Origin of the sequence: Serratia sp. X10, assembly GCF_017811775.1 — a bacterium.
Taxonomy (GTDB): Bacteria; Pseudomonadota; Gammaproteobacteria; order Enterobacterales; family Enterobacteriaceae; genus Serratia; species Serratia ureilytica.
The window spans coordinates 114,352-228,513 of the sequence record NZ_JAEIOH010000009.1 but is presented as its reverse complement, the minus strand read 5'-3'; the positions used below and the strand labels follow the sequence as shown (position 1 = coordinate 228,513).

The 114,162-nt window shown below is 60.2% G+C and carries 94 protein-coding genes, 3 tRNA genes and 1 rRNA gene (1 of these 98 only partly in view); 32 read left to right on the top strand and 66 right to left on the bottom strand.

Annotation, left to right across the window (positions count from 1 at the left end):
* Both J9788_RS22960 and gmhB read right to left on the bottom strand, forming a co-directional pair.
* A 16S ribosomal RNA gene (locus J9788_RS22960) occupies positions 1-598 on the bottom strand; the annotation flags it as partial.
* A gap of 391 nt (positions 599-989) precedes the next feature.
* Complete coding sequence (gene gmhB / locus J9788_RS22955) at positions 990-1,553, bottom strand: D-glycero-beta-D-manno-heptose 1,7-bisphosphate 7-phosphatase (protein ID WP_046899076.1); 564 nt, start codon at positions 1,551-1,553, stop codon at positions 990-992.
* A 195-nt stretch (positions 1,554-1,748) separates the two neighbouring features.
* On the opposite strand from gmhB, the gene metN reads away from it, so the two are divergent.
* The 6 genes from metN (at position 1,749) to proS (ending at position 7,335) form a co-directional block, all read left to right on the top strand.
* On the top strand, positions 1,749-2,780 hold the full coding sequence (metN, locus tag J9788_RS22950) for a methionine ABC transporter ATP-binding protein MetN (protein ID WP_004932012.1): 1,032 nt from the start codon (positions 1,749-1,751) through the stop codon (positions 2,778-2,780).
* Positions 2,773-3,426 carry a methionine ABC transporter permease MetI gene (locus J9788_RS22945; RefSeq protein ID WP_004932010.1) on the top strand — a complete coding sequence of 218 codons (654 nt, stop codon included), beginning with the start codon at positions 2,773-2,775 and terminating at the stop codon, positions 3,424-3,426. The genes metN and J9788_RS22945 overlap by 8 nt, the downstream gene beginning before the upstream one ends.
* Before the next feature lie 39 nt (positions 3,427-3,465).
* A complete protein-coding gene (locus tag J9788_RS22940) occupies positions 3,466-4,281 on the top strand; it encodes a MetQ/NlpA family lipoprotein (protein WP_033644900.1) in 816 nt (271 codons plus the stop codon).
* Between the two features lie 114 nt (positions 4,282-4,395).
* Positions 4,396-4,800 (top strand): Rcs stress response system protein RcsF, encoded by a 405-nt coding sequence (gene rcsF, locus J9788_RS22935; RefSeq protein WP_025304011.1) that lies wholly within the window; start codon positions 4,396-4,398, stop codon positions 4,798-4,800.
* A complete protein-coding gene (tsaA, locus tag J9788_RS22930) occupies positions 4,797-5,504 on the top strand; it encodes a tRNA (N6-threonylcarbamoyladenosine(37)-N6)-methyltransferase TrmO (RefSeq protein WP_046899075.1) in 708 nt (235 codons plus the stop codon). The genes rcsF and tsaA overlap by 4 nt, the downstream gene beginning before the upstream one ends.
* A gap of 112 nt (positions 5,505-5,616) precedes the next feature.
* The gene (proS, locus tag J9788_RS22925; RefSeq protein ID WP_033644896.1) at positions 5,617-7,335 is read left to right on the top strand and encodes a proline--tRNA ligase; all 1,719 of its coding nucleotides are present in this window, start codon (positions 5,617-5,619) and stop codon (positions 7,333-7,335) included.
* A gap of 68 nt (positions 7,336-7,403) precedes the next feature.
* On the opposite strand, the gene nlpE is transcribed toward proS, so the two are convergent.
* The 3 genes from nlpE to J9788_RS22910 are packed head-to-tail and all read right to left on the bottom strand — an operon-like array spanning position 7,404 to position 9,082.
* Positions 7,404-8,087: an envelope stress response activation lipoprotein NlpE gene (gene nlpE / locus J9788_RS22920; protein WP_060660320.1), complete on the bottom strand. Its 684-nt coding sequence runs from the start codon at positions 8,085-8,087 to the stop codon at positions 7,404-7,406.
* Positions 8,088-8,116: 29 nt separating this feature from the next.
* On the bottom strand, positions 8,117-8,530 hold the full coding sequence (gene arfB, locus J9788_RS22915; protein ID WP_060660319.1) for an alternative ribosome rescue aminoacyl-tRNA hydrolase ArfB: 414 nt from the start codon (positions 8,528-8,530) through the stop codon (positions 8,117-8,119).
* A 3-nt stretch (positions 8,531-8,533) separates the two neighbouring features.
* Positions 8,534-9,082 (bottom strand): YaeQ family protein, encoded by a 549-nt coding sequence (locus tag J9788_RS22910; protein ID WP_182265789.1) that lies wholly within the window; start codon positions 9,080-9,082, stop codon positions 8,534-8,536.
* Between the two features lie 213 nt (positions 9,083-9,295).
* On the opposite strand from J9788_RS22910, the gene J9788_RS22905 reads away from it, so the two are divergent.
* Positions 9,296-9,496, top strand: coding sequence for a YaeP family protein (locus J9788_RS22905; protein ID WP_033652508.1), 201 nt, complete (start codon positions 9,296-9,298; stop codon positions 9,494-9,496).
* Positions 9,483-9,746: a Rho-binding antiterminator gene (gene rof, locus J9788_RS22900; RefSeq protein WP_004931991.1), complete on the top strand. Its 264-nt coding sequence runs from the start codon at positions 9,483-9,485 to the stop codon at positions 9,744-9,746. Before J9788_RS22905 ends, rof begins: the two co-directional genes overlap by 14 nt.
* A 52-nt stretch (positions 9,747-9,798) precedes the next feature.
* Here rof and J9788_RS22895 read toward each other — a convergent pair whose 3' ends face one another.
* The 8 genes from J9788_RS22895 to J9788_RS22860 form a co-directional block, all read right to left on the bottom strand.
* Positions 9,799-10,113, bottom strand: coding sequence for a c-type cytochrome (locus tag J9788_RS22895; protein ID WP_025304017.1), 315 nt, complete (start codon positions 10,111-10,113; stop codon positions 9,799-9,801).
* Positions 10,113-11,444, bottom strand: coding sequence for a tRNA lysidine(34) synthetase TilS (tilS, locus tag J9788_RS22890; protein ID WP_046899072.1), 1,332 nt, complete (start codon positions 11,442-11,444; stop codon positions 10,113-10,115). Before tilS ends, J9788_RS22895 begins: the two co-directional genes overlap by 1 nt.
* Positions 11,445-11,500: 56 nt before the next feature.
* Entirely contained in the window at positions 11,501-12,946 is a 1,446-nt protein-coding gene (gene dtpD / locus J9788_RS22885; protein ID WP_060660317.1) for a dipeptide permease DtpD, read from the bottom strand.
* 68 nt (positions 12,947-13,014) lie between these two features.
* Positions 13,015-15,153, bottom strand: a complete 2,139-nt coding sequence (gene cadA, locus J9788_RS22880; RefSeq protein ID WP_033635725.1) for a lysine decarboxylase CadA — start codon at positions 15,151-15,153, stop codon at positions 13,015-13,017.
* Positions 15,154-15,248: 95 nt separating this feature from the next.
* Positions 15,249-16,592 (bottom strand): cadaverine/lysine antiporter, encoded by a 1,344-nt coding sequence (cadB, locus tag J9788_RS22875; RefSeq protein ID WP_033644886.1) that lies wholly within the window; start codon positions 16,590-16,592, stop codon positions 15,249-15,251.
* A gap of 369 nt (positions 16,593-16,961) precedes the next feature.
* Positions 16,962-18,518 (bottom strand): lysine decarboxylation/transport transcriptional activator CadC, encoded by a 1,557-nt coding sequence (gene cadC, locus J9788_RS22870; RefSeq protein WP_046899069.1) that lies wholly within the window; start codon positions 18,516-18,518, stop codon positions 16,962-16,964.
* 89 nt (positions 18,519-18,607) lie between these two features.
* Positions 18,608-18,997 (bottom strand): VOC family protein, encoded by a 390-nt coding sequence (locus J9788_RS22865; protein WP_046899068.1) that lies wholly within the window; start codon positions 18,995-18,997, stop codon positions 18,608-18,610.
* 107 nt (positions 18,998-19,104) lie between these two features.
* Positions 19,105-21,249, bottom strand: coding sequence for a lysine decarboxylase LdcC (locus J9788_RS22860; RefSeq protein ID WP_042785262.1), 2,145 nt, complete (start codon positions 21,247-21,249; stop codon positions 19,105-19,107).
* 138 nt (positions 21,250-21,387) lie between these two features.
* Between J9788_RS22860 and J9788_RS22855 the strand changes: the two genes are divergently transcribed.
* Positions 21,388-21,873, top strand: a complete 486-nt coding sequence (locus J9788_RS22855; RefSeq protein WP_046899067.1) for a hypothetical protein — start codon at positions 21,388-21,390, stop codon at positions 21,871-21,873.
* An 81-nt stretch (positions 21,874-21,954) separates the two neighbouring features.
* Here J9788_RS22855 and accA read toward each other — a convergent pair whose 3' ends face one another.
* The 17 genes from accA to rpsB form a co-directional block, all read right to left on the bottom strand.
* A complete protein-coding gene (gene accA, locus J9788_RS22850; protein WP_004931972.1) occupies positions 21,955-22,914 on the bottom strand; it encodes an acetyl-CoA carboxylase carboxyl transferase subunit alpha in 960 nt (319 codons plus the stop codon).
* A gap of 12 nt (positions 22,915-22,926) precedes the next feature.
* The gene (gene dnaE / locus J9788_RS22845) at positions 22,927-26,415 is read right to left on the bottom strand and encodes a DNA polymerase III subunit alpha (RefSeq protein ID WP_033652500.1); all 3,489 of its coding nucleotides are present in this window, start codon (positions 26,413-26,415) and stop codon (positions 22,927-22,929) included.
* 76 nt (positions 26,416-26,491) lie between these two features.
* Positions 26,492-27,085 carry a ribonuclease HII gene (rnhB, locus tag J9788_RS22840; protein WP_046899066.1) on the bottom strand — a complete coding sequence of 198 codons (594 nt, stop codon included), beginning with the start codon at positions 27,083-27,085 and terminating at the stop codon, positions 26,492-26,494.
* Positions 27,082-28,230 carry a lipid-A-disaccharide synthase gene (gene lpxB / locus J9788_RS22835; protein WP_004931967.1) on the bottom strand — a complete coding sequence of 383 codons (1,149 nt, stop codon included), beginning with the start codon at positions 28,228-28,230 and terminating at the stop codon, positions 27,082-27,084. The genes rnhB and lpxB overlap by 4 nt, the downstream gene beginning before the upstream one ends.
* A gap of 3 nt (positions 28,231-28,233) precedes the next feature.
* Complete coding sequence (gene lpxA, locus J9788_RS22830) at positions 28,234-29,022, bottom strand: acyl-ACP--UDP-N-acetylglucosamine O-acyltransferase (protein WP_046899065.1); 789 nt, start codon at positions 29,020-29,022, stop codon at positions 28,234-28,236.
* 3 nt (positions 29,023-29,025) lie between these two features.
* Positions 29,026-29,481, bottom strand: coding sequence for a 3-hydroxyacyl-ACP dehydratase FabZ (gene fabZ, locus J9788_RS22825; RefSeq protein ID WP_004931962.1), 456 nt, complete (start codon positions 29,479-29,481; stop codon positions 29,026-29,028).
* A 160-nt stretch (positions 29,482-29,641) separates the two neighbouring features.
* Entirely contained in the window at positions 29,642-30,664 is a 1,023-nt protein-coding gene (gene lpxD / locus J9788_RS22820) for a UDP-3-O-(3-hydroxymyristoyl)glucosamine N-acyltransferase (protein WP_182265790.1), read from the bottom strand.
* A gap of 3 nt (positions 30,665-30,667) precedes the next feature.
* A complete protein-coding gene (skp, locus tag J9788_RS22815; RefSeq protein ID WP_004931958.1) occupies positions 30,668-31,165 on the bottom strand; it encodes a molecular chaperone Skp in 498 nt (165 codons plus the stop codon).
* Between the two features lie 156 nt (positions 31,166-31,321).
* The gene (gene bamA, locus J9788_RS22810; protein ID WP_033652498.1) at positions 31,322-33,748 is read right to left on the bottom strand and encodes an outer membrane protein assembly factor BamA; all 2,427 of its coding nucleotides are present in this window, start codon (positions 33,746-33,748) and stop codon (positions 31,322-31,324) included.
* A gap of 35 nt (positions 33,749-33,783) precedes the next feature.
* On the bottom strand, positions 33,784-35,139 hold the full coding sequence (gene rseP / locus J9788_RS22805) for a sigma E protease regulator RseP (RefSeq protein WP_025304033.1): 1,356 nt from the start codon (positions 35,137-35,139) through the stop codon (positions 33,784-33,786).
* Between the two features lie 27 nt (positions 35,140-35,166).
* Positions 35,167-36,009, bottom strand: coding sequence for a phosphatidate cytidylyltransferase (gene cdsA / locus J9788_RS22800; RefSeq protein ID WP_046899064.1), 843 nt, complete (start codon positions 36,007-36,009; stop codon positions 35,167-35,169).
* A gap of 9 nt (positions 36,010-36,018) precedes the next feature.
* Positions 36,019-36,777 carry a (2E,6E)-farnesyl-diphosphate-specific ditrans,polycis-undecaprenyl-diphosphate synthase gene (gene ispU, locus J9788_RS22795; protein ID WP_033644874.1) on the bottom strand — a complete coding sequence of 253 codons (759 nt, stop codon included), beginning with the start codon at positions 36,775-36,777 and terminating at the stop codon, positions 36,019-36,021.
* Between the two features lie 268 nt (positions 36,778-37,045).
* A complete protein-coding gene (gene ispC, locus J9788_RS22790; RefSeq protein ID WP_046687715.1) occupies positions 37,046-38,251 on the bottom strand; it encodes a 1-deoxy-D-xylulose-5-phosphate reductoisomerase in 1,206 nt (401 codons plus the stop codon).
* A gap of 157 nt (positions 38,252-38,408) precedes the next feature.
* Positions 38,409-38,966 carry a ribosome recycling factor gene (frr, locus tag J9788_RS22785; protein ID WP_025160240.1) on the bottom strand — a complete coding sequence of 186 codons (558 nt, stop codon included), beginning with the start codon at positions 38,964-38,966 and terminating at the stop codon, positions 38,409-38,411.
* A gap of 119 nt (positions 38,967-39,085) precedes the next feature.
* Complete coding sequence (gene pyrH / locus J9788_RS22780) at positions 39,086-39,811, bottom strand: UMP kinase (protein ID WP_004931940.1); 726 nt, start codon at positions 39,809-39,811, stop codon at positions 39,086-39,088.
* Between the two features lie 148 nt (positions 39,812-39,959).
* Complete coding sequence (gene tsf, locus J9788_RS22775) at positions 39,960-40,811, bottom strand: translation elongation factor Ts (RefSeq protein ID WP_016929890.1); 852 nt, start codon at positions 40,809-40,811, stop codon at positions 39,960-39,962.
* Between the two features lie 129 nt (positions 40,812-40,940).
* On the bottom strand, positions 40,941-41,666 hold the full coding sequence (gene rpsB / locus J9788_RS22770; RefSeq protein ID WP_016929891.1) for a 30S ribosomal protein S2: 726 nt from the start codon (positions 41,664-41,666) through the stop codon (positions 40,941-40,943).
* A gap of 345 nt (positions 41,667-42,011) precedes the next feature.
* On the opposite strand from rpsB, the gene map reads away from it, so the two are divergent.
* The 4 genes from map to J9788_RS22750 all read left to right on the top strand — a co-directional run bounded on the left by map (position 42,012) and on the right by J9788_RS22750 (position 46,929).
* Complete coding sequence (gene map, locus J9788_RS22765; RefSeq protein ID WP_028127527.1) at positions 42,012-42,806, top strand: type I methionyl aminopeptidase; 795 nt, start codon at positions 42,012-42,014, stop codon at positions 42,804-42,806.
* Positions 42,807-42,879: 73 nt separating this feature from the next.
* Positions 42,880-45,543, top strand: a complete 2,664-nt coding sequence (gene glnD, locus J9788_RS22760) for a bifunctional uridylyltransferase/uridylyl-removing protein GlnD (RefSeq protein ID WP_033652507.1) — start codon at positions 42,880-42,882, stop codon at positions 45,541-45,543.
* A 42-nt stretch (positions 45,544-45,585) separates the two neighbouring features.
* Positions 45,586-46,410, top strand: coding sequence for a 2,3,4,5-tetrahydropyridine-2,6-dicarboxylate N-succinyltransferase (gene dapD / locus J9788_RS22755; protein ID WP_004931932.1), 825 nt, complete (start codon positions 45,586-45,588; stop codon positions 46,408-46,410).
* A 129-nt stretch (positions 46,411-46,539) separates the two neighbouring features.
* On the top strand, positions 46,540-46,929 hold the full coding sequence (locus tag J9788_RS22750) for a DUF3461 family protein (protein ID WP_004931929.1): 390 nt from the start codon (positions 46,540-46,542) through the stop codon (positions 46,927-46,929).
* Between the two features lie 57 nt (positions 46,930-46,986).
* Here J9788_RS22750 and J9788_RS22745 read toward each other — a convergent pair whose 3' ends face one another.
* The 5 genes from J9788_RS22745 to J9788_RS22725 form a co-directional block, all read right to left on the bottom strand.
* On the bottom strand, positions 46,987-47,439 hold the full coding sequence (locus J9788_RS22745; RefSeq protein WP_046899062.1) for a flavodoxin: 453 nt from the start codon (positions 47,437-47,439) through the stop codon (positions 46,987-46,989).
* 33 nt (positions 47,440-47,472) lie between these two features.
* Positions 47,473-48,243: a tRNA pseudouridine(65) synthase TruC gene (gene truC / locus J9788_RS22740; protein WP_182265791.1), complete on the bottom strand. Its 771-nt coding sequence runs from the start codon at positions 48,241-48,243 to the stop codon at positions 47,473-47,475.
* 60 nt (positions 48,244-48,303) lie between these two features.
* Positions 48,304-50,652, bottom strand: coding sequence for a penicillin-binding protein 1C (gene pbpC, locus J9788_RS22735; protein ID WP_182265792.1), 2,349 nt, complete (start codon positions 50,650-50,652; stop codon positions 48,304-48,306).
* Positions 50,653-50,701: 49 nt separating this feature from the next.
* Complete coding sequence (locus J9788_RS22730) at positions 50,702-56,677, bottom strand: alpha-2-macroglobulin (RefSeq protein WP_182265793.1); 5,976 nt, start codon at positions 56,675-56,677, stop codon at positions 50,702-50,704.
* A gap of 147 nt (positions 56,678-56,824) precedes the next feature.
* The gene (locus J9788_RS22725; protein WP_182265794.1) at positions 56,825-57,151 is read right to left on the bottom strand and encodes a YqcC family protein; all 327 of its coding nucleotides are present in this window, start codon (positions 57,149-57,151) and stop codon (positions 56,825-56,827) included.
* A gap of 178 nt (positions 57,152-57,329) precedes the next feature.
* Between J9788_RS22725 and J9788_RS22720 the strand changes: the two genes are divergently transcribed.
* The gene (locus J9788_RS22720; protein WP_182265795.1) at positions 57,330-58,568 is read left to right on the top strand and encodes an MFS transporter; all 1,239 of its coding nucleotides are present in this window, start codon (positions 57,330-57,332) and stop codon (positions 58,566-58,568) included.
* A 609-nt stretch (positions 58,569-59,177) separates the two neighbouring features.
* Here J9788_RS22720 and syd read toward each other — a convergent pair.
* Positions 59,178-59,726 carry a SecY-interacting protein gene (gene syd, locus J9788_RS22715; protein ID WP_182265796.1) on the bottom strand — a complete coding sequence of 183 codons (549 nt, stop codon included), beginning with the start codon at positions 59,724-59,726 and terminating at the stop codon, positions 59,178-59,180.
* A gap of 63 nt (positions 59,727-59,789) precedes the next feature.
* On the opposite strand from syd, the gene queF reads away from it, so the two are divergent.
* The 3 genes from queF to xni all read left to right on the top strand — a co-directional run bounded on the left by queF (position 59,790) and on the right by xni (position 63,005).
* Positions 59,790-60,635, top strand: coding sequence for an NADPH-dependent 7-cyano-7-deazaguanine reductase QueF (queF, locus tag J9788_RS22710; protein WP_182265797.1), 846 nt, complete (start codon positions 59,790-59,792; stop codon positions 60,633-60,635).
* A 192-nt stretch (positions 60,636-60,827) separates the two neighbouring features.
* Positions 60,828-62,192, top strand: a complete 1,365-nt coding sequence (ppnN, locus tag J9788_RS22705; protein WP_019455737.1) for a nucleotide 5'-monophosphate nucleosidase PpnN — start codon at positions 60,828-60,830, stop codon at positions 62,190-62,192.
* Positions 62,193-62,246: 54 nt separating this feature from the next.
* A complete protein-coding gene (gene xni / locus J9788_RS22700; protein WP_046899057.1) occupies positions 62,247-63,005 on the top strand; it encodes a flap endonuclease Xni in 759 nt (252 codons plus the stop codon).
* Between the two features lie 39 nt (positions 63,006-63,044).
* Here xni and rlmM read toward each other — a convergent pair whose 3' ends face one another.
* The 4 genes from rlmM to J9788_RS22680 form a co-directional block, all read right to left on the bottom strand.
* A complete protein-coding gene (rlmM, locus tag J9788_RS22695; protein ID WP_015378905.1) occupies positions 63,045-64,148 on the bottom strand; it encodes a 23S rRNA (cytidine(2498)-2'-O)-methyltransferase RlmM in 1,104 nt (367 codons plus the stop codon).
* A complete protein-coding gene (locus J9788_RS22690; protein WP_004931896.1) occupies positions 64,141-64,536 on the bottom strand; it encodes a DUF423 domain-containing protein in 396 nt (131 codons plus the stop codon). The genes rlmM and J9788_RS22690 overlap by 8 nt, the downstream gene beginning before the upstream one ends.
* A 51-nt stretch (positions 64,537-64,587) precedes the next feature.
* Complete coding sequence (locus J9788_RS22685) at positions 64,588-65,505, bottom strand: transcriptional regulator GcvA (RefSeq protein ID WP_004931894.1); 918 nt, start codon at positions 65,503-65,505, stop codon at positions 64,588-64,590.
* 386 nt (positions 65,506-65,891) lie between these two features.
* Positions 65,892-66,116: a YgdI/YgdR family lipoprotein gene (locus tag J9788_RS22680; RefSeq protein WP_025304050.1), complete on the bottom strand. Its 225-nt coding sequence runs from the start codon at positions 66,114-66,116 to the stop codon at positions 65,892-65,894.
* A gap of 196 nt (positions 66,117-66,312) precedes the next feature.
* Between J9788_RS22680 and csdA the strand changes: the two genes are divergently transcribed.
* The gene (gene csdA / locus J9788_RS22675; RefSeq protein WP_046899055.1) at positions 66,313-67,518 is read left to right on the top strand and encodes a cysteine desulfurase CsdA; all 1,206 of its coding nucleotides are present in this window, start codon (positions 66,313-66,315) and stop codon (positions 67,516-67,518) included.
* 19 nt (positions 67,519-67,537) lie between these two features.
* Positions 67,538-67,972 carry a cysteine desulfurase sulfur acceptor subunit CsdE gene (csdE, locus tag J9788_RS22670; protein WP_033652490.1) on the top strand — a complete coding sequence of 145 codons (435 nt, stop codon included), beginning with the start codon at positions 67,538-67,540 and terminating at the stop codon, positions 67,970-67,972.
* Here csdE and tcdA read toward each other — a convergent pair.
* Entirely contained in the window at positions 67,963-68,769 is an 807-nt protein-coding gene (gene tcdA / locus J9788_RS22665; protein WP_046899054.1) for a tRNA cyclic N6-threonylcarbamoyladenosine(37) synthase TcdA, read from the bottom strand. The genes csdE and tcdA overlap by 10 nt on opposite strands.
* 84 nt (positions 68,770-68,853) lie before the next feature.
* Complete coding sequence (gene mltA / locus J9788_RS22660; RefSeq protein ID WP_033644860.1) at positions 68,854-69,990, bottom strand: murein transglycosylase A; 1,137 nt, start codon at positions 69,988-69,990, stop codon at positions 68,854-68,856.
* Positions 69,991-70,206: 216 nt separating this feature from the next.
* On the opposite strand from mltA, the gene J9788_RS22655 reads away from it, so the two are divergent.
* From J9788_RS22655 to J9788_RS22645, 3 genes are all read left to right on the top strand, one after another.
* A tRNA-Met gene (locus J9788_RS22655) sits at positions 70,207-70,283 on the top strand.
* Positions 70,284-70,341: 58 nt separating this feature from the next.
* Positions 70,342-70,418, top strand: a tRNA-Met gene (locus tag J9788_RS22650).
* Between the two features lie 65 nt (positions 70,419-70,483).
* Positions 70,484-70,560, top strand: a tRNA-Met gene (locus tag J9788_RS22645).
* A 90-nt stretch (positions 70,561-70,650) separates the two neighbouring features.
* Here the strand turns inward: J9788_RS22645 and amiC are convergent.
* Entirely contained in the window at positions 70,651-71,904 is a 1,254-nt protein-coding gene (amiC, locus tag J9788_RS22640; protein ID WP_046899053.1) for an N-acetylmuramoyl-L-alanine amidase AmiC, read from the bottom strand.
* A gap of 239 nt (positions 71,905-72,143) precedes the next feature.
* On the opposite strand from amiC, the gene argA reads away from it, so the two are divergent.
* The gene (gene argA, locus J9788_RS22635; protein ID WP_015378910.1) at positions 72,144-73,469 is read left to right on the top strand and encodes an amino-acid N-acetyltransferase; all 1,326 of its coding nucleotides are present in this window, start codon (positions 72,144-72,146) and stop codon (positions 73,467-73,469) included.
* A 38-nt stretch (positions 73,470-73,507) separates the two neighbouring features.
* Here the strand turns inward: argA and recD are convergent, their stop codons facing one another.
* The 12 genes from recD to rppH form a co-directional block, all read right to left on the bottom strand.
* On the bottom strand, positions 73,508-75,358 hold the full coding sequence (recD, locus tag J9788_RS22630; RefSeq protein WP_182265313.1) for an exodeoxyribonuclease V subunit alpha: 1,851 nt from the start codon (positions 75,356-75,358) through the stop codon (positions 73,508-73,510).
* Positions 75,355-78,906, bottom strand: coding sequence for an exodeoxyribonuclease V subunit beta (gene recB, locus J9788_RS22625; protein ID WP_182265314.1), 3,552 nt, complete (start codon positions 78,904-78,906; stop codon positions 75,355-75,357). The genes recD and recB overlap by 4 nt, the downstream gene beginning before the upstream one ends.
* Positions 78,903-81,791 carry a pitrilysin gene (gene ptrA / locus J9788_RS22620; RefSeq protein WP_182265315.1) on the bottom strand — a complete coding sequence of 963 codons (2,889 nt, stop codon included), beginning with the start codon at positions 81,789-81,791 and terminating at the stop codon, positions 78,903-78,905. The genes recB and ptrA overlap by 4 nt, the downstream gene beginning before the upstream one ends.
* A gap of 231 nt (positions 81,792-82,022) precedes the next feature.
* Positions 82,023-85,394 (bottom strand): exodeoxyribonuclease V subunit gamma, encoded by a 3,372-nt coding sequence (gene recC / locus J9788_RS22615; RefSeq protein WP_182265316.1) that lies wholly within the window; start codon positions 85,392-85,394, stop codon positions 82,023-82,025.
* A gap of 32 nt (positions 85,395-85,426) precedes the next feature.
* The gene (locus J9788_RS22610) at positions 85,427-85,783 is read right to left on the bottom strand and encodes a prepilin-type N-terminal cleavage/methylation domain-containing protein (protein WP_046899048.1); all 357 of its coding nucleotides are present in this window, start codon (positions 85,781-85,783) and stop codon (positions 85,427-85,429) included.
* On the bottom strand, positions 85,773-86,219 hold the full coding sequence (locus J9788_RS22605) for a YgdB family protein (protein WP_182265317.1): 447 nt from the start codon (positions 86,217-86,219) through the stop codon (positions 85,773-85,775). Before J9788_RS22605 ends, J9788_RS22610 begins: the two co-directional genes overlap by 11 nt.
* Complete coding sequence (locus tag J9788_RS22600; protein WP_182265318.1) at positions 86,216-86,794, bottom strand: prepilin peptidase-dependent protein; 579 nt, start codon at positions 86,792-86,794, stop codon at positions 86,216-86,218. Before J9788_RS22600 ends, J9788_RS22605 begins: the two co-directional genes overlap by 4 nt.
* On the bottom strand, positions 86,788-87,291 hold the full coding sequence (locus tag J9788_RS22595) for a prepilin peptidase-dependent protein (RefSeq protein WP_182265319.1): 504 nt from the start codon (positions 87,289-87,291) through the stop codon (positions 86,788-86,790). The genes J9788_RS22600 and J9788_RS22595 overlap by 7 nt, the downstream gene beginning before the upstream one ends.
* 174 nt (positions 87,292-87,465) lie before the next feature.
* Positions 87,466-88,260: a thymidylate synthase gene (gene thyA / locus J9788_RS22590; protein ID WP_046899044.1), complete on the bottom strand. Its 795-nt coding sequence runs from the start codon at positions 88,258-88,260 to the stop codon at positions 87,466-87,468.
* 7 nt (positions 88,261-88,267) lie between these two features.
* The gene (lgt, locus tag J9788_RS22585) at positions 88,268-89,140 is read right to left on the bottom strand and encodes a prolipoprotein diacylglyceryl transferase (protein ID WP_015378920.1); all 873 of its coding nucleotides are present in this window, start codon (positions 89,138-89,140) and stop codon (positions 88,268-88,270) included.
* Positions 89,141-89,362: 222 nt separating this feature from the next.
* Positions 89,363-91,609: a phosphoenolpyruvate--protein phosphotransferase gene (ptsP, locus tag J9788_RS22580; protein WP_182265320.1), complete on the bottom strand. Its 2,247-nt coding sequence runs from the start codon at positions 91,607-91,609 to the stop codon at positions 89,363-89,365.
* 12 nt (positions 91,610-91,621) lie between these two features.
* Entirely contained in the window at positions 91,622-92,149 is a 528-nt protein-coding gene (gene rppH / locus J9788_RS22575) for an RNA pyrophosphohydrolase (RefSeq protein WP_004931849.1), read from the bottom strand.
* Between the two features lie 696 nt (positions 92,150-92,845).
* On the opposite strand from rppH, the gene mutH reads away from it, so the two are divergent.
* The 4 genes from mutH (at position 92,846) to J9788_RS22555 (ending at position 95,970) form a co-directional block, all read left to right on the top strand.
* Complete coding sequence (gene mutH, locus J9788_RS22570; RefSeq protein WP_033644848.1) at positions 92,846-93,532, top strand: DNA mismatch repair endonuclease MutH; 687 nt, start codon at positions 92,846-92,848, stop codon at positions 93,530-93,532.
* A gap of 100 nt (positions 93,533-93,632) precedes the next feature.
* Complete coding sequence (locus J9788_RS22565; protein ID WP_046899042.1) at positions 93,633-94,349, top strand: TerC family protein; 717 nt, start codon at positions 93,633-93,635, stop codon at positions 94,347-94,349.
* Positions 94,350-94,504: 155 nt separating this feature from the next.
* Positions 94,505-94,723, top strand: a complete 219-nt coding sequence (locus J9788_RS22560; RefSeq protein ID WP_016929923.1) for a YgdI/YgdR family lipoprotein — start codon at positions 94,505-94,507, stop codon at positions 94,721-94,723.
* A 206-nt stretch (positions 94,724-94,929) separates the two neighbouring features.
* On the top strand, positions 94,930-95,970 hold the full coding sequence (locus tag J9788_RS22555) for an NADP(H)-dependent aldo-keto reductase (RefSeq protein WP_033644844.1): 1,041 nt from the start codon (positions 94,930-94,932) through the stop codon (positions 95,968-95,970).
* 33 nt (positions 95,971-96,003) lie between these two features.
* Here the strand turns inward: J9788_RS22555 and lplT are convergent, their stop codons facing one another.
* The 3 genes from lplT to J9788_RS22540 form a co-directional block, all read right to left on the bottom strand.
* Positions 96,004-97,188, bottom strand: coding sequence for a lysophospholipid transporter LplT (gene lplT, locus J9788_RS22550; protein ID WP_046899041.1), 1,185 nt, complete (start codon positions 97,186-97,188; stop codon positions 96,004-96,006).
* Complete coding sequence (gene aas, locus J9788_RS22545; protein WP_182265321.1) at positions 97,188-99,341, bottom strand: bifunctional acyl-ACP--phospholipid O-acyltransferase/long-chain-fatty-acid--ACP ligase; 2,154 nt, start codon at positions 99,339-99,341, stop codon at positions 97,188-97,190. The genes lplT and aas overlap by 1 nt, the downstream gene beginning before the upstream one ends.
* A 343-nt stretch (positions 99,342-99,684) precedes the next feature.
* Positions 99,685-101,943, bottom strand: coding sequence for a molybdopterin guanine dinucleotide-containing S/N-oxide reductase (locus J9788_RS22540; RefSeq protein ID WP_182265322.1), 2,259 nt, complete (start codon positions 101,941-101,943; stop codon positions 99,685-99,687).
* Positions 101,944-102,163: 220 nt separating this feature from the next.
* Between J9788_RS22540 and galR the strand changes: the two genes are divergently transcribed.
* On the top strand, positions 102,164-103,183 hold the full coding sequence (gene galR / locus J9788_RS22535; protein WP_033652132.1) for an HTH-type transcriptional regulator GalR: 1,020 nt from the start codon (positions 102,164-102,166) through the stop codon (positions 103,181-103,183).
* Between the two features lie 51 nt (positions 103,184-103,234).
* Here the strand turns inward: galR and lysA are convergent, their stop codons facing one another.
* Positions 103,235-104,497: a diaminopimelate decarboxylase gene (gene lysA / locus J9788_RS22530; RefSeq protein ID WP_046899038.1), complete on the bottom strand. Its 1,263-nt coding sequence runs from the start codon at positions 104,495-104,497 to the stop codon at positions 103,235-103,237.
* Positions 104,498-104,630: 133 nt separating this feature from the next.
* On the opposite strand from lysA, the gene J9788_RS22525 reads away from it, so the two are divergent.
* A complete protein-coding gene (locus J9788_RS22525; protein ID WP_046899037.1) occupies positions 104,631-105,554 on the top strand; it encodes a LysR family transcriptional regulator in 924 nt (307 codons plus the stop codon).
* A gap of 27 nt (positions 105,555-105,581) precedes the next feature.
* Here J9788_RS22525 and J9788_RS22520 read toward each other — a convergent pair whose 3' ends face one another.
* Positions 105,582-106,490: a LysR family transcriptional regulator gene (locus tag J9788_RS22520; protein WP_033644836.1), complete on the bottom strand. Its 909-nt coding sequence runs from the start codon at positions 106,488-106,490 to the stop codon at positions 105,582-105,584.
* Between the two features lie 108 nt (positions 106,491-106,598).
* On the opposite strand from J9788_RS22520, the gene J9788_RS22515 reads away from it, so the two are divergent.
* Together J9788_RS22515 and J9788_RS22510 are read left to right on the top strand one after the other, a co-directional pair.
* Complete coding sequence (locus J9788_RS22515) at positions 106,599-107,483, top strand: MBL fold metallo-hydrolase (protein ID WP_046899036.1); 885 nt, start codon at positions 106,599-106,601, stop codon at positions 107,481-107,483.
* Positions 107,484-107,551: 68 nt separating this feature from the next.
* Entirely contained in the window at positions 107,552-108,199 is a 648-nt protein-coding gene (locus J9788_RS22510; RefSeq protein WP_046899035.1) for a DsbA family protein, read from the top strand.
* 28 nt (positions 108,200-108,227) lie between these two features.
* Here the strand turns inward: J9788_RS22510 and J9788_RS22505 are convergent, their stop codons facing one another.
* Positions 108,228-108,935, bottom strand: a complete 708-nt coding sequence (locus J9788_RS22505) for a tetratricopeptide repeat protein (protein ID WP_182265323.1) — start codon at positions 108,933-108,935, stop codon at positions 108,228-108,230.
* Between the two features lie 206 nt (positions 108,936-109,141).
* On the opposite strand from J9788_RS22505, the gene J9788_RS22500 reads away from it, so the two are divergent.
* Positions 109,142-110,869 (top strand): ABC transporter ATP-binding protein/permease, encoded by a 1,728-nt coding sequence (locus J9788_RS22500; RefSeq protein ID WP_033652139.1) that lies wholly within the window; start codon positions 109,142-109,144, stop codon positions 110,867-110,869.
* A gap of 36 nt (positions 110,870-110,905) precedes the next feature.
* Here the strand turns inward: J9788_RS22500 and agaF are convergent, their stop codons facing one another.
* The 5 genes in view from agaF to J9788_RS22475 are tightly spaced (at most 15 nt apart) and all read right to left on the bottom strand, a layout consistent with a single transcriptional unit that may run on beyond the window.
* On the bottom strand, positions 110,906-111,340 hold the full coding sequence (gene agaF / locus J9788_RS22495) for a PTS galactosamine/N-acetylgalactosamine transporter subunit IIA (protein ID WP_046899032.1): 435 nt from the start codon (positions 111,338-111,340) through the stop codon (positions 110,906-110,908).
* A 10-nt stretch (positions 111,341-111,350) separates the two neighbouring features.
* Positions 111,351-112,244, bottom strand: a complete 894-nt coding sequence (locus J9788_RS22490; protein ID WP_033644827.1) for a PTS system mannose/fructose/sorbose family transporter subunit IID — start codon at positions 112,242-112,244, stop codon at positions 111,351-111,353.
* The gene (gene agaW / locus J9788_RS22485) at positions 112,234-113,013 is read right to left on the bottom strand and encodes a PTS N-acetylgalactosamine transporter subunit IIC (protein ID WP_033644826.1); all 780 of its coding nucleotides are present in this window, start codon (positions 113,011-113,013) and stop codon (positions 112,234-112,236) included. Before agaW ends, J9788_RS22490 begins: the two co-directional genes overlap by 11 nt.
* A 15-nt stretch (positions 113,014-113,028) precedes the next feature.
* Positions 113,029-113,505, bottom strand: a complete 477-nt coding sequence (agaV, locus tag J9788_RS22480; RefSeq protein ID WP_004931808.1) for a PTS N-acetylgalactosamine transporter subunit IIB — start codon at positions 113,503-113,505, stop codon at positions 113,029-113,031.
* A gap of 1 nt (position 113,506) precedes the next feature.
* Positions 113,507-114,162: the 3' portion of a D-tagatose-bisphosphate aldolase, class II, non-catalytic subunit gene (locus J9788_RS22475; RefSeq protein ID WP_046899031.1), read on the bottom strand. It continues 628 nt past the right edge of the window; only the last 656 of its 1,284 coding nucleotides appear in the window; its start codon lies beyond the right edge, outside the window — the gene reads right to left on this strand; it ends in the stop codon at positions 113,507-113,509.

The following is a 114,162-nucleotide window of genomic DNA, read 5'->3' as shown; positions in this document are numbered from 1 at the left end:
ACTTAACAAACCGCCTGCGTGCGCTTTACGCCCAGTAATTCCGATTAACGCTTGCACCCTCCGTATTACCGCGGCTGCTGGCACGGAGTTAGCCGGTGCTTCTTCTGCGAGTAACGTCAATTGATGAACGTATTAAGTTCACCACCTTCCTCCTCGCTGAAAGTGCTTTACAACCCGAAGGCCTTCTTCACACACGCGGCATGGCTGCATCAGGCTTGCGCCCATTGTGCAATATTCCCCACTGCTGCCTCCCGTAGGAGTCTGGACCGTGTCTCAGTTCCAGTGTGGCTGGTCATCCTCTCAGACCAGCTAGGGATCGTCGCCTAGGTGAGCCATTACCCCACCTACTAGCTAATCCCATCTGGGCACATCTGATGGCAAGAGGCCCGAAGGTCCCCCTCTTTGGTCTTGCGACGTTATGCGGTATTAGCTACCGTTTCCAGTAGTTATCCCCCTCCATCAGGCAGTTTCCCAGACATTACTCACCCGTCCGCCGCTCGTCACCCGGGGAGCAAGCTCCCCTGTGCTACCGCTCGACTTGCATGTGTTAAGCCTGCCGCCAGCGTTCAATCTGAGCCATGATCAAACTCTTCAATTAAAAGCTTGATTTGCTTCCACTCGAGAAGCGATGCTCAAAGATTTACTGCATGAATTTTACTTCAGTTAGTCACTCTTCAAGACTTGATATTTTTTGCATCCGAAGATGCTGGATATCGTCTTGTGGAGTGCCCACACAGATTGTCTGATAAATTGTTAAAGAGCAGTGAGTTAGGCGCTTTCGCTTGCTAACTCGAGGTGGCGTATATTACGCTTTCCTCTTTCAGAGTCAACCCTAATTTTCAGGATTTTTTCTCTTTCTTCCCGGCCGCTGTGTGAAGTGAATCACTTGCGCCGTGTCGATGGAGGCGCATTATAGGGAGCCGGTTCAGAATGACAAGCGTTAATATGCATTTTTTATCTGACCGCTCACTATTCATTCGTAACGCCTATTAAACCCGCTTTTTGATGGCTGCCGGCAGGTCCGCCAGGCTGTTTAGCACCCAATCGGCCAGCTTTTCGCCCTGCTCCGTCACCGGCTTGCCGGTACGCACCAGCACCTTGGTGCCGACGCCGGCCGCGATCGCCGCCTGCATGTCTTCCGGTTTATCGCCCACCATATAAGAAGCGGCCATATCGATGTTCAATTCCTGCTGCGCTTGCAGCAACATGCCCGGCTGCGGCTTACGGCAGTCGCACACCTGGCGATACTCTTCTACTGCCGCCTCCGGATGATGCGGGCAGAAATAGATGCCGTCGAAGTCGACGTCGCGATCCGCCAGCGACCAGTCCATCCACTCGGTCAGGTACATAAACTGCTCTTCGCTGAACTTGCCGCGCGCAATGCCGGACTGGTTGGTCACCATCACCAGCGCGAAGCCCATCTTTTTGAGTTCGCGACAGGCGTCAATCACGCCGTCGATAAAGTGGAAGTTGTCGATTTCATGGACATAGCCATGGTCAACATTAATCGTGCCGTCACGATCGAGAAAAATTGCTGGAACGCTTTGTGTCACCGCTTTGCTCCTGAGGGCCTGTATACGCTGACAGTATCGCATGTTTTACCCCACGCTGAGAACGCCGGAGAACGTCGTTGGTCGTTGGTCGTTGACTTAGACGTCTAGACGCCTTAACATCTGAGCCATACCTTGGTTCCACGCCGAGGTTTACTTTTATCTAGCCACGGGCAACCACGCTAAAATAAGAAGAATATGATTAAACTTTCTAACATCACTAAAGTGTTCCAGCAGGGTTCTCGCACTATTACCGCGCTCTCTGACGTGACCCTTCACGTTCCTGCCGGGCAAATCTATGGCGTCATCGGTTCCTCCGGCGCCGGTAAAAGCACGCTGATCCGCTGCGCCAACATGCTTGAGCGCCCCACCTCCGGCCAGGTGCTGGTCGATGGCCAGGATCTGACGTCTCTGTCGGAAAGCGAACTGACGCGCGCCCGTCGCCAAATCGGCATGATCTTCCAGCACTTCAACCTGCTCTCTTCCCGCACGGTGTTCGGCAACGTGGCGCTGCCGCTGGAGCTGGACAATACGCCGCGCGCAGAGATCAAAAAACGCGTGACTGAACTGCTGGAGCTGGTCGGCCTGGCGGACAAGCACGACGCCTACCCGGCCAACCTGTCCGGCGGCCAGAAACAGCGTGTGGCGATCGCGCGCGCGCTGGCCAGCAACCCTAAAGTGCTGCTGTGCGACGAGGCCACCAGCGCGCTGGATCCGGCCACCACCCGTTCCATCCTGGAACTGCTGAAAGACATCAACCGCCGTCTGGGCCTGACCATTCTGCTGATCACCCATGAAATGGACGTGGTGAAACGCATCTGCGACCAGGTCGCGGTCATCAGCCAGGGGCAGCTGATCGAAAAAGACAGCGTCAGCGAAGTGTTCTCGCACCCGAAAACGCCGCTGGCCCAACAGTTCATTCAGTCCACGCTGCATCTGGATATCCCGGACGACTACGCCGCGCGCCTGTCGCCGGAGCGTCAGGGCGACCGTCAGCCGCTGCTGCGCCTGGAGTTCACCGGCCAGTCGGTCGATGCGCCGCTGCTGTCTGAAGCCGCTCGCCGCTTCAACGTGAACAACAACATTATCAGCGCCCAGATGGATTATGCCGGCGGCGTGAAATTCGGCGTGATGCTGGCGGAGCTGCACGGCAGCGACGAAGACGCGCTGGCGACGATTAAGTTCCTGCAAGAAAATCAGGTAAAAGTAGAGGTTCTGGGTTATGTCTGAGGCAATGATGTGGTTGATGGCGCGTGGCGTGTGGGAAACCGTCATGATGACCTTTGTCTCCGGCTTTTTCGGTTTCGTGCTCGGCCTGCCGGTAGGCGTGCTGCTGTATGTCACCCGCCCGGGGCAGATCATCGCCAACAATTCGCTGTATAAGATCCTGTCCGGGCTGGTGAACATCTTCCGTTCCATCCCGTTCATTATCCTGCTGGTTTGGATGATTCCGTTTACCCGCATGATCGTCGGCACCTCGATCGGCCTGCAAGCGGCGATCGTGCCGCTGACCGTCGGCGCCGCGCCGTTCATCGCGCGCATGGTGGAAAACGCCCTGCTGGAGATCCCGTCCGGTCTGGTGGAAGCGGCGCGCGCCATGGGCGCCACGCCGATGCAGATCATCAAGAAAGTGCTGCTGCCGGAGGCCCTGCCGGGCCTGGTCAACGCCGCGACCATCACCCTGATCACCCTGGTGGGCTACTCCGCCATGGGCGGCGCGGTCGGCGCCGGCGGCCTGGGCCAAATCGGTTACCAATACGGTTATATCGGTTATAACGCCACAGTTATGAATACCGTATTAGTATTACTGGTAGTTTTGGTTTATCTGATCCAATTCTGCGGCGATCGCATCGTCAAAGCCGTTACCCATAAATAGTTTCACAGCATATTAATGCGAGTCTAATGAGGAAGGGATATGTCGTTAACATTTAAATCCATCGCGACAATTGGCGCACTGATCGGCACTCTGGCTCTGGCGGGCTGCGGCCAGGATGAAAAGAATCCAAACCACATCAAGGTCGGCGTGATCGTCGGTGCAGAGCAGCAAGTCGCCGAAGTGGCGCAGAAAGTGGCGAAAGAGAAATACGGTCTGGACGTTGAGCTGGTCACCTTCAACGACTACGTGCTGCCTAACGAAGCGCTGAGCAAAGGCGATATCGATCTGAACGCCTTCCAGCACAAACCTTATCTGGATCAGCAGATCAAAGATCGCGGCTACAAGCTGGTGCCGGTCGGCAACACCTTTGTTTACCCGATCGCCGGTTACTCCAAGAAAATCAAATCGCTGGACGAACTGAAAGAAGGTTCGCAGATCGCGCTGCCTAACGATCCGACCAACCTGGGCCGTTCGCTGCTGCTGCTGCAGAAAGTCGGTCTGATCAAACTGAAAGACGGCGTTGGCCTGCTGCCGACCGTGCTGGACGTGACCGAGAACCCAAAAAACCTGAAATTGGTTGAGCTGGAAGCCCCTCAGCTGCCGCGGTCTCTGGACGATCAGCAGATCGCGCTGGCGGTGATCAACACCACCTACGCCAGCCAGATCGGCCTGACGCCGGCGAAAGACGGTCTGTTTGTGGAAGATAAAGACTCGCCTTACGTCAACCTGCTGGTTGCGCGCGAAGATAACAAAGACGCGGAAAACGTGAAGAAATTCGTTCAGGCCTACCAGTCTGACGAAGTTGACGCCGCCGCCAACAAAATCTTCAACGGCGGTGCCGTGAAAGGCTGGTAAGCGCTTATTCACCAATTTTATTCCTATAATTGCAAGACGGGCCAAGGCCCGTCTTGTTATTTCCGCCATAGATTGCTTCAATAGCGCCACTTTCATTAAGGCAGAGGAATCTCAATGCGTGTTTTACCTCTCTGTTTGTTAGCGCTCGCGCTGGCCGGATGTTCATCGCAACGTATCGCGCCATCCTCAACAAACAGCACCAGCAAGCCGACCACGACCGCCCCGGCCAAGACCACGCCGGCCGCCCGCCCCGCTCCGGTAAAACTGTATAAAAGTGCAGAAGAACTCGTGGGTAAACCGTTCCGCGATCTGGGTGAAGTGTCCGGCGAATCGTGCCAAACCACCGTACAAGACTCCCCACCGAATCTGGCTACCGCCCGTAAACGCATGCAAATCCGTGCGTCTTACATGAAGGCCAACGCCGTGCTGCTGCACGACTGCCAGATTGTCAGCGGCGTCGCCGGTTGTTACCAGCAGGCCGTTTGCCAGGGCTCGGCGCTTAACGTCTCGTCTAAATGACCGAATTCGTTTTCGAGCAGATCGGCGTGATCCGCTCGCCGTATAAAGAGAAATTCGCCGTGCCCCGCCAACCGGGGCTGGTCGAAGACGGTGGCGGCGAACTGCTGCTGCTGCCGCCCTATAACCAGGCGGAAGCGGTTCGCGGTCTCAGCGATTTCAGCCATCTGTGGGTGATGTTCATTTTCCATCAAACCATGGAAGGCGGCTGGCGCCCGACGGTACGCCCACCGCGTTTAGGCGGCAATGCCCGCATGGGCGTGTTCGCCACCCGCTCCACCTTCCGCCCGAACCCGCTCGGCATGTCGCTCATTGAGCTCAAAGGCGTACGGGTGAAAAACGGGGAAGTGGCGCTGGAACTGGGCAGCCTCGATCTGGTCGACGGCACCCCGGTGGTGGACATCAAGCCTTATCTGCCGTTCGCCGAGAGCCAACCGCAGGCCCGCGCCGGCTTTGCCCAGGCCGCGCCCGCCGGCGATATGCCGGTGCGTTTCGCGCCGCAGGCGGAACAACAGCTGCAGCAACATCAGGCGCGCTACCCGCAATTAAGGCGTTTTATCAGCCAGGTGCTGGCACAGGACCCCCGTCCCGCCTATCGTAAAGGAGAGGACGTCGAACGGGATTACGCCGTCTGGCTGCTGGATTTCAACGTGCGCTGGCACGTCGTCGCCGGCCACACCGAAGTGCTGTCGCTCGACCCGCGTTAAAATTCCGCCGCCTCTCTTTTGGCGACCCGCTCGCGCTGGTAAACTAAATCACTTTTTGGCCGCCACTCTGGCAGCCCGATGCAATTTGCAGTTCTAACGGAACCAAAACACCATGCGTACTAGCCAATATCTGCTCTCCACTCTGAAGGAGACACCTGCCGACGCCGAAGTGATCAGCCACCAGCTGATGCTGCGCGCCGGGATGATCCGCAAGCTGGCCTCCGGTCTTTACACCTGGCTGCCGACCGGCCTGCGCGTTCTGAAAAAGGTTGAAAACATCGTTCGCGAAGAAATGAACAATGCTAACGCGATCGAAGTGTCCATGCCGGTGGTTCAACCTGCCGACCTGTGGCAGGAAAGCGGCCGTTGGGAGCAATACGGCCCCGAGCTGCTGCGCTTCGTCGACCGCGGCGACCGTCCTTTCGTGCTGGGCCCGACGCATGAAGAAGTGATCACCGATCTGATCCGCAACGAGATCAGCTCGTACAAGCAGCTGCCGCTGAACTTCTTCCAGATCCAGACCAAGTTCCGTGATGAAGTGCGCCCACGTTTCGGCGTGATGCGTTCCCGTGAGTTCCTGATGAAGGATGCCTACTCCTTCCATACCTCACAGGAGTCTCTGCAGGAGACTTACGACGCGATGTACGAAGCGTACAGCAAAATCTTCAGCCGCATGGGCCTGGATTTCCGCCCGGTGCAGGCCGATACCGGCTCGATCGGCGGCAGCGCGTCGCACGAATTCCAGGTGCTGGCAGACAGCGGTGAAGACGATATCGTGTTCTCCACCGGTTCCGACTTCGCCGCCAACATCGAGCTGGCGGAAGCGGTCGCTCCGGCAGCGCCGCGCGCGGCGGCCAGCGAAGAGCTGCGCCTGGTGGATACGCCAAACGCCAAAACCATCGCCGAACTGGTCGAGCAATTCCAGCTGCCGGTGGAAAAAACCGTGAAGACGCTGATGGTGCGCGCCACCGAAGAGAGCGGCCATAAACTGGTCGCCCTGCTGGTGCGCGGCGATCACGAGCTGAACGAAATCAAGGCCGAAAAGCTGGCGCAGGTTGCCGCGCCGCTGACCTTCGCCACCGAAGAAGAGATCCGCGCTATCGTCGGCGCCGGCCCGGGTTCCCTCGGCCCGGTCAAGCTGCAGATGCCGGTGGTTGCCGACCGCAGCGTGGCGGCGATGAGCGACTTTGGCGCCGGCGCCAACGTCGACGGCAAACACTACTTCGGCATCAACTGGGAGCGCGATCTGCCGCTGCCGCAGGTGGCCGACATCCGTAACGTGGTGGAAGGTGACGCCAGCCCGGACGGTCAGGGCACGCTGCTGATCAAACGCGGCATCGAAGTGGGCCATATCTTCCAGCTCGGCACCAAGTACTCGGAAGCGATGAAAGCGACCGTGCAGGGTGAAGACGGCCGCAACCAGGTGCTGACCATGGGTTGCTACGGCATCGGGGTGACGCGCGTCGTGGCCGCCGCCATCGAGCAGAACCATGACGAACGCGGCATCATCTGGCCGGACGCCATCGCGCCGTTCCAGGTCGCTATTCTGCCGATGAACATGCACAAGTCATTCCGCGTGCAGGCGCTGGCGGAAGAGCTGTACAACACCCTGCGCTCCCACGGTATCGATGTGATCCTCGATGACCGCAAAGAGCGTCCGGGCGTGATGTTCGCGGATATGGAACTGATCGGCGTGCCGCACTCTATCGTTATCGGCGACCGTAACCTCGATAACGAAGAGATCGAGTACAAAAACCGCCGCGTCGGCGAGAAGCAAATGATCAAAACCGGCGAAATCGTTGATTTCCTGCTGGGCCAGATCAAACGCTAAACACCGAGCGTCAGCGAATAAAAAACCCGCCTAGGCGGGTTTTTTTATGTCCATGGGGACAGGGGAAGTTAGTTGTTGCTGCAGCTTTTACTGCGGTCGAACGCGATTTTGCCGTCCGGCACCACCGCCTTCTCTATCTGCCCCTCTTCCATCGACGGCTGCACGCTGAAGTGCGCGTTGAAAGTCAGAAACACCGGCTCACCGGCATTCTTATTGGCTTTGGCGTAACCTTGCTCCAGCGCGATGTTGTTATCCACCGGGAACGTAATGCCGGTGGCGCAATCTTTGAACACCGCCGCGTCGGCCATATAGGTGTAGCTGCCTTTCATCACCATCGGCGTTTTAGGCAATGGCTTCTCGACCGGCTCCAGACGATAATTCAGCTTGGAGGCGATCGGCGCGCCGCTGCGATCCAGCATCTCAAGGCTCTTGCCCACCGGGCGGAAGTAGCGTTTTTCTCCGGTGCTGTCAGTCAGCACCAGCTTATCCGCGGTGCGTGCCCATTTGCCGTAGTCGGCGAAGGTCTGATCGCCGTCTTTGGTGCCGCGATAGGTTTCCTGCAGCACAAAGGTGCCGTCCTCATCCAGGAATAGCGCCGTATCCAGCCCGCCGCAATCGGCGCAAGGCAACACCCCTTGATAACTCTGCGGCATCGCCTGCAGCGGTTGTTCCTTCGGTTGATAATGATTGTTGCATCCCAACAACGAGAGTGCGCCTGCCGCCAAGAACAGGGCTACCGTAATTTTCTTCACAGTTATTCTCCTACTGTGTTCATGTATTCCTAAGTGCGAACCTTGCCACGCAGCGCCTTAGTGGCGCCCTTACGCGCCTTGCCTTCCAAACGGCGCAATTTTGCCCCTTTGGTCGGCTTGGTCGCCTTGCGCGTTTTTTCCACCACCATCGCCTGCTGAATCAGCGCGACCAATCTGGCCAACGCCGCTTCGCGATTCAATTCCTGACTGCGATACTCTTGCGCCTTGATAATCACTACGCCATCAGCGGTAATGAGATGATGATTCAGCGCCAGCAGCCTTTCCTTATAATACTCTGGCAGGCTGGATGCCCGGATGTCAAAGCGCAAATGGATCGCCGTTGAGGTTTTGTTCACGTGCTGGCCACCCGCGCCCTGCGCGCGGATCGCCGTCAATTCCAGCTCATTATCCGGTATGGCGACGTTTCTTGACAGTTCCAGCACCGGTCACACCTGTGCCTGCTGCCACTCGGCAAACTGGATTTCCAGACTATTCTGAGCATCAGACAGCCAAATAGTTCCCTCCTGCAGCGTTGCCTGCAGCGTCATGGTGCGGCTGACCAGCGCCGTCAGGCGCGCCAGCTGTTCGTCATCGAGGAAGCGCACGCTCAGGTTCTTGTAGCCGGCCACTTTTCCCTGCATCGCCTGCCACCAAACGTGCGCGGCGCGCTCGCCGTAAGCGTACAAGACCACGCGCGGCGACTGGTTGCAGGCCTTGCGGATGCGTTTCTCGTCGGGCAATCCCATCTCGATCCACATTTCCAGCCCGTTGTGGTCGTTGCGCTGCCAGATCTCCGGCTCGTCGTCAGCGCTCAGCCCTTTGGTGAACACCAGCCGCTCGTCGGCATGACAGATCCAGGCCAACAGGCGCAGCATCATGCGCTGCTCATTTTCGGACGGGTGCTGCGCCAGCGTCAGCGTGGCGTCGTGGTAGAAGTGACGATCCATATCAGCAATATTGACCGCGGCTTTATAAATGGTTGCTTTCAGCGCCATGGGTGACCTCGTTATTATCCGGCGACAGTGTACTTGATCAGGGCCAAACCCCGCCAGCGCGGCCAGGCTGCGGCAGTGCGAAAGGCATGCCGGGGTGCTGATAACTCCATAACAGCTGTGCTATAGTCGTCTAGGATAGGATAAAACTCCGAGAGCCTGCGCCTCATCGCGATAGTAGTCTTGATGATGCAGAGGTTCTTAAGGGAGGAAACTGTGCAACAATACTGTGAGTTAGTACGCCGTACTTACGCCGAGATTGGCAGTGGAGATCTTGGCTACGTGCCTGATGCGCTGGCTTGTGCGTTAAAGGCATTGGACGATGTCGCAGCGAACCACGCGCTACCGTCCTCCGTTAGGGAACAGGCGGCCTTTGCCGCCGCTAACTTATTGGTGAGCGACTATGTTGATGAATGATGAGTACCAACCCATCAATTGCGATGACTACGACAACCTGGAACTCGCCTGTCAGCATAAACTTATTCTGAAGCTGGAGTTACGCGACGGAGAAGTGATCGAGGCCAAGGCGATCGACCTGCTGCAAAAGAAACGCGTTGAGTATCTGACCATCGAACAGAACGGCCAGCAGCGCGACCTGCGTCTGGACCATATCAGCAGTTTCAGTCATCCGGAAATCGGTACCGTGGTCGTCAGCCTGTCGGACTGAACGCAGCGGTAACCCCATCCCAACAGGGCAGCCCAACGGCTGCCCTCGTCATTTAGGGCTTCAGGCTGGCGTAATAAGCCGCCAGATCGGCGATATCGTCATCCGACAATCCCGACACATAGGCTTTCATCACCTCGGCCTGGCCGCCGTTGCGTTCCCCTTTCTTGTACGCCTGCAACGCGTGCTGCAGGTACATGGCGTTCTGCCCGGCCAGATTCGGGTACATCGGCACCGTCACCTTGCCCTGCGCGCCGTGGCAGGCCGCGCACGCGGCGGCTTTGGCCTGACCGGCGGCCGCATCCCCCGCCGCCAACGCCGGCAGGCTGAACAGGCCGGCGGCCAACAGCGCGATTTCCACAAACTTCATCATTGCTCCTCACGATTATGATTTTTTTCCCAGCGCAGCCGCCACGGGCGTTCGCCTTCCGGCACCTGCCCCGCCTCACAGACGAATACGCCCAGCGCGGCGATCAGCTGCTCATCATAATAAATCAACGGGATGCGTTCACGCTGCCAGGGAGGAATACCCAGCTCCTGCCACAGTTTTTTTATCGGCCGCGAATGGGCGCGCCCCACGATGCGCACCGCGCCCTGTACACCGCCGAAACGAATGCTAATCTGCTGCGATGGCAGCGGCGCGCGCAGCGCCAGATCGCCCTCACCGGCAACCAACTGCCCCAGCCCGTCCGGCAACGTCAGTGGCTGGTCAGGCTGCCAGGGCAGATGCACATCGCGCAGCGCCGCCAGCGGCGGCAACAGGTGCAATCGGCCTCGGAAACGGCGGATCTGATAGGCGCCGAGCTGCAGCTGCGGTTCGGCATCTTCCCGGCTGAGCGCCACCTCATCCCACAGACGCTGCAACTGCTCACGCGCCGGCATGGTGACGTTGAACAATGCGATCCAGCGCCGCAACAGAGCGAAGCGCCGCACCGGCGAACAGGCCGTCAAACCGTCGATCGCCAATGAGCGATCCGCCGCCAACAGGCTTTGCAGCGGTTCCGCCAGCAGCTCGTCCAACAATTGTTCCTGTTCGGCGCACAGGCTGGCGCTGCGCGCCACCGCCGAGGCGAAGTGCGGCCAACGTTGATTGAGCTGTGGCAACACCTGCAACCGCAGGAAATTGCGATCGAAGCGCGTGTCCTGATTGCTGTCGTCGTCTATCCAGGCCAAGCCGTGGCGCTGCGCGTAATTTTCCAGCGTTTGACGCGAGCAGCCCAGCAACGGCCGCAACAGCAGGTGCTCGCCCAGCGTGGCGCGCGCCGCCATCGCCGACAACCCCGCCGGCCCGCTGCCGCGCTTGAGCGCCAACAGGAATGTTTCACTTTGATCGTCGAGGTGTTGGGCGGTGAGCAGCGCTTCCCCCTCCGTCAGCGCGGCGCTGAAGGCGGCATAGCGCGCCGCACGCGCCGCCGCTTCGATGCCGCCCTGACGGGCATCCACCTGCACGTGCGTCACCGTCAGCGGGATCCGCCACTCGGCGCACCGGCTGCGGCAATGCTCAACCCAACGGTCGGCAAAGGCGCTCAGGCCATGATGCACGTGCAACGCGCGCAGCTGCAGCGCCGGACGTTGGCGGCGCAACGCCGCCAGCAGATGCAGCAGCACGCTGGAATCCAGGCCGCCGCTGAACGCCACCAGCAGCCGCTGCTGCGAGCCCAGCTGGTCCGCCACCTGCGTCGTTAATTGATCAGTATCCATCGGTAGGCTTTGTTACTTCTACGTAGCTGCACGTTAACCCCGCCTACCGCCATCAATCAAGCATTAACCGTCCGGGCCTGGCGTCGCGTCAGCAGCCACCAGCCGCCCAGCACCGCGATCACCGCCAGCGCACATCCGGCCGCTCCCCAGCCGATCTGGGCGAAAATGCGGCCATACGCCTGCATCGCCGCCCCTTCGATGTGGTCCTCGGCGGTCTGATTGGCGATAATGCCCGCCAGATAGTTGGCGATCGAACCGGTCGCCAACATATAGATGCCGGTCAACACGCCGGTGGCGCCGGGGATATTCAGCCGGGTGATCTGCGCCATCGCCACCGGATCGATAAACAGTTCGGCAAAGCCCATCACCGCCAAACCGGCGATCATCAGCCCCATCGATCCCGGCCCGTGCAGCCGCGTATTGAGCGCCATCAGCGTAAAGCCGACACCGATCAACAGCAGACCGAAGGCGAACTTGCACCAGATGCGCAGCGTGCGATCGCCATCGCCGCTCGCCAGCCAGGCCAGCGCCACGCCGCCCAGCATCACCGCGCAGGCGTTAACCGACTGGAACAGCGCGGTCGGCACCGTCCAGCCGAACCAGCGCCGGTCAACGAAATGATCGATAAACAGGCTGATGGAACTGCCGCCCTGCTGGGCAAAAGCCCAGAACAGCGTGCCCAGCAGCATCAGTACGATGATCTGCCACAGCCCCCGCCGCTGGCCGGCGTCCGCGCGCAGCATAATGCGCGCCACCAGCGCCACCGCCGCCACGCACACCAACCCGAGCAAATAGCCGGCCCAGCCGCGTTCAAACAGCAGCGTGAAGAACAGCGGCGACGCCAGCAGCGCCGCCAGCAGCCATCCCCAGTGCGGCAGGCCCAGGCTCCTGGCGCGCATCAGCGGTGCATTCACGCCGCGCGTGTGGCGAAAATGGCGTCCGCCAAGCAAAAAAATCACCAGACCGGCGAACATGCCGATCCCGGCCAACGCAAAGCCGACGTGCCAGCCATAGCGCTCGGCCGCCAACCCGCAGGCGATCGGCGCCAGAATAGATCCGACGTTGCCGGCGGCGTACAGCAGCGAGAAGCCCCCTTCACGGCGCGAGTCCTGCGCCGGATACAGCTCGCCCAGCAGGCAGCTGATATTGGATTTGAACAGGCCGTAGCCGCAAATGATGATCGCCAGCGCCAGATAGAGCGACTGGGCGGAGACCGCGCTCAGGCCAAGCACGATATGTCCCAGGGTCATCAGCGCCGCGCCGGCGATCACCGCGACGCGGTTGCCCAGCAGGCGGTCGGCGAGCCAGCCGCCAAGAATAGGAGTGACGTAAACTAACGAAGCGTAAGCGCTGTAGAGATCGATGGCGTGGCTGTCGGTATAGCCGAGTTGGTGGGTCAGATAGAGGATCAATAACGCACGCATGCCGTAAAAGCTGAAATATTCCCAAATTTGTATCGCTACGACATAGTAGATTGCGCGCGGCTGTGAGGGTGTTTTCATGGTGGTCTCCCATCAGTCGGTGAACGACAAAGGGGAAGCGCGAGCGCCTCCCCTCTTATTGGCTGCGGTTATTTCGCCTTCAGCACTTTCACCCGATAACGTCCGTCCGCCTGGCGATAGGCGCCGTGAATGTCGGTTTCAAAGCCTGGATAATGCGCGCCGATTTCGCACAGCATCTGCAGGAACTCCAGCACCGGCCGGCTCTCTTCGGTCAGCATCTCGCCCGGCATCACCAGCGGCACGCCCGGCGGGTATGGGAGGATCATGTTGGCGTTGACCTTACCGACCATCTCTTCCAGATAGACCTCTTCCACTTCGCCGTGCAGCTCTTTCTGGAACGCCTGGTACGGATTCATCACCATGGTTGGCAGCACTTCGAACGCGCGGTACATCAGGTCCGGCAGGTTGTGTTGCTCCACCAGGCGGTGAATGTTCTGCGCCAGATCCTGAATGCGCATGTTTTCATAGAAATCAGGCGCTTCCTGATACAGCGAAGGCAGCATGTTTTTCACCCGCAGGTTCAGATCGAACGAGCGTTTGAAGTCGGTCATCGCGCGCAGCAGGCTGAGCGCCTTGGTTTTATCGATGCCGATGCTGAACAAGAACAGCAGATTGTACGGCCCGGTTTTCTCGACGATGATACCGCGTTCGTCGAGGTATTTCGCCACGATGCTGGCCGGGATGCCGAACGGCTGCATCTCGCCTTCCTTGCTCATCCCCGGGGTCAGAATGGTGACCTTGATCGGGTCCAGATACATGTGTTCGTTATCGATGTTCTTGAAGCCGTGCCAGGCGCTGTCGGAGCGCAGCGGCCAGCATTCCGGCTCATCGATATGCTCCGGCTGCCAGACGTCGAAGAACCAGCCGTCGGACTCGACTTTCAGGCGTTTGATCTCTTTGCGGAACTTGATCGCGCGCTCGATAGAGCCGTTGATCAGGCGCTTGCCGGCGTTGCCTTTCATCATCGCCGCGGCGGTTTCGGTCGACGCCACGATGCCATAGTGCGGTGAAGTGGTGGTGTGCATCATGTAGGCTTCGTTGAAGGTCTCTTCGTTGATATCGCCCTTCACATGAATCATCGACGCCTGCGAGAAGGCCGCCAGCAGTTTGTGGGTGGACTGGGTTTCGTAGATCACCTTGCCCTCCACGCGGCCGCCGCTCATGCCGCACTTGCCTTTATAGATCGGATGGAAGTTGGTGTAAGGCACCCAGGCGGAGTCGAAATGGATCGACTTCACGTCCAGAGTGTTCTTGATAAAGTCGGTGTTGTACAGCAGGCCGTCATAGGTGGAGTTGGTGATCACCGCGTGCACCGGCCAGGTGGCGTTCGGGGTTTCCTTCACGCGTTTGGCTATGGTGGCGCGCTGGAACTCGCTCTGCGGAATGCCGCCGAGGATGCCGTAGGCATTGCGGGTCGGGCGGAAGTAGATCGGCGTGATGTCGCTCATCATCATCAGGTGAGTCAGCGACTTGTGGCAGTTACGGTCAATCAGCACCGTGCTGCCCGCCGGCGCCGAATACATACCGACGATCTTGTTGGCGGTGGAGGTGCCGTTGGTGACCATGTAGCTGCGTTCGGCGTTGAACACGCGGGAAATGTACTCTTCCGCCTCTTTGTGCGGGCCGGAGTGATCCAGCAGCGACCCCAGTTCGGACACCGAAATCGAGATATCCGACTTCATGGTGTTCGGGCCAAAGAAATCGTAGAACAGGCTGCCCACCGGGCTCTTCTGGAACGCGGTGCCGCCCATGTGGCCCGGCGTACAGAAGGTGTATTTGCCTTCGCGCACGTATTTGAACAGCGCCTTGGTCAACGGCGGCAGGATGGTGTCGATATACTCGTCGGTATTCTGTTTGATCTTGGCGGCGATGTCGGTTGCCGCGCCGAGCGCATATTCGAAGAAGCGCACCTGCATGCGCAGATCGTTCAGGCTGACGTCCAACGTGGAATAGGTGTTGGCGAATGCGTACAGCGGCATGTATTCGTTCAGCTGGCTGATCTCTTCGCACAGCTCCAGATTGTATTTGTCCCAGTCGAAGATCACCCCGCACAGACGGGCGTTGTTCTCGATCAGTTTCAGCAGGTCTTCGCGATCGTTAGGGTAAACGATGCGGAAATCCAGACTTTCCAGCGCCTGATGCAGTTCACGGATAGGCTCTTCTTTGAAGTAGACACCCATGTGATTCATGATAGCGATAACGTTCATATGCATTTCTCCTGGCAAAGCAAGCCCCTTCCCGTCGCGGCTGACAGGTCGGAAAGAAAGGGGCTGGGTAAATTCAGTCGGTCAGCGGACGCGAATCAGTGCGCTTTGGCCGTGGTGTTTTCATCGACCGCCGCTGCATTGGCAGCCTGGCGGGTATTCATTTTCCGGGCGTAGAACATCAGGATAATCAGGCTGATGATAAAGGTGCCGGACAGTTCGAAAGAGTTGGCGCCCATCAGCGCGATGAAGCAGAAGCCGCAGCCGCACACCGAAGCGATCAGGCTCAGCAGGTTGCGCACGTTGACCCCTTCGAAGCGGATCAGGTCTACGCAGGAGTAGAAGTAAGGCAGCATGGTCAGCAGCACCGCGATGCCGGTCAGCTCGCCGAACAGATCGGAAGCCTTGCCGCCGGCGGAGCTCATCAGGGTGATCAGCACCATCAGCGCGGTCATTTTGCAGCTCGCGAGCAGCAGGCCTTTTTTCGGAATGCCGTTTTTATCCAGCTCGCCGTACACTTTCGGGAAGTTGCCGTCGTTGGCGGCGCGCACCCCGGCCTGGCCGACCAGCATCATCCATGACCCGAGCGAGGTCAGGCAGGCAAAGGCGGTGAACGCGGAAACCATCGGTGCCGCCCAGTTGCCCATAATCGCCGAGGCGCTGATGGCGAACGGCGCGCCGCTGGCGGCCATTTCAGACGCCGGGAACATGCCGCTGATCACCTGGGTGGCGGCGATGTAGATGATGCCCGCCAAACCGGTGCCAAGCATGGTCGCCAGCGGCACGGTGCGTTTCGGGTTTTTCACCATGCCGGTGCTGACCGCCGCGGATTCCACGCCGATGAATGCCCACAGGCACAGCAGGATGCTTTTGATGACCGCATGGCTGTCGGTGGTGCCGGAGGTATTCCAGTTAGCCTGGTAGGTGGCGGCGTCAAACCAGTGCCAGCCGAGGGTGGCGGTTACGATCACCGGGATCAGCACCAGCACCAGGCCCAGGGTGGTCAAGCGGCTGACCCAGGTCCCGCCCAGCATGTTGACGAAGGTGAAGATCCACACGATGGCGATACAGGCGATGCCGGCAGGCACCGGGTTGTTCAACGCCGGGAAGAAGGTGGAGAGATAAGAAACGGCGGTAATGCCGATGGCCAGGTTGCCGATCCAGTTGGCATGGTAATACAGCACGCCGGTCTGGAAGCCGAACGCCGGGGAAATTTCACCGGCGTAGGCGATAGGGCCGCCCTGCTGCGGGTTTTTGGTGGCGAGGCGGGCGTACACGTAGGCCAGCGACATCGCCCCAATAATCGAGATCACCCATCCCCAAATGGCGATGGATCCGAGACTCGCCAGGTTGGCGGGCAATAAGGCAATCCCGCTCCCCATCATATTACCGGCGACGACGCCGGTGCAGGCAATAAGCCCTATTTTCTTGGGTGAAGCCATGGTCAGTTTCTCCTGATTTACGTTTCTTATAAGCCACACCCATAAATAAAATATTTTAATGAGCCGGCTTGATAGTCAGGATGCTAACCATCGGCAGAAATAAAGTCCTAAAGATAAAGTGAGATTACGCTCATGATCATACAAATGATAATCTGAGGTTTTTGATTAACACATCAAGATAAAAAGGTAAGCTAAAGAAAAGATAAACATCTTTTAAAAACAAGACAATAACCAGGTTAATCACAAATAACAAACGGCAGAAAAGGAACGATATTGCGCAGCAAAATAACACAATTGCGCAACATGTCTTCACCAATAAATAACGCCGCCGGAATTCCCTGAGAATAATGGCGGCGTGGTTCTGGTGAATTATTGGCGCCGATAGTTATTTAAATAAGGCACCACGTTGGTCAATGACGTCTGGAATACGCCATTGGTGATCCAATGCAAGGTATCTTCACCGGGGCGCAGGTTGAACGCGGTAATATAAGAATCCGCCGCCAAATGATTCTGCCCCTGCATTTCATACACTTTGCCCAGCAGCACATAATTCAGCCACGACATTTGCAACTCAATCCCCAGCTCGATCGCCCGGTGCGCATCGTCAATGCGTCCCTGCGCCAGCGCATCAACCGCCAGAACTTGCTGCACGATCGGCGTATTTTTCAATTCGGGGATCGTCGCCAGATGGCTGATATCGGCGCGCAATTGCGCCAGCCCCTGGCTGTCGAACGGTTGATAAGAGTTGCGCAGCACATCCACCAGCGCTTTTTCCGCCAGCAGGTAGTGGAAATTCGGCGCGCTTTTAATCAGCTCGCTCAGCTGCGCGCTGGCGCGGGTCAACGAATCGGCGTCGCCGTGGATCAACAATTGATGCGCCTGGTAGAAGCGCTGCAGCAGCGGCCCGTTGTCCGGCAGCAGCTGCGCCAGACGCTGTTCCAGCTGCGGCGGCCAGGGCTGTTTCAGCGCGGCGGACAGGCTGGAGAGGAAGTCGCTTTGGATCTTCAGTTGGTTATCGGCGGTGATGAAGTAACGCTTGTCCAGCATGACTGAGCTGTCGGCATTATCCACCAGCCGCACGGACAGGAAACACTGCTGGGCGCGGTAGTGGCGCTGATTGACGAACTCGATATACAGCGACTTGCCCGAATTGCTGGGGCCGGAATAGTTGTAATTGGTTTGGTCGTGCACCAGGAAGGTCGAGTAGGTGTTGAGCGAATCGGTGATCAGCTCGCTGACGCCCACCACATAGGAGAGCTGCGGCATCCAGTTGCTGCAGCTCTCGCCGCCCTGGATGCGGATATCGATATCGCGCGGATTGAGCAGCACCGGCATGCTCGATACCGGCACGCGCTGCGACAGCGTGGCGATGCCGACAAACGCCACGCAGACGCTGAGCGCCGCCAGAAACGCCAGCCACACCCAAAACGTCGAGCGGCGATAAAAGCGCGGCTGCTTTTCGCCGGGCGCGGCAGCCGGCGTTCGGGTCCGGCTCGGCGGCACGTACGGCGTATCGTCTTCATCATCGCTGCCGTCTTCCGGCTCATGCATGATCACCGCAATCTGCGGCGCCGGCGCAGGGACGGGCTGCGACTCCCCGTCTTCACACCAGATCACTGAAGCCGCCAACTTATACCCGCGCTTAGGCACGGTGATAATGTACTCCGGACTGTCGCTGTCGCCGTCTTTCAGGTATTTGCGCAGTTCTGAAATGCATTGGGTCACCACGTGATTAGTGACGATATTGCGCTTCCAAACGCTATCAATCAGCTCGTCGCGGCTCAGCACCACATCGGGGTGCCGGGCAAAATAGCACAGCATGTCGATCAGGCGCGGTTCCAGCGTTTTCTGGCGGCCGTCACGGCTGATGGTATTGTCGGCAGGGGTAACCAGCCACTCCCCGACGCGAAAAGCAGGCTCTTGCATGGCGGAAATAACTCTGTAGGCATGTGGGGCAAGGGCGCGATCATAGCATAATCGCCCCCGGCTGTGGCCGCCGGGAGGCGATTAAGCCGTTAACTCTCGTATAATTCTAACGGTAAACCATCGGGATCGCTGAAAAAGGTAAAACGGGATTGAGTATAAGGATCGACGCGTACCGGTTCGCAGGCGACGCCGGCCGCCTGCAGATGGACGATGGCCTGGTCGATATCGTCAACGCTGAACGCCAGATGGCGCAGGCCGCAAGCCTCCGGGCGGCTGACGCGGGCCGGCGGCGAAGGGAAAGAAAACAGCTCGAGGGTGTATTGCCCGTTGAGCGCCAGATCCGCTTTCCAGGAGTCACGCTCCTCGCGGTAAACTTCACTCAGCAGGGTAAAACCGAGAATGTCGCAATAGAAATGCTTACTGGCGGCGTAGTCCGCGCCAATGATCGCGATGTGATGCACCTGACGTAATGCCAGCATAGAAACCCTCTCCTGTTCATTCTGATGGTGCACGGTATCCGGCGGCGATGAGGCCGTCAATGAGGAAGCCCGGCGCATCTTTCCAAACCGCCGGGCGCATTATGGCCTTATGGCTGTGGGGCTTTCAGCACCTTCACCAGATAGCGTCCGTCCTCCGTCAGCTTGGCGCCGTGGATGTCGGTTTCAAAACCGGGATAGCGCTCGCCGATAGAGCACAGCATCAGCAGGAAATCGAGCACCGCCCGGCTCTCTTCGGTGATCATTTCCCCCGGCATCACCAGCGGCACGCCTGGCGGATAAGGCAGGATCATATTGGCCGCCACTTTGCCCACCAACTGATCCAGCTCGCAGGTTTCCACATTGCCGCGCACCTGCTCCTGGAACATCTGGTGCGGCGTCAGCTTCATTTCCGGCAGCACGTCAAACGCCCGCTGCATCAGGCGCGGCAGATCGTGTTGGCAGATCAGGCGATGAATACCGGCGGCCAGATCCTGGATGCGCATATGGCGATAGAAATCCGGATCCTCGGCGTACAGATCCGGCAGCATGTTCTTCACCCGCAGGTTGAGATCGTAGGCTCGCTTGAAGTCGGTCAGGCCGCGCAGCAGGCTCATCGCCTTGGTTTTATCGATGCCGATGCTGAACAGGAACAGCAGGTTGTACGGCCCGGTCTTCTCCACCACGATGCCGCGCTCGTCGAGGTACTTCGCCACCAGCGCCGCCGGGATCCCCTCTTCCTCCAGCGCCCCCAGCTCATTCATGCCCGGCGTCAGGATCGTCACCTTGATCGGATCGAGATACATATGATCGCGATCGGTCTGGCCGAAACCGTGCCAGTTATCGTCCGGATCCAGCGGCCAGCACTGCGCTTCATCGATCTCTTCCGGCTGCCAGATATCGAAGAACCAGCTGTCGCTTTCCTCGCGCAGCCGCTGCACTTCACGGCGAAAATGCAGCGCGCGCTCCACCGAACGGTTGATCAAGCGGCGCCCCGGATTGCCGCGCAGCATGGCGGCGGCGGTTTCCATCGACGCCACGATGCCGTAGTGCGGCGAAGTGGTGGTGTGCATCATGTAGGCTTCGTTGAAGGTGCTCTCGTCGTAGTCACCCTTGATATGAATCATCGAGGCCTGCGAGAAGGCCGCCAACAGCTTGTGGGTGGATTGGGTTTCGTAGAAAACCTTGCCGGGCACCCGATCGCCGCTCATGCCGCTCTTGCCGTCGTAAATCGGATGGAAGTTGGTGTAAGGCACCCAGGCGGAGTCGAAGTGGATCGATGGCACCTCCAGCGTCTGCTTGATGTAGTCGGTGTTGTACAGCAGGCCGTCATAGGTGGAATTGGTGATCACCGCATGCACCGGCCAGGTGGCGTTCGGGGTCTCCTGCACCCGGGCGGCGATGCTGGCGCGGGTAAACTCGCGCTGCGGAATACCGCCGAGGATACCGTAGGCGTTGCGCAGCGGGCGCAGATAGATCGGCACAATATCGCTCATCATCAGCAGGTGACACAGCGATTTGTGGCAGTTGCGGTCGATCAGCACCGTGCTGCCCGCCGGCGCCGAATACATGCCGACGATCTTGTTGGCGGTGGAGGTGCCGTTGGTGACCAGATAGCTCTGCTCGGCATTGAAGGTGCGCGCGATGTACTCTTCGGCCTCCAAATGCGGGCCGGTGTGATCCAGCAGCGACCCGAGCTCGGTGACCGAAATCGAGATGTCGGCCTTCAGGGTATTGGCGCCGAAGAAGTCATAGAACAGGCAGCCCACCGGGCTTTTCTGGAACGCGGTGCCGGCCATGTGGCCCGGCGTGCAAAAGGTATACTTGCCTTCGCGCACGTAGTTGAACAGCGCCTTGGTCAGCGGCGGCGTAATGGTGTCGATGTATTCCGCCGTGTACTGCTGGATGCGCTGCGCGATATCGTCCGCCGCATTCAGGCCATACTCGAAGAAATAGAGCACCATGCGCATTTCATGCAGGCTGACGTCGAAGGTGGAGTGGGTATTGATAAAGGCGTACAGCGGCAGGTATTCGTTTAGCTCGTTGATCTCGCTGCACAGCTCCAGGCTGTAATCGTCCCAGTCGAAGATCACGCCGCAGATGCGGGCATTGGCTTCGATCAGCTTCAGCAGGTCACCGCTGTTTTTGGGGTACACCAGCTGGAACCCCATCGCGCCCAGCGCCGCGTGGAGCTCGCGGATCGGCTCATCTTTGTAGTAGACGCCCGTCGGGCCCATGATGGCGATGATATTCATCGGCAGCTCCTGTCAGTTAACGGCTAAACCCCTATCACAACACGAAATATCGGTATGAACAACCGCCTATCGGGGGAACGAAAGCCTTGCCCGTTCCGCTCGTTGCCAAACATTCGCTCGCGGGGGTAATATCAGAGCATGAGTAAAAAATCATCCGCCATTTCGCCGCAGCAACGCCTTCAGCAAGAAATTGCTCAGTTGCGCCAGGACTGCCGTAACCAGCAAAGAAAGATCGACCTCTTCTTGTTCGAACGGCGGCGGCACGAGGCAAAGCTGTTCTGGCTCTTCCTGCTAATCGGCCTGCCGTTGGGAGCCTGGCTGTCGTATTCTTCGATCAGCCGCGTGTTCCGGGCATTTGACGTGGGATTCGTGTCAATCAGATGGCACCAATACCACAAAGACTACTCCCTCTCCAGCGATCCCTTCTGGTTCTGGCTGGTGATTACCGTTTACGTGTTTCTTGCTGCCTTGATTATACTGGCGTTCGTCTACCTCATACTGTTGTTTTCATCCCTGAGTCATTCTCGGCTCACCCGCAAGCCGCCCCCGGTGCAGGAGGCAATGCAAAAGCATCTGCAGTATTTGCAAACAGAACTGGAAAAACGCGAACAGCGACAACAATAGCGCATGGGTCTTGCCCATCTGGCGCGCATAAAAAAGCCGGCCCGTTTTCACGGACCGGCTGATGGCTAATGGCTGAAATAATCAGCAGTAGCCGTAGTTCATCAGACGCTGGTAACGGCGGTTGAGCAACTCTTCGTCGTTCAGGCCATCCAGATCTTTCAGATCGGCCAGCAGCTGCGCTTTCAGCGCGGCGGCCATCGCCGGCACGTCGCGGTGCGCGGAACCCAGCGGCTCCGGGATCACCGAGTCGATCAGCTTCAGCTCTTTCAGACGCGGCGCGGTGATGCCCATCGCTTCCGCAGCCAGCGGCGCCTTGTCGGCGCTCTTCCACAGGATGGAGGCGCAGCCTTCCGGCGAAATCACCGAGTAGGTGCTGTACTGCAGCATGTTCACCTTGTCGCCCACGCCGATCGCCAGCGCGCCGCCCGAGCCGCCTTCACCGATGACGGTGCAGATGACCGGTACGTTCAGACGCGACATCTCACGCAGGTTGCGCGCGATGGCTTCCGACTGGCCGCGTTCTTCCGCGCCCACGCCCGGATAAGCGCCCGGGGTATCGATAAAGGTGATGATCGGCATTTTGAAGCGGGCGGCCATTTCCATCAGGCGCAGCGCCTTCCGGTAGCCTTCCGGCGCCGGCATGCCGAAGTTACGGCGGATCTTCTCTTTGGTCTCACGGCCTTTCTGGTGCCCGATGATCATCACCGGGCGGCCATCCAGGCGCGCAATCCCCCCGACGATCGCTTTGTCGTCGGCGTAAGCGCGATCGCCCGCCAACTCTTCGAAGTCGGTAAAGATGTGTTTGATATAATCCAGGGTATAAGGACGGCGCGGGTGGCGTGCCAATTGGGCAATCTGCCAGGCCCCAAGATCGGCAAAAATCTTGCGCGTCAGCTCAACGCTCTTTTCACGCAGGCGCTGAACCTCTTCGTCCAGATTAATATCTAATTTTTCGTCTTGACGGCTGACTGCAGTCAGCGAGTCAATTTTCGCTTCCAGCTCTGCAATCGGCTGTTCAAAATCAAGAAAATTCAGACTCATAGCATTCCTATTTTAGTCAAATTCCAAGTCCACCTGCTCATTGCCTACCAACGTCCGCAAGTCTATCAACAAGCGGTCGGTGGGCGTCACGCGCCAGGTTGCGCCAAAACGCAGCTTGGCTCGCGCATCTTCCCGTTGATAGTAGAGATGCACTGGAATCGTCCCCGAGCGATGGGGTTCCAACGACTGACGGAGACGGTTCAAAAGCTGGTCATCAATTTGCCTGTCAGTCAGCGAGATAGCAAGCCCGCGAGCGTATTTTTCCCGGGCTTCACTGATGTCCATTACCTCGCGGGCCATCATTTTAAGCCCGCCGCTAAAGTCATCAAAGCTGACCTGTCCACTGGCGATAAGGATACGGTCTTTTTCCAACAAATGCTGGTATTTTTCTAACGCTTCTGTGAATAGCATCACTTCCAGACGGCCCGAACGGTCATCCAGCGTACAGATGCCGATGCGGTTGCCGCGCTTGGTTACCATCACCCGCGCGGCGACCACCAACCCGACGGCGGTAGTCATTTTGCCCCGATCCGTCGGGTGCATGTCTTTCAAACGCTGGCCACCGGCGTAACGTTCGATCTCCTTGAGGTATTGGGTGATCGGGTGGCCGGTCAGGTACAGCCCCAGCGTTTCCCGTTCACCGTCCAACACCACCTGCTCCGGCCAGGGCGCGATGTTGGCGTAGGATTGCTCCACCTGCTCCGGCGCTTCCGCCAGCACGCCAAACATGTCCACCTGGCCGATAGCTTCGGCTTTCGCATGCTGATCCGCCGCTTTCAACGCGTCGCCGAGCGAATTCATCAGCGCGGCGCGGTGTGGCCCAAGGCGATCGAACGCCCCGGACATGATCAGTTTTTCCAGAATGCGGCGGTTCAGTTTCTTGATGTCGGAGCGCGCGCAGAGATCGAACAGGTCTTTGAAATAACCTTGTTCGCCGCTGTTGCGCGCTTCGATAATGGCTTCGATCGGCCCTTCCCCCACGCCCTTGATGGCGCCGATGCCGTAAACGATCTCGCCGTCGTCGTTGACGTGGAAGTGATACAGGCCGCTGTTGATGTCCGGCGGCAGGATCTTCAGCCCCATGCGCCAGCATTCGTCCACCAGCCCCACCACTTTGTCGGTGTTGTCCATATCGGCGGTCATCACCGCCGCCATAAACTCGGCCGGGTAGTGCGCCTTCAGCCACAGCGTCTGGTACGACACCAGCGCGTAGGCGGCGGAGTGCGACTTGTTGAAGCCATAACCGGCGAATTTCTCCACCAGGTCGAAGATTTTCACCGACAGTTCGCCGTCGATGCCGCGCGCTTTAGCGCCGTCTTCAAAGCCGCCGCGCTGCTTGGCCATTTCGACCGGGTTCTTTTTACCCATCGCACGGCGCAGCATGTCCGCGCCGCCCAGCGTATAGCCGGCCAGCACCTGGGCAATCTGCATCACCTGTTCCTGATACAGGATGATGCCGTAGGTCGGTTCCAGCACCGGCTTGAGCGACTCATGCTGCCACTGAATGTCCGGGTAGGAGATCTCTTCGCGGCCGTGTTTGCGGTCGATGAAGTTATCCACCATGCCCGACTGCAGCGGCCCCGGACGGAACAGCGCCACCAGTGCGATCATGTCTTCGAAGCAGTCGGGCTTCAGACGTTTGATCAAATCTTTCATGCCGCGCGATTCAAGCTGGAACACCGCCGTGGTTTCCGAACGCTGCAGCATGTCGAAGCTTTTCTTGTCGTCGAGCGGGATGGCGGCGATGTCGATCGGTTCCAGCCCAGTCTTGGCGCGCCGGGCATTGATCATCTCCAGCGCCCAGTCGATGATGGTAAGGGTGCGCAGACCGAGGAAGTCGAACTTCACCAGCCCGGCGTATTCCACGTCGTTCTTGTCGAACTGGGTCACCGGGTGGTTCCCTTCGGCATCGCAGTACAGCGGCGCGAAGTCGGTGATCTTGGTCGGCGCGATCACCACGCCACCGGCGTGTTTACCGGCGTTGCGCGTCACCCCTTCCAGCTTGCGCGCCATGTCGATCAGCGCCTTGACCTCTTCGTCGGCCTCGTAAATTTCCGGCAGCTGCGGTTCGGCGGCGAAGGCTTTCTCCAGCGTCATGCCCGGATCCGGCGGCACCAGTTTGGAGATGCGATCGACGAACCCGTACGGGTGCCCCAACACGCGGCCTACGTCGCGGATAACCGCTTTCGCCGCCATGGTGCCGAAGGTGATGATCTGCGATACCGCTTCGCGGCCGTACATCTCCGCCACGTGCTCGATCACCTGGTCACGTTTCTCCATGCAGAAGTCGACGTCGAAGTCGGGCATCGAGACACGTTCCGGGTTCAGGAAGCGTTCGAACAGCAGGTCGAATTCCAGCGGATCGAGGTCGGTGATTTTCAACGCATAGGCCACCAGCGAACCGGCACCGGAGCCTCGCCCTGGGCCCACCGGCACGTTGTTGTCCTTCGACCACTGGATAAATTCCATCACGATCAGGAAGTAGCCGGGGAACCCCATCTGGTTGATCACTTTCAGCTCGACGTCCAGACGCTCGTCGTATTCCGGGCGGCGCTGCGCGCGCACTTCAGGATCGGGGAACAGGAACTCGAGGCGCTCTTCCAGCCCCTCTTTCGATTTGAGTACCAGGAAGTCCTCGGTGCTCATATCGCCAGTCGGGAACTGCGGCAGGAAGTACTCGCCGAGGCGAATGGTGACGTTACAGCGCTTGGCGATTTCGACGCTGTTCAGCAGCGCTTCCGGGATGTCGGCGAACAGCTCGCACATCTCGTCTTCGCTGCGCATGTATTGTTGCGGGCTGTAGTTGCGCGGCCGCTTGGGATCGTCCAGCGTAAAGCCGTCGTGGATGGCGACGCGGATCTCATGAGCGTCGAAGTCATCTTCCACCAGGAAACGCACGTCGTTGGTGGCCACCACCGGCAAACCGCGCTCGGTGGCCAGCGCCACCGCCGCATGCAGATAGTTCTCTTCGTCCGGGCGGCCGGTGCGGATCAACTCCAGGTAGTAGCAGTCCGGGAAATATTGCTGGTAGAAATCCAGACACTGATCCACCTGCGCCTGGTTGCCGCGCAGCAGAAACTTGCCGACGTCGCCCTGACGCGCGCCGGAAAGCAGGATCAGCCCTTCGCGATGTTCAATCAGCCAGTCGCGATCGATGATCGGGCCGGCGGCGCCGTAGCCGCGCTGATAGGCGCGGGAAATCAGCAGCGTCAGGTTCTGGTAGCCTTCGTTGTTGCTGGCCAGCACCGTCAGCTGAGCGAGTTCGTCGCCCAAGACTTCGCTTTGCACATGGAAATCCGCGCCGATGATCGGTTTGATCCCGGCGCCGTGCGCGCTGCCGTAGAACTTCACCAGCCCACACAGGTTGGTGAAATCGGTGATTGCCAGAGCAGGCATGGCTAACGCGGCGGCTCTTTTCACCAGCGGCGCCGTCTTGGCCAATCCATCAATCATGGAGTAGTCACTGTGGACGCGCAGGTGAATAAAACGAGGTTCGGCCATCTCCAGATACCTGATTGAAGGGGCTCAGCGTGCTGAGCCCGGGTTAATGCTATCGTCGAGCGGTCAGGCTCGCAGGCTACAGCGCGAGCGCCCTTTTCACCGGCGCGAAGCTGCGGCGATGATGCTCGGTGGCGCCCAGCGCGGCCAGCCGCTCCAGGTGGAAGGCGGTCGGGTAGCCTTTATGCTGCGCGAAACCGTAGTCCGGGAATTCGCGGTCCAGCTCGGCCATTTCGCGATCGCGCGTGACCTTCGCCAGAATGGACGCCGCGCTGATCTCCGCCACGCGGCTGTCGCCCTTCACCACCGCCTGCGAACGCATCGGCAAACTCGGGCAACGGTTACCGTCGATTAAAACCATGTCCGGCGCGATATGCAACCCGGCCACCGCGCGCTGCATCGCCAACATGGTGGCGTGCAAAATGTTCAGTTGGTCGATTTCCGCCGGTTCGGCGCGCCCCAGGCTCCAGGAGAGCGCTTTGGCGACGATTTCGTCATACAGCGCCAGCCGGCGTTTTTCACTGAGCTTTTTGGAGTCCGCCAGCCCGACGATCGGCTGCGCCGGATCGAGGATCACGGCGGCGGTGACCACTGCGCCGACCAACGGGCCGCGGCCCACTTCGTCCACACCGGCAATCAGCGTGGCAGCGGGATAGATAAAGGGTTCAATCATGCTTTCGCCAGCTCCAACACAGCCTGAGCGGCCTGTTCGTCCGCACCGCAACGGATGCTTTGGTGCAAGGTAAGGAAAGTCTGTTTCAGCGCGTCGGTTTCCGGGCTCTCTTCCAGCAGCGGCATCACAGCGGCGGCCAGTTTGTCCGGGACACAGTCATGCTGCAGCAGTTCGGTGACGATCTCCCGCCCCGCCAGCAGATTCGGCAGCGAGACATAAGGCGTTTTCACCAGCTTCTGCGCCAACCAGAAAGTGAACGGCTTCATGCGATAGCCCACGACCATCGGGCACTTGGCCAGCATGCATTCCAGCGCCGCCGTGCCGGATGCCAGCAGCGCCGCGTCGCTGGCGATCATCGCTTCACGCCCCTGTCCATTCAGCAGGTGTACGGTCAGATCCGGCGCCACTTCGGCCTTGATGCGCTCAAACTGCTCACGCCGTTTGGCGTTGACCAGCGGCACCACCACTTCCAGCTCGGGATAACGCGTGCGCAGCAGCTGCGCGGTTTTGAGGAAGTCGGCGCTCAGCATCTCGACTTCGGCGCCGCGGCTGCCCGGCAACAAGGCCAAACAGCGCGCCTGCGGAGCGATGCCAAGCTGAGCGCGCGCCGCCAAGCGATCGGGCTGCAGCGGCATGGCGTCCGCCATGGTGTGACCGATAAACCGGCAGGGGACGTTGAAACGATCGTAAAACGCTTTTTCGAAAGGGAGAAAGGCCAGCACCAAATCGGTGGCTTTGCCTATTTTGAAAACGCGCTTTTGTCGCCAGGCCCACACGGAAGGGCTGACATAGTGGATGGTGCGAATGCCGCGCTGCTTGAGGCGGCCTTCCAGCGTGATGTTGAAGTCCGGCGCGTCGATGCCGACAAACACGTCCGGCCGCAGCTCACCGAAGCGGCGGGTGAGATCCTTGCGGATCTTCAACAGGCGTGGCAAGCGCTCGAGCACTTCCACCACGCCCATTACCGCCAGCTCTTCCATTTCGTACCAGGCTTCGCACCCTTCGGCCTGCATCAGCGGGCCGGCGACGCCAACGAAACGCGCGTCGGGGATCTGCGCCTTGAGCGCACGGATCAAACCGGCGCCGAGAATGTCACCGGAGGTTTCTCCGGCGACCAATCCGATAGTCAATGGACGATTCGACATAACTCAGCGAATGATGCCACGGGTAGAACGGGTGAAGAAATCGAGGTATTGCTGCACCACCGGCTGCTCTTTGGCCAGGGCTTCGATTTCCGTTTTCGCTTCATCCAGCGTTTTTTCGCTGCGATACAGGATTTTGTAGGCGTTACGGATCGCCTGCATTTCATCCTTGTCAAAACCGCGGCGCTTGAGGCCGACCGCGTTGACGCCGAACGGCGTAGCGTGGTTGCCCTGAGCGATGACGAAAGGAGGCACGTCCTGAGCGACACCGGAACAACCGCCTACCATCACATGCGCGCCGATAATGCAGAACTGGTGGATCGCGGTCATGCCGCCGATGATGGCGTGATCGTCGATTTCCACATGCCCCGCCAGCGTGGCGTTGTTGGCCAGCACGCAAGAATTGCCAACCACGCAGTCGTGGGCGACGTGCACGTTGACCATCAGCAGGTTGTCATTACCCACTTTGGTCAAGCCGGTGCCCTGCGCGGTGCCGCGGTGAATGGTGACGCTTTCGCGGATGCGATTGCGATCGCCCACTTCCACACGCGTCGGCTCGCCCGCGTATTTCAGATCCTGATTCACTTCGCCGATAGAGGCGAACTGATAAATCTGGTTATCGCGGCCAATCTTGGTAATGCCGTTCACCACCACGTGAGATTTCAGCACCGTGCCGGCGCCGATTTCCACCTGGGAGCCGACGTAGCAGAAAGGGCCGATATGCACGCCGGCGCCAATCACGGCGCCTTCTTCGACTATCGCGCTAGGATGGATAAAGGCGGTTTGGTCAATCACGGATTAAGCCTCCCGGCTGCGGGCACACATCATGGTTGCTTCGCAGACAATTTTACCGTCAACGGTCGCGACGCCTTTGAAGCGAGTCAGACCGCGGCGAGTTTTCTCGAAGGTGACTTCCATGACCATCTGATCGCCTGGCACCACAGGGCGCTTGAAGCGAGCTTCGTCGATACCGGCGAAGTAATACAGTTCGCCCGGTTCCAGTTTGCCGACGCTTTTAAACGCCAGGATGCCGGTGGCCTGCGCCATGGCTTCCAGGATCAATACGCCTGGGAAAATCGGTTTGCCAGGGAAGTGGCCCTGGAAAAACGGTTCATTCACCGATACGTTCTTCACCGCACGCAGATATTTGTGCTCTTCAAACTCGAGGACGCGGTCGACCAGCAAGAACGGGTAACGGTGAGGAAGCAGATCCAAAATTTCTGCAATATCCAGAGTATGAGTGTCAGTAGTCAAAATACTCTTCCTGTCTCTAAAAACTGATGGCATCAACAACACGGCCTGCGCTGACCCCAAAAGGAGATCATCATGCAGGCCGCAAATTAACATCTCTTTGCGCTTTTGGTCTCACGACCAACGCGTTTCGTTTTGTACCCGCCAGGGCGGGCGGCAATGACTAGTCTTTTCCGACTTTACGTTCGACAGCTTTCAAGCGCTTGCTGATCTCATCGATATTCATTACCAACGCAGCGGTTTTACGCCAAACCTTGTTAGGCTGCAACGGAATGCCCGAAGAGTATACCCCAGGTTCGGTGATTGGTCGCATAACCATTCCCATTCCGGTAACAACAACCTTATCGGCAATTTCCATGTGACCGTTGATCACGCTGGCGCCGCCAATCTGGCAATAGCGGCCGATTTTCAGGCTGCCGGCCATGATCACACCGCCGGCGACGGCGGTATTGTCGCCAATCACGACGTTATGTGCAATCTGGCATTGGTTGTCGATGATAACACCATTCCCGATTTGGGTGTTATCCAAAGCGCCGCGGTCAATGGTGGTGCAAGCGCCGATTTCGACGCGATCGCCGATAATCACCGTGCCCAACTGAGGGATCTTGATCCACTCGCCGCGCTCATTCGCATAGCCGAAACCGTCTGCGCCGATCACGGTGCCCGACTGAATCAGGCAGCGCTGGCCGATTTCGACCGCATGATAAATCGTTACGTTCGCCCACAGACGCGTTCCCGCGCCGATGCGTGCGTGTTTGCCGATGAAGCAGCCCGGGCCGATAACCACGTTATCGCCAAGCACCGCACCCGACTCGATCACCGCGTTCGCCCCAATGGCGACGTTCTGCCCCAGCTGCGCTTCAGGCGAGATCACCGCGCTTGGCGCGATATCCTGAGCCGGCGACGGCGTGGTGTCCATCAGCTGCGCCATGCGCGCATAGGTCAGGTAAGGGTTCTTAACCACCAGCGCCGCAGCACGGCAGTGTGATAAATCCGCTTCGGTAAGCACCACGGCGCTTGCCTGGCAGTAAGACAGCTGCTCTTGATAGCGGCTGTTTGACAAAAACGTGATTTGGCCAGGCTGTGCCGAATGCATAGAAGCAATGCCGGTGATGACGAGATCGCCATCACCGTGCAATTGTGCATCCAACTGCTGCGCTAAATCAGCCAGTCGAATTGAAAGCATGTGTTATTTAACCTGTTTCAGCACGTCAGCAGTGATATCTTTGGAAGAGTCTGCATAGGCAACGGCGTTGGCGTCGATCACCACGTCATAACCGCCTTTGCTCGCGACAGATTTCACCGCGTCCTGAATGCGGCTCAGGATCTTGTTACGCTCTTCCATCTGGCGACGACGGTTGTCCTGCTCGAAAGCCTGGGCTTTCTGAGAGAACTGCTCGCGCTGCGCCATCACGTCTTTTTCCAACTTGCTGCGGTCGCTGGCTTTCATGGTAGCGCCGTCACGCTGCAGACGTTGCATTTTGGTCTGCAGGCTACGTTCCATGTTCTGGAGTTCGCTTGCACGGCCTTTAAACTCGTTTTCCAGCTGTTTAGCGACCGCTTCGCGGGCCGGCAGCTGTTGGAAAATGCTGGAGACGTTAACGACAGCGATCTTATCTGCTGCCTGAACGCCAGCTGAAGCAGCCATTGCTAAACCGAGGCCTGCGGCACACAACCACTTTTTCACTATAAACTCCTTACCATCACCCATTTGTGTCATATGACACTGAAGTACACAATTTGCCAGACTTGTCCCACCAAACAATGAGAATCATCTCCCTCTGCCGGCGGGCGCCTGGCCATTGCGATTCTTAATAACTGTTATGCCCAGAGGCGAGACCCGTTACCAGGTCTTACCGATGTTAAACTGGAACTGTTCGGACTTGTCGCCTTCGTATTTCTTGATCGGGTTGGCGTAAGAGAACACCAATGGCCCCAATGGCGACATCCACTGCAGCGCGATACCGGCGGAAGAACGAATATTGCTGGCCTTGCTGTAGTCCGGCACGCCGTACATCAGCGTCTCGTTGGTATTCTTCCACTTGGTATCCCACACGGTACCCGCATCGATGAACAGCGACGTACGCACCGAGTTGGCGTATTTCTCGCTGATGAACGGCGTTGGGGTGATCAACTCCAGGCTGGCGACCGCCATGGCGTTACCGCCCACCGCGTCATCCGAACCACAGATGCTCTGACGATCGGTGGTGCTGCCGGCGTTGAACTGGCACTGGTACGAATTGGAGTTGTAGTACACCGCCTTCGGACCAATGGTGTTGGACTGGAAGCCACGCACGGTGCTCGAACCACCGGCGTAGAAGTTCTCGTAGAACGGCATTTCCTTGCCGCCCAGCCCATCCGCGTAACCCAGACGGCCGCGACCCAACAGCACCCAGGTGCGGTCGTCGTTGATCGGCACGTACTGTACGCTGTCCAGCGTCACCTTGTAGTATTCGTTGTCCGAGCCCGGAATGGTGACCTTACCGTTCAACGTGGTGCGGTTACCCGAAGTCGGGAAGTAGCCACGGTCCAGGTTGTTGTAGGTCCAGCCCAGGTTCAGGGTAAAGTCGTCCGTCGAGTAGCTGGCGCGGTCGGTCTTGTTCGCATCCACGCCCATCGAGTCGAGATAACGCCACATGGCGATCTGCGGCTGCATGTTCGACAGGCCGTTGTGGACATAGCCCAGACCGGTGCGCAACGAGTTGTTTTCGTTGATCGGGAAGCCCAGCGTGCCGTCAACACCGTAACTCTTGTTGGTGTAGTCGGACAGGTCCGCATTATCCGCTTTAAAGTCGTTGTAGAAGACGCGGCCGCCCAGGCTCACACCGTCAACGGTGAAGTACGGGTTGGTGACCGAGAATTCGGTATACGTCTGGTAATCGTTCTTGGTGCCGCTGATGCCGACCGAGTAGCCGGTACCCAACCAGTTATCCTGCTGCACGCCGGCCTGGAAGCTGACGCCGCTCTCGGTGCCGTAACCGACGCCGAAGTTAAAGGTACCGGTGTTGCGTTCTTTCACCTTGTAGGTCACGTCGACCTGATCGGCAGTGCCCGGCACGCGCTGGGTTTCCACATCGACCGTTTCGAAGTAGCCCAGGCGGTTCAAACGCTCCTTGCCCTGCTCGACCTGCTCGTTGCCGAGCCAGGCGCCTTCCATCTGGCGCATTTCGCGACGCAGTACGGAATCCTTGCTGGTGTCGTTGCCTTCGAACTTGATGCGGCGCACGTAGAAACGGTTGCCCGCGTCAACATTGACGTGCAGCTTGACGGTTTTATCCGCGTCATTGATCTCCGGCTGGGTGCCGACGCGCGGGTAGGCGTAACCATAACGGCCCAACATCGTTTTGATGTTGTCTTCCATTTTGGTCACTTTGCTGCCGTTATACAGCTCGCCCGGCTCGATTTTGGTGATCTGAGCGACTTCCGCCGAATGGCCGGCCAGGTTGCCGTTCACGACAACATCAGAAAGCTTGTACTGATCGCCTTCGGTGATGTTGATGGTGATATAGATGCCTTTTTTATCCGGCGTCAGGCTCACCTGGGTAGAATCGATATTAAAGCGGGCATAGCCGCGATCCAGATAGAAGCTGCGCAGGGTTTCGAGATCGCCCGCCAGTTTTTGCTTCTGGTATTTGCGATCGCCGACCAGGTTCCACCACGGCACTTCATCACGCAGCTGGAAGCGCGAGATCAGTTCGTCGTTGGTGAAGGCGTGGTTGCCGACGATGTTGATTTGTTGAATCTTGGCGGAGACCCCTTCCGTGAACACCAGCTTCAGGTCGACACGGTTGCGCGGCAACGGCGTGACCACGGCTTTCACCGAGGCGCTGTATTTACCGACGCTGTAATAGAAGTCTTCCAGCCCTTTTTCAATGCTGGAAATCGTGGTGCGGTCGAGCGCCTCGCCCACCCGGACGCCGGAAGCTTCCAGGTTTTGCTTGAGCATGTCATCCTTCACCGACTTATTGCCGGAGAAAGTGATGCTGGCGATGGTAGGACGTTCCTTCACCTGCACGATCAAGGTATTACCATCGCGCAGTACGCGCACGTCCTCGAAGTTGCCGGTGGCAAACAAGGCACGAATGGTATTACTGATGTCATCGTCAGTGACGGTATCGCCGACGCGAACCGGCATGTTGAGTAACGCCGCACCGACGGCAACTCGCTGCAGGCCTTCGAAATGAATGTCTTTCACTACGAACCCGTCTGCACCGTATACGGTGGCGCTGCCAAACAGCAGCGACGCTATGAGCAACTTTTTCATCGCCATCGTTGTTATGCGTTCTTCCTAACCTATCCCCGCCCCTAAAGGCGGGAAAAATCATTGAAAAGTGCAAGACCCATCAACAACACCAGCACGATCGAACCTATGCGGTAGCTGTAGTCCTGTACTCGCTCGGAAACCGGCCCACCCTTCAGCTTTTCTATCGCCAGGAAGAGGAGATGCCCACCATCTAACACCGGTAATGGGAACAGGTTGATGATCCCCAGGTTGACGCTAATCAACGCCAGGAACATCAGATAATACACGAATCCGACTCCGGCTGACGCCCCAGCTCCCTGTGCAATCGAGATCGGGCCACTCAGGTTGTTCAGCTTTACATCACCGGTTATTAATTTGCCCAGCATGTTGACCGTCAGCCGCATCAGCTGCCAGGTCTTGTCGCCGGCCTGATACAGCGCCGGGAACGGTCCATACTGACGAATCGTCTTATACTCTTCCGGCAGCGGCAGCACCTTTGGAATGATGCCTGCAAACCCCACCGATTTGTCTTTTCCCACCGGCTTTGTATCCGGTATCAGCGTCAAAGACAAGGGGGCACCGTTTCTTTCAATCTCCAAAGCCAGCGGTTGCCCCGGGCCATCGTGGATACGCTTCACCAGCGTCTGCCAACGACCCAACGGCTGACCATCGACTTTAACGATCCTGTCCCCCGCTTGTAAACCCGCCTTTTGCGCCGCCGAGTTCGGCTGCACTTCCGCCAACACGGATTCGATCTGCGGGCCGCGCGGCATAATCCCCAGTGCGACAACGGGATCCTGCTTGTCCGGTTCAAAGTTCCACTGGCGCAAGTCCAGGGTTTTGGTCACCACCTGCGAAGAGCCGAACGGCGCTACGCCGACTTCGGTTTGCGCATCGCCAATCTTCGCCACCAGCGCCAGACGAACTGACTCCCAATCAGGCGTTTCGATGCCGTCAACCGACTTTAGTTCCATGCCAGACGAAATTTCAGCCTTGGCGGCGATCGATTGCGGCGCGATTTCGCCGATCACCGGACGGAAACTCGGCACGCCGATGATGAACACCAGCCAGTAGGCAAGGATAGCAAACAGGAAGTTGGCGATAGGGCCGGCGCTGATGATGGCCGCGCGCTGCCAGACGGTTTTATTGTTGAAGGCCTGGTGGCGCATCTCCGGCGCCACCGACTCCACGCGCTCGTCCAGCATCTTCACGTAGCCGCCGAGCGGGATCAGCGCGATAACGTACTCGGTGCCCTGGCGATCGGTTCGGCGCCACAGCGCCCGGCCGAAGCCGATGGAGAAGCGTTCAACGCGCACGCCGCAACGACGGGCAACCCAAAAGTGTCCGAACTCATGCACGGTAATCAAGATACCGAGCGCAATCAGAAACGCCACCAGGTTCCAAAGCACGCTGACCATCATCCCTCACTTTCCGTCATCGACGGATTAAAACACCAACAGCATCAGGCAGGCAAACACCGGCACCGCCGCGGTCAGGCTGTCGATACGATCCAGTATGCCGCCATGACCGGGAATCAAATGCCCGCTGTCCTTGATGCCCGCTTCGCGTTTGAACATGCTTTCGGTCAAATCGCCCAGCACCGAAGCCAGCGCGGCGATCACCGAACAGGCCAGCAGCGTGGTCGGCACCACGTTCAGCGGCGCATAGCGGCCGAACAGCCACGAGATCACCGCCGACGTCAGCAACCCGCCGATCAACCCTTCCCACGTTTTGCCCGGTGAGACCTTCGGTGCCAGCTTATGCTTGCCGAACAGCTTGCCGAACATGTAGGCGCCGGAATCCGCGCCCCACACCAGCAACATCACATACAGCAGCCACCAGGCGCCGGTAAACGGGTTTTGCTCGTAACCGTACTGGCGCAGCGCCAGCATGCCCCAGAAGAACGGCACGATGGTCAGCAGGCCAAACAGCAGGCGCAGCGGGCGCGAATTGCGCCAGATAGCGGCCGAGCCGGGATAGAACAGCACCAACAGCAACGCCGCCAGCCACCAGGCCAACGACAGCCACAGCGAGCCGCTTATCTGTGGCACGGATTGATGGTAAGCGGGGACGCTGAGCATCATCAGCGCAAGCAGAAAACCGCACAGTATCGCCAACCAGATGCGCTGCGAACGGGAGGTAAAACCGGCCAATTGGCCCCACTCCCAGGCAGCTAACATGCACACGACGAGCGTTACCAGAGCAAAGGCCAACGGCGGCAACAGGAACAGCGCCGCGATAACGATCGGGATTAAAATCAGAGCAGTTATGAGGCGATACTTCAGCAAAAGTTCTCCCTAGGACGCATCGGCGCCGTTAGGTGTTGTTCCCCCGAAGCGGCGCTCACGTTGTGCAAATGCATTCAGCGCACCTTCAAAGACAAGTTCATCGAAATCAGGCCAGAGCACATCAGTAAAGTAAAGTTCAGCATAGGCGATTTGCCACAGCAGGAAATTACTGATGCGATGCTCGCCACCGGTGCGGATAACCAGATCCACCGGCGCCAGGTCGCTCATGCAAACCCGCTCGTTCAATAATTCCTCGCTGATCTGATCCGGGTGCAACTCGCCTACCCGTACCTGTTCGGCCAGTTCCCTTACTCCCTGAATGATATCCCAACGGCCGCCGTAGTTGGCAGCGATATTGAGCGTCAGGCCATCGTTATTTTCCGTCAGAGCTTCAGAGCGGCGGATCCGCTCCTGCAAACGCGCGCTGAATCGGCTGATATCGCCGATCACTCGCAGCCTGACGTTATGTTTATGCAGGCTTTTTACTTCACTATCCAAAGCGCGGACAAAAAGCTCCATCAGGGCAGAGACTTCCTGCACCGGACGGTTCCAGTTTTCGCTGCTGAAGGCATAAAGCGTGAGCGCATCTAAATGGTGGCTGGCGGCAAAACTGACCGCGCGGCGAACCGATTTCACCCCTGCTTTATGACCGAAGACACGTAACTTGCCCTGACGTTTGGCCCAGCGTCCGTTACCGTCCATGATAATGGCGACATGGCGCGGCCCCGGGGAAGATGGATTAGCCTCTTGTTGGTTTGCGGACGACATAACTCGTACTTATTTCCTCAATAGAAATATAACTGCCTTTCCGGAACATCAGGCCCTTACGCGCAAAAAAAGCCGTGTGCCCGACACGGCTTTCAGCCTGCCCTTGCGATACCCGGCGCAGCCGGGCCGCCATTGACGCACAAGGCGCCAATCGGGCCATAATTCAACGGTATAACCGCTGACAGGTGGCGCAGACTATACCACCTCAGCGGGGCATGAACAAACGGCCCCGCTGCGGCGCACGCGAATGACGAGCAAAATCGGATAATCACCGTGATCGGCCGCACAACGCGCGAACCCGCTCCTCAGCGGCGGCGCGCGCCTGACGGTCAATGTCTAAGACCGCTTCGATGCTCGTCGGTTCCTGCAGCGCGAGACGTTCCACCACCTGGCGATTGACCGCCGCGATATCGGTAAAGCGAATCTGCTGCTGCAAAAATGCCGCCACGGCGATTTCGTTGGCCGCGTTCAGCGCGGTGGTGGCCGCCTGGCCGGCATCGAACGCTTCGATCGCCAAATACAGGCAAGGATAACGCTCACGCTCCGGTTCGGCGAAGGTCAGCGAACCGATACGGCAGAAGTCCAGCGCTTCCACACCGGAATTCACACGCTGCGGATACGCCATCGCATGAGCGATTGGCGTGCGCATATCCGGTGTCCCCAACTGCGCCAGCACGCTGCCGTCGGCATAGCGCACCATCGAGTGAATCACCGACTGCGGGTGCAGGATCACTTCCATTTGCTCGGCCGAGGCGTTAAACAGCCAGCGGGCCTCAATGTATTCCAGACCTTTGTTCATCATGGTGGCGGAATCCACCGAGATCTTGCGGCCCATCGACCAGTTTGGGTGGGCGCAGGCTTGATCCGGCGTCATCGCGGCGAACTGTTCCAACGGCGTGGTGCGGAATGGGCCGCCGGAACCGGTAAGCACGATGCGCGAAACACCATGACTGTCCAGTGAAGAGTATCCCAACTGGCGCTGAATGTTCTCAGGCAAACTCTGAAAAATCGCGTTGTGCTCGCTGTCGAGCGGCAGCAGTTGCGCCTGGCTTTGCCTCACCGCGTCCATAAACAGGCGGCCGCAGGTGACCAGCGACTCTTTGTTGGCCAGCAGCACCTGCTTGCCCGCGCGGATCGCCGCCAGCGTCGGCAACAGCCCCGCGGCGCCGACGATGGCCGCCGTCACTTGATCGACGTCATCCAAAGCGGCCAATTCGCAGGCCGCTTGTTCCCCGGCCAACACTTCGGTAGCGACGCCGTTCTCCGCCAGGATAGCGCGCAGCTCGCGCGCGGCGCTTTCATCCGCCATCGCGGCAAACGCAGGCCGAAATTCCATGCATTGCTGCGCCATGACCGCAACGTTGCGGCCGGCCACCAGCGCTTTGATCGCAAAACGGTCGAGATTCGCCCTGACCACGGCCAGGGTGCTGGTCCCTACCGAGCCGGTCGAGCCAAGAATGGTCAGTTGCTTCATGAGTTCACTCTGAATAACTGTCTGATGAGATCGGAGGTGCTCCAGTGTGGAACCTTGGACACCGCTTGTCCATGATCTTTCAGTACGATGAAACGGGATCTGCGCCACAAAAAACAAAGCGCCGCCCAGGCGACGCTTTTTTTCTGCGCGATGCTGATTAGAATTCCATCAGCTCTTTTTCTTTCTCCGCCAGCGCGGCGTCGACCAGCTTGATGTAAGCGTCGGTCATTTTCTGAATCTCGTCTTGTGAACGACGCTCTTCGTCTTCGCTGATCTCTTTATCTTTCAGCAGCGCCTTGACCTTGTCGTTGGCGTCGCGACGCACGTTACGCACCGCTACGCGGCCCTGCTCGGCTTCGCCGCGCACGATCTTGATCAGATCCTTACGACGTTCTTCGGTCAGCGGAGGCAGCGGAACGCGAATGTCAGAACCGGCGGAAGACGGGTTGAGGCCCAGATCGGAGCTCATGATCGCTTTCTCAACGGCCTGGCTCAGGCTGCGGTCGAATACGTTGATTTTCAGCGTGCGGGAGTCTTCCACGGTCACGTTGGCCAGCTGACGCAGCGGCGTAGCGGCGCCGTAGTATTCCACCATGATGCCGTCCAGAATGCTTGGAGAAGCGCGGCCGGTACGGATCTTGCTGATTTGGTTTTTGAATGCTTCTACGCTTTTTTCCATGCGTGAATCAGCATCTTTTCTGATTTCATTAGTCACGTTGCAAACCCTTGGAAGCTGGTTACTTGGCAGGCGATACTCAAGTATAGCCCGTAATCGTACTCGAAGAGCGCGCGGCGCCTGGCGTCACGCGCTCCGAAAAAGAGGTGTGAACAGCCTTATTTGCTGATCAGCGTACCTTCGTTCTCACCCATCACCACGCGGCGCAGCGCACCAGGCTTGTTCATGTTGAACACGCGGATCGGCAGACCGTGATCGCGGGCCAGCGTAAACGCCGCCAGATCCATCACTTTCAGCTCGCGCTCCAGCACGTCCTGATAGGTTAATTGTTCATACAGCGTCGCATCCGGGTTTTTCACCGGATCGGCGGAGTATACGCCATCCACTTTGGTGGCTTTCAGCACCACGTCCGCTTCGATCTCGATGCCGCGCAGGCAAGCGGCGGAATCGGTGGTAAAGAACGGGTTGCCGGTACCGGCGGAGAAGATCACCACGCGGTTGTTGCGCAGCAGGCTGATCGCCTCTGCCCAGCTGTAATTATCACATACGCCGTTCAGCGGGATCGCTGACATCAGGCGGGCGTTCACATAGGCACGGTGCAGTGCATCACGCATAGCCAGGCCGTTCATCACGGTAGCCAGCATTCCCATGTGGTCGCCCACTACGCGGTTCATGCCGGCTTGCGCCAGCCCCGCGCCGCGGAACAAGTTCCCGCCGCCAATAACTACACCGACCTGAATTCCCAGTTCGACCAGCTCTTTCACTTCCTGAGCCATGCGATCCAAAACGCTGGCGTCGATACCAAAACCTTCTGCACCTTGCAGGGCTTCGCCACTCAGTTTAAGCAGAATACGCTGATATACGGGTTTTGCATTGGTTGCCATGGTGTTCTGTCCTAAGAAGCAGTATTAGTATTGGGGATTTCAGCCGATGAAACGCGCCTGAGGTGAGCATCACGCTGCAGGGCCTGCCACCGGTGTAATTCTGGCTGGATAGTATGGAACCGCCAGACGGCGGTTCCATCGACAGTCATTAAGACTGTTTGCTCATCGCGGCAACTTCAGCAGCGAAGTCGGTTTCGACTTTCTCGATGCCTTCGCCCACTTCGAAGCGAATGAAGTTGGTGACGTCAGCGTTGTGCTCTTTCAGCACCTGAGCAACGGATTTGCTCGGATCCATAACGAAAGGCTGACCGGTCAGAGAAACTTCGCCGGTGAATTTCTTCATGCGGCCTTCAACCATTTTCTCTGCGATTTCTTTCGGCTTGCCGGACTGCATGGCGATGTCCAGCTGAACCTGGTACTCTTTTTCTACCACTTCAGCAGACACGTCTTCTGGCTTCACGAACTCTGGCTTGCTCGCCGCAACGTGCATTGCGATTTGCTTAACCAGCTCTTCGTCAGCGCCTTTAGCCGCAACCAGAACGCCGATGCGCGCGCCGTGCAGGTAGCTGCCCAGCACGTCGCCTTCCAGGGAAGCAACGCGACGAATGTTGATGTTTTCGCCGATTTTTGCCACCAGCGCTACGCGCTCTTCTTCGAACTGTGCTTTCAGCACGTCAACGTCAGTGATTTTGCCGGCCATAGCGGCATCCAGCACTTTGTCGGCGAACGCCTGGAAACCGGCGTCTTTCGCAACGAAGTCAGTCTGGCAGTTAACTTCCAGAATGATGCCGTAGTTGCCTTCGATCTTGGTTTTGATCACGCCGTCAGCAGCCACGTTGCCTGCTTTTTTAGCGGCTTTAATCGCACCGGACTTACGCATGTTTTCGATTGCCAGTTCGATGTCGCCGTTGGATTCAACCAGCGCCTTCTTGCAATCCATCATGCCAGCGCCGGTACGCTCGCGCAGTTCTTTTACCAGGGCAGCGGTAATATCAGCCATTTATTTTTCCTCGGTTATCTCGCGTGGAGACAGTTCTCATTCAGATAAGCAAAGGGGGCCTTTACAGGCCCCCCTAACCAACATATGTCAATACCTGGTTAATAAGGGCTCAGTGACGAGCTTGCCTTATTATTCAGCTTCTACGAAGCCTTCTTCCGCCTGAACGGCCAGATCTTGAGAACGACCTTCACGCACAGCGGCAGCAACAGCAGTCAGGTACAGGTTTACTGCACGGATTGCGTCGTCGTTACCAGGGATGATGAAGTCAACGCCGTCTGGGTTGGAGTTGGTATCAACGATAGAGAATACCGGGATACCCAGGTTGTTGGCTTCTTTGATCGCGATGTGCTCGTGATCGGCATCGATAACGAACAGTGCGTCTGGCAGACCGCCCATATCTTTGATACCGCCCAGGGAGTTTTCCAGCTTGGCCAGTTCACGAGTGCGCATCAGCGCTTCTTTCTTGGTCAGCTTGTCCAGGGTGCCGTCTTGAGACTGGATTTCCAGATCTTTCAAACGCTTGATGGACTGACGAACGGTTTTCCAGTTAGTCAGCATGCCACCCAACCAGCGGTGGTTCACGAAGAACTGGTCACAGCTGTTCGCAGCGTCTTTTACCGCTTCGCTTGCTGCGCGTTTGGTACCAACGAACAGGATCTTGCCTTTACGGGAAGAGATCTTGCTCAGTTCAGCCAGAGCGGCGTTGAACATTGGTACGGTCTGCTCCAGGTTGATGATGTGAACCTTGTTACGAGCGCCGAAGATGAAAGGCTTCATTTTCGGGTTCCAGTAACGGGTCTGGTGACCAAAGTGAACACCAGCCTTGAGCATGTCGCGCATGGAAACAGTTGCCATGATTAAACCTCTATAGATTAATTGGGGTTATGCCTCCACGTATCCCATAACGCCGACCCTGGCGGCGACAAGTCACCTCAGGGCACCCCGGCGGATGTGCCGATACGTGTGTGTTATTTACACAAAATGAGTGCAGTTAAAGTATTTTCGGCCCATTCCCGCCAGGTCACAAGAACCAAGACACGGATCGCCGGCGCGCTTTATACCATAAACCCGCCGCCGACACCAACTTTTGTTGCGTTTCGCCGGGCGTCAGGAAATGAAATTTGGCAGCCCCCGGCCGGGCTGATACCATAAGTCACTGCTTCTTATTGTCGACGATAACGACACCTGCGGACGAATTTCATGGCAATCTCAATTAAAACACCTGATGACATCCAAAAAATGCGCGTGGCCGGCCGCCTGGCAGCCGAAGTGCTGGAAATCATCGAGCCGCACGTCAAACCTGGCGTGACCACCGGCGAGCTGGACCGTATCTGTCACGAGTACATCACCAACGAACAGCAGGCCATTTCCGCCTGCCTCGGCTATCACGGCTTCCCGAAATCCGTGTGCATTTCGGTGAACGAAGTGGTGTGCCACGGCATCCCGAGCGACGACAAAACGCTGAAAGACGGCGATATCGTCAACATCGACGTGACCGTGATTAAAGACGGTTTCCACGGCGACACCTCGAAGATGTTCATCGTCGGCAAACCGACCATTCTGGGCGAGCGCCTGTGCCGCGTCACTCAGGAAAGCCTGTATCTGGCGCTGAAGATGGTCAAACCGGGCATCCGTCTGCGCACCCTGGGCAAGGCTATCCAGCAATTCGTCGAAGCCGAGAAGTTCTCCGTGGTGCGCGAGTACTGCGGCCACGGCATCGGCGAAGTGTTCCACGAAGAGCCGCAGGTGCTGCACTATGACGCGGACGACGGCGGCGTGGTGCTGCAGCCGGGCATGGCCTTCACCATCGAACCGATGGTCAACGCCGGCGATTACCGCATCCGCACCATGAAAGACGGCTGGACGGTAAAAACCAAAGATCGCAGCTTGTCGGCGCAGTATGAGCATACTATTGTGGTGACTGATAACGGCTGCGAGATAATGACGTTGCGCAAGGATGACACCATCCCCAACATCATTACGCACGAGATGTAAGCACCGCGGCGAACGCCGCGTGCGGAATATCACCAGGCCGGCTTATGCCGGCCTTTTTTATGGGCTGCGCACTATGTCTGACAATCTTCTTCAACAGGCGGCCCCGGCCGTGCCGATGCCGCCCGCCTCCCCCAGCGCCTACGGCGACGACGAGCTCACCTGCCCGGTGCTGAAACAGCGGCTGGAGCAGTTCCAGCTGTGGCTGGCGGCGGCGTTCGACGCCGGCTCCAGCGCAGAAAGCCTGGTGGCGGCGCGCAGCGACTTCATCGATCGCCTGCTGCGCCGGCTGTGGACGTTCTACGGCTTTGAAGATATCCCGGAAACCGCGCTGGTGGCGGTCGGCGGCTACGGCCGCGGCGAGCTGCACCCGCTGTCGGATATCGACGTGCTGGTGCTCAGCCAGCGCCGGCTGACGGAGCAACAGTCGCAGCGGGTCGGCGAATTCATCACCCTGCTTTGGGATCTCAAGCTGGAAGTGGGCCACAGCGTGCGCACCCTGGAAGAGTGTCTGCTGGAAGGGCTGGCGGATCTGACCGTGGCCACCAACCTGATCGAATCGCGCATGATCTGCGGCGACGTCGCGCTGTTCCTGCAGATGCAAAAACATATCTTCAGCGACGGCTTTTGGCCTTCGCCGCAGTTTTTCCACGCCAAGATCAACGAGCAGCAAGAACGTCATCAGCGCTACCACGGCACCAGCTATAACCTGGAGCCGGATATCAAAAGCAGCCCCGGCGGCCTGCGCGACATCCACACACTGCTGTGGGTGGCGCGCCGCCACTTCGGCGCCACCTCGCTGGACGAAATGGTCGGCTTCGGTTTCCTCACCCAGGCCGAGCGCAACGAGCTGAACGAGTGCCAAAGCTTCCTGTGGCGCATCCGTTTCGCGCTGCATCTGGTGCTGCCGCGTTACGACAACCGTCTGCTGTTCGATCGCCAGCTCAGCGTCGCGCAGCTGCTGCGCTATGAAGGCGAAGGCAACGAACCGGTCGAGCGCATGATGAAAGACTTCTACCGCATGACGCGGCGCGTCAGCGAGCTGAACCACATGCTGCTGCAGCTGTTCGACGAGGCCATCCTGGCGCTGGACGCCACCGAAAAACCGCGTCCGCTGAACGACGATTTCCAACTGCGCGGCGATCTGATCGATCTGCGTGACGAAACGCTGTTCATCCGCGAGCCGCAAGCCATCATGCGCATGTTCTACCTGATGGTGCGCAACCGCGAGATCAAAGGCATTTACTCCACCACCGTGCGCCAGCTGCGCCACGCGCGCCGCCACCTGAAACAGCCGCTGTGCACCATCCCGGAAGCGCGCGATCTGTTCATGGCCATTCTGCGCCATCCCGGCGCGGTGTCGCGCGCGCTGGTGCCGATGCACCGTCACAGCGTGCTGTGGGCCTATATGCCGCAGTGGGGCAAGATCGTCGGGCAGATGCAGTTCGACCTGTTCCACGCCTATACCGTCGACGAACACACTATCCGGGTGCTGCAGAAGCTGGAGAGCTTCGCCGATCCGCAAACCCGGCCGCGCCATCCGCTGTGCGTGGAACTGTATCCGCGCCTGCCGCACCCGGAACTGCTGCTGCTGGCGGCCTTGTTCCACGATATCGCCAAAGGGCGCGGCGGCGATCACTCGATCCTCGGCGCGGAGGACGTGGTGGAGTTCGCCGAGCTGCACGGCCTCAACTCGCGAGAAACCCAACTGGTGGCCTGGCTGGTGCGCTGCCACCTGCTGATGTCGGTCACCGCGCAGCGCCGCGATATCCAGGATCCGACGGTGATCCAGCAGTTCAGCAGCGAAGTGCAGAGCGAAACTCGCCTGCGCTACCTGGTATGCCTGACGGTGGCGGATATCTGCGCCACCAACGAAACCCTGTGGAACAGCTGGAAGCAGAGCCTGTTGCGCGAGCTGTATTTCGCCACCGAGAAACAGCTGCGCCGCGGCATGCAAAACAGCCCGGATCTGCGCGAACGCGTGCGCCACCACCGGCTGCAGGCGCTGGCGCTGCTGCGCATGGACAACATCGACGAAGAGGCGCTGCACCGCATCTGGAGCCGCTGCCGCGCCGACTATTTCCTGCGCCACTCGCCGAATCAGCTGGCCTGGCACGCCCGCCATCTGCTAGCCCACGATTCCACCCAGCCGCTGGTGCTGGTCAGCCGCCAGGCGACGCGCGGCGGCACCGAGATCTTCATCTGGAGCCCGGATCGTCCTTATCTGTTCGCCGCCGTCGCCGGGGAGATGGATCGCCGCAACCTGAGCGTGCACGACGCCCAGATCTTCACCAACCGCGACGGTATGGCGATGGACACCTTTATTGTGCTGGAGCCAGACGGTAGCCCGCTGGCGCAGGATCGCCACGCGGCGATCCGCCAGGCGCTGCTGCAGGCCATCACCCAGCGGGAGTACCAGCCGCCGCGCGTGCGCCGCCCCTCTTCCAAGCTGCGCCACTTCAGCGTGCCGACCGAGGTCACCTTCCTGCCGACCCATACCGATCGCCGCAGCTACCTGGAGCTGACCGCGCTCGACCAACCTGGCCTGCTGGCGCGGGTGGGCGAAGTGTTCGCCGATCTGGGGCTGTCGCTGCACGGCGCGCGCATTTCCACCATCGGCGAGCGGGTCGAGGATTTGTTCATCCTGGCCGACGGCGAGCGGCGCGCGCTCGACCAAGAAACGCGCAGAAAGTTGGAGCAACGGTTGACAGAGGCCCTCACCCCAAACGATAAAATGTGATACAAGTAACTTTTTACCGACAACATCAGGAAAGAGAACAGCATGCAGCAATTACAGAACGTTATTGAAAGCGCCTTCGAACGCCGTGCGGACATCACCCCGGCGAACGTAGACACCGTAACGCGCGAAGCGGTAAACCAGGTGATCGGCCTGCTGGACAGCGGCGCCCTGCGCGTCGCCGAGAAGATCGACGGTCAATGGGTCACCCATCAGTGGCTGAAGAAAGCCGTGCTGCTCTCTTTCCGCATCAACGACAACAAGGTGATGGACGGCGCAGAAACCCGCTACTACGACAAAGTGCCGATGAAATTCGCCGACTACGACGAAGCGCGCTTCCAGAAGGAAGGCTTCCGCGTCGTGCCGCCGGCCACCGTGCGCCAGGGCGCGTTCATCGCTCGCAACACCGTGCTGATGCCGTCTTACGTTAACATCGGCGCCTACGTCGACGAAGGCACCATGGTCGACACCTGGGCCACCGTCGGTTCTTGCGCGCAGATCGGCAAAAACGTTCACCTGTCCGGCGGCGTCGGCATCGGCGGCGTGCTCGAGCCGCTGCAGGCCAACCCGACCATCATCGAAGACAACTGCTTCATCGGTGCGCGTTCCGAAGTGGTGGAAGGCGTGATCGTGGAAGAAGGCTCGGTGATTTCGATGGGCGTCTACCTCGGCCAGAGCACCCGCATCTATGACCGCGAGACCGGCGAAATCCATTACGGCCGCGTGCCGGCGGGTTCGGTGGTGGTTTCCGGCAACCTACCGTCGAAAGACGGTTCTTACAGCCTGTACTGCGCGGTGATCGTCAAGAAAGTCGACGCCAAAACGCGCGGTAAAGTCGGCATTAATGAGTTATTGCGCACTATCGACTAAATTGAAATAGCGGGTGATTCACCCGCTATTTTTTTGTCTGCGTTTCGCTGGCAGTCACAGTCGCAGATCTCGCTTTCCGCCATAATCGCAGTCGTGGAATATAACGATCACATCTAAAGAGGGCGCAGTATGTACGATAACTTGAAGAGTTTGGGCATCAATCAACCGGAAGACGTCGATCGCTATAGCCTGCGTCAAGAGGCCAACAACGACATCCTCAAGATCTATTTCCGCAAGGACAAGGGCGAGTTCTTCGCCAAGAGCGTGAAGTTCAAGTATCCGCGCCAGCGTAAAACCGTGGTGGCGGACAACGCCGGCCAGGGCTACAAGGAAATTCACGAGATCAACCCGAACCTGCGTTACGTGATCGACGAGCTGGATCAGCTGTGCCAACGCGATCAGGTGGAAGTGGATCTGAAGCGTAAAATCCTCGACGACCTGCGCCATCTCGAAGGCGTGGTGTCGCACAAGATCGCCGAGATCGAAGCCGATCTGGAAAAACTCACCCGCGGCAAATAATGCGGATCGGTTGACCCGCATCATCGTTAAGGCGCCCTTTTGCGGCGCCTTTTTACGTTATGACTGCAGCAGCGTGCCCCACTGCTCGACCCACGGGCAGGCGACCACTTCCGGCTCCGGCTGTTCCATCGCATCGATTTCCAGCACTTCGCCAACGCGAGTGGCGCCCTGTTCCTGCAACAGCGCATCGAACGTGCGCCCGGCGCCGCAGAAGTGGTCATAGCTGCTGTCGCCGAGGGCGATCAGCCCATAGCGCAGCTCCGGCTGATAGCCAACCTGATCGCGGATAGCGTGGAACAGCGGCGCGATGCTGTCCGGCAGATCGCCCTGCCCGGTGGTGGAGGTGATCACCAGCGCGTAGTGCTGACGATAAAACTGCCAGGCCTCCAGCGTGCCCTCTTCGAACAGTTTGACCTCATGGCCCTGCTCGCTGAGGATGTTTTGCGCCTCTTCCGCCACCAGCAGCGAATTGCCGTAGACCGTTCCCACGAAGATACCAACCTGAGCCATGGCTCCTACTCCCTTCATTACCTTTAAAAATTGTCAGCTATCCTGACCGTTAGCCGCGCTAAACTCAACCCCGGCAAGTTCAGGGAATACCCCTGCCCAACCGAACTGCGCCATCACCCCTTGCCAGGCCTCGTCCCAGCGCGCCGTCACCTGCAGCGGTTCGCCGGTCACCGGGTGCGACAGCTGCAGATGGCTGGCGTGCAGCATCAGGCGCGGGCAGCCGAAATGCTGCGCCATACCGCGGTTCTGCCGCAGATCGCCATGCTTGCTGTCGCCGATGATCGGATGGCGCAGGTGCGCCATATGGCGCCGCAGTTGGTGCTTGCGGCCGGTTTCCGGCTGCAGCTCCACCAGGCTGTAACGCGCGCTGTCGTAGCGGCCGACGGCCACCGGCATCTCTACCTGCGCCAACGGCCGGTAGTGCGTCACCGCCGGCTGCGGCCCCTTGTCGGCATCGGCATGTTTATCGGCGATTTTATCCAGCTCCGTCGTCAGCGGGTAGTCGAGGGTCGCCCCCTCCTGCACGTAACCGCGCACCACCGCATGGTAGGTTTTCTGCACCTGATGCTGCTCGAACTGCTGTGACAGCAGACGCGCCACCTCGCTGGAGAGCGCCATCAGCAGCACGCCGGAGGTCGGACGATCGAGACGGTGCACGGTAAAAACGTGCTGCCCGAGCTGATCGCGCACCGTCTGCATCATAAAGCGAGTTTCATGACGGTCCAGCCAACTGCGGTGCACCAACCAGCCCGACGGTTTGTTCACCGCCACCAGGTGTTCATCCTGATACAAAATCTCAATCACATCGCTTTCCCAGGTCAATAGCCGTTTCGGGCGCGAGTATAACAGGCATGACACGCAACGCTAGTTCACCCATTCGATGGTCACCAGGCGCGTATCAGCGCGGCCGCGATCGTCCACCGCCCGGATGCGGTAGCGCCCGTTGTTGATCGGCCGCCAGTCGATCGGCTTTTTGCTGGCGCTGCTGCCGAGATAGATATCGTCGACGAACCAGTACACCGTCTTGCTGTCGGCGTCCGTCACCGCGCTGAAGGCGATTTTATCCCGACCCTGCTGCGACTGACGCAGGGTATAGGTGGTGTTCTTCAGCGGTGAGGTGATGCGCGGCGCGTTGCCGCCGACGGCGATGCCGTTGTCCTTGCAGCGATTGACCGGCGGCGCCCGCTTCGGCAGCCCGGCCTGGGCGAACACGTTGGCCAGATCGGATGGCCAGAACTCAAAGACCTCGGTGCGGGTCTGCGCCGCGTCATACGGCGGGCAAACGACCTCGCCGCTGTGAATATCCAGCACCACAGGCCGGTAGACGCTGTCTACCTTGATCGGCGACTTGCCGGGAATGAACCAGGTCTTGCCCTTTTGCTGGCACCACGGCGTCGGCAGATCGCCGCTGGCGAGACAGATGTCTACCCGCCGCAGCCGCTTGGGGAACGGATGTTTCGGTTCCCGCAGGGCGGGATAGCTGGCGTTGACGCTGTCGATGATATTGAAAAACAGCGGCGCGGCCGCCTCGGCGCCGACCAACGCATTGTTGCCGCGCCCATCGAAGTTGCCTTCCCACACCACCAGCACGTAAGGGCCGAAAATCCCGACGCTCCAGGCGTCGCGAAAGCCCCATGAGGTGCCGGTCTTCCAGTACACCGGCAGCGACGAAGAACGCTGCGCCAGCGTATCGCCCGGCCGCCGGTGCTGGCGCAGCATATCCAGCGTGATGAAACTGGCCTCCTCGCTCAACAGCCGCACCGGCGCCGATTCAGCCGCGTTAACCTGCATGCGCAGCGGCCGCAGCTCACCGCGGTTCGCCAGCAATGCATACAGCTTCGCCAATTCCTGCGCCGTCACCTCGCCGCCGCCCAGCACCAACGACAGCCCGTAGTGGCTTTCGTTGGCCATATTGGCGACGCCGGTCAGGCGTAAAAACTGATAAAAGGTCGGCTGACGCAGCTGTGAAGCGACATACACCGCCGGAATATTGCGGCTGAAATTCAGCGCGTCGGTGGCGGTCACCGGGCCGAGAAAGCGCCGGTCGAAATTTTCCGGCGCATAGGCTCCAAACGACGAAGGCACGTCTTTCAGGATAGTCATCGGATGCAGCACGCCCTGCTCCATGCCCAGCGCATAGATGAACGGCTTCAGCGTCGATCCCGGCGAGCGTTTGGCGTTGGTGCCGTTCACCTGCCCCTGAATAGGGCGATTGTAATAGTCCGCCGATCCCACCAGCGCACGCACCCCCATATCGCGGCTGTCCACCAGCAGCACAGCGGCATTCTGAATGCCGCGGCTGCGGTTGCGGGCGATAAAGGCATTGACCTGCCGCTCGACCAGCCGCTGCAACCCGGCGTCCAGCGTGGTATCGACGCGGGTATCACGTTGCACCAGTTGCTGCGTCTGCAGGCGCAGCTGTTCGATAAAGTGCGGCGCGATATAGGGTACTTGCTCAGGCTGGCGCAGCGCCAACGGCAGGCGGAACAGCGTTTGCTGGCTGGCGTCGGTCGGGTAAACCTGCTGCCAACGCTGGAACAGACGATTGCGCGCCTGCGTCAACGCCGCGCCGAGCACGCCGGTTTTCGGCTCCAGACGGTAGCTGGGTGACTGCGGCAAGACCGCCAGCGTCAGCGCCTCCGGCAGAGTCAACTCCCGCGGCGACTTGGCGAAATAGATCAGGCTGGCGGCGCCGATGCTTTCAATGTTGCGGCCGTAGGGCGCGTAATTCAAATAGGCTTCCAGGATATCGCGCTTGGAGTAGCTCAGTTCCAGCTGCACCGCACGCAGCACCTGCAACACCTTGCCGCCCGGCGTACGGGTATTGAGATGCCAGCGCATGCGCGCCAGCTGCATGCTGATGGTCGAACCGCCCTGCATTTTGCCGCCGGCGACATAGCTGCGCCAGAAACCGCGCATCAGGCTGACGGGGTTAAAGCCGGGGTTATAGTAGAACCAGCGATCTTCGTGCAGCAGCAAGCCGCGCACTGCCAGCGGCGACACTTGCTCCAGCGGGGTCCACAGCCGGTAGCGATCGTCGTTGGCCAGCGTAATGCGCAACAGCGCGCCGTGCCTGTCGTAATAAACGGAAGACTGCGGCAGCCCCTGCCACAGGGGCGGATGCGGCCACAGCCGAATTGCGGTCAACAGCAGAGCCAGTAAAAACACCGCCATCAAGCCGTTTTGCAGCACGCGCCCGGTCAGGATCTTCATACGTTCTCAGCATTCCGGCGCCAGACGCTGGCCTGGCGCCGGATACGGCCTAGTCGTTGCCCGCCGGCACCACCACCAGCTTGCCGCCGCCAGCCGACATGGCCTGCACTTCTCGGTCATACATGGCTTCGCCGTAGGCCGGTGGAATAATAAAGCTGCCGGTATTGGTGGCCTTGATCTGATAGACAAACTCCTGCACCTCGGTGCCGGCGCTGCCGTAGATAATCACCCGATCTTCACGGATATCGCTGTAATCCGGCGCCCAGGTGGAGCCGGTGGCGGCCAGCGGCGACTGCCAGCCATCGCGATCGTCGCTCTCCTCACCGGCATCGGCCGGTTCCGGCGGCGTCTGCTGCACCACTTCGAACCCGCCCGGCAGCAGATCGACAATCGCCAGGTTGCTCTGCCCCTCTTTCGAGTTGGCGCGCACCTTCAGATGGACGTTGATCTTCTGCCCCAGCGTCACCTGCGTCACCGGTTTGCCCTGTTCGTCGGTGTACTCGCGGACGATCTCAATCCCGCGCGACAGCGCTTTTTGCGGCGCGTTCAGATCGTAACCGGCCTGCGTCACCACATACCAGGCCGGCGCGTTGCCGCCGTTGGTGAAGCGCACGGCGGTGGCATCGGCGTTGAACTGCCCCTGAACGAACAGCCCCTGCAGCTCACTGATGCGCTGCGGGTCGCCGCCGCTTTTGCCCACCTGCACGATGCCTAACGCGTCCGCATTGGCGGATTGCGCCGCCACCTGGGTCGAATAGCTTTCCAGCGCCAGAATGCTCATCGCGGAAGAGTAGGTGGTATAACGCTCTTCTTTCAGTGCCTTGACCATATTCTCCAGCACCTGCGGCGGAATCGACGCCACCTTCTCCGGGAAGTGGCGGGTAATCAGATACAGCCGCGTCGCATCCTGCACCAGCGGATCGAAATAGTTCTGCGTCCACCAGGCACTGTCATAGGCCTTGCTCAGCTGCTGCCAGCTCGGTTGCAACAGCGCGGCGGCTTCGTCGTCCATCTTCAACAAGCGATAGGAAGAGGCCAGATACAGCGCGCTCAGATCGGTTTTCCACCCTTCGCCATAGCGTTTTTGCAGCGTATCCTGCACGGCCGCCAGCGAGTTGGTGGTCACTTCGCCCTGCAGCGTCAGCAGGTAGACCGCCCAACTGCGCAGGCGCAGCAGATACAGATCGTCGAAACCGCTGGCCGCCAGCTCACGCAACGCGCCGTTGGCTTCGTCCAGCATGCCTTCCGGCAGGGCGTAACCCGCCGCTTTGGCCTCGAGCAGATATTGCACCACATAAGGCGTGACGAAAGGATCGGCATCCGGCGACGAACGCCAGGCGCCAATCGCCCCGCTGTCGTTCTGACGGGCGCGCAGCACCCCCAGCAGGTTGCGCAGCTGCTTGCTGACTTCCGCCTGGCTCAGGCTGCTTTTCATCTCTGGATGGCGGCTCTGCAACATCAGCGGAATGGAACGGCTGACGATCTGCTCGGAACAGTAATACGGATAATCCGCCAGGTATTGCGCCAACCCGCTGGTCAGCACCAGCGGCGAATTCGACACCGCCGCCCGGCGCTGCGCGAAGGCGTCGAACATCTGGCGCAGCCCATCGACATTCTGGCTGCCGCCGCTCATGCGCCCCATCACCGATTGAGTGCGGTACGGCGCCGCCGGCCGCACCGAGGTGCTGACGGTGCGACGGCTGGCCTGGTCGCCGTAACGGGCGTCGAACACCAACGGCGCATCGCCCAGCACGGCTTTGGCGCGCAGACGGAAGGTGATCACGCCTTCGCGTTTTTCCGCCAGCGTCAGGCTTTGCGTCGCGTTGCCCACCACTTCCAGCTGCTGCGGCGGCGTCAACAGAACATTGACAGCCACCGACTGGCCGTTCAGCCCTTCGAGGTTGTTGCTGACGCCCACGCTGACGTCGAACTCATCGCCCGGCGCCACCATCGCCGGCACGTTCGGCGTCATGATGAAGCTGTCGCGCACTGTAGCGGCGGTTTGCGCCTTGCCGATTTTCTCCGGCGTCACCGAAATCGCCATGACGCGGATCTTGCCGTTGAAGTAATCCGGCACCGGGTAGACGAACTGCTTCTCGCCGCTGACTTCGGTAATGCCGGACCAATAGGCCACCGGCTTGTCGCGCTTGCGTTTGAACGGGTTGAGGTTGAGATCCAGCCCTTCGCCCGCATCGCCGCCCGGCGCCGCGGTCAGCGCCATCAGCTTGCTGAATTCCGGCAGGATCAGATCGAGGATCTGCGAGCTGCTCACGTTCAGTTCGCGCTTGCTGAAGAAGAACTCCAGCGGATCCTTCAGGCGATAACGCGCCACCTGCAGAATGCCCTCATCGACGGCGAACAGCGCCACCTGCTGCGGCGCATCGGTCTTGACCGTCATCGTCAGGTTTTCACCCGGCTTGATGACCTCCGGCGCCGTCACCTCGAGGCTGTTTTGGCGCGCCTTGGTGCTGATCTTGAACGGCATCACGCCGTAGCTCAGCGGGCTCATGAAGATCTCGCTGGAGTTGATGTCGCGCACGAACTGCACGTTGATGTAGCCGTTGCCCTCCATGCCGGCCGGCACACGGATCTTCTGCACCGAGCTGGTGGTGTCGGTGTGGAACCACTGCCAGGCGTAAACTTTGTCCTTCTCGATGGTGATCAAGCCGCTGCCGGTATAGGGCGCGTTAATCGCCACCTCGATCTCTTCGCCGGGCTGGTATTCCGCCTGGTTCAGTTTCAGCTTCAGTTCGGCGTTGCGATCCAACGAACGGCTCAGGTTGGCGTTGCCGGCTACGCTGTAGGCGACGCGGTTAAGCGTCTTGCCCTGCGCATCTTCGATCACCAACACGAAGTCGCCCGGCTTATCGGTCGCCAGTCGCAGATCCGCGCCCTGTTCGCCCAGCGCCAGCGGCTGTTCCGAGAGCTGCACTTCCTTCATCTTCGACTGGTATTTGTAAACGCCCGAATCCTGCTTGGTCAGCACCGAAATATATTTTTGCTCTATCAGCACCTGTTTCAGGTTCGGCATGGCGATCTGTTTCAGGGCCGGATCGATGGCGATCACGTTCAGATGCCGCTCCGCGTCGCGATTGATGTAACCCAGATCGCCGTCGGCCTTCACCCCAATCAGGTAATCGTAAGGCGAAACCAGCGTACGGGCGGTAGCCGCCACCGAGCGCCCGCCGCCGGCAACGAACGCCTCCGACAACAGCTGCAGCTGATAAGTGGCGTCGGCGTAAGATTCCAGATCGAGCGGAATATCGGCCGCACCGTGTTCATCGGTGGTGCGATCTTCCAGCTCGGTTTCGAACCCGTCGCTGTTTTGCCGGTTTTCGTAGAACGCATAATCCGGGAAGCGATCGAAGCTCGGATACATCGGCCGCAGCGTCAGCCTGGTAGTCACGCGGCGATCTTGCGCCGGGGTGCCGAACAGGTTCTGCACATCGATGCTGGCCTTCAGCTCAGACGGTTTGACCCAACCTTGCTGGCGGTCCGGCGTCAACGCCAGCTTCACTTTCAGCTGATCCGGCTCAAACTCCTTCACATTGACTGCGGTATGGCCGAGCAGCGTAGAGGTGTCGTTGTTTTTGCCGATCAGATACAGATAAACGTTCCACTCGCCGGTGGGCGAGTTTTCATCGGTGGTATAACTCAGTTCGTTGAAACCGCTGGCGCCCAGCGTCAGCGGCACGGTGGACATCAGCTTGTCGCGCGGATCGCGAATTTCGGCGCGCACCGGCACGCCGGCGAGGCCAACGCGCCAGTCGGCGGCGCGAGTGATCAGGCCGATATTGAAGGTATCTCCCGGCCGATACACGCCGCGATCGGAGAACAGGTAGCTGCTGAGCGTGCGCGGATCGGTCGGCGTTTGTTCACCGGCAACGTCGAAGCGCGAGAAATCCAGCCCGCGATCGTTATAGCTGCCGGTCGGCAGGAAGGAGACATCCCCTTCTTTCTCCACCAGGAACATCACCGGCTGGCGCTCGTTGGTGTACACATCCAGCGCCGGGAAACGCACGTGGCCGTCGGCGCCGGTGGTTTGGCTGAGCAGCGTCACGCCGTTTTTGGCCACCACCGATACGTTGGCGCCGCTGACCGGCGCACCGCTTTGGATCGACTGCACGAAGACGTCGCGCGTCTTATCCTGCGAGCTCTTGGCGACGATGCCCAGATCGGTCACCACCACAAAACGCGAATCGCCGACGTCGGGCTGTTCTTCCCCTGCGCTCTCGTCCTGTTCCTGCTCCTGCTCGGCACCCGCCTCTTCCGCCGCCGGTTTCCGGTTCGGTTGCCATTCGGACAGCGTCAACAGGAACACTCCGCGATGGGAGCTGGCGTTGGTGGAGAGATAACGGGAGAGATCGATGCCCTGATAGTTCACTTCCCCCGGCCGCTCGTTGTTAAGCGCGGTCTGGTATTTGAAGTGTTCGGTAAAATATTCGTCGTTGAGCCGGTTGAATTCCGTGGACGAATACTCTCGGCTTTTGAAGGAGACAATGTGCTGCAGCTGGCTCGGAATCACCCGCTTGATGTCCAGCCGCAGGCCCGCCACGTTGCGCGCCGCCACGCTGATCTGCTTGTCGCCATTGACCGACAGCAGCGAGCCCTGCGACATGAACTGCAGCGATTTCGGGAACTCCGGCACTTCGACCACCCGATAAACCTTCTTCGGCATTTTGTAACCGCCGGCGGAGACCAGCTGGTTATCGATCTCGAGCAGCATAAAGCGGTGCGCCGGGGCGTCAAAACGGAAGCTGAACTGCGGCTGATAGGCCTCTTCCGCCTCGTTAAGCGTCAACGGCAGCGGCGTCGCCTGCGCCAGCACGTTCTTGCCGACGCTGTCTACCGTCCATGGGTAAAAATCTTCAGCATCATTGGCGGCCTCGGCATCGCTCGGATCGTGCTGCGGCAGCAGCCAGGCTTTCGCGGCCCGCGCCAGCTCTTTATCCTTCACCGCATCGCTGAAACCAACCACCAGCGCACGCTGGCCTTTACCGCCGTCGGTGTCCACCACCTGGGCGCTGGCGTCGCTCAGCGCCAGGCTGTACAGGGTGGGGACCTTGACCCAGTTGCTTTTCGCCTCTTCGACCACGTTGCCGGCCGCCGTCGATTTAACGCCCTTGCCGACGGTCAGATGTACCGCGCCGCCCTGATCCAGCGCCTGCAGCGGCTCGGAATGCACCCAGGCGTTCAGTTTTTTCTCGTCATAGACCAGAGAGAAATTCAGCTTCTTCTCGGAGGTGGCGCTGCCTTCTTTCAATCCCAGCGAAATCTGTTTTTCAAAGCTGGCGACGTCGACCGGCGCGTTGAACTGCAGATTGAAAATCGCGCTGCGTTTCTGCGCATTCTGCGGATCGCGGTAGTACTCGGCCTGCCCCAGACGGTAGTCGAACGCAGGCACGGTGAAGGCATAGCGGGTTTTGGCGAGTTTGACCTGCGGCGCCAGCAAGATGGCGGGCTCGAGGGTCACGTCATATTTCGCGCCCATCGGCAGCGGCTTTTTCGGCGTGAACACCAGCGTCGATTCATTGTTCCACGCCCACTGTCCTTCCGCCGTCGGTTTGAGGGTGATGCCGGCGCTCACGGTTTTGCCCACCGCGGCGATCGGCGCGACCGAGCCGCTGAAGGCCAGACTCACCGTTTGTGGCACTTGCCGGGCGGCGGTGTAATCTATCGGCGCGGGGTTAGCCAGCGATGCGCTGACCTCCTGAACCACCATCGGCGCCGGTTCGATGGGCTGGGGGCGGTTTTGCCACCAGTGCCAACCGTAAAACGCGCCACCCGCGGCGCCCGCCAGCAGCAGCAGGCCCAGACCGATCGCCTTCGGGTGTTTATCCACGCCGCTTTCCAGCCGCAGAAAACCGCGCGGCAGCGCAGCCCACCAGGCCGGCGCGCGCCAGCTGAGGTTGCCGACCAGCGGTCTCAGCAGCCGCCCCAACAGCGACAAGCCCCCACCCAGCAGGCGGCAAACGCCCTTAACCAGGGTAAAAGGTAAACGCAGGATAAACCTTAATAAATCCATTATTGCAGCACCTCATCATCCTAATGCAGCCCCCCGGTCAACCGCCGCGGTTTAACCGAGCCGAAAGACGCCGTCGGCTCTCCTGCCCGGCATCCGCGCGAGTACTCTACACTGCCGGGCGGCAAAAATCTGCGCGCCGCCGGCGAATTACGACTCTTTATTCAACATCAAATCCAACTGCTGCAGCAGCACCAACAGCGGCAGGCTGCTCGGCTCACGCTCCTTCAACGCCTCCTCGAAGTAAGGCGTGATGGCAAAACGCGTCGGCAGCGGCGCTTCGGCGTCCAACAGCGCATACATGCGCGGCAGAAACACCCACTGCAGCCAAGCCTCGGCCGACATGCTGTCGATGCAGAACGGCTCGGTGCTGGAGAAAGCCTCAGGCTCGGGCGGCGCGGCCTGCCACAAGGCCAAATCGCGCATGGATTGTTCAATCGCCTGCAAACTGCGGCGAACCTGATTATGTATACTCATCTGCATTCCCGATCTCTTTTCATCATGATATTCAGCTCGCTGGCTGAAAGGCGGCAAAGCATAGCATTTTTATAGCCCAAATTTGGCGAGCCCGAGACCGGCTGCCGTTTTTATCTGGTGGCGTGCGCCGCCGCGCGGCACAATAGGCCCACCGAATTCACCACACAGATAAAGATTCATGTCCGTAATAACAGAGAAAAAAAATCACGCGACGCCCGGTAAGGCCATGCTGGCCTCGGTCACCGGTTACGCCATGGACGGGTTTGACCTGCTGATCCTCGGCTTTATGCTGCCGGCCATCAGCATCGAATTAGGATTAACCTCATCGGCCGCCGGCTCGCTGGTCACCTGGACGCTGATCGGCGCGGTGCTGGGCGGCGTGATCTTCGGCCATCTCAGCGATCGCTTCGGCCGCATCCGGGTGCTGACTATCACCATCCTGATGTTTTCCCTGTTCACCGGCCTGTGCGCCGTGGCGCAAGGCTATTGGGACCTGCTGGCCTATCGCACGCTGGCGGGCATCGGGCTGGGCGGCGAGTTCGGCATCGGCATGGCGCTGATCGCCGAAGCCTGGCCGGCGGAGAAACGCAACCGCGCTTCGGCTTACGTCGGCATGGGCTGGCAGTTGGGGGTGCTGGCGGCCGCTTTCCTGACGCCGTTGCTGCTGGAACATATCGGCTGGCGCGGCATGTTCCTGGTCGGCCTGCTGCCGGCGCTGGCGTCATTCCTGATCCGCCGCACGCTGGGCGAACCGGAGGAATTCGTGCGGCAGAAAGACGCCGGGCAGCCGCTCACCTTCCTTCAGCGTTTGCGCCTGCTGTTTAAGGATCGCGCCACCAGCAAGGCCAGCATCGGCATCTTCATTCTCTGTTCGGTGCAGAACTTCGGTTACTACGGGCTGATGATCTGGATGCCGACTTATCTGGCGAAAAACTTCGGCTTCTCGCTCACCAAGTCCGGCCTGTGGACGGCGGTGACGGTGGTCGGCATGACGTTCGGCATCTGGCTGTTCGGCGTCCTGGCCGACCGCTTCGCCCGCTGGAAGATTTTCGTGCTGTATCAGATTGGCGCGGTGGTGATGGTGATCGGCTACACCCAGTTGAGCGATCCGATGCTGATGCTGTTCGCCGGCGCAGTGATGGGCATGTTCGTCAACGGCATGATCGGCGGTTACGGCGCGTTGATTTCCGATACCTACCCAGTGCAAGCGCGCGCCACCGCGCAAAACATCCTGTTCAATCTGGGACGCGGCGTCGGCGGCCTGGGGCCATTGGTGATCGGCGCGCTGGTGACGCAGGTGTCGTTTACCGCCGCCATCAGCCTGTTGGCGGCGATTTACCTGCTGGATATCTACGCCACGCTGTTCCTGCTGCCGAAAAAACAGGGCGCAGGCGATACGCTGGGCGCGATTGGTTAACGCGGAAGAAGGATTGAGACGGGGCGCACGCGCGGCGGGATAGAACAAAAAGTTGGGGGCACTGCGTTAACAGTGCCCCCGGTTCGTTTTATAGCCATCCCGCTACACAGCATGCTCCCTGCTCAATCCTTGAAAACTTTTCCTGCGGCCATCCTGACCAAGTGGTCCTTGCATCATCCTGCAGCATCGTCCTGACGCGGTTCCTCAGCCTTCCTGACCCGCCGACAGTCCTGCGCCGGCTCTCAATCTCCGTCCTGGAGGTGTCCTTGGTTTCAATCCTGAAACATCCTGGGCATCTCCTGACGCCATCCCTCGCTCTTGCCTGAGCGCATCCCTTTCTTCTTCCTGAAGCTGCATCATCCTGATGCTTTCCTGCTCCGCCGGGTCCGTGCCGGTAATGATAAGATCGCTCAAATTTCCCGGAATCACAAGGGTTTGAGAGGTGTCTCACACTAAATTAAGACTAAGAGTTATCCTAAAGAAATTCTAACCAATTGATCTGGATAACAATAATCTCATGGTCCAAAGAGAGGTGAAAAAAATTAAGAGCGATCTCTCACAGCCCGTGTGAGAGATCTCTCACACGACCGACGGCGAATCCGCCACGCTTCAGTCCAGCACTGGGCGCAGCGCATCGAGGAAATTCCCCAGCGTCGCCGCCAACAAGGTGCGCTTATCGCTGCCGAACTGCTCCAGCACCACGTTGCCGCTGACGTTGCACAACGACACCATCGTCATCTCGGATTCGGTGGTCGCCAGGAAGAGGGTCGGTGACAATTTGAGGCGCTTTTGCGTCACCAGATGGCCGATCAGATTCTCCTGCAGGCGGATGAAATCCCCTTCGCTCCATACCTGCAGCAGGCTCAGGCGATGCTCCCCAAATTGCGCGCTCATGTCACCGGCGTATTGCTGCGTGTAGAAACGGTGCGCATCCGGCTGCAAACGCAGCTCCAGCGCGGCTTCTACCTTCTCCAGCGTCGCCGCCGGCTCGAAAGGCTGCGGCAACCACAGCACCTCGTCCTCGCGATTCTCCACGATGCAGGGCGACGGCACGCCGTACAGCGCCTCGCTGGCCGGCGCGTGGCCGCGCGCTTGCTGCCACAACTCGACATAGCGTTGAGTGAATTCACGCAGAGCGTGCGATACATCATGGTCCATATTCTTTCTCGCATACGTTAAACTGACGGCCATTGTACCTATCTCTGACCGAGGTGACAGCAGATGTCCTCCTATCAAGACCACCAGGCCCTGTCAGGGCTGACGCTGGGCAAACCCACCGCCTACCGCGATCGCTACGATGCCGCGCTGCTGCAGGCGGTGCCGCGCAGCATGAACCGCGAGCCGCTGGGGCTGTATCCCGACAACCTGCCCTTCCACGGCGCGGACATCTGGACGCTGTACGAACTCTCCTGGCTGAACGCCAACGGGCTGCCGCAGGTGGCGGTCGGCGAGATCAGCCTCAACGCCGACAGCCTGAACCTGATCGAATCGAAAAGCTTCAAACTGTATCTCAACAGCTTCAACCAAACCCCGTTCGCCGATTGGGAAACGGTGCGCAGCACCCTGCAGCGCGATCTGTCTGCCTGTGCCCAGGGCGAGGTAAGCGTCACCCTGTTCAGCGTCGAGCAGCTGGAAGGCACGCCGATCGCTCGTCTGGCCGGCGACTGCATCGACCAGCAGGATATCCGCATCGACAATTATGAGTTCAACGCCGACTACCTGCTGAACGCCGCCGGTGAAGAGGTAGTGGAAGAGCAATTGGTCAGCCACCTGCTGAAGTCCAACTGCCTGATCACCCATCAACCGGACTGGGGCTCGGTGCAGATAAGCTACCGCGGCGGCAAGATCGATCGCGAAGCGCTGCTGCGCTACCTGGTCTCCTTCCGCCAGCACAACGAATTCCACGAGCAGTGCGTCGAGCGCATCTTCAACGATCTGATGCGCTACTGCCGGCCGCAAAGCCTGACGATTTACGCCCGCTACACCCGCCGCGGCGGGCTGGACATCAACCCGTGGCGCAGCAACGTCGCGTTCGCTCCCGAGCACGGTCGCCTGGCGCGCCAATAAGTGCGAAACATTGCTCAACAACTGAGCTAACGAGCGGTTTGTGTTGGTAAAAGCGCAGGGACGGCGGTAAGGTTAAAACGAGGCTGCGGCCGGGCAGAGCGCCCGCTTCGCCGCAGCACGCCAACCATAACGAGATGCTGTTTTGCTGCGTATGGATTACTACCGCCCCGCACCGGGTGCAAAGGAGTTACCTTGATTACACACATCAGCCCGCTTGGCTCTATGGATTTATTGTCGCAGCTGGAAGTAGACATGCTGAAACGCACCGCCAGCAGCGACCTGTACCGCCTGTTTCGCAACTGTTCGCTGGCCGTGTTGAACTCCGGCAGCCAAACCGACAACAGCAAACAGCTGCTGTCGCGCTATGAAACCTTCGACATCAATGTGCTGCGCCGCGAGCGTGGCGTGAAGCTGGAGCTGGTCAATCCGCCGGAAGAAGCGTTCGTCGACGGCCGCATCATCCGTTCACTGCAGGCCAACCTGTTCGCCGTGCTGCGCGACATTCTGTTCGTGCACGGCCAAATCGCCAGCGCCGGCCGTTTCCAGCACCTGAACCTGGAAAACTCGGCCCACATCACCAACCTGGTGTTCTCGATCCTGCGCAATGCGCGCACGCTGCATCTGGATGAGGATCCCAACATGGTGGTGTGCTGGGGCGGGCACTCGATCAACGAGAACGAATATCTGTACGCGCGCAAGGTCGGCAGCCAGCTGGGCCTGCGCGAGTTGAACATCTGCACCGGCTGCGGGCCGGGCGCCATGGAAGCGCCGATGAAAGGCGCGGCGGTCGGTCACGCGCAGCAACGTTACCGCAACAGCCGCTTCATCGGCATGACCGAACCGTCAATCATCGCCGCCGAGCCGCCTAACCCGCTGGTGAACGAGCTGGTGATCATGCCGGACATCGAAAAACGTCTGGAAGCGTTCGTGCGCATCGCGCACGGCATCATCATCTTCCCGGGCGGCGTCGGCACCGCCGAAGAGCTGCTGTACCTGCTGGGTATCCTGATGAACCCGGAGAACAGCGAGCAGGTGCTGCCGCTGATCCTGACCGGGCCAAAAGAGAGCGCCGACTACTTCCGCGTGCTGGACGAGTTCATCATGAACACGCTGGGCGACGCCGCGCGCCGTCACTACACCATCATCATCGACGATCCGGCGGAAGTGGCACGGCAGATGAAAAAAGCCATGCCGCTGGTGAAGGAAAACCGCCGCAACACCGGCGACGCCTACAGCTTCAACTGGTCGATCCGCATCGCGCCGGATCTGCAGCTGCCGTTCGAGCCGACCCACGAGAACATGGCGAACCTCAATCTGTATCCGAACCAGCCGCCGGAGCAATTGGCCGCCGCGCTGCGCCGCGCCTTCTCCGGCATCGTGGCCGGCAACGTGAAGGAAAACGGCATCCACGCCATTGAGCAGTTCGGCCCGTACAAGCTGCACGGCGAACCGCAGATGATGAAGCAGATGGACAGCCTGCTGCAGGGCTTTGTCGCCCAGCACCGCATGAAGCTGCCGGGCAGCGCCTATGTGCCCTGCTACGAAATCGTCGCCTGATCCTCAATCCTGGGCGGCGTAACGGCCGCCCTGTTTTTTCTGACCTTACCGCCCATGATGATACACCTACTGATTGTCGACGCCCTGAACCTCATCCGCCGCATTCACGCCGTACAGGGCTCCCCTTGCGTCAACGCCTGCCGCCACGCGCTGCAGCAGTTGCTTCAGCACAGCCGCCCGACCCACGCGGTGGCGGTATTTGACGAGGACGACCGCAGCGAAAGCTGGCGCCACAAAATTCTGCCGGACTACAAGGCCGGGCGTTCGCCGATGCCGGAAAACCTGCAGCAGGAGATGCCGCAGCTGCGTGAGGCCTTCGCCGAACTGGGCGTCGCCAGCTGGCATTCGCCCGGCAACGAGGCAGACGATCTGGCGGCCACGCTGGCAGCGAAGGTCGCCGGCGGCGGCCACCAGGTGACCATCGTTTCCACCGACAAAGGCTATTGCCAACTGCTGGCGCCGAACGTACAGATCCGCGATTACTTCCAGAAACGCTGGTTGGATATGCCTTTCGTGCAGCAGGAATTCGGCGTGCAGCCGCAGCAACTGCCGGACTACTGGGGGCTGGCGGGGATCGGCAGCAGCAAGATCCCCGGCGTGGCCGGCATCGGGCCGAAAACCGCCGTGCTGCTGTTGCAGCAGTCGGGCAGTCTGGACGGGATCTATCAGCACCTGGAGCAGGTGCCGGAAAAATGGCGCGGCAAACTGGAACAGCACCGCGAGCTGGCCTACGTCAGCAAACGGGTCGCCACGCTGCGCACCGATCTGTCGCTGGACGGCAACCTGCAGCAGCTGCGCCTGCCGATACAATAAGGGCGCTGCAAGCAGCGCCCTTCATCAGGTTTAACGCGGTTAATCGCGCTCGTCGCGGCGGCCCGGCACCGCCGACCACATGCGGCGCACGTGCACGGTGATCTCTTCACGATCGTGATACAGCTGCTTGGCGTGCACTTCAGCGCTGATGCCGGCGGCGCTCAACGCTTCGCGGATGTTCATCAGGTTTTGCGACACTTCCTCATAGCGCTTTTTCATCGGCAGTTTGAGGTTAAAGATCGCTTCGCGGCACCAGCCTTTCACCAGCCACTGAATCATCAGGCTGGTCACCTTCGCCGGTTTTTCCACCATGTCGCACACCAACCAATAGATCTTGCTGCTGTTCGGCTCGAACTTGAAGCCGTCGGCGCGGTGATGCGTTACCTGGCCGGTTTCCATCAGGCTCGGCGCCATCGGGCCGTTATCCACCGAATGCACCATCATGCTGCGCTTCACCAACTGATAGGTCCAGCCGCCCGGGCAGGCCCCCAGATCGACCGCATGCATGCCGCTGGCCAGGCGCTCGTCCCACTCGTCGGCGGGGATGAACACATGGAACGCCTCTTCCAGCTTCAGCGTCGAACGGCTCGGCGCATCGGCCGGGAAACGCAGACGCGGAATGCCCATATAGAACGGTGAGTTGTTGTTGCTGTAGGAGTAACCGACGTAACAGCAGCCCGGCGCGATGAAGAACACGTGCACCACCGGGCGAGTCGGGTTCTCCCGCGCCATCAGCACCTTCTGCTCACGCATCGCGGCGCGCAGCGGCACCGTCAGCTTGCGGCAGAATTTCATCAGCTCTTTGCTTTCGTTGGTGTCCGGCACTTCCACCCGCAGCTCGCCGCCGCGATCAACCACGCCGATCAGCATGCCGACGATCGGCGATACCCGATCTTCCGGCGGCAGATCGCGCAACAGCTCCCCCACCACGATCATCTGGCGGGCGAAAATCAGTTCGCGGAACGGAATTTCCCGTGCCAGACGGTCGGCATCGTCCGGCTGATAGCATTCGAACAACACGTAACCGCTGTGCTCTTTTACCCGCGCAAAGCCGTAAATCTCCAGCTGGGCGGCTTTATCGGTGATCTCCGCCGCACACTCTTTTTCGAAGCCGGGACGGCAGTACAACGCAATCTTATTCATGGCGCTCGGCCTTTTTCCTCAGACGCAAAGCGCCAATCAACATCAATATCCAGCCGATCAAGAAGCACACGCCGCCAACCGGCGTGATATATACCCAGACCTTCAGGTGCGACAGCGCCAGGCAATAGAGGCTGCCGCTGAACAACACGGTGCCGAACGCCAACAGCGCTCCGCTCCAGTAAAACCACAGGCTTACGCGGCGCTGCATCGCGACCGCCAGCGCCAGGATAGCCAGGGTGTGGAACCCCTGATATTCCAGCCCGGTGCGGATCCAGGCCATTTCGTTGGCGCCCAGCGTGCCGCTTAACACATGCGCGCCGAATGCGCCCAGCGCGACAAACACAAAGCCGCTGATAGCGGCGAAAACCAGCATGGAACGGCTGCTCATGGTGATCTATCCCATTAAAAATCACCGGCCGCGGCAAGGCGGCGGCCGGCCTTATTGTTCGTAACGGAAGCGGAACTTCTCTTGTTCGCTGGCGGCGCGCGCCAGGATCCACTGCCGGAAGGCGGCTATTTTACCCAGTTCTGCCTGGCTGTCATGACATACCAGATAAAAAGCGTTTTTACTGACCAACACATCGTTGAACGGGCACACCAGGCGACCGGCTTCGATCTCGGTTTGCGCCATCACGTTGTTCACCAGCGCCACGCCCTGGCCGTGCACCGCCGCCTGCACCACCATGGCGCTGTGGCTGAAGATTGGCCCCTGCTGCACGTTGATGTGCTGCAACCCCAGCTGGCGCGTATAGGCCAGCCAGTCACGGCGTGAAACGTCATGCAGCAACGTATGATAAGCCAGATCGTCTGCGGTTTTCAGCGGATGATCGCCGGTCAGCAGGCTCGGCGAACAAACCGGCAGCAGATATTCCGCATACAGGCGCTCGGCGCGCAGCCCCGGCCAATTGCCGCGGCCGTAGAAAATCGCCACATCGACGTCGTCCGCCAGCTTGTCTTCTTCGCGGTCCACCGCCTGGATGCGCACATCGATCCCCGGATAAGCTGAGTTAAAGCCGGACAGACGCGGCACCAGCCACTGAATGGCGAAGCTCGGCGGCAGACTGACGGTCAATGCCCCCTTGGCGCTGCGCGCCTGCAGCTTGCGCGTCGCCTCGTTGATCGAAGAGAAGATCTCCTTGATATCGAGGTAGTAACTTTGCCCCTCTTCGGTCAGCAGCAGCGAGCGGTTGCGCCGACGAAACAGCTTCAGCCCGAGGAAGTCCTCCAGCGACTTGATCTGGTGGCTCACCGCGGCCTGAGTCACGAACAGCTCTTCCGCCGCCTTGGTGAAACTCAGGTGGCGAGCGGCCGCATCGAACACGCGCAGCGCATTGAGGGGAGGTAAGCGTTTAGACATTAAATTAGCTACTTTTGTGTAACATTAATCCGAATGATTCGGCGCCGAAAATCGGGCGGCTTTGCGTGGCAAGCCATCGGTAAACGCTAACGGCGCATTGCCATTAGTTTTTTTAATCCGAGCCATTATAATTTGTCCGTTGAGGATGCGCCAGCAAATACCTATAGTGGCGGCACTTCCCGGGCCGGAACGAAAAGGGAGTGGGTGTCGAGGACGCCGATGAACTTTTGGCTTGTGGTTGTGATGTTGTGTTTGCAAATTGTCCGGCGATTCCGGACATGGTAGCTAGGCTACTGTTTTTTCACTTCCTGTACATTTACCCTGTCTGTCCATAGTGATTTTATGCAGCACCGCAAAACTTGCGGTGCTTTTTTTTTGCCTGACGGTTACTGGTTGCTTTCAACCATCTCTTTCACATCGGCGCGGTTGATCTGCTGTTCGACGCCGTTGGCGTCTTTATAGCTGATCATGCCGGTATCGTTGTCCACTTTAGGCTTGCCGTCAGCGACAATGGTGCGTCCGTCATTGGTATGCATCACGTAGTTGCTGGAACAGGCGGCCAGGGTGAACGTAAGCATCAGGGCAGAGAGAACTGCGGCTGTTTTCTTCATTGAGGACTCCTTTGTAGTTTTAAATGCTAATAAATACCTTTTATTTGTATAGATGCGATTAATTAACGCACGTTTAATAGCATAACAAACTTTCCCAATTTTGCCAGGCGATAAGTCCTAATCGGCGGGATCGCTTGTCTCCGACGGCAAAATAGGACAGGATCAACCATCGACTCAAGCCAGTGACAATCAGGGTATGACGCCTTTTAACCCCAGCCTTTTTCGCCAACAGTTTCCCGCGCTCGCGCAGGACGGCATCTATCTGGACAGCGCCGCCACCGCGTTGAAACCGCAAGCGGTGATCGACGCCACGCTGCAGTTTTATCGCGACGACGCCGCCACCGTGCACCGCAGCCAGCATCGGGCTGCGCAGGATCTGACCGCCCGTTTCGAGCAGGCGCGCGGCCAGGTCGCGCAACTGATCCATGCGCCGTCGGCCGACGACATCGTCTGGACGCGCGGCACCACCGAGGCGATCAACCTGGTGGCGCAGAGCTACCTGCGCCCGCGTCTGCAGCCGGGGGATGAGATTCTGGTGAGCGAAGCGGAACACCACGCCAACCTGATCCCCTGGCTGATGGTGGCGGATCAAACCGGCGCGCGGGTAGTGAAACTGCCGATCGGCGCCGACCGGCTGCCGGACCTGGCGCAGCTGCCCGCCCTGCTCAACGATAGAACCCGCCTGTTGGCGCTGGGGCAAATGTCCAACGTCACCGGCGGCTGCCCGGATCTGGCGCCGGCGATCGCGCTGGCCCATGCCGCCGGCGCGCGCGTGATGATCGACGGCGCACAGGGCGTGGTTCACGATCCGGCCGACGTACAGCGGCTCGATATCGATTTCTACGCCTTCTCCGGCCATAAACTGTATGGCCCGACCGGCATCGGCGCACTGTACGGCAAAGCCGAGCTGCTGGCGCAGATGGCGCCGTGGCAAGGAGGGGGAAAGATGCTGACCCAGGCGTCGTTCGACGGTTTTATCCCGCAAAAACCGCCGCACTGCTTCGAGGCCGGCACGCCGAACATCGCCGGCGTGCTGGGGTTGGCCGCCGCGCTCGCCTGGCTTCGCGAACAGGACATGGCGGCGGCGGAGCGCTACAGCCGCGAGCTGGCGGATCGGGCGGAACAGCGGTTGGCGCAGCTGCCGGGCTTTCGCAGCTTCCGCAGTTCCGGTTCCAGCCTGCTGGCGTTCGACATCGCCGGCGTACACCACAGCGACATCATCACACTGCTGGCCGAGCAAGGCATTGCGCTGCGCGCCGGCCAGCACTGCGCGCAGCCGCTGATGGCGGCGTTAGGCGTCAGCGGCACGCTGCGCGCGTCGTTCGCCCCCTACAATACCCAACAGGACGTCGATACGCTGGTCAGCGCGTTGACCCACGCCCTCGATCTGCTGGCCGACTGACTTGATTCCCGGAGACGCTATGCTCGCCCCCCATCCTTTTGGCCGAGAGATCACCGCCGAAGCGTTGATCGCCACCTTCAGCGCGCTGAAACAGTGGGAAGACCGCTACCGCCAACTGATTATGCTCGCGAAACGGCTGCCGCCGCTGCCGGAGGCCTTGCGCAGTGAAGAAATGGCGTTGAGCGGGTGTGAAAACCGCGTCTGGTTGGGGCACCAGTTGCTGGAAGACGGCACGCTGCACTTTTATGGCGACAGCGAAGGCCGCATCGTGCGCGGCCTGTTGGCGGTGCTGCTGACCGAAGTGGAAGGGAAAACGCCGCAGCAGATCGCCGAATTGGATCCGCTGGCGCTGTTCGACCGCCTGGCGCTGCGCGCTCAGCTGAGCGCCACTCGCGCCAGCGGGCTGGCGGCGTTGGCCGCCGCCGTGCAGGCGATCGCCGCCCGTTACGCCTGACGCGCCGCCTTCGCCACCATCTTTTTCAGCGCGTGCGACACGGCGACGAAGCCGAAGGTGGCGGTGACCATGGTCGCCGCGCCGAAACCTGCGCTGCAATCCATTCTTTTCGGCCCTTCCGCCGTGCTACGCGAAGCGCATACCGAACCGTCCGGCTGCGGATAAACCAGCGGCTCGCTGGAGAAGACGCAGTCGATGCCCAGCTTGCCCTTGCCGTTTTTCACCACGTTAAAATCGTGCTTCAGTCGCTCGCGCAGCTTGGCGGCCAGCGGATCCTGAATAGTTTTCGCCAGATCGGCCACGTCGATTTTGGTCGGATCCATCTGCCCGCCGGCGCCGCCGGTGGTCACCACCGGGATCTTGAAGCGGCGGCAGTAGGACAGCAGCGCCGCCTTCGGCCGCACGCTGTCGATCGCGTCGATGACGTAGCTGAAGTTATGGTCCAGCAGCTCGGCGACGTTGTCCGGGGTGATGAAATCGTCAATGCAGGTCACCCGGCATTCCGGGTTGATCGCCAGGATACGCTCCGCCATTACCTCGGTTTTGGATTGCCCGACGTGCTGGCGCAGCGCGTGGATCTGACGGTTGGTATTGGTGACGCAAACATCATCCATGTCGATCAGAGTGATGGCGCCGATGCCGGTGCGCGCCAGCGCCTCAGCCGCCCAGGAACCCACGCCGCCGATGCCGATCACGCAGACGTGCGCCTGCGCGAACACCGCCAGCGCCTGCTGGCCGTATAACCGCGCCGTGCCGCCGAAACGCTGCAGATAGGCTTCCGAATAAGCTGTGCTCATAACGCTTTAATTACCTTCGTAATGCAAATGATAAGGGCCGGAAAATCCGGCCCTTGCGGGTCACTCTTTTCACGCCGTGCGCGTTTAGCGGGTGACCAGCAACGAACCGCCGCCGTTTGACTGATTGGCGCTGAACAGCTGGCCGCCGCCGTTGTTCTTCAGCACCCAGACGCGGCCATAGTGGTTGTAGTAGCCCGCCGAGTGGCCGGCTTCCGGCCCGATGCCCTGATACATGTCAAAATGCTGGCCCTTGATGGCGCCGCCCACGTCGAGCGCGACCATCAGACGCATCTCGTATTTTCCCGTGAATTTACCCTTGTTGTCCAGCAGCGGCACTTCGGCCAGCAGCGTGGTGCCTGCCGGGATCAGCGAACGGTCGGAGGCCACCGACGCTTTGGCGATCAACGGCACCGCGCTGGCGCCTTTCACCGGCGCAAAAGCTTCCGGGCGGAAGAACACGAACGACGGGTTCTGCTCCAGCAGCTCACGCACCTCTGCGGCGCTGTGGGTATCCGCCCACTGACGGATCGCCTGCATCGACATGTCCGCCTTGGCCACTTCACCGCGATCGATCAGCACCTTGCCGATGCTGCGGTAGGCGTGGCCGTTCTTGCCGCCGTAGCCGAAGAACACCAGCGGCTGACCGTTGCCGTAGTCGACGTAGCCGCTGCCCTGGACTTCCATCATGAAGTTGTCCATCAGCGAGTTGGTGTAAGCGATGATATAGCGATCGTCGAGCGCGCCGGAATAGATGCCCGCGCGATCCGGCAAGCGGCCCCTGCCCTTCGGCGGCATGCGGTACAGCGGATAACGGAACTCGCCCTGTTGGGTATAGCGTGCCTGCACCACCGGCGTGTAGTAGCCGGTAAACTGCACGTTGCCGTAATTGTCGACGCCTTCCATCTGATAAGCGCTGAGGCCGTACTGGCTCAGCATGCGCGTGTCGGCGCCGGACGCCATCCAGTTTTGCACCGCCTGATAGGTGCTGTTGTTGCGGTTAAACAGCGAAGGCGACGCGTACTTGATCTCCATCAGCTGATCCGAATAATCCTTGGCGTTGACCGGCGAACCTTTGGCGTTGGGCTGATTGACCAGCTCCAGCGATTGATCCAGACGGCCGTCCTTATATTGCTGACCCCGATCGGTCGGCTTGGACGAACAGCCCGCCAATACCGCCACCATCAACCCGCCCAGCAGGTATTTGCCCCAACGTCCTTTCATCGCGCACACTCTCAAACTGATATGATCTACCGGCTGAACGATAACAAACGCTCATTGATAAAGGAATCGCTGCAAATAAAAAAAGCCGCACGGAGGATAGTGATGAAAAAGAAGGCAAATTGCGGGCAAATTCAGCAGAAAAACGGGTTTAGGCCAATAAAATGCAAAAAGGGTTTGCAACAAAACGCATGGAGAGTATAGTGCGCATCCATCGGACGCGGGGTGGAGCAGCCTGGTAGCTCGTCGGGCTCATAACCCGAAGGTCGTCGGTTCAAATCCGGCCCCCGCAACCAACCGATGCCGCAGTGGCGGTATTTTGCGTTTGGGTTCGATAACAAAGTATTACACGGACGCGGGGTGGAGCAGCCTGGTAGCTCGTCGGGCTCATAACCCGAAGGTCGTCGGTTCAAATCCGGCCCCCGCAACCAACCGAATGTCGTACCAGCGGCATAACATGAACGGTGGTTTCGTCGTAATACCGCATCAAGACGGACGCGGGGTGGAGCAGCCTGGTAGCTCGTCGGGCTCATAACCCGAAGGTCGTCGGTTCAAATCCGGCCCCCGCAACCAACTCTTGATGACAACAGATAAGCACCCTGACGGGTGTTTTTTTGTATCTGCAATCCGCAAAAACAGCCGGACTTGCGCCCGGCCCTGCCGCTATCGGCTCGCCAGCGCGCCGCCGTTGGCGAAATAAGCCTTGATGCCCGCCAGAATCGACTCCGCCACCTGCTGCTGGAAATGGCTGGTGCGCAGCTTGCGCTCCTCTTCGATATTGCTGATAAACGCCGTTTCCACCAGGATTGACGGGATATCCGGCGCCTTCAACACCGCAAAACCGGCCTGATCGACGCGATTCTTGTGCAACCGGTTGATTTTACCCATCCGGTTCAACACTTCCTTGCCGAACTTCAGGCTATCGTTGATGGTTGCGGTCTGGATCAAATCGAACATGGTGTGGTCGAGATAGCGGTCGCCGCTCTTGCTGACGCCGCCGATTTGGTCCGAGGCGTTCTGCGTCTGCGCCAGGAACTTGGCCGCCGAGCTGGTGGCGCCTTTGGTGGACAACGCGAACACCGACGACCCGCGCGCGGCGCGGCTGGTGAAGGCGTCGGCGTGAATCGAAACGAACAGATCGGCGCGCTGCTTGCGCGCCTTGGCGACGCGCACCTTGAGCGGGATAAACACGTCTTCATTGCGCGTCATGAACACCTTCATGTTCGGTTCACGCTTGATCATGGCGCTCAGCTTGCGGGCAATCTGCAGCACGATGTCTTTCTCGCGCGTCTTATACTTGCCGATCGCACCGGGATCTTCGCCCCCGTGGCCAGGATCCAGCATGATGACGATCGGCCGATCGCGCCCCGCCTTGCCGGCCTGTGGCGCTTCGGGCGGCAACGTGCGCTCCAGATCGCCCTTGTTGTAATCTTCCAGTAACGCCAGTAGCGGATCATACTCCTCGCCGCCGCTGCCGCCCTTGGTCGGGTAGAGATCCATCACCAGACGGTTGCGATACTCCGGCACCGGCGCCAGCGAGAACATATGCGGGCTGACGCTTTGTTTGAGCTCCAGCACCAGCCGCACGGTATTCTGATCGAACTGGCCGACGCGCGCCTGCTTGAGATAAGGATCGTCGGCGCGCACCTGCCCGGCGATGCCCTTCAGCACGCTGTTGAGATGCACGCCTTCGATATCCACCACCACGCGATCGGGATTGCTCAGGGCGAACTGCTTGTATTTCAGTTCGACGTTGGATTCCAGCGTGACGCGGGTATAAGTGGAGGACGGCCAGACGCGCACGGCAATCACGTGCGATGACGCGGCGAAGCCCGTGCGACTCACACTCAGCAACCAGCTGGCGGCAACGCCCTGTAATAAACGACGGCGGCCCAGATTGTGATTAGCGTTTGGCATGCGGCTCCGGCAGTAATAACTGTTTACAACAGATGAAAAAAACACCAATGACTTGGGAATGCCGAAAACTTTAACCAATCATTCCAGCCCTGTCATCAGAAAATCTTTTTATGGTTTTTCAATTTATTAACGATTTAGCGCCCTTAGCTTGCCCTTCATGACGATTTCCTACTTGCCATTGGCGCAATAAAAGAATAAAAATACAAAAATATCGTATAAATATGCAAAGAGGTTTGCCCGTGAAGGAACGTAGTACAGAGCTGGTGCAAGGATTCCGTCACTCCGTCCCCTATATCAACGCCCACCGCGGCAAGACGTTTGTCATCATGCTCGGTGGGGAAGCCATCGAACACGAGAATTTTTCCAACATCGTCAATGATATCGGGCTGCTGCATAGCCTGGGCATTCGCCTGGTGGTGGTTTACGGCGCACGGCCGCAGATCGACGCCAATCTGGCGCAGCACAACTATGAACCGATCTACCACAAGCATACGCGCGTGACCGACGCCCATACGCTTGAGTTGGTCAAGCAGGCGGCCGGTTTATTGCAGCTGGACATCACCGCCCGGCTGTCGATGAGCCTCAACAACACGCCGCTGCAGGGCGCGCACATTAACGTGGTCAGCGGCAACTTCATCATCGCGCAGCCACTGGGCGTCGATGACGGCATCGACTACTGCCACAGCGGCCGCATTCGCCGCATCGATGAAGAAGCGATCCATCGTCAGCTCGACAGCAACGCCATCGTGCTGATCGGCCCGGTCGCCGTCTCGGTGACCGGCGAGAGCTTCAACCTGACTTCGGAGGAAGTCGCGACTCAGCTGGCGATCAAACTGAAAGCGGAAAAAATGATCGGTTTCTGCTCCTCACAGGGCGTGACCGACGCGGAAGGCAACATCCTTTCCGAGCTGTTCCCCAACGACGCGCAAAAGCGTCTTGAAGAGCTGGAGGAAGGCGGTGACTACCATTCCGGCACCGTGCGCTTCCTGCGCGGCGCGGTGAAAGGCTGCCGCAGCGGCGTGCGCCGCAGCCACCTGATCAGCTATCAGGAGGACGGCGCGCTGGTGCAAGAACTGTTCTCACGTGACGGCATCGGCACCCAAATCGTGATGGAGAGCGCCGAACAGGTGCGCCGGGCGACGATCAACGACATCGGCGGTATTCTGGAACTCATTCGGCCGCTCGAACAGCAGGGTATTCTGGTGCGCCGTTCGCGTGAACAGCTGGAGATGGAGATCGACAAGTTCACCATTATCGAACGCGACAACCTGACCATCGCCTGCGCGGCACTGTACCCGTTCCCGGAGGAAAAAATCGGCGAGATGGCCTGCGTGGCGGTGCATCCCGATTACCGCAGCTCTTCGCGCGGCGAGATGCTGCTGCAGCGGGTGGAAAATCAGGCGCGGCAGATGGGATTGAAGAAGCTGTTCGTGCTGACCACCCGCAGCATCCACTGGTTCCAGGAGCGTGGCTTCACCCCGGCGGAGGTCGACGTGCTGCCGATGCAGAAACAGGCGTTGTACAACTACCAGCGCCGTTCCAAAATCCTGCTGGCGGATCTGTAATCCCTGCGGGCGCGGCCGCTACCGCGCCCCTTCATCGCTTATTTCGTCGTCTGCAGCCGTTCAGCCAATCCGCTGCGACGCTGGGTCGGCGTGCGAATGGCCCGCAGCAGCACCGCGTCCGTGGCGTACAGCGAGAGCTGCTGACGCGCACGGGTGATCGCGGTATAGACTAGCTCACGCGTCAGCACCGGCAAGAAATGGTTCGGCAACACCAGAACCGTATGCTCAAATTCCGATCCCTGGGACTTGTGCACCGTCATGGCATAGGCGGTTTCATGCGCCGGCAAACGGCTCGGCTGCACCGATTTGATGCTGCCGTCCGGCAGTTGGAAATGCACGCGCAGTTCCCCCTGCTCATCCGGCAGCGTAATGCCGATATCCCCATTGAACAGCCCCAGCGCGCTGTCGTTACGGCCGATCATCACCGGCCGCCCCCGATACCAGCGGCCGAGCACGCCCGGTTTGCGGTCGATCAGACCGGCGCGCTGCAGCCCGAGTTCAATACGTTCATTCAGGCCGGCGACGCCGAACGGCCCTTCACGCAGCGCGCACAGCACCTGGAAACGGCCAAAGGCGGCCAGCACCGCCGCCGCATCCGCGCCTTCGGCAGTCAGCCGCAGATAGTCGCGATAGCCCGCCACGCACGCGTCCAGCAGCGCCTGATACTCTTCACTCGTCGCCAGCGCATAGCCCGCGACATCGCCGAAACGGCCGTTTAGTGCCGCCAGCGCGCGATCTCCGGCGCCGGCATTAACCGCCAACGCCAGTTGGCCGATGCCGGAGCGGGCATCGAAGCGATAGCTCTTGCGCAACAGGCACAGGCTGTCGCGCACCGCCGCTTCCGCGTCGGCCTGCTGCCCTTTGATCGCACAACCGGTCAGGCGGCTCAGCTCTGCGGCGCGCGCATCGCTGTATCCCTGCTCGGCAAAACGGCAAATATCCCCCAACACCGCACCGGCCTCCACCGAGGCCAGCTGATCGCGGTCGCCGAGGAAAATCACCCGGGCCCGATCGGGCAACGCCGCAATCAGGCGCGCCATCATCGGCAGATCGACCATCGAGGCCTCATCCACCACCAACACATCCAAATGCAGACGGTTACTGCGGTGATAGCGCATGCGCTGACTGTTGGGTTGCGCCCCCAACAGACGGTGCAACGTCGCCGCCTCCGTCGGGAACAACGCCTGCTGCGCCGGGGGCAACGCCAGCTGACGGCTGGCGCTGCCAAGCGACTCCGTCAGGCGCGCCGCCGCCTTGCCGGTTGGCGCCGCCAGCTGAATCCGCAAGCGCGCGCTTTCATCCAGCTGCACCAGCGCCGCCAGCAGTTTAGCGACGGTGGTGGTTTTACCGGTGCCCGGTCCACCGGAAATCACCGCGATGCGCCGCGTGGCAGCCACCGCGGCGGCGATCTTCTGCCAGTCGGGTTCATCGCTCGCCGCGCCGAACAAGCGGTCGAGAATGGCGCGCAACGCCTCCTCCGGCACCGTCAGCGATTCCCCTTCACCGCCGATAAACGCCGCCACTTCACCTTCGTTTTGCCACATGCGTTGCAGATATAAGCGCTGCCCACGCAGCACCAGCGGCGTAGCGCCGCTGCCGTCCCCAACCGCCGCGCTGCTCGCCAGACGCTGCTGCCAACGTGCGCTATCCGGTCGCCCGACCGCCTCCCACAGCGCCAGCGCCAGCGCCGGTTGGCGCCCTTCAAACAGCGTGTCCGCCTGCAGCTGCTCCAGCATCAGGCAAACATGCCCCGCCCCCGCCTCTGCGCTCAGACAGGCGGCGGCCAGTAAAATATCAGGCTCGTCTTCGCTCGCCACCACGCGGGCGAACTGCACGTCCAGCGGGCGCAGCGCGCCAAGCGCCACCGCCTGCTCCAGCAGTGCGATCATGATTTTTCCTCCGTCGCCGCAGCTTCGCCGCTGAACAAGCTATCCATTCCCGCCACCAGCTCAAACGCGGGGAGACAGGTGAAAATGCCGTTGCCCGGGTGCGCCGCATCCACGCCGCGCAGGAACAGATAAATCACCCCGCCGAAATGGCGCCGGTAATCATAATCCGGCAACCGATGGCGCAAGTAACGATGCAACGCCAGCGTATACAGCTGGTATTGCAGATCATAACGATGCTCCGCCATCGCCTGCTCCATCGCCGGCCGGGTATAGGCGCTGCTGTCCTCCCCCAACCAGTTGGACTTGTAGTCCAGGAGGTAGTATTTGCCTTGCCAGCAGAACACCAGGTCGATAAAGCCTTTCAGCATGCCCTGCACCTGATGGAAATCCAGCGCCGGGCAGCGGGCGGAAAGCGGATCGTAACGCTTCACCAGAGTATCGAGCTCTTTCGCCTGCAACAGCCGGTTAATCGGTAAATAGAACTGCAGCTCTGCCTGCTTATGCTGCGGCGTCAGCGCCGCCAGCGTCACGCCGCTGTCATCGAGCGGCGTATTGAGCAGCACCTGCATCCACGCCAGCAGTATCGGTTGCCAGTGTTCGGCGAACCCTTGCCGCTGCAGCTGTTCCAGCAGCCACTGTTCGTCGAGCGGCTGGGTGAAATCCAGCGTTTCAAACAGGCTGTGCAGGAAGGTGCCGGGCGTTGCGCCGCGCGGGAAGGTATGTGGTGTAAGCGCTGGCTCACTTTCTTCCCCGCGCTCACCGGCTGCGTCGACATCCAGACGCGGCAGCAGATCCTGCATCAGGCTCGCGCCGTGCTGCTGCAAGCCGGTATAGCTGGTCACCCGCCAAAAATCCTGGATCCGCCGGGTAAAGCTTTTCGCCGCCAACGCTTCGGCCAGCGACGCCTGGGGTTGCCAGGGTTCTGTATCCGGCGGTTCAACCAGCGACAGCGCGATACCGCCGCCCACCAATTGCTGCAGCCGCTCCTGCAGATACACGGCGTCGCCGGGCTGCCCGCCCTGCACCAGATAGCCCAATGCGCTGCGGTGCAGATCGGTATCGCCCTGCTTCTTGCGCGTGCCCTGGAACAGCGGCGCAATGCCGATACTGCAGTGGTACACCGAGCGGGTCAGCGCCACATACAGCAGACGCAGATCTTCCGCCAATCGCTCCTCCTCCGCCCAGGCCTGGCTCTCTTCATTGGCGTCGAGGTCCAGCAGCGCCTGGAAACTGTGGCGATCGTGATACAGCGCCTGCTGCTGCTGGCGGAAGTTGCCGACGAACGGCAGCCACACCAGATCGAACTCCAGCCCTTTGGACTTGTGAATCGTGATCACCTGTACCAGATGCCGGTCGCTCTCCAGCCGCAGTTGCTGATTGTCGGACTGGCGATTAGGCTGAGCGATCTGCTGCGCCAGCCAGCGCACCAGCGCATGCTCGCTGTCGAGCTGCGCCGCCGCTTCTTGCAACAGCTCCCCCAGATGCAGCACATCGGTCAAGCGCCGCTCGCCGCCGGCGCTGGCCAGCAGGTTCTCCGCCAATTGGCGCGCTTTCATCACCTCGCTCAGCATCGGCAACACGCCGCGGCGCAGCCAGAGCGTGCGGTAATTGTCGAATTCATTAACCAGCGCGTCCCAGGCGCGCTCATCGCGGCTCAAGCCGTCCAGCGTCGGCGCGTCCAGCCCCATCAGCCCGGTGGCCATGGCGCTGCGCAGCGTGCGCTCCTGCTCCGGCGCCAACACCGCCTGCAGCAACCACAGCAGGTCTTTGGCCTCCGGGGTGTCAAACACGCTGTCGCGGTTGGACAGGTAGACCGATGGAATAGACAGCGCGCTGAGCGCATCGCGCACCAACGCAGCCTCGTTGCGGCTGCGCACCAGCACCGTGATATCGGAGGCTTGTACCGGCCGTGACACCTTGCCGCTCTGCAGCCGCGCCAGGCCCTGCTGCCCGGCGCTGAGCCAGTCGCGAATTTGCGTGGCGCACAGGCGCGCCATCAGCTGTTGGTAATCACTTACACCCGCGCCTTCCCCCTGCTGCAGCCAGAACTGCATCGCCGGCTGCGGCTTGCCGTGCAATTCAAACGCCAGCCCTTGGTTCTTTTCCGCCGCGTTAACCTCAATAAAGGGGATTTGGCCGAACAGGAAAGGTTTTTCTACCTGAGAAAACAGGTGATTGACGCTGGCGACCATCGACGGAGACGAGCGCCAGTTGGTCTCCAGCGTATAGTGGGCGCTCACCTCTGAACGCGCGCGCATGTAGGTAAAGATGTCGGCGCCGCGAAAGGCGTAAATCGCCTGCTTGGGATCGCCGATCAGCAGCAGGCCGCAATCGGGCCGGCCGACGTAAAGCTTTTGGAAAATACGGTATTGCTGCGGATCGGTATCCTGGAATTCATCGATCATCGCCACCGGATAGCGCTGGCGGATCGCCTGCGCCAACTGTTCGCCGCCGCCGCTTTGCAGGGCGCTGTCCAAACGGCTGAGCAAGTCGTCAAACCCCAGCTCGGCGCGCTGGCGCTTTTCCTGCTGAATGGAGGTGCGGATCTCGCTGAGCGCGCGCGCCATGATTAGGTCGCGCAGCGTCAAGGGTTCATCGAACAGTTCGTCTATCGCCGTGAACAGCGCATGACGCGGCGGCTCGCCCTTCTTGGTCTTCTCCAGCAGCACCGACTGGCGAAACTTGTCCAGCTCCTTCGGCAGTTGGTAATCCTGGGTCTCCTGCCCGCTCCATTCGCCGACCTTGTTCAGCCAGTTCGGCAGGTGTTTGCTGCTGTAGCTGCGCTTATCGACGCCGGACTGGGCGATTAACGCCTCAAGATCGCCCGCCGCCGCCCGCCATTGCGCCTTGATGGCGTCGATGCGCGCGACGATCTGCTCGTGGCGCATCAGGACGGTTTCTTCGTCCTTCGGCGGCCGCCGCAGCGCCGGCGCTTCACCATGCAGATAACCGGAAAGGTCAGCCAGCAACGCTTCCGGGCCGCTCCACTCCTGGCTGATCGCACGCGCCACGCCCAGCGGCAATGGATAGCAATGACGGCGCCAGAAATCGGCGCAGGCCTGCCGCCGCAGCGGCAGTTCGTCCTGCACCAGCGTTTGTTCAAACAGCATGCCGGACTCGAAGGCGTTGTGGGTCAACATCCGTTGGCAAAAGCCGTGGATAGTGTAAATTGCCGCTTCGTCCATCTGCCGCTCCGCCGCCAGCAGCTGCGCAGCGGCGTCAGACAAATCGTCAATTTCTTCCATCAGCGCCGAAAACAGCGGGTTAGCGCTGATGCCGCGCACACAGGCGATGCGCAGCCCGTGGATATTGTCACGGATACGCCCGCGCAGCTCCTCGGTGGCGGCCTCGGTAAAGGTCACCACCAGGATTTCTTCAACCGTCAACGGGCGGGGAAACGCCGCGTCACCGCCTAACCCCAGCAGCAAGCGCAGGTACAGCGCGCCGATGGTAAAAGTTTTGCCGGTGCCCGCCGACGCCTCGATCAGGCGTTCGCCAAACAGCGGCAACGTCAGCGGTTCTAGCCTCTGCGGGGCGACTTCCGTCATGGTGTCGCCACTTTGCGCGGCAGGATCTGCTGCAATGCCGACGCGTTCGGATAGGTGACCCAATCCTTAGGCGCCGCGTAATCCGCCTTGTTTTGCCCGCTGCCGCTGACCTGCGACAACACCGCCAGCCCCTGCGGCTGGATCACCGCCTGGTGGAAATAATCCGCCAGTTTGGTCGGCGTCAGCTGTTGCACCTGTGCGATCAGCTTCTGGCGGGTATCAAAGGCGAAGTTGCCGCGATCGAAATCATTGGCGAACCGGCTGGCCTCCTCGCTGAGGGTTTGCGGCCGCTGTTTGAGTTCGTTGATCAGCGCCTGTTTGTACTGCTCAAAATCGGCCTCGCTCATTTCACGCAGGCGTTTCTCGGTTTTCGGATAGAAATCCTGATAGCGCTGGTACAGGTAGGCCGGCTGTTTGCTGTTGCTCTGCAACAGGAAGCCGACGCCCCACTGGCGGCCCACCGACATCGGGAAGGCAAAGACCGCATACCCCAATTGTTCCTGAGTGCGCAGCTGGCTGTAGAACCACGGCTGAATAATCTGCCCCAACAGCGAGCTGTAGGCCATGCCGGTCACTTCGTCGTAACCGGTCGGTACATAGACCGCCGCCAGCGCCGAGTCGGTGCTGCTGCCTACCTGTTGCAGGTTGGCCAGCTGGTTCTTGTCCACCACCACGTCTTCGCCGTGCCACCACTCAATACCGGTACAGCCCAGACGGTGCTTCAGCGTCGACGCCAGCGTATCGACCTGTTGCTTGCTCATGTTGCCCACCACCAGCAGCTCCGGCGTGGCCTCGGCCAGCAGGCTGTCGCGATACGCCAGCACGTCTTTCAGCGTCAGCGTTTTCAGCACTTCGCGGCGCTCGCTGCGTTCGGAATACGGCACGCGGGAAACCATCTGCACCGGCTGAATGGCCAGTTCAAACGCCTTGCCCTTCTCGGCGGCGTCCAACTGCTCCAGGTACCAGGACTTGGCCTGCGCCAGCTGATCTTCCGTCGGCGTGAAGCTGGAATAGCCCTCGATCAGCGCCGTCAACAACTGCGGCAGACGCTGGGTAAAGCCGTTGGCGTTAAACATCAGGCCGTTGTTCGGCGACGTCGAGAAACTCAACCCGCCGACCGACGCCTGATAGCTCAGCTGATCCAACGCCAGGCCGGCCAGATAATCCGTCAGCGAGAACAGCACCTGGTTGCGCGCGGAATCCATGGTCTTGGCGTTGCGGAAAGCGACGGTGACATCGGCCTTTGGCTCATCGGCGAAGTAACGGCTCGGCATATACAGCACGCGCAGGCCGGGCTTATCCACCACCATTTCCGGCTTTTTGAATTCATGCGACGGTTTGGTCAGGGTGAAATCATCCGGAATGTACGGGTTGAGCGCCGGCAATGACAGGGAAATGCCGCTGCCCAACTGCTGCCACTGCGTAAAGCGCTGCGGCGTGATTTTGTCGACCTGGTAAGGCGCATTGACGAAATAGGCCGTCTTGTTGTGCGGTTCATCCGGGCTGACGAACCAGATGCGCGCATTTTGCGGTGTCATGGCGTCCAGGCGTTCGGCGATCGCCTTAGGATCATAGCGATCGGCCAGGTAAGGCGCGTCCAGCGCATGCTCAACCGGCACGCGCAGCATAGTGTCCACCAGCCATTCGATGTAGTCCATGTCGCGCGTGATCGACGGATAGCGGAAGTCCAGGTTCAGAACATGCGAGATTTCGTCGAAGTAGCTCTGCTTGATGCCTTCGCTGCGCAGCATTTTCAGGTAGTTGAAAATGGCGGCGATGACTTGGTCGCGCTGGGCCAAGCCTTTGTCAGTCAGCGAGACGCTGATGGCGAAGACGCCGCCGTTGCGATCCACCATCGGATCGGCACCGGCATTGATGGCGTCCGCCAATCCCTGCTTCTGCAACCAGTCGGACAGGGTATTTTTACTGCGGTTGCCGATCAGGTAACCGATGTAGGTATCGGTTTTGCTACGAAACGCGGCGCTGTTGTTATCGATGCGGAACTCAACCTTCAGCTGCTTGCGCGGCTGCGCCGGCACATAGTGAATGATGATGCCCTGCTGCTCCGGCGTGACGGCCGGTACGGTGATCGGCGGCACGCTGGCGTCATGATTCGGCACGCGGCCAAAGGTTTTTGCGGCAATGTCAGCCAGCTGCGGCAGCGGCTGATTGCCGTACAGCACCCCCATCATCAGATTGGCGGAGTAGTAGCGCTTATAGAACCCCGTCAGCTCATCGTGCAACTTGCTGTCCGGCTTGTCCTTCAGCGTGTCCAGATTACCGCCGGAGAAGCGCGCGCTCGGGTGCGCCGGGTTGAGGGTTTCCGCGCCGACCTGCGCCATACGCATGCCATCGCGCGAACGCGCCATCGTCAATTCGGCATTCACCGCGTTGCGCTCGCGATCGGCATTGCCCGGATCGAGCAGCGGCTCGGCAATGGCGTCGGCCATGCGATCGACCGCCGGCTCCAGCGCGTCATTCTCCACTTCCAGATAGAAGGCGGTGCGATAAGAAGCCGTGCTGGCGTTGTGGCTGCCGCCGTGCTTTTTCAGGAATTCGGACAGGTTTTCCGGCTCGGGATAACGTTTGGAGCCCATCAGCACCATATGTTCCAGATAGTGCGCCAAGCCCAGTTGGCTGTTCGGATCTTCGAGCGACCCGACCGGCAATGCCAGCGCCGCCAGCGATTTCGGCGCTTGGGCATCGGACACCAGCAGCACCGTCATGCCGTTAGCCAGCTTGATCGCCTCGTACTGACGCGGATCGTGCTCGCTCTTGTTGATCTTCTCCGCCAGCGGTTGCCATCCTTGTGCGGCCCAGCTCAACGGCGCCCAACACATAGCCAAGAATACCAGCCCGGTGATGCGGGCCAACTGTCTGCGCATATCCAAAATAAACCCCTATTCTGACATCGCCACGCCCACTCCCTGACGCTGGCGACGTACATCAAAACCACATAACCAAATCTGTACTCGCCGGGTTCTTCGCCAATGTGGCGCCTCAAACGCGGCGGGTATATGCCTGTACGTTATGTAAGACCGGGAATTACCCCAATGGTTGAATATAACCTTCGTTATTTTTACCACCTCCCGCCGCACAGCACCACCGGGGGATTGTTACCCCAGGTTATGACGCGCCACCGGCAGCAGATAACGCTCTGTTTCGGCCAGTATTTGCGCCAGGTAGTCATTGTCCAATTGGCGGAACACTCGCTGAACGTAGGGATCTTCCCCTTCTCCGGGAATGCGCTGATCGCCCTGCCAAGCCTGCAGCAATTTGGCGCGAGCCTTTGTTTGCGCTTCTTCCTCCCAGTCGATTTGCTGCGTTTCCGGCTGATAACACTGGCTCAGCCACGCCCAGCCGCTCTTGTTCAGCAACAGCAGCGGCTGACACAAACCGCGCTGATAGCCCGCCAGCAGTTCCGCCAGCTGCGCCTGCGCGTCTTCGGGCGCCAGCGCGGCAAAGCGCCAGGCGGAGTTCTTGCGACCGTACATGCGGCTCTCGCCGGTGCCGCCGGCGCAGCAGTACACCAGGTGCTCCAGCCACAGCAATATGCCGTCCACCGCCGACAACGTGGCGGGCCGCCAGCGCAACAGGCCATCATCCTGCACCTGATGCAACCAGCCGCTGAGGCGCACGCCGGCTATCTCGATATCCAGCTCCAGGCTGTGGCTCTGCGCGCGCTCCGCGCGCACCTGTTCGGCCAGGTCGCTCATTTCTTCCTGCTGCCTTTGCCAATAGATTTCCCCGAAGGCGCCATAGGGCAACCCCCCGGCGGCGCGCACCCGCTGGAATAGCCGCTCGGGGTCGTCGCCGTCGATCAGGGTATTCAGCAGTTGGCTGTTGAATTGATAGCGGCTGAGGTTATCCAGCGTGAAGGGCTCTTCGTCCGGCAGTTCGGTCTCTTCCAGGATAAAGCTGACGCCCAACCGCAGCTGGAAGAAAGCGCGAATCGGATGGCGGTAAAACCGCAGCAGCTCCTCCAACGCTATTTGCTGCAGCGTTTCGGCGGGCAGCGGCTGGTTGAAGGCCGGATGCGCCGCCCCGCGCCCGTCGGCGGCGGGCAGCCACTCGGCGGCATAGCTTTGCGCTTCCGAGCCCGGCAAGAAATTCTCGGCGGCGAACGGCATGCGCGCATGCCACTTCAGCAAATGCTCGCCCACTCGCCGGGCGCTGTCGTCGGCGGTGCACGCCTCGTCTCCCGGCAGGCAATAGCTTTGTTCAAGATACTCCAGCAGCTCGGTAACCAGCACCGAAGGATAGCGCGGGCTGTTGTCCTGAATGGAACGGCCAATGAAGCTGATATACAGCCGTTGTTGCGCGGACAGAATCGCCTCCAGGAACAGATAGCGGTCGTCATCGCGCCGGCTGCGGTCGCCGCGCTTGACCTGCTGCGCCATCAGATCGAAGCCCAGCGGCGGCAACGTGCGCGGATACACGCCGTCGTTCATGCCCAGCAGGCACACCACCTTGAACGGAATCGAGCGCATCGGCATCAGCGTACAGAAATTGATTTGCCCGGCGAGGAAGCGCTGGCTGATGCGCTCCTGATCGAGGCGCGCCGCCAAATCGTCGCGCAGAATCGTCAAGGGCACGTCATCCGGATAGCGCGCCGCCAGGCCAAAATTGATGGCCTGCTGCCACTGCTGCTCGATCAATGCCAGCACCACTTCGGTATCATTATCCGCTTCGAAGAAGGCATCCAGCAGCTGTCGGCACAGCGGTAGCCACGCATCGAGCGAGCGCGCTTCGCTCAAGACTTGCCGCCAATGGCTCAATTGGGCCAGCAGATCCGCCAACTGCCCCGCCAGTTCGGCGACCAACCCGCTCGACTCGTCGTAAGGCAAAATGCCCTGCCAATCGCCCGCGTTGCTGTCCATCGCGTAACCGAGCAGCATGCGTGTAATGCCGAATCGCCAGGTGTGCTGGCCCGTGGCGGGCAGATCCAGTTCGCGCACGTTATCGTCGTCCAGACCCCAGCGCACGCCGGATTCACCGACCCAGTGACGCAACAGGCGCAGCCCCTCTTCGCCAATGGCGAAACGGGCGGCCAGGGCCGGCACTTCCAACAGCGCCAGCACCTGTTCCGAAGTAAAGCGGCTTTGCGGCAGATCGAGCAGTGAGATGAACGCCTGCAGCGCCGGATGCGCCTGGCGCGCCTTACGGTCGGAAATGGCGAACGGCAGGTAGCGCTCGGCGGGAGCATTGCCGAACACCGCCTGAATATAAGGCGTATAGCTGTCGATATCCGCCACCATCACGATGATGTCGCGCGGCGTCAACGCGGGATCCTGCGCCAGCATGGTCAGCAGTTGATCGTGCAGCACCTCCACTTCCCGCTGTGGGCTGTGGCAGGCGTGCAGGCTGAGGGAACGATCTTGCGGATCGAGCCTGCGCTTGCTGAAACTGCTTTCCAGCGTTTCCGCCGTGATGCCGATCACCGCGTGGTCTTCCAGCTCCAGCATATCGCGTTGAACGGCGTGCAGCATGGTATCCGCCGGGATATCGACAAAGGCGTCGACCTCTTGCGCCCCTTCCATCTGCGACAGCAAATAGAGGTGATCGCGCCCGAGCTTGCCCCAGGAGGCCAGCAGCGGGTTACTGAGCTGCTGCTGCCCTTCAGCGTCAAACAGACGCGCCGCGTCGGCCGGCTCGCGAAACAGCCCTTGCTCGCGCGCCTGATGATAGTGACGGCGCTTGCGGCTCTGCAAGCGGGCCAGGAAAGCGTAATCCTGAATGTCGCCCCAGTAATAACGACAAGGGTTGGTGAACATCAGGTGGATATCGATATGCCGCCCCAGCGCCTGCAGCGCTTCCAGATAGACCGGTGGCAACGCCGAAATGCCGCAGATAAACACCCGCGGCGGCAAACCGGGCGGACACGTTGTTGCCTGCTCCAGCGCGTGGATAAAGCGGCTATACAGATTGGCGCGGTGCCATTCCGGCTGCCCCAATTCGCGCGTGTACTCCACCAGGCGCGCCCAGAGCGGCGCCTGCCATTGCTGAGCCTCCGCCAGACCGTCGATGCGTTCGCCGCGCTGCCAGCTATCCAGCCACTGCGGGCGATAAACCAAATACTGGTCGAACAGGTCGGCAACCCGGCCGGCCAATTGGTGGATTTTTCGCTTGTCGCCGTCATCGGTGAGATAGTGCTGCAGTGGCGCGAACGCCGGCTGGGTCAGCATCTCCGGCAGCAGCCACATCAGCTTCCAGGTCATGGCGTCCTTACTGAAGGCGCTCTCTTTCGGGATATCCGGCAACACGCGGGTGAACATGTCCCAAATGAAGGTCGCCGGCAGCGGAAACGCGACATTGGCGGCGATGCCGAACTGCTCAGCCAGCTGCATTTGCAGCCATTGCGCCATACCGGGGCTCTGAACCAGCACCACTTCCTGTTGAAAAGGATCGGCCAACGGATCTCTGGCTATCAGCGCGCTGGTCAGCGTTTTCAATAAATCCAGCTGATTGGAATGATAAACCGTGAACATGATGGCTCCTTTAAAACTAGATACGTACCGGCTCAAAAACGGGTGCAATACCAGCGGCTCAGCGTCGCCCACTGCCGTTGCGGAGTTTGTACTCTGACCGTCAATCGGCGGCAATCCGCATCCGCGCCGTCGAACGCCGTCTCGCGTCGCCAGCCTTCCGACAGCGGTTCGGCATCGAGCCGACCGGTGACGGCGAACGCCTCCAACTGCTGATGCGCCATCACCCAGGCTTGTCGGTAGTGCCACTGGCGCTGGAACGACTGCAACAGCACCTGATGATACTGTAACAAGCCCAGCAGCGACACCGAGAACAACAATGCCGCCACCAACACTTCCGGCAGGCTGAAGCCGTTGCGGGATAACCGCCCTGCGCGAGCGTTAACCCTCACAGTCGGCCGGCCTTTTCTCGGGGCAAAAATCCAGCCGCCCGCCCGGCAGCGCTTGCACCCTGCCGACCGATTCCGCACCGCCAAACTCGCCCCATTGATACAGCCAAAGCGGCTCACCCCCGCGCATTTCGCCCAGGCCGCGTACCGTCACGACGCCCGCTCTGGCAGACAGCCGGGCGCAGGCCGTCAGTTCCTCGCGCTGCCTGCATAACCAGGCCGCCGCACTCAGCTCGGCGCGCGGCCAACGCTGGAGCATGCCCCAACTCAGCGCCGAAGCGGCCTGATTGTAAGCCTGGAGGTAGCGCTGCTGATCGGCGGCCAGTAACAGCGCGTTATCCAATTGCCGGTGCTGGGCATTGAGCAACATCAACCCCAACGCCAACAGCAACATTACCGCCGCCAAAGTGCTGCCGCCTCGCTGGCCCCGCCGGTTCATGGCAACGCCGCCATTTCGACGCTCCCGCTCAGGCTGCGCCTGATACGCGCATCGCCGACAGAGCGCCCCGCCAGAGTCAAACGGGCCAGCGCACCGCCATGCTCCCCGCGCTCTATCGCCACATGAAACTGCTCAATGCGCACTTCGTCACGATCGAGCAGCCGCTCCCAGCCGCCGCCGTCGCATTGGCTTACGCCACGTTGCCCTTCCAAGCCGCCATTGCGCAGCCGATAACCGAAATAACCTGCATCCTCGCCCGAGGTGAGCCATTGCCCGCTGCGGGTGATGTCGTAAGCGACGATAACGCAGCTGTCCGCCGCTTCTCCCGCCGTCTGGCCGATCAGCAGCGGACGGCCGGCGCACTGCCCGGCACAGAAACCGGCGCGGCGCAGGTCTTTCTCGATGCCGAATGCCAGTTGCCGCAGCGTTGACTCCAGCCGAAAATGCTTGCCGACGGCCAGGTTTTGCTGGCGCAACAGCGGGTAGGTTTTCGCGGCGCCAAGCGCGATCACGCTGCCGAACACCAGCGCCAGCATCACCTCCGGCAGAGTAAAACCGCGTTCGACAGTCAGCATGGCGCGATCCCCCTTATCCGGAGCCCTTCGCTGCACAAACGCAGCCGCCCTCGGGCGGACAGCACCAGCCGCAGGCCGCCTGCCTCGTTGCTGAGCAGGATGTGCCCCGCCTGCGCGGTATTGCGCAAGCCGTAAAACCCGATCTCTTTGTCGGTGTAGCCGCTCAAAACGACGTCGCGATAAGACGGTGAGAAAACGGAACCCTCGGCGGAAGCGCAATCCGGCGGCGGCACACCGCCGCCCAGGCACCAGGGCGTGCCGTTCTTGAACCACAGCAGCGTCGTGCGGTTGCGCCAGTTGGCGTCCGCCTGCAGTCGCAGTAAAAACGCCAGCAGCTGCTGGGCAGTATGTTCCAGGCGCAACGTTTGCTGATAGTGGCGCCATTGACCGACGCCCCAGCCGGTGAGCATGCCGGCGATCAGGAGCGCCGCCAACAGCTCAATCAGTGTCATGCCACGCTGGTGGTGATCGATGTTCGAGAGCGTATTTTCTTTCATGCGGCCAGTGTAAGGGCCGTAACAAGGCGGTAAAGCCCCATGCGCAAGCCTTGCGGCAAGCTGCGCAATGTTTTCCCTGTAGCGACAAGTGGCGACAATAAAATGCGGCGCGGCGCGCAATGCGGATAAAAAAAGGGGCGCAATCGCTGCGCCCCTGGTGTGATGCGGTTAAGGTCAGATCGCGACCGGCGCCTTGATGGCCGGGTGCGGATCGTAACCTTCGATCTCGAAGTCTTCGAAACGGTAATCGAACAGCGAAGCCGGCTTGCGTTTGATCACCAGCTTCGGCAACGGACGGGGTTCACGCGTCAGCTGCAGCTGCGTCTGTTCCATATGATTGCTGTACAGATGGGTATCGCCACCGGTCCAGACGAAGTCGCCGACGTCCAAATCGCACTGCTGCGCCATCATATGCACCAACAGCGCGTAGCTGGCGATGTTGAACGGCAGGCCGAGGAACACGTCGCAGGAACGCTGGTACAGCTGGCAAGAGAGCTTGCCGTCCGCCACGTAGAACTGGAAGAACGCGTGGCACGGCGCCAGCGCCATCTGGTCCAGCTCACCGACGTTCCAGGCGGAAACGATAATGCGGCGCGAATCCGGATCTTGTTTCAGCTGCTGGAGCACGTTGCTCAGCTGATCGATCTGACGACCGTCCGCCGCGCCCCAGGCTCGCCACTGCTTGCCGTACACTGGGCCGAGATCGCCGTTTTCATCGGCCCACTCGTCCCAAATGGTGACCTTGTTGTCACGCAGATAGGCGATGTTGGTATCGCCGTTCAGGAACCACAACAGCTCATGAATGATCGAACGCAGATGACATTTCTTGGTGGTCACCAACGGGAAGCCTTCCTGCAAATTGAAACGCATCTGGTGGCCGAAAATCGACAACGTGCCAGTGCCGGTACGGTCGGCTTTAGGAGTGCCCTCGGCGAGCACCTTGTTCATCAAATCCAGATACTGTTTCATTTGTCCCTCACGACAGTTGTTGCTGCGGGCGACGACGGTACGCCCAAATCATCATAATAACACCGGCCACCACCATCGGGATGGACAGGATCTGCCCCATGCTGATCACGCCGTCGAACAGGCCAAGCTGGGCATCCGGCTGGCGGAACGCTTCAACGATGATGCGGAATGCGCCATAACCGATCAGGAACAGGCCCGATACGGCACCCATCGGCCGCGGCTTGCGGATGAACAGGTTCAGAATGATAAACAGCACCACGCCTTCAAGCAGCAGTTCATACAGCTGGGACGGGTGACGCGGCAGCACGCCGTACTGATTCAGCAGCGGTAGCAGAGAAGGGTCGGCGGCGGCGAGCGCCACGTCTTCGCTGCGCGAGCTTGGGAACAGCATCGCCCAAGGGGTGTCGGTGGTCACGCGGCCCCACAGTTCACCGTTGATGAAGTTGCCGAGGCGGCCGGCGCCCAAACCGAACGGGATCAATGGCGCGATAAAATCGGAAACCTGGAAGAAGGTGCGTTTGGTGCGGCGAGCGAACCAGAACATCACCAGAATCACCCCCATCAATCCGCCGTGGAACGACATGCCACCATCCCAGACTTTAAACAGATAGAGCGGATTATCCAGGAACAACGGCAGGTTGTAGAACAGCACATAGCCCACGCGGCCGCCGACGAATACGCCCAGGAAACCGGCGTAGAGCAGGTTTTCCACTTCGTCTTTGGTCCAGCCGCTGCCCGGCTTGTTGGCGCGGCGCACCGCCAGCCACATGGCAAAAACGAAGCCGACCAGATACATCAGGCCGTACCAATGCAAAGAAACCGGGCCAATGGAGAAAATGACCGGATCAAATTTAGGAAACGCCAGATAGCTATTGCTCATCTATCACCACAACATGTCTGTTATTTTTCCCCATGCGGGGGCGGCAGGTGCCAAACGTCGGCGCAGGTTGTCACACGCCTTTCAAACGGCAGCGTTGGCCACTGCGGTTTGCAAGACGACGAACATGCGTCGCGCTGAGGTTGCGCATCATAACATAGGCTTAGCGCGGTCCGGGCCGGCAGCACGGGAAAAGTTCTGTAAAAAAATCACATCGCGCGGCGATTATCTGCCGCCGCGAATCAACCCGCCCATGCCGCGTCGTTCCATAAACGCCGCCACCAAATGGCGCACTTCCGTGGTCATTTGGGTGTTCAACACCCGTTGCGCCAACACTTCGGCGTCGGCAAGGTCGATATGCCGCAGCAGGTATTTGATGCGCGCCACGCTGCGACCGTTCATGCTCAGATTGCGATAGCCCATGCCCACCAGCAACAGCGCGCCCATGGGATCGCCGGCCAGCTCACCGCACAGGCTAAGCTGCAGCCCGGCTGCTTTCCCCTGTTCGGCGATCAGCTTCAGCACCTGCAGCATCGCGGGATGCAGGCTGTCGTACAGCGAGGCTACCCGCGTGTTGTTGCGATCCACCGCCAGCAGGTACTGGGTCAAATCGTTGGTGCCGACCGAGATGAAGTCGACACGCCCGGCCAAATGCGGGATCAGGAAAATCATCGACGGCACTTCCAGCATCACGCCGATTTTCGGTTTCGGGATCGCGTAGCCAAGCACCTCTTCCACCTCGCGCCCGGCGCGGTCAATCAGGCGCTTGGCCTCATCGACCTCTTCCAGGCTGGTGACCATCGGCAGCAAAATGCCCAGGTTGCCGGTGCCGGCATTGGCGCGCAGCATGGCGCGCACCTGTATCAAAAAGATCTCCGGCTGGTCCAGAGTGATGCGAATGCCGCGCCAGCCCAGGCAGGGATTTTCTTCGCTGATCGGCATGTAGGGCAGTTGCTTGTCGGCGCCGATGTCCAGCGTGCGCAGCGTGACCGGTTTGTTGGGATAAAGCTGCAGCATGCCTTGATACTGCGCGACCTGTTCTTCTTCGGAAGGGAAACCGCTTTGCAACATGAACGGTATTTCAGTGCGGTACAACCCCACGCCGTCCACCCGGCCGCCCAACAGCTGTTCATGTTCCGGGCTGAGGCCGGCGTTCAGCATCACCTGAACGCGTTCGCCGCTTTTCAACTGCGCCGGCTGTTCGACGTCGTCTTCCGCCAGCTTGCTCAGTTCCTGTTCTTCGCTGATCAGCCGTTGGTATTCCTGCACCAGCACCGGTTCAGGATCGACCAGCAGTTCGCCGCGATACCCATCGACGATCAGCAGCCGCTGGCTGAGCAGAGAAGGCTGAATGTCGGCGCCCATCACCGTCGGCACCCCCATCGCCCGCACCAAAATCGCCGCATGCGAGTTGGCGGCGCCGTCGCGCACGACCACGCCGACCAGGCGATCCTGCGGCACTTCGGCCAGCAATGTCGCGGTCAGTTCATCCGCCACCAGCACAAAACGCGCCGGCCACTGGGTGGCGCCCTGAGTGCTGTCGTCGAGGTGGAACAGCAGGCGCTGGCCCAGCGCGCGCAGGTCGCTGCCGCGCTCGCGCATATAGGTGTCCTGCAGTTTGGCGAACTGTTCGGCAAAGGCTTCTATCACCTGCTTCACCGCCCATTCCGCCACCGAGCCGTTGTCGATTTCGGCGAACAATTCGCGCTTGAGGCGGGCGTCGTTTAGCAGGTGAGAATAAAGATCGAAGATCGCCGCGCTCTCTTTTTGCGAGCTGGCGGCAAAACGCTTGCTGAAGCGGCGAAATTCCGCACCGGCCTCTTCCAGCGCCAACGTCAGGCGCTCGCGCTCGCTGGCGGTGTCCAGCGTCGACGCGCGGTAAACCTGATCGAGCGAAGGCTGGCTGCTGTCCTGCCACCCTTCCGCCACCGCTACGCCGGGCGAGGCCGCCAGCGCGCGCACGCGCGTTTGGCGATACTGACCGAAAATGGCATTAAGCTGCGACTGTGAAAGGATCCCGGCCATCTGCGTGGCCAGGGTGACCATGAACGACTCTTCGCTTTCGTCGAACTGGCGCAGCTCGCGCTGCTGCACCACCAACACCCCCAACAGCTGGCGCCGGTGAATGATCGGCACCCCGAGGAAGGATCGGAAGCGATCCTCTTTGACCTGAGGAACGTACTTGAAGCTGGGATGGCTTTGGGCATCGGCCAGGTTGATGGGTTCGGCCCGACGGCCTACCAACCCGACGACACCTTCGTCAAACGCCAATGCGATAGTGCGCCCGCGCGGCTTTTTCAGCCCGCGCGTGGCCATCAGGTAGTAACAGCGGCGATCGTTGTCCGCCAGGTAAATGGAGCACACTTCGGTGTCCATCGCCAGACAGGTTTCATTGACCAGCAGATCCAGCGCATCCGTCAGACTGGCCGCCGCGGCCACCTTCTCTACAATTTCTCGCAAGCGCGTGAGCATAGTCGGCTTAACTTAACCTCTCTTTCGGCGATAAGCGGGGGCCTGCCGCGGCGCCGCCTGCTCTTGCATCGGCATCACGGTCACGGCGAATTCTTTCATCACCCGGCGGTAGACGTCGCGTTTGAACGACACCACCTGGCGCACCGGATACCAGAAGCTCACCCAGCGCCAACCGTCGAACTCCGGCGTGCTGCTGCGCTGCATGTTGATATCAGCGTCATTGCACAATAGCTGCAACAAAAACCATTTTTGCTTTTGGCCGATACAAACCGGCTTTGTGTCCCAACGCACCAAACGTTTCGGCAATTTATAGCGCAACCAGTTGCGGGTCGAAGCCAGGATGCGCACATCCTTTTTACTCAGCCCCACTTCTTCGAACAGCTCACGGTACATCGCCTGCTCCGCAGTTTCGCCAGGGTTAATCCCACCTTGGGGAAACTGCCAGGAGTGCTGACCGTAACGGCGGGCCCATAAGACCTGCCCCTGACGATTACAGATTACGATACCAACATTCGGGCGGTAGCCATCATCATCGATCACCGGACTACCTCGATAAGCTTAAATTCGCATAGATGTCCTGATTGTTTCACACAAGCTACAGGCGGTAAACCACTGCTTTACGGCGCTGCGGGCCGGATAACATTGGGATAACTCACAGATATAGGCAAAGTTATAAACATGCATTGGCATTTCAGACCGGTTTTATTCACTTTTTCTGTGGATAGGTGTGTGTAGAACTCGAGGGATAAGCCGGTAAAACTCTCGTCCCCGAAAATCCCCCCTCACACCGAAAAAACAATATTTTTCATAAAAACATATAATTAACCAATATCCCACAGTTATATACAGGGCAAAAATGTGATCTATGCACGGTAAGGATCTTACCCTGGCGAAAGATCCACCAACGCCGTTTTTATCCACAGATTATCCGGGCAAGTTACGCACAAAACGGACAAATTCGTAAAAAAACGCCCGAGTCAAGGCTGTAAATTGAACCAGTGATCGGTAAAAATTTGGGTTATCCCATAAATCTGTGGATAAATAGGTGTAAGATCCTGTTTATTGTCGGTGGCTTCAGGTGAACAAGCCTCGCGGGTGCATTGCCGCCCGCGCAAGGAAAGAAAAAAAGTCATGTAAAATCATGCTACTATTATTCTTTTCCCCAGGCGACTGGGGTTACCGTTTCCCGTGTATCTTTGCAGTACGTTTTTCAACCAAATTCGACAGGCTTGATTTATGGCGTTTTTATCCCCTCTGCCGCCCCCGCCGGAAAATGAACGGCAACTGTTCGAGCGCGCTCAGGCGCTGGCCGGCTTCAGTTTTGGCGAACTGGCCGCCCGCGCGCAGTTGCCGATCCCCAAGGATCTGAAACGCGATAAAGGCTGGGTGGGCATGCTGCTGGAGCTGTACCTCGGCGCCATGGCCGGCAGCAAACCGGAACAGGATTTTCCCGAGCTGGGCATTGAGCTGAAAACCATTCCTGTAGACGCCGCCGGCAAACCGCTGGAGACCACTTTCGTCTGCGTGGCCCCGCTCACCGGCAACAGCGGTGTCACCTGGGCCAGCAGCCACGTTCGCCACAAGCTGGCGCGCGTGTTGTGGATACCGGTAGAGGGCGAACGGCAAATCCCGCTGGCGCAGCGCCGCGTCGGTTCGCCGCTGCTGTGGAGCCCGAGCGCTGCAGAAGAAGAGATGCTGCGCCGCGATTGGGAAGAGCTGATGGATCTGATTGTGCTCGGTCACGTAGAACGCATCACCGCACGCCACGGCGAAGTGCTGCAACTGCGCCCCAAAGCGGCCAACAACAAGGCGCTCACCGAAGCCATCGGCGAACAGGGGCAACCTATCATGACGCTGCCGCGCGGTTTCTATCTGAAAAAGGGTTTTACCGGCGCGCTGCTGGCAAGACATTTCTCAATCTAAGCGATTTCGTTTAACTCTGGTTTAGCTAGCCCTGTCAGCGCCACGATAAACGCGTATAATTCACGCTTTGCATTTATTAAGTATTAAGGTGTGTCGGGCAATGTTCGAATGGATTATGGATCCCAATGCCTGGTTAGCGTTAGGTACGCTAACCATTCTTGAGATCGTACTGGGTATTGATAACATCATTTTTCTGTCGCTGGTGGTGGCGAAGCTGCCCAAAGCGCAACAGAACAAAGCTCGCCGAATGGGCTTGGCCGCCGCCATGCTGATGCGCCTGGCGCTGCTGGCCTCCATCGCCTGGGTGATCCGCTTGACGCACCCGCTGTTCACCGTGCTGGATCACGCCATTTCCGCCCGCGATCTGATCCTGCTGCTCGGTGGGTTGTTCCTGATCTGGAAAGCCAGCAAAGAGATCCACGAAACCATCGAAGGCACGGAAGAAGAGCACCACACCAAGGTGCACAGCTTCTTCGGCGCGATCGTACAGATCATGCTGTTGGATATCATCTTCAGTCTGGATTCGGTGATTACCGCCGTAGGCCTTTCCGATCACCTGTTCATCATGATGGCGGCGGTGGTGATTGCCGTCGGCGTGATGATGTTCGCCGCACGGCCGATCGGCGAATTCGTCAATCGCCATCCGTCGGTGAAAATGCTGGCGCTGGCGTTCCTGATCCTGGTGGGCTTCACGCTGATGCTGGAAAGTTTCCAGGTGCACGTGCCGAAAGGCTACATCTACTTCGCCATGTTCTTCTCCATGTCGGTAGAAGCGCTCAATCTGATGCGCAGCAAGAAAAATCACGCCTCCGAATAAACCTGCACGGAAGCCGCTATCGGCGGCTTCCGCCGTTTCGTTGCCCCCTCATTTCAGTTTTTCTTATCAGATAAAGACTTATCTGAGACGCTCTCTGCCAAGAGTTTGCTAATCTTGAAAGAACATTGTTTTCTGCATAATCGAGGATCCGCAGGATGAAAAAGTGGGTAATGGCAGTGTCTGCGCTGGTTATGGCCGCCGGTTTGGCGGGATGTTCCAGCGACTACGTGATGGCGACCAAAGACGGCAACATGATCCTGACGCAAGGCAAACCGGAGATCGATACAGACACCGGGCTCATCAGTTATAAAGATGAGAAAGGCAACCACCGCCAGATCAACGGCGACCAGGTTTCCCAGGTTATCGAACGCTAATCACCGCTCGCCGGCTATCGCCCGTTCAAGCGCGGTAGCCCTCATTCGTGTCCGCACTGAATCCGCTTCCCCCATCTTCACCGCTTGGTTATAGTCAGGAAAGGCGACATCGCCGCCCGACGGACTTTGCGCCGTCTTCTGAGATTGGGCTCCTGTTTCACCGGGCCGTGCGGCCCGTCAGCGCTAACAAGAAAGGAAGGCCGTTAATGCAATACCACCGTATTCCCCACAGTTCTTTAGAAGTGAGCGTGCTGGGACTGGGCACCATGACCTTTGGCGAACAGAACAGCGAAGCCGACGCCCATGCGCAACTGGACTATGCATTGGCCGCAGGCGTGAACCTGATAGACACCGCCGAACTGTACCCGGTGCCGCCCCGCCCGGAAACCCAGGGCCTGACCGAAAGCTATATCGGCAGTTGGATCAAAGCACGCGGCAATCGCGAAAAAATCGTCCTGGCCAGCAAAGTCTCGGGCCCGGTGCGCGGCACTGACAGCAGCATCCGCCCGCAGCAGGCGCTCGATCGCAAAAACATCCGCGCCGCGCTGGACGCCAGCCTCAAGCGGCTGAACACCGATTATCTCGATCTTTACCAATTGCACTGGCCGCAGCGCGCCACCAACTGCTTTGGCAAACTCAACTATCAATATACCGATGACAAAGCCACGGTCACGCTGCTGGAAACCCTGGAGGCGCTGACTGAGCAGGTGCGCGCCGGTAAAATTCGCTATATCGGGGTCTCCAACGAAACGCCCTGGGGCGTAATGCGCTATCTGCAACTGGCGGAGAAACACGAGCTGCCGCGCATCGTGTCGATTCAAAACCCGTACAGCCTGCTGAACCGCAGCTTTGAGATTGGCCTGGCCGAAATCAGCCAGCACGAAGGGGTAGAACTGCTGGCCTATTCCAGCCTGGCGTTCGGCACGCTGAGCGGTAAATACCTCAACGGCGCTAAACCGGCCGGTGCGCGCAATACGCTGTTCACCCGCTTCAACCGTTATTCAGGGCAGCAAACCCAACGAGCGATCGCCGAATACGTGGCGCTGGCCAAAAAACACGGGCTGGATCCTTCGCAGATGGCGTTGGCCTTCGTGCGTCAGCAGCCGTTCGTCGCCAGCACCCTGTTGGGCGCCACCTCGGTGGAGCAGTTGAAAATCAACCTCGACAGCCTCGACGTGATTCTGGATGAGGACGTGCTGCAGGCGCTCGAAGAAATCCACACCCGGTTTACCATTCCGGCGCCTTAATAGCCTGAGGGCGCAGCCTGGCTGCGCCCCGTTTCACCGCCGCTGCGACCACCACAACGCGCTAATCGCCAGTGCAAACACCACGCCAAACCCTACGCCGACGCCCACCACCGGCACGCCCAGCTTCACGACCAAAGAATACAGGCCCAGCATCAACAACATGGCGGCGTTTTCACCCAGGTTTTGCACTGCGATCGCATTGCCGGCGCCGACCGAATGTTTGCCCCGCTCCTGCAGCAACGCATTGAGCGGCACGACGAAGAAGCCCCCCAGCATGCCGATGAGCGCCAGCAAGACGTAGGCATTGAGCATGGTCGTTTGCAGCGCAAACACCGCGACCGCGACGCCGATCAGGATCCCGGCCGGCATACAGCGTTTCACCGTTTTAAGCGTGACGAAGCGCGCGGCGGCCCCCGCGCCCAACACGATGCCGACGGCCACCATGGCGTTCAGCAGCGTCGGCGTGGCGTTATCGGCGATGCCGAGCGCCACCGGCACCCACAGCACCAGCAGAAAACGCAGCGTCACGCCGGCCCCCCAAAACAGGCTGGTGCCAATCAATGAGAAACGCGTCTGTCCATCGCGCCACAGCGTAACGCAGGCAGCAAAGAAGCTGTGCGTCATGGCCTGCGGACGCCACGAAGCGCCAGGACGCGCCGCCGCCAAACGCGGAATATACAGGTTGGCGACCACTGCCCCCGCGTAAACCAACGCGCAGGCCGCCAGCGCCGCCGCCACGTGCCAGTCCGCCAAAACACCGCCGGCGACCGAACCGGTCAGAATGGCCGCAATGGTCGAAGCCTCGATCAGGCCGTTAGCCTTGACCAGTTTCTCGCCGCTGGTGATCTCGCCCAGAATGCCGTATTTGGCCGGTGAATACGCGGCGGCTCCCACGCCGACCAGGCTGTAACCCAGAAACGGGTTACCCCCAAAACAGATCACCAATGCCCCCGCCAATTTCAGGGCGTTGGCGAACATCATCACCCGCCCTTTGGCAAAGCTGTCGGCGATCTGGCCGACGAACGGAGCCAGAATGATATAGGTGGCGACAAAGGCCATCTGCAGGATCGGCTGGCTCCAGTCCGGATACAGCTGCTGCTTGATCAACGCCAGCGTGGCGAACAGCAACGCATTGTCGCCGAACGCCGAAAGGAACTGCGCGCTGATCACCGCGATCATGCCGCGTGACAACAAAGGGGATTCGGTCGAAGGATTCATCAGGCACTCTCCGGCTGTTCGGCCATATGACGCAGGGTGACGAAATCAGGTTTGCCGCTGCCGAGCACCGGCAGCGTTTTCAACAGGCGAATATCGCGCGGCACCGCCAGCTCCGGGCTGCCCAGTTCGCGCGCCACCCGCAGCAATGCCTCGCGGGTAATGGCGGGATCGGTGGTGAACAGCACCAACGCCTCGCCTTTGCTGCTGTCGCTTTTGACCGTGGCGGCATGCAGTTTATCCGGCGAAAGCCGTTGCGCCAGCAGTTCGACGCTCTCCAGCGACACCATCTCGCCCGCCAGCTTGGCGAAGCGCTTCACGCGCCCGCGAATGGTGCAGTAACCCTGCTCATCCAGGCTGACGATATCGCCGGTGTCATACCAGCCCGGCTGCAGCACGCCGTTCGCATCTTCCGCCGCCGGCGGCTCCAGTTCGCCGGGGCGCTCAACCCGCAGATAGCCTTTCATGATATTCGGCCCCTTCAGCTGCAGGCGACCGCCGTTATCAATACCCGGCACCGCGATCAGACGCGCCTCCATCTGCGGCATGATGCGCCCGACGGTGCCCACCTTGGTCGCCAGCGGCACGTTGATCGAGACCACCGGCGCGCACTCGGTCACGCCATAGCCTTCCAGAATGCGGATGCCATATTTGTCCTGATAGATCTGTTTGGTGCTGTCCGCCAGTTTCTCCGCGCCGGCCACGACATAGCGCAGGCGGGCAAAATCATACGGATGCGCGAAGCGCGCATAGTTGTTAAGGAAGGTCGCCGTGCCGAACAGCACCGTGCAGTTACGGTCATACACCAGCTCCGGCACCACGCGATAGTGTAGCGGGCTGGGGTAGAGGAAAATGCGGCTGCCGGTGAGAAGCGGCGTGAGCAGCCCCACCGTCAGGCCGAACGAGTGGAACAGCGGCAGCGACGACATGAAGCGGTCGCGCGGCGTGAAATCGGCGATGGTGCGGATTTGTTCTACGTTGGCCAGCAGGCTGGCGTGCGAATGCACCACGCCCTTGGGATGGCCTTCGGATCCGGACGTGAACAGGATCAGCGCCGGGTCCTCCGGACGTTGCGGCAACGCCGCGCGCTGCGGCTGCAGCAAGTGACGCAGGATCCACAGCTTATCCGCCAGGGTGACCGTATCTTTCAGATCTTCCAGATATACCCAGTTAGCTTGCGGCAACTGTTCCGGCAGGTGGGTCAGCTTGCCTTTCTCCAGAAACTGGCGCGAGGTGACGATGGTTTTGATGCCGGCGGCCGTCATCGCGCTGTTCAGGCCGTTGGCGCCAGCGGTGTAGTTGAGCATCGCCGGGATGCGATTGCGCAGCGAAGCGCCGAAGATCGCCGCCGCGGTAATGGTGGCGTTGGGCAACAGCAGCCCAACGTGCTCCCCCTCGGCGGTAAAGCGCTGCAGAATGCGGCTGACGCCCAGCGATTTCTTGACTAGCGTCTGGTAACTGTCCTCTTTGAAAGCGATGTCTTCAATGCAAGGCTTGCGGCGCCCATAGCGGTGCTGCGCCGCCAGCAAGGCATGGAACAGCGTTTGCGGCTCGCGCGTCTCCATGCGCGCCCGCATCATGATCTGCATCAGCCGATCGCCCGCCAGCGCCCGGCGTTCACGCGCGCGCGGCGCTTCCGGCATCGGCAGCGTGGTCGGCGGCAAGATGCGGATGCTTATTTGCGGGAACCAGCGGATCTTGAACACCCCGGCCATGCGGCCAAACGGGCTGAACTCCGGCCCATCGATCCGCACCGGCACCACGGTGGCGCCCGATTTGGCGGCGATAAACGCCGCTCCGTCGTAAATTTTCATCAGCGCACCGGTCACGGTGATGCGCCCTTCAGGGAACACCACGATCGGCCGTCCCTGCTCGACCATGCGCACCAGTTGCTTGATGGCCATCGGCTTGGTGGGATCGAGCGAGACAAAATCGATGTAAGGCCGCAGCCAGCGCATAAACCAGCTCTCGCCGATGCTGGCATAGACCGCAAACACCGGTTTTATCGGCAGGAACAGCGCCAGCAGTACGCCGTCGAGGAAAGAGACGTGGTTCGGCGTAATCAGTAATTTTTGCCGTTCGAAGTGCTGGACGTCCCCTTCGACCCGTACCCGAAACAACAGGCGAAACAGCGCGCGCAGCAGTGAAAAGATCATGCCCTTCTCCCTTGGCCATGGAGGCGTAAATCGTTGTAGGGAAAAGAATACTATATGGCAGGCAAAAAAAAACCTACGCATCCGCGTAGGTTGGTGCAATTGAAAATGGCTTCAGCATGCAAGGCACGCTGATTTCTCACCAATCAATACCTCTGGGATCACCTACTCTAGAGAGATGGCGTGCAGGAAACTACCGGCGAATCGCAAGAGTTCTGCTCCAAATGCAACCAGCTGTAAATTTCCCGCGATCTGCTGTAATAACTCAATGAAACTTAAACCTTCCCGCAGCGACGAAAATAAATATAACAACGACGAGCCAGTGACCCAGACGCGAAATATTCACTCATCGTGCGCTGACCTCGACCAGGCAGCTCATGGCGTTCGGCCCCTGCGTCAGCGGCGAGGTGCCGATATCCAGCGTCAGCACGTTCGGGTTGCCCGCCTGCTCGACCGGCCGGCGCTGCGCGTCGAAACCCGGCTCGAACCAGGCACCGGTCGCCATCAGCACCACGCCGCGCGTCACGCCATCGGTGAGCGATACCCCCGCCAGACAGCTGCCGCGCGCGTTGCTGACCAGCACTTCGGCGCCGTCCACCACCCCGCGCGGCGCCGCATCGTCCGGATGCATGTACAAGGTTTCTCGCCCGGCGGTCTTGTTGCCCTGCGCCAGCGGCGCCGGATCCATCTGGCTATGCAGGCGATCGCTCGGCTGAATGGAGATCAGGTGCAGCGGCCAGTTTTTGGCCTGCGGCGCGCCCAGCCACTCCACCGGCGGCCGCCACTGCGGATGCGGAGCGAAATCATCGTAGCGATAGCCGGCGATCCGCTCGCTGAACAGCTCAATCTTGCCGCTGGGCGTTTGCAGCGGGTTAGCCTGCGGATCGGCGCGGAACGCGTCAAAAAATACGAACTCTTTAGCCGGCGCGGGCAGCTCGACATAGCCCCGTTGCCAGAAGGCCTCAAACTCGGGCCAGGCGACGCCGGCGCGCTGCTGCGCTGCGCCGCATTGCCGGTAGATAGCTTCGATCCAGGCCCGCTCGTCGCGATTCTCGGTAAAGCGCTCACGATAGCCGAGACGCTCCGCCAGATCGGCGAAGATATCGAAATCGTTGCGCGCCTGATGCTGCGGCGCAATGGCCTGATGCATCGCCAACACGTAGCGATCGCGCGACGAGCCGCCGATATCGTTACGCTCCAGCGAACTGGTGACCGGCAGCACGATGTCCGCCATTTTGGCCGCCGCCGTCCACCAGATATCTTGAACGATCACCGTGTCCGGTTTCTGCCAGCCATCTACCAGCCGATTCAACTGCTGATGATGATGGAACGGGTTGCCGCCGGCCCAGTGCACCAAATGGATATCCGGATAATGCCGCGTCTCGCCGCAAAATTGATAGGCCTCACCGGGGTGCAACAGCATGTCGCAGATGCGCGCCACCGGGATCGCCAGCCCGGCCGGGTTTTCGCCTACCGGCATGGTCGGCGCAGGCGTGTCAACGCGCGGATTGCCGACGCCGTTCATCGAGCCGTGGCCGAACGAGAAACCGCCGCCCGGCAGCCCCACCTGGCCCAGCATCGCCGACAGCGCGATCATCATCCAATACGGTTGCTCCCCCCGATGCGCGCGTTGCACGGAGTAGGAACAGGTGATGAAACTGCGCACGCCGATCAGTTGCCGCGCCAGCAGCGCGATGCGCGCCGCCGGAATGCCGGTAATGGCGCTGGCCCAAACGGGGGTTTTCGCCACGCCGTCACCGGCGCCGTTCAGGTAATCCGCCAGCTGTTGATAGCCCACGCAGTGGCTGTGCAGGAAGGCTTCATCCTGCGCGCCCAGCCGCTGGATTTCGTAAGCCAGCGCCAGCATCAGCGCCACGTCGGTATTCGGCCGGATCGGGATCCATTCCGCGTTGACGAACTCGGGGCAATCATCGCGCATCGGGCTGATGTTGACAACCGGCGTGCCCTTGCGCACCAGCTTTTGCAGCCAGGGCTTGAACGCATGTTCCGCCGCGCCGCCGGAAGAGACCTGAGCGTTTTTCAGCGCCAACCCGCCAAACGCCACAAACAGCTCGCAATGCTCCACGACGCTCGGCCAACTGGTGACGCGCCCGGTCAAGGGCGAGAAAGTGCCGATCACATACGGCAGAAAGAACTGCGCCGCACCCCAGCTGTAGTTGCCCTGCTGATCGACGCCGCCGCCGCCGCTGAAGTAGAACCGCCGCACCAGCGAGCGGGCATGGTGCAGCCGCCCGGCCGACGACCAGCCATAAGAGCCGGTAAACAACCCGGAGGCGCCGTAGCGCTCGCGCACCCGGCGATTCTCTTCCGCCACCAAATCGAGCGCCAATTCCCAGTCCACCTCGACGAAATCTTCCCTGCCGCGCAGCGTACGGTCGCTGCCCTCGCGCTTTTGCAGCCACGAGCGGCGCACCGCCGGCTTGCGGATGCGTTTGTCGGAATAGACCATCGGGACGATGGAATCGAGCAGCGGCGAAGGGTCGGGATCGTCGACGAAGGGTTCACAACGGATAAGCCGGTCGTCTTCAACCACGGCGGTATAAGCGCCCCAATGGGCGAGCTGCGGATAGCGTTTAATGGACATGGCGTTCTCGGCGCAAATCGGAATGCAAAGACGTTACCTCAGCCCGTCGCCAGTGCCAACGTACAAATTGCGCTATCGTTCGGTAGCAGTCGGTTATGCGTACAGACTCGAAGAGATTCTGCAACCGCCGCCACAAGTTGCGCACGAGACCGCTTGCAGCCCCGGTTTTTTTCCGCAAAACTGGGGGATGTAAGCGATTACCCAGGATGTGTTGACTGATATGGCTACGATAAAGGATGTTGCCAGGCTGGCGGGTGTTTCCGTGGCCACGGTATCCCGCGTGATAAACAATTCCCCCAAGGCCAGCGAAGGGTCGCGCACCGCGGTGCAGGCCGCCATGGAACAGCTGCAGTATCACCCTAACGCCAACGCACGAGCGCTGGCGCAGCAATCCACCGAGACGCTGGGGCTGATCGTCTCCGATGTTTCCGATCCCTTCTTCGGCGCGATGGTCAAGGCGGTCGAGCAGGTGGCCTACGCTACCCACAATTTTCTGCTGATTGGCAACGGTTACCACGACGCCGAAAAAGAGCGTCAGGCGATTGAACAGCTGGTGCGGCACCGCTGCGAAGCGCTGGTGGTGCACGCCAAAAGGCTGAGCGATCAGGAACTTTGCGGCTGGATGCAACAGATCCCGGGCATGGTGCTGATCAACCGCACGCTGCCGGGGTTTGAAACGCGCTGCGTGGCGCTCGACGATCGCTACGGCGCCTGGCTGGCAACCCGACATCTGATCCAGCAAGGGCACCAGCGGATCGCCATCATTTGCTCCACTCACCAGATTTCCGACGCCACCGATCGCCTGCAAGGCTATCTCGACGCGCTGCAGGAACACGGCATTGCGGTGGATGAAAAGCTGATCGCCTACGGTGAACCGGACGAGATCGGCGGCGAACAGGCGATGACCGAATTGCTCGGTCGCGGCCGTTCGTTCTCCGCCATTACCTGCTACAACGATCCGATGGCCGCCGGCGCGCTGTCGGTGCTGAGCGATAACAGCGTCGACGTACCGGGAGAAATTTCGCTGATCGGTTTCGACGACGTGCTGATTTCGCGCTACCTGCGCCCACGCCTGACCACCATTCGCTACCCTATCGTGGCGATGGCCACCCAGGCTGCGGAGCTGGCGCTGGCGCTGGCCAACCGGCAACCGCTGCCGGAAATCACCAACATGTTCAGCCCAACGCTGGTGCGCCGCCACTCGGTCGCCACCCTCAACAACGCGCACGAACAGCCATAATCATGCCGCCGCATGACGCGGTGAAGCGGGCGCAAGGCGCCCGCCCGCTTATCAGATAAGTTCCAGCGCGATCAGTTCTTCGATGGTTTGGCGGCGGCGGATCAAACGCGGCTCGCCGTTTTCAAACAGCACTTCAGGCAACAGCGGACGGCTGTTGTAGTTGGAGGACATCGATGCGCCGTAGGCGCCGGTATCGTGAAACACCAGATAATCGCCGATCTGCACCGGCGGCAGCTCGCGGGTTTCCACGCCGCCGCCCGCCTGCTGGGTGAAGACGTCGCCGGATTCGCACAGCGGCCCGGCGATCACCGTGTCGCGCAGCGGCTGCCCCGAGGTATCGCGCCCATCGGCCGGCAACAGCGAAATATGGTGATAGCTGCCGTACATCGCCGGCCGCATCAGATCGTTAAAACCGGCATCCACCAGCACAAAGTGGCGGCTCCCCATGTCTTTTACCGCCCGCACCTCGGCCACCAATACGCCCGCCTCCGCCATCAGGAAACGTCCGGGTTCAATCTCCAGCTGCACCGGGTGCCCCAGATGCGCGGCGATGCGCTCACGCGCCCGGTTCCACAAACCAAAATAGTGTTCGGTATCGATCGCCTCTTCGCCGTACTGATACGGGATAGACAGGCCGCCGCCGGCGGAAATGGCGCTGATGTCATGACCGAGGTCGATCACCTGCTGCACCATCGCATCGCAGACGCGCTCCAGATGCTGGTAATCGACGCCGGAACCGATATGCATATGCACGCCAATCAGCTTCAGGCCATAGCGGCGGATCTTCTCCACCGCCTGCGGCAGATCGGCATACCAGATGCCGTGTTTACTGTTCTCGCCACCGGTGTTGGTTTTCTGGCTGTGGCCGTGGCCAAACCCCGGATTAATGCGCAGCCACACCGGATGTCCGGCGGAAGCCTGACCGAGCTGCTCCAGCATATCGATGGAACCGGCGTTGACCGGGATCTTCAATGCGCTGACGCGCGCCAGCGTCGCGTGATCCAATACGTCCGCGGTAAACACGATATCGCTCGGCTCGCCGCCCGGCTGAAAACCGGCCTGCAGCGCCCGCTCGATTTCGCCGAGCGACACCGAATCCACCTTCACGCCCTGCTCGCGCATCAGGCGCAAAATATGAATATTCGAACAGGCTTTCTGCGCGAAACGGATAGTGTCGAAGTGACGCAGCTGAGCGATGCGCTGGCTGATGATGTCGGCATCATAAGCCCAGACCGGGCAACCGAAGCGCTGCGGCAAGGCCAGCAGGTTAGCGGCGTTCAACGCGGTGGAGGTGTCGTGCAACGGGCGTGGCATGGCGATATTCCCAATTCGAAAGTAACGGCAGATAAGGCCATAGTGCCGCACGCTGAATCGGGTGGAAAATATCTATTTAGCCGTAGTCTATTCATTTATGATATAGCTTTCTCTACAGTCGAGCAGCCTCGTCATGCACAGCATCTCTTTGCGGCAGATAGAAATCTTTCGGGCGGTGATGACCACCGGCAACCTGACCGAGGCGGCGGCCCTGCTGCAAACCTCGCAACCCACCGTCAGCCGCGAGCTGGCGCGCTTTGAGAAGCTGATCCGGCTGCAGCTGTTCGACCGGGTTCGCGGGCGCTTGTCCCCCACGGTGCAGGGCCTACGGCTGTTCGAAGAGGTGCAACGTTCCTATTATGGCCTCGATCGCATCGTCAACGCCGCCGCCGGCATTCGCCAGTTTCAGCAGGCGCAGCTGTCGATCGTGTGCCTGCCGGTATTTTCCCAATCGCTGCTGCCGGCGGTGTGCCGGCCCTTTATCGAACGTTACCCGGAAGTCAGCTTCAGCGTGATCCCGCAAGAATCGCCGCTGCTGGAAGAGTGGCTGTCGGCCCAGCGCCACGATCTGGGGCTGACGGAAACCACCCTGACGCCGGCGGGCACCGAGCGGGTAACGCTGATGACGTTGAATGAAGTCTGCGTGCTGCCGGCGGGCCATCCTTTGCTGGCGAAAGACCAGCTGACGCCGCAGGATTTCGCCGGGCAAAACTTTATCAGCCTATCGAGCACCGACAGCTATCGCCACTTGCTCGATGCGCTGTTCGCCGAGCAGGGCGTCGAGCGCCGCATGGTGATGGAAACGCACAGCGCGGCGTCGGTGTGCGCCATGGTGAGAGCCGGCGTGGGGGTGTCGATCGTCAATCCGCTGACGGCACTCGACTATGCCGGCAGCGGCGTGCACGTGCGGCCATTCAGCATCGACGTGCCGTTCACCGTCAGCCTGATACGGCCGCTGCACCGCCCTTCATCGGCGCTGGTGACGGCCTTTATCGACCATCTGCATCAACAGGCGACACTGTTCTCCGCCCGCCTGGCCGCCGCCGTCAAACGGTGAAAACGGCGTGGGAATGTTGCCGCGGCCTTAGCGCAGCGTCGCCTGCCACTGAGGATCGCTGGCGAACCATTCCACCAGAAAGTCCAGCATGGTGCGCAAGGTGGCGGGCATTTGTCGGCGTGAGGTGTAGATGCCGTAGATGCCCATCGATTGCGGCCGGTAACCCGGCAGCAGCTCCACCAGTTCGCCGCTGGCCAACAGCGGCGCCGCCGAATAGTAGGGCTGCAGGGAAATACCCGCCCCCTGCACCGTACCGGCCATCAGCACCACCGATTCATTGGCGCTCAGGTTGCCGCTGACCGCCACCGCCGATTTCACCCCCTGAGCGTCGAAATGCCACAGGCTTTTGCCGAAATAGGAATAAGTCAGGCAATTGTGCAACGCCAGATCCTGCGGCTGGCGCGGCGTGCCGTGCGCCGCCAGATACGCCGGCGCGGCGCACACCACCGACGCGCAGGTGGACAGCGGCCGGGCGATCAGGTTGGGATCCAACTCATTGGTGATGCGCAGCGCCAGATCGATGCGCTCTTCCACTAGGTTCACCGCCCGGTTGTTCATCTGAAGATCGACCGCCACCTGCGGATGACGCTTCAGATACTGGGCGACGGCCCCCACCAGCGCCGTTTGCCCGAGCGATTGCGAACAGGTGATGCGCAGCAGGCCGCGCAGTTCGTCGCTCTGCCCTTCCTCCACCAGATCGATTTCCCCCGCCAGCGCCAACATTTGTCGGCAGCGCTCCAAAGTACGCTCACCGGCGTCGGTCAGACTAAGCTTACGGGTAGTGCGGTGCAGTAAACGCGCCCCGGCCCATTGCTCCATCTGGGCCAGGTAGCGAGTGACCATCGCGCGCGACATCTCCAGCGTTTCCGCGGCGGCGATCATGCTGCCGCGATCGACGATGGTGACAAAAACCTCAGCGGCGGTAATGCGATCCATGATTAGTCCGATTTATGCAACGAATAATTGCTTATTATCCGGTTTTTCTATCGCTTTATGCAACCTAACATCATTACAACATTAACCGATACCTAAGGACCTCTGCCCATGTTTAAGAAATCACTGTTAACTCTGGCCTTCACCGGCGTCGCCACCCTGAGCACCTACGCCACCGCTGCCGATACCCTGACCATGGAAGTGTATAACCCGGGCGAGAAAAGCGTGTTCCCGGTGTCTTCCGAAATCGTCAGCGGCAAACACGAAGTGGCGCTGATCGACGCACAGTTCCAGCGCAACGATGCCGAAGAGCTGGTGAAAAAGATCAAGGCGACCGGCAAGAAACTGACCATCGTCTACATCAGCCACTCAGATCCGGATTTCTATTTCGGTCTGGACGTGATTAAGGCCGCTTTCCCGGAGGCGAAAATCATCGCTTCGCCTGGCACCATCAAGGACATTAACGCCACCAAAGACGGCAAAATCGCCTACTGGGGCCCAATCCTGAAAGACAACGCGCCGAAAACCGTGATCGTGCCGCAGCCGCTGCAGGGCGACAGCTTCACCATCGACGGTCAAAAAGTGGAAGTGAAAGGCCTGAACGGCCCGACCCCCGACCGCACCTTCGTGTGGATCCCGGCGCTGAAAGCGGTGGTGGGCGGTGTCGCGGTCGCCGGTGACAACATCCATCCGTGGATCGCCGACAACCAGAGCGTGGAATCGCGCCAGCACTGGCAACAGACGCTGAAAAACATCGAAGCGCTGAAGCCGCAGGTCGTCGTGCCGGGCCACTTCCTGCCGGGCGCCGCACAGACACTGGCATCGGTGCACTTTACCCAAAAATACCTGACCACGCTGGAAGCCGAGCTGCCGAAGGCCAAGGATTCCGCCGCGCTGATTGAAGCGATGAAAAAGCACTACCCGACGCTGAAAGACGAATCGAGCCTGGAACTGAGCGCGAAAGTGCTGAAAGGCGAGATGAAGTGGCCGCAATAAGCGCCCGTGCGTGATTGAACCAGCCCTGGCGCCGCGGCGGCTTGCCGCGCGCCAAGCGAGGAGTAAAAATGACCGAAACCACTCTGCATTACATTTTCGATCCGCTGTGCGGTTGGTGCTACGGCGCCGCGCCGCTGGTGAAAGCGGCTCAGAGCCTCCCCGGGCTGAAAGTCGTGCCGCACGCCGGCGGCATGATGACCGGCAACAACCGCCGTCAGATCACCGACGAATGGCGCAACTACGTCATTCCGCACGACAAGCGCATCGCCGAGATGACGGGCCAGCCTTTCGGCGAAGCCTATTTCAACGGCCTGCTGCGCGACACCACGGCGGTGATGGATTCCGAGCCGCCGATCACGGCTATCCTGGCGGCGGAAAAACTGGCGGGACGCGGGCTGGACATGCTGCACCGCATTCAGCAGGCGCACTATCAGGAAGGGCGACGCATCGCCGACACGCCGGTGCTGGAAGCGTTGGCGAAAGAGCTGGGGTTGCCTTCGGCGGCGTTTATCGCCGAAATGCGCTTCAACAGCGGCGCGCCGACCGCGCAACACATCGCGCAAAGCCGGGCGCTGCTGGCCAAAGTGCAGGGCCAGGGCTTCCCGACCTTTGCGCTGCAGGATAGCGAGGGCCAGCTGCATCTGCTGCCGGCCGGCAATTATCTGGGCAATGTGGAAGCCTGGAAGAATCTGTTGGGCGCCGCCGCGCTGGCGTAACCCTGCTCGCCCCGGTCGTCGGGGCGGGTCATTCTACCCGCACGAACCGCCCTTCCGCCCGCACGTTATGGCCGAACCCGCAATCGCCCCGCGTGTGCATTTCCAACGCTTGCTCGCCAAACTCCATCGTCACGTCGCAGACCTGCGCGCTGTCCGGCTCGTGCTGGTGGTAGACGGCCTTGCCGTGTGCGATCGGCAGCTCGGCGGTGAAGTCGCCCATGTTCGGCCCGTAATACAGCCCCATCTGCGGCATGGCGTAGCCGGAAAAATCGACCAGCCAGCGCTCGCCCTGCGGCTTCACCACCACTTCACTCCACACGCCGCGCCCGGCGTATTGCCAGTACACGCCGCCCGGCCCCTGCGGCTGCGGCCGCTGCGCCAGCCGTTGGCGCAACAGACTCATGTTGTGCTGCGATTTGTCATCGTGCGGCGCCAGCGCCAGATAGGCCTGCGCCTTGAGCAATTCGCCGGCGTGCATCAGCGACAGCGCCACGTTGTTGTAAGCCGTGGCGACAGCCTGCTCGCTCAAACCGCAAAACTCGCTCCAGGCCGCCTGATCGCGAAAGATGTCGGCAGCTTTGGCGTAATCCTGGCGCTGATAGGCCTTTTTTCCCAGTTCGGCGTAGCTCGCCACCTTTTGGCAGTCGGCGGCGATGTCCGGCTCGTCAATGTGCGCCCAGGCCCGGGCGCTGGCGAAGACGCCGCAGGTCAGCAACAGGGGAAACCAAGCCTTCATCGTTTATCCTTTCTGCAAAAATTCGGCGCCAGTATAACCGCCCGGCGCCGGAGTGTATGCCGCAATTGCGATCGCCTGCATGGCCGCCGGCGATTCAGCCGCCTTATTTCAAACGGTTAGCGGAGTCAAAACTGCTTACAGTCGCGGTTTGTTTGTTACCGGCCCGCAGCCCATGCTGAACAAAATACCGCAATTATCGAGCCGTTATGAACGCAACCCCCTTGCAGAAACACGCCATTTGGCAGTTGATCAAACCCTTTTGGGTGTCGGAGGAGCGATGGCGCGCCTGGATGATGCTGATCGCCATCGTCGTCCTGTCGCTCGGCCTGGTCTATATCAGCGTGCAGATCAACCAGTGGAACCAGGTGTTCTACGACGCGCTGCAGAACAAAAACTACCCGGTATTCAAGGCGCAGCTGTGGCGCTTTACCTATCTGGCGCTGATCTTCATCGTGCTGGCGGTCTACAAGATCTACCTGACTCAGGGGCTGCAGATGCGCTGGCGGCGCTGGATGACGGAAAGGTTCATGGGAAAATGGCTGGCGCACCAGGCGTATTACCACACCGAGCAGCAGCAGATCGTCGATAACCCCGATCAGCGTATCGCTGAAGATCTCAACGTGCTGACCCAATATACCCTGTCGCTGTCGCTCGGGCTGCTCTCCAGCCTGGTGACGCTGTTTTCCTTTATCGACATTTTATGGCACGTCAGCGGGCCGATGACCTTCGCGCTCGGGCAACACGCCATCACCTTGCCCGGCTATATGGTGTGGTTCGCGCTGCTGTATGCGGTGTTGGGATCGCTGCTGATCTGGTGGGTCGGCAAACCGCTGGTCATGCTGGGCTTCAACCAGGAACGGTATGAGGCGAACTTCCGTTTCGGCCTGATCCGCATCCGTGAAAACAACGACGCCATTGCGCTGTACCACGGCGAACCGCGCGAGGCGCAGCAGTTGGGCGACCGTTTCGATACCATTCGCAGCAACTGGTGGGCGATCATGCGCATCACCCGGCGGCTCAACATCGCCACCAACTTCTACGGCCAGTTCGCCATCGTGTTTCCCCTGCTGGTGGCGGCGCCGCGCTACTTCTCCGGCGCCATCCAGATGGGCGGCCTGATGCAGATCGCCTCGGCCTTTGGCCAGGTGCAGGGCGCGCTGTCGTGGTTTATCGACGCGTTTAACGATTTGGCGACCTGGAAAGCCTGCGTTAACCGTCTGGCCGGCTTCAACGCCGCCGTCGATCAGGTTCACCATCAGCCGCGCGGCATTCAACTGCGGGAGGAGACCGCCCATCCGTTAACGCTGGACAACCTCAGCCTGCACTTGCCCGACGGCCAGCCGCTGCTGACCGGCGCCGAGATGACGCTGCAACGCGGCGATCGCCTGCTGATCGTCGGGCCTTCCGGCTGCGGCAAGTCGACGCTGCTGCGCGCCATCGCCGGTATCTGGCCTTACGGCGCGGGCGCCATCGGGGTAGCGGGCAACGCCAACATGCTGTTCCTGCCGCAGCGCAGCTACATTCCGATCGGCACGCTGCGCGAAGCGCTGAGCTACCCGAGCCTGGCGTCGGAATACAGCGACGCGCAACTGATGCGGGTGCTGGAAAACTGCCGCCTGAAGCACCTGCAGCGCTGGCTGGACACCTCCGCCAACTGGAGCCATCGCCTGTCGCCGGGCGAGCAACAGCGGCTGGCCTTCGCCCGCGCCCTGTTGATTCGCCCGAGCATCCTGTTCCTCGACGAGGCCACCAGCGCGCTGGACGACGAAACCGAGCAACTGATGTACTGCCTGCTGGTGGATGAACTGCCGGACGTGACGCTGGTCAGCGTGGCGCACCGCAACAGCGTGGCGAAATACCACCAGACCTGCTGGCGCTTCAGCCGCGGCGAAGACCAACCGGCGCGTCTGGCGCTGAGCCCGTTGCCGGCCTAACTCACGGAGCCGGGCGCGCCCGCGCCCGGTTTTCGTTCAGATGCCGTCGGCCTGCGCGTCTTCGCACTTCACTCGGCGGCGTTCATGCCACAGGCTGGTCAGGCCGCGTTTGCCGCACGCCAGCGCCACCTCGCGAAATTCATCCAGACTCAGTCCGTCACGTTCCAGCATCATTTCCGCCGCCAGCTGCATGTTGACGCCGGTCAGCACTTCGCAATCGCCCCGCGCATCCGCCAGTTCACAGGCGCTGCGAAACGGCGAACCGCCGAGCATGTCGGTCAGGAACACCACGCCGTCCGGCTGCGCCACCGCGACCAGCGCCGAGCGCAAAGCCTCCCTGAGCTGCGCGGTGCTCATCTGTTCGGGGAAATCGACCGCCGCGCAATGCCGCTGCGGCCCCACCACCTGTTCCACCGCCTGCAGCAGCCCGGAGGCAAAGCCGCCGTGGCCGGTAATCACAATGCCTGGCATATCCCGCTCCTCATAAAATGCCGATAAATTTGCCCGCCACGCCGATCGCTACCGTGACGCCAATCAGCTTCACCGGCGAGAATCCGCGCTTCATCAGGAAGAAAATGAGCAGCGTGAAACACAGCGGCAGCAAGTTGGGCATCAACTTGTCCAGCACGTCGGTTTGCAGCGCCACGCTGGCCTTGCCGGCATGCATCACCAGCGGCGTGGACAGGTGCACGTACGAGGCCACCAGCGCGCCGATCACCGTCATGCCGACAATGGAGGCGGCGTGAGAAATGCGCCGGGTGTGGGTTTTCAGCAGCGCCAGCGCGCTGGTGCCGGCCTGGTAGCCGTAGTGCGCCAGCCCGAAACGCAGGCCGAAGTGGAACAGGTTAAACAACAGCAGGAAGACGATCGGCCCGAACAGGCTGCCCTCCAATGCCAGCGAAGCGCCTATCCCGGCGCAGATCGGCAGCAGCGTCAACCAAAACAGCGCGTCGCCGATGCCGCCAAGCGGCCCCATCAGCGCCACTTTCACCGCGCGGATGGTGGAGATCTTCTCCTTGTTCTGCTCCATCGCCAGCACCAGACCGGACAGGAAGGTGACGTCGAACGGGTGCACGTTGATAAACTCCATGTGCATCTTCATCGAGTTGGCCAGATCCTGCGGGTTGCGGTGGATCTTGCGCAGCGCGGGGATCAGCTGATACAGCCAGCCGCCCGCCTGCATGCGCTCGTAGTTGAACGACGCCTGCAGCAGCAGCGAACGCCAGGCCATGCGGTTAATGTCGCCGCGCGTCAGCGCTTCGGCGGGCCGGCTGTCCAGATAGTCGTCCTGCTCCACCTGGCTGGTGGCCAGCGCCTGCGCCATACGCTGCTCGGCCTTTTGCGCCAGCAGATCGTCGGAATCGTTAAATGCCATCTTCGGCGTCCTCCTGCGGAGCGGGCCGGGCCGTCGCCTCTGCCGCGCCGCGTTGCGTGTTGAAGAAGTCGATCAGAGCGATCGCCAGGGCGCCCAGCGCCACCGCCAGGATCGGCAGCTTGAGAAACGTGACCGAGATGAAACCGAGGATAAAATAGGCCACGTAGGTTTTTTTCATCATCACCTTCATCAGCAGCGAGAAACCGATCGCCGGCATCATGCCGCCCGCCACCGCCAGCCCGTCCAGCAGCCAGCCCGGAGCTTTCTGCACCATGGCGCTGGCCGCATCGGCGCCGAAGTAAATCGGCAGGAACGCCACCACGAAATAGAAGATGAACAGAATGCCGATGCCGAGATAGTTCACCCGTTCGATGCCGCGCCAGTTCAGCGCTTTTACCATGCGATCGCAGCGGTGCATCATCGGCGAGAACAGTGTAAACAGCAGCGTGATGCAGCCCTGCACCGCGATCGAGAACGGCACCGCCACGCCGATCGCCACTTTAGGGTCGGCTTTGGTCAGAATGGCGAATGCGGTGCCGATCACCCCGCCGATCACCACGTTAGGCGGTTGGGCTCCCGCCAACGGCACCATCCCCATCCACACCAGCTCCAGCGTGCCGCCCACCAGCAAGCCGGTGTAGACATCGCCCAAAATCAGCCCCACCAGCGGCCCCATCACCACTGGCCGGTGGAAGTGGGTCAGACCGTCGAACAGGTCAACACCCGCCAACCCCGCCAACAGCGCAATCAATAACGCATCCGTCAACATGCTTTCCCCCCTGGCTCAAAAGAGCAGTTTGCCGATCGCCTCGCCCGCTTCATCAGGCACCCGACGCACTTCGCACTCCACGCCCAGTTCAGCCAGCGCGCGGAACGCAGCCACGTCGCCGTCGTCCAGCGACACCGTTTTGTGCACCTGCCGCTTTCCCTCGGCGAAGTGCATATTGCCGACGTTGACGAAACGGATCGGCACCCCGCCGCGCACCAGCGTCAACACGTCCTGCGGCGTTTTGCACACCAGAAAGATCTTCTGCCGATCCGCCGCCTTGTGGATCACGTCAATGGTTTTCTGCAGCGTGAAATAACGGGTCTGCACCCCTTCCGCCACCACCATGTCCATCAGGTTCTGCTGCACCGGATCGGCGGCGGCCTCGTCGTTGGCCACCACCACCAGGTTGGCGCCAAGGGTGTTGGTCCAGGTCACGCCCACCTGGCCATGTACCAGGCGATTGTCGATGCGGGTCATTAAAATGTTCGGCATATCAGCGGCCCTCCGGATAGCAGGCGGCGTGGTAATCATCGAGTACCTGCGTCACTTTGTGCAGCACCCACTCCTGCGGATCGGCGCTCAATTCGCCGGCGTTCAGCGCCCGCGCCTGCTCCGGCAGATACTGGCTGAGCAGCGCCAGCGGCGCCGGGCTGCGCCGCAGGTTGTCCAGCAAGCCGTCGACCGCCTGCTGCACCTGCGGCTGCGGCCAGTAGTAACGCACCCGATCGCTCAGGCTGTAGTGGCGATCGAGATACTGCTGGTGCGGCGTACCGTGGTAATAGCGGCTCCACTGTTGCGGCTGCTCGCGCATCACCTGTTCCAGCGTGGCGCACAGCTGCGCCGACTGGCGTTCCCCCAGCCATTCGCGCTCGATGCGATCGAGAGCGAACAGCGCTTCGCGTAGCGCAAAGGTCAGCGCCGGCCCCACCTTCAGAATGGCGAAATGATCGCGCACCAGCTGGCGATAGGCCTGCGGCGGTTGGTAGTCCGTGGAGTGCGCTTCATAGATCATGCCCGGCTGCCGTTCGATGAAATGGCTCAGTGCGTCGGCGCGTTGCGGCTGGTAACGTTCGACGCTGTGGTGATCGAACTCGACGCCCGGCTGCACCACCAGCGCGATGGTTCGCTGCCAGGCATCGTTCAGCTCGG

What these genes read in the sequence shown, in the direction of transcription:
- pbpC (WP_182265792.1), bottom strand. Translation starts at nt 50,652, where the DNA reads ATGAAGATCCTGACCGGGCGCGTGCTGCAAAACGGCTTGATGGCGGTG.
- dapD (WP_004931932.1), top strand. Translation starts at nt 45,586, where the DNA reads ATGCAGCAATTACAGAACGTTATTGAAAGCGCCTTCGAACGCCGTGCG.
- proS (WP_033644896.1), top strand. Translation starts at nt 5,617, where the DNA reads ATGCGTACTAGCCAATATCTGCTCTCCACTCTGAAGGAGACACCTGCC.
- rcsF (WP_025304011.1), top strand. Translation starts at nt 4,396, where the DNA reads ATGCGTGTTTTACCTCTCTGTTTGTTAGCGCTCGCGCTGGCCGGATGT.
- thyA (WP_046899044.1), bottom strand. Translation starts at nt 88,260, where the DNA reads ATGAAACAGTATCTGGATTTGATGAACAAGGTGCTCGCCGAGGGCACT.
- galR (WP_033652132.1), top strand. Translation starts at nt 102,164, where the DNA reads ATGGCTACGATAAAGGATGTTGCCAGGCTGGCGGGTGTTTCCGTGGCC.
- ptsP (WP_182265320.1), bottom strand. Translation starts at nt 91,609, where the DNA reads ATGCTCACGCGCTTGCGAGAAATTGTAGAGAAGGTGGCCGCGGCGGCC.
- recC (WP_182265316.1), bottom strand. Translation starts at nt 85,394, where the DNA reads ATGTTCACGGTTTATCATTCCAATCAGCTGGATTTATTGAAAACGCTG.
- tcdA (WP_046899054.1), bottom strand. Translation starts at nt 68,769, where the DNA reads ATGAGCACAGCTTATTCGGAAGCCTATCTGCAGCGTTTCGGCGGCACG.
- tsf (WP_016929890.1), bottom strand. Translation starts at nt 40,811, where the DNA reads ATGGCTGATATTACCGCTGCCCTGGTAAAAGAACTGCGCGAGCGTACC.
- recD (WP_182265313.1), bottom strand. Translation starts at nt 75,358, where the DNA reads ATGATCGCACTGCTGGAGCAGGCGGTGGCGCTTGGCGCGCTGCGCCCG.
- tilS (WP_046899072.1), bottom strand. Translation starts at nt 11,444, where the DNA reads ATGGATACTGATCAATTAACGACGCAGGTGGCGGACCAGCTGGGCTCG.
- J9788_RS22895 (WP_025304017.1), bottom strand. Translation starts at nt 10,113, where the DNA reads ATGAAGTTTGTGGAAATCGCGCTGTTGGCCGCCGGCCTGTTCAGCCTG.
- J9788_RS22515 (WP_046899036.1), top strand. Translation starts at nt 106,599, where the DNA reads ATGTTTAAGAAATCACTGTTAACTCTGGCCTTCACCGGCGTCGCCACC.
- dnaE (WP_033652500.1), bottom strand. Translation starts at nt 26,415, where the DNA reads ATGGCCGAACCTCGTTTTATTCACCTGCGCGTCCACAGTGACTACTCC.
- dtpD (WP_060660317.1), bottom strand. Translation starts at nt 12,946, where the DNA reads ATGAAAACACCCTCACAGCCGCGCGCAATCTACTATGTCGTAGCGATA.
- J9788_RS22605 (WP_182265317.1), bottom strand. Translation starts at nt 86,219, where the DNA reads ATGAACCGGCGGGGCCAGCGAGGCGGCAGCACTTTGGCGGCGGTAATG.
- ispC (WP_046687715.1), bottom strand. Translation starts at nt 38,251, where the DNA reads ATGAAGCAACTGACCATTCTTGGCTCGACCGGCTCGGTAGGGACCAGC.
- J9788_RS22725 (WP_182265794.1), bottom strand. Translation starts at nt 57,151, where the DNA reads ATGAGTATACATAATCAGGTTCGCCGCAGTTTGCAGGCGATTGAACAA.
- J9788_RS22865 (WP_046899068.1), bottom strand. Translation starts at nt 18,997, where the DNA reads ATGCTGGCATTACGTCAGGTGCATCACATCGCGATCATTGGCGCGGAC.
- J9788_RS22490 (WP_033644827.1), bottom strand. Translation starts at nt 112,244, where the DNA reads ATGGCATTTAACGATTCCGACGATCTGCTGGCGCAAAAGGCCGAGCAG.
- rlmM (WP_015378905.1), bottom strand. Translation starts at nt 64,148, where the DNA reads ATGAATAAGATTGCGTTGTACTGCCGTCCCGGCTTCGAAAAAGAGTGT.
- amiC (WP_046899053.1), bottom strand. Translation starts at nt 71,904, where the DNA reads ATGCCAAACGCTAATCACAATCTGGGCCGCCGTCGTTTATTACAGGGC.
- J9788_RS22680 (WP_025304050.1), bottom strand. Translation starts at nt 66,116, where the DNA reads ATGAAGAAAACAGCCGCAGTTCTCTCTGCCCTGATGCTTACGTTCACC.
- glnD (WP_033652507.1), top strand. Translation starts at nt 42,880, where the DNA reads ATGTCTGACAATCTTCTTCAACAGGCGGCCCCGGCCGTGCCGATGCCG.
- J9788_RS22595 (WP_182265319.1), bottom strand. Translation starts at nt 87,291, where the DNA reads ATGAAAGAAAATACGCTCTCGAACATCGATCACCACCAGCGTGGCATG.
- J9788_RS22520 (WP_033644836.1), bottom strand. Translation starts at nt 106,490, where the DNA reads ATGGATCGCATTACCGCCGCTGAGGTTTTTGTCACCATCGTCGATCGC.
- rpsB (WP_016929891.1), bottom strand. Translation starts at nt 41,666, where the DNA reads ATGGCAACTGTTTCCATGCGCGACATGCTCAAGGCTGGTGTTCACTTT.
- J9788_RS22540 (WP_182265322.1), bottom strand. Translation starts at nt 101,943, where the DNA reads ATGTCCATTAAACGCTATCCGCAGCTCGCCCATTGGGGCGCTTATACC.
- bamA (WP_033652498.1), bottom strand. Translation starts at nt 33,748, where the DNA reads ATGGCGATGAAAAAGTTGCTCATAGCGTCGCTGCTGTTTGGCAGCGCC.
- tsaA (WP_046899075.1), top strand. Translation starts at nt 4,797, where the DNA reads ATGACCGAATTCGTTTTCGAGCAGATCGGCGTGATCCGCTCGCCGTAT.
- J9788_RS22690 (WP_004931896.1), bottom strand. Translation starts at nt 64,536, where the DNA reads ATGAGCAGCCGTTCCATGCTGGTTTTCGCCGCTATCAGCGGCTTTGTG.
- J9788_RS22510 (WP_046899035.1), top strand. Translation starts at nt 107,552, where the DNA reads ATGACCGAAACCACTCTGCATTACATTTTCGATCCGCTGTGCGGTTGG.
- J9788_RS22720 (WP_182265795.1), top strand. Translation starts at nt 57,330, where the DNA reads ATGTCCGTAATAACAGAGAAAAAAAATCACGCGACGCCCGGTAAGGCC.
- J9788_RS22525 (WP_046899037.1), top strand. Translation starts at nt 104,631, where the DNA reads ATGCACAGCATCTCTTTGCGGCAGATAGAAATCTTTCGGGCGGTGATG.
- queF (WP_182265797.1), top strand. Translation starts at nt 59,790, where the DNA reads ATGTCCTCCTATCAAGACCACCAGGCCCTGTCAGGGCTGACGCTGGGC.
- mutH (WP_033644848.1), top strand. Translation starts at nt 92,846, where the DNA reads ATGGCGTTTTTATCCCCTCTGCCGCCCCCGCCGGAAAATGAACGGCAA.
- J9788_RS22685 (WP_004931894.1), bottom strand. Translation starts at nt 65,505, where the DNA reads ATGTCTAAACGCTTACCTCCCCTCAATGCGCTGCGCGTGTTCGATGCG.
- J9788_RS22745 (WP_046899062.1), bottom strand. Translation starts at nt 47,439, where the DNA reads ATGGCTCAGGTTGGTATCTTCGTGGGAACGGTCTACGGCAATTCGCTG.
- cadA (WP_033635725.1), bottom strand. Translation starts at nt 15,153, where the DNA reads ATGAACGTTATCGCTATCATGAATCACATGGGTGTCTACTTCAAAGAA.
- syd (WP_182265796.1), bottom strand. Translation starts at nt 59,726, where the DNA reads ATGGACCATGATGTATCGCACGCTCTGCGTGAATTCACTCAACGCTAT.
- cadB (WP_033644886.1), bottom strand. Translation starts at nt 16,592, where the DNA reads ATGGCTTCACCCAAGAAAATAGGGCTTATTGCCTGCACCGGCGTCGTC.
- map (WP_028127527.1), top strand. Translation starts at nt 42,012, where the DNA reads ATGGCAATCTCAATTAAAACACCTGATGACATCCAAAAAATGCGCGTG.
- J9788_RS22860 (WP_042785262.1), bottom strand. Translation starts at nt 21,249, where the DNA reads ATGAATATCATCGCCATCATGGGCCCGACGGGCGTCTACTACAAAGAT.
- ptrA (WP_182265315.1), bottom strand. Translation starts at nt 81,791, where the DNA reads ATGCGCAGACAGTTGGCCCGCATCACCGGGCTGGTATTCTTGGCTATG.
- lpxB (WP_004931967.1), bottom strand. Translation starts at nt 28,230, where the DNA reads ATGTCGAATCGTCCATTGACTATCGGATTGGTCGCCGGAGAAACCTCC.
- lgt (WP_015378920.1), bottom strand. Translation starts at nt 89,140, where the DNA reads ATGAGCAATAGCTATCTGGCGTTTCCTAAATTTGATCCGGTCATTTTC.
- J9788_RS22855 (WP_046899067.1), top strand. Translation starts at nt 21,388, where the DNA reads ATGAGTAAAAAATCATCCGCCATTTCGCCGCAGCAACGCCTTCAGCAA.
- J9788_RS22730 (WP_182265793.1), bottom strand. Translation starts at nt 56,677, where the DNA reads ATGGATTTATTAAGGTTTATCCTGCGTTTACCTTTTACCCTGGTTAAG.
- mltA (WP_033644860.1), bottom strand. Translation starts at nt 69,990, where the DNA reads ATGAAAGGACGTTGGGGCAAATACCTGCTGGGCGGGTTGATGGTGGCG.
- lysA (WP_046899038.1), bottom strand. Translation starts at nt 104,497, where the DNA reads ATGCCACGCCCGTTGCACGACACCTCCACCGCGTTGAACGCCGCTAAC.
- agaW (WP_033644826.1), bottom strand. Translation starts at nt 113,013, where the DNA reads ATGTTGACGGATGCGTTATTGATTGCGCTGTTGGCGGGGTTGGCGGGT.
- J9788_RS22500 (WP_033652139.1), top strand. Translation starts at nt 109,142, where the DNA reads ATGAACGCAACCCCCTTGCAGAAACACGCCATTTGGCAGTTGATCAAA.
- csdA (WP_046899055.1), top strand. Translation starts at nt 66,313, where the DNA reads ATGACGCCTTTTAACCCCAGCCTTTTTCGCCAACAGTTTCCCGCGCTC.
- cadC (WP_046899069.1), bottom strand. Translation starts at nt 18,518, where the DNA reads ATGCAAGAGCCTGCTTTTCGCGTCGGGGAGTGGCTGGTTACCCCTGCC.
- ispU (WP_033644874.1), bottom strand. Translation starts at nt 36,777, where the DNA reads ATGTCGTCCGCAAACCAACAAGAGGCTAATCCATCTTCCCCGGGGCCG.
- J9788_RS22565 (WP_046899042.1), top strand. Translation starts at nt 93,633, where the DNA reads ATGTTCGAATGGATTATGGATCCCAATGCCTGGTTAGCGTTAGGTACG.
- J9788_RS22560 (WP_016929923.1), top strand. Translation starts at nt 94,505, where the DNA reads ATGAAAAAGTGGGTAATGGCAGTGTCTGCGCTGGTTATGGCCGCCGGT.
- agaV (WP_004931808.1), bottom strand. Translation starts at nt 113,505, where the DNA reads ATGCCGAACATTTTAATGACCCGCATCGACAATCGCCTGGTACATGGC.
- xni (WP_046899057.1), top strand. Translation starts at nt 62,247, where the DNA reads ATGATGATACACCTACTGATTGTCGACGCCCTGAACCTCATCCGCCGC.
- metN (WP_004932012.1), top strand. Translation starts at nt 1,749, where the DNA reads ATGATTAAACTTTCTAACATCACTAAAGTGTTCCAGCAGGGTTCTCGC.
- J9788_RS22555 (WP_033644844.1), top strand. Translation starts at nt 94,930, where the DNA reads ATGCAATACCACCGTATTCCCCACAGTTCTTTAGAAGTGAGCGTGCTG.
- rof (WP_004931991.1), top strand. Translation starts at nt 9,483, where the DNA reads ATGTTGATGAATGATGAGTACCAACCCATCAATTGCGATGACTACGAC.
- J9788_RS22600 (WP_182265318.1), bottom strand. Translation starts at nt 86,794, where the DNA reads ATGCTGACTGTCGAACGCGGTTTTACTCTGCCGGAGGTGATGCTGGCG.
- agaF (WP_046899032.1), bottom strand. Translation starts at nt 111,340, where the DNA reads ATGCCAGGCATTGTGATTACCGGCCACGGCGGCTTTGCCTCCGGGCTG.
- J9788_RS22505 (WP_182265323.1), bottom strand. Translation starts at nt 108,935, where the DNA reads ATGAAGGCTTGGTTTCCCCTGTTGCTGACCTGCGGCGTCTTCGCCAGC.
- recB (WP_182265314.1), bottom strand. Translation starts at nt 78,906, where the DNA reads ATGACGGAAGTCGCCCCGCAGAGGCTAGAACCGCTGACGTTGCCGCTG.
- accA (WP_004931972.1), bottom strand. Translation starts at nt 22,914, where the DNA reads ATGAGTCTGAATTTTCTTGATTTTGAACAGCCGATTGCAGAGCTGGAA.
- J9788_RS22910 (WP_182265789.1), bottom strand. Translation starts at nt 9,082, where the DNA reads ATGGCGCTGAAAGCAACCATTTATAAAGCCGCGGTCAATATTGCTGAT.
- J9788_RS22945 (WP_004932010.1), top strand. Translation starts at nt 2,773, where the DNA reads ATGTCTGAGGCAATGATGTGGTTGATGGCGCGTGGCGTGTGGGAAACC.
- lplT (WP_046899041.1), bottom strand. Translation starts at nt 97,188, where the DNA reads ATGAATCCTTCGACCGAATCCCCTTTGTTGTCACGCGGCATGATCGCG.
- J9788_RS22750 (WP_004931929.1), top strand. Translation starts at nt 46,540, where the DNA reads ATGTACGATAACTTGAAGAGTTTGGGCATCAATCAACCGGAAGACGTC.
- J9788_RS22940 (WP_033644900.1), top strand. Translation starts at nt 3,466, where the DNA reads ATGTCGTTAACATTTAAATCCATCGCGACAATTGGCGCACTGATCGGC.
- csdE (WP_033652490.1), top strand. Translation starts at nt 67,538, where the DNA reads ATGCTCGCCCCCCATCCTTTTGGCCGAGAGATCACCGCCGAAGCGTTG.
- pyrH (WP_004931940.1), bottom strand. Translation starts at nt 39,811, where the DNA reads ATGGCAACCAATGCAAAACCCGTATATCAGCGTATTCTGCTTAAACTG.
- aas (WP_182265321.1), bottom strand. Translation starts at nt 99,341, where the DNA reads ATGATCTTTTCACTGCTGCGCGCGCTGTTTCGCCTGTTGTTTCGGGTA.
- rnhB (WP_046899066.1), bottom strand. Translation starts at nt 27,085, where the DNA reads ATGATTGAACCCTTTATCTATCCCGCTGCCACGCTGATTGCCGGTGTG.
- lpxD (WP_182265790.1), bottom strand. Translation starts at nt 30,664, where the DNA reads ATGCTTTCAATTCGACTGGCTGATTTAGCGCAGCAGTTGGATGCACAA.
- rseP (WP_025304033.1), bottom strand. Translation starts at nt 35,139, where the DNA reads ATGGTCAGCGTGCTTTGGAACCTGGTGGCGTTTCTGATTGCGCTCGGT.